The sequence below is a fragment of the Streptomyces lacaronensis genome, from assembly GCF_047337785.1.
GTDB classification, from domain to species: domain Bacteria; phylum Actinomycetota; class Actinomycetes; order Streptomycetales; family Streptomycetaceae; genus Streptomyces; species Streptomyces lycopersici.
Map to the genome: position 1 here is coordinate 3,184,668 of NZ_JBLHDK010000003.1, position 113,064 is coordinate 3,297,731.

The window sequence follows — 113,064 nt, forward strand, 5'->3', positions numbered from 1 at the left end:
GAACAGGCGTACGCCGTCGAGGTCGAGGCGCTGTACAACACCTGAGCCGCGAAGGGGGCACGAAATGATCGATGTCATTCTCCCCGAACTGCCCGAACGCGAACTGGCCCTGCTGTCCGAGGAGACACCCCAGCCCAGCGGCCCGAGGCTGGCCGGGCGGGTGGTCCTGGGCGGGCCGGTGGCCTTACCGGTCACGGCCGACCTCGTCGGACCGGATCCGGAGCTGCTGGACTTCCTTCGTACCGAGGCGGACAACGCCGTCTATCACCTGGTGCATCTGTCGGTGACCTGCGCCCGGGACGCGCCGGACCCCGCCCTGCACTCGGTCAATCTCGATCTCAGCCTCACGGCGGAACCGGTGCGGCGGGGCACCGCGGTCTTCCAGCCGGTGGCCTGGTCCATGACCCCGCGCCAGCTCACCGCCGAGGTGACGGCATCGGCGCCGGCGGCCCATCTCGGCCCGGGGCTCGGATTCCAGGACGGCGGCGACACCGCCTTCGGCGAGCGGGTCTGTCTGGAGGCGCGGCGCGAGCTGCGCTCCGATCCGGGCTGGGAGATCCGGCACACCTCCGCGGTGCGCATCGGCGGGACGTACCGGCTGGCCATGGTGGTGCGGGCACCGCGCGGGGCGGTGAGCCGGGCGGCGGTCGCGGTGGGCGCCACGGTGCGCGAGGGGCACACCCTGCACCGCTTCCGGGAGGAGCTCGAGGAACCGCTGCGCCTGGCCGCGCTTCAGTAGGGACGGAAGCGGGGGCACAGAGCGGTACGAGCACAGGCGAGGAGCGACGGAACACAGTGGACGGCCAGGACGGGGACGGGCATCCGGCGCTGACGGCCGAGGAAACCGAGGAGTTGGCGCGGGTCTTCCCGCCCGGCCCGTCCGCCGTGGCGCTGCTGCGCAGAGCGGGCTTCCCCGCCGAGCACATACCGGCGGCCGCCACGACCGCCGGGGAGTTCTGGTCCGCGGTGGCCGGGGCGGTCGCCGCGGGCCGGGTCGCGGACGGCAGGCTGCGCGTCCTGGCCGCCGCCGGTGTCTCCTATCCGCACAACGAGGTGTTCCGCGCCGCCTTACGGGGGCGGCCGGGCGGGGTCCGGCGGGTGCTGGTGACCGGCGCCGCTCCGGGCGGCCAGGAGTTAGCCGCGGTCCAGCGGGCGGCCCGTGGCGTCCTGACGGTGGACCGGTGCCCCGCCGCGGCCGCCACCGATCTGCGGCGGATTCTCACCGTACGCCCGGATGTGCTGCATCTGGTCTGCCGCCGTGAGGGGCGCACGCTGGTCTTCGAGGACGGCGACGGGCGAGCGCATCACACACCGGCCGCACGGCTGGCCGGGCTGCTGACCGTCTACCGCCGGCTGACCGGCGCCCCGCTGCCCGGTGTGGTGCTGGGCTGCCCCGAGGGCGCCCCGCTGGCCGCGCTCTTCACCGGGGCGGCCGAGGTGGTGATCGCCCACCGCGGACCGCTGGACGGCGCGGCGTCTGCGGCCTTCGCGGGCGGGCTCTACGGTCTGCTGGGCGAGGCGCCCACGCTGGAGCGGGCGGCGCGGCGGGCGGCGGAGCGCATCGGGCGGGACGGGGACGGAGTGGTGATCCTGCGCGGGCGACCCTGGTGAACGGGAATGACGGCAGGCCGTTGATCGTTGTGTTTGTTGGAAGCACGTAATCCACATCCGACGTAAGGATCGACTGCTCGTGAGCAAGGTCCCCTTCATCACGCTCAACAACGGCGTACGGATGCCGCAGCTCGGCTTCGGTGTCTGGCAGATCCCCGACGACGAGGCGCAGGTCGCGGTGCGCAACGCACTGGACGCCGGGTACCGGAGCATCGACACGGCCGCGATATACGGGAACGAGGAGGGCACGGGGAAGGGGCTCGCCGCGTCGGGCCTCGCGCGCGATGAGCTGTTCGTCACCACCAAGCTCTGGAACGGTGACCAGGGGTACGACTCGACCCTGCGCGCCTTCGACACCTCGCTGACCAAGCTGGGCCTGGAGTATGTGGATCTCTACCTGATCCACTGGCCGATGCCCGGGGTCGACAAGTACGTGGACACCTGGAAGGCGTTCGAGAAGATCTACTCCGAGGGCCGCGCCAAGGCCATCGGCCTGTCCAACTTCCACTCCGCCCACATCCAGCGGCTGCTCTCCGAGACCTCGATCGTCCCGGTGATCGACCAGATCGAGCTGCACCCACAGCTGCCGCAGGCGGAGCTGCGCGCCTTCAACGCCCGCCATGACATCGTCACCGAGGCGTGGTCCCCGCTCGGCCAGGGCAAGGGCCTGCTGGAGGACCCGAAGCTGGCGGAGATCGCCGAGAAGCACGGGAAGACCCCGGCCCAGGTGGTGCTGCGCTGGCATCTGGACCTCGGCAATGTGGTGATTCCCAAGTCCGTGACCCCGTCGCGGATCAAGGAGAACATCGACGTCTTCGACTTCCAGCTGGACTCCGAGGACCTGTCGGCGATCGACTCCCTCGACACCGGCAACCGTCTGGGCTTCGACCCCGAGACCTTCAACGGCTGAGCCCGTGACCTTCAACGGCTGAGCTCCGCCGTTCCGCCCCGCCGCGTCCCCCCGCGGCGGGGCGGACCCGTATCCACCGTCACTCACCGCCCTGGCATATCCCGGGCGCATGCCCCCGTGCGGGGCCGGTGCGGCCCACCGAGCGAGGCACGTCCCCGGCAATTACGCTTGGCGCCCAGATGGGCACACAGCGTGACCACTTTCCTAGCCGAGGAGACCGAAGATGTCCCGCAGACGCCGTCACGGCCTTGAGCTGGCCGCCGGTTGCACCGTCGCGATAGCCGCCCTCTTCCTGGGGAGCGGCATACCCGCGGTGGCCGACCCCGGTGAACCCTCCCCCCGCCCCCGGAGGGAGGTGCCCCCCGAGATGCTGGCCTCGATGCAGCGCGATCTGGGCCTGACGGCCGATGAGGCGCGGATGCGGATATCCAACGAGTACCGGGCCGGAGAGGCCGAACCGGGGCTGCGCAAGAGCCTGGGCAGCTCCTACGGCGGCGCGTGGGTGTCCGGCAACACCGCCGAACTCACCGTGGCCACCACCGACGAGGAGCAGAGCGCCACCATCACGGCCGGCGGTGCCAAGGCCGCCGTCGTCAAGCACAGCCTCAAGGCCCTCGTCGACGCCAAGCAGGCCCTGGACCGCGCCGCCTCCGAGCGCCCCCCGGCCGCCGATGTCGCCTCCGCCTGGTACGTGGACGTCAAGACCAACGGCGTCGTGGTGCAGTCGGCCGAGCCCACCGAGGCGGCCGCCTTCGTCGCCGCGAGCAGCGCGGACCGCGAGGTGGTACGGGTCGTGGAGTCGGCCGAACGGCCCAGCCCGCTGTACGACCTGCGCGGCGGCGAGGCGTTCTACATCAACGACGCCGCCCGCTGCTCGATCGGCTTCTCGGTGACCAAGGCCGAGCAGAACGGCTTCGTCACCGCCGGCCACTGCGGCGGCCAGGGCGACACCACCGCCGGCTTCAACCGGGTGGCGCAAGGCACCTTCCAGGGCTCCAGCTTCCCCGGCAACGACTACGCATGGGTGGCCACCAACGCCGACTGGGCCCCGCAGCCATGGGTGATCGGCCCCCAGGGCACCAACGTCACCGTCACCGGCTCCCAGGAAGCGCCGGTGGGCTCGTCCGTCTGCCGCTCCGGCTCGACGACCGGCTGGCACTGCGGCACCATCCAGCAGCACGACACCAGCGTGCAGTACCCCGAGGGCACGATCCGGGGGGTCACCCGCAGCAATGTCTGCGCCGAGCCGGGCGACTCCGGCGGCTCGTTCATCTCGGGCAGCGAGGCGCAGGGCGTCACCTCCGGCGGCTCCGGCAACTGCACCGTCGGCGGCACGACGTACTACCAGCCGGTGAACCCGATCCTGACGACCTACGGGCTCACCCTCACCACCGGTTGACGCCGGGCGCCGAGGCCGCCGCGGTCGATCGGACCGCCGGCGGTCTCACGCGTGTCCGGCACACCTCGACGTTCACCGGCACACCTTGATGTGTTCGGAGCACCTTGACCAATCCGCACCCGTCCGGGCGACGAATGAGATACGACACCTCCGTGTGCGCCGCATCGTTCCCGGAAGGACGGCCCGTGAGAGAACCCGTGTACATCGGCGGACCCGCCGCGCGCGGACCGGACCTCGAAGAGTTGCTCCAGATGGTGGCCCGGGGGGACCAGAACGCGTTCGGGGCCCTCTATGACGCCGTCAGCGGGCCGGTCCTGGGGCTGACGCGCAGTCTGCTGCGCGACCCGGCCCAGGCCGAGGAGGTCACACAGGAGGTCCTGGTCGAGGTGTGGCGGTCGGCGGCGCGGTTCCAACCGGGCCGGGGCAGCGCCATGTCCTGGATCATGACGGTGGCGCACCGGCGCGCCGTGGACCGGGTGCGCTCGGCGCAGGCCGCCTCCGACCGCGAGGAGCGCGCCGCGCTGCTGTCCCGCACCCCGGCGTTCGACGAGGTGACCGAGCAGGTGGAGGCCAGGCTGGAGCGCGAGCAGGTGCGCCGGTGCATGCGGACGCTGACCGAGTTGCAGCGGCAGTCGGTGACGCTCGCCTACTACCGGGGCCGCTCCTACCGCGAGGTGGCGGAGCTGCTGTCGCTGCCGCTCGGGACCGTGAAGACCAGACTCCGGGACGGGCTCATCCGGCTCCGGGACTGCATGGGGGTCGGCGCATGACCAGAGCGGATCTGCACACCTTGACCGGGGCCTACGCGGTGAACGCCCTGTCGGGGCGGGAGTTGACCGAGTTCGAGCGGCATCTGGCGGTCTGTGACGCCTGCCGTCAGGAGGTACGGGAGCTGCGGGAGACCGCCGCCAAGCTGGCGGTGGCCACGTCCCTGACCCCGCCCCCGACGATGAAGGACGATGTGCTGCGGCGGATCGCCACGGTCCGCCAGGAGCCGCCCCGGGTGGCGGCGCGGGAGGCCCGGGAGTCCCACGCGGGCCCCCGGCGGCGCACCGGGCGGCGGGCGGTGAACTTCGCTCTGGCGGCCTGCGTGGCGGCGGCCGCCGTGTGCGGCGGGGCCGCGGTGTGGCAGTACCGGCAGCTGTCCGACGCCCGTGACACGGCCCGCCGCTCCGAGCAGCGGGTGGCCCAGGCGGAGGAGCTGACCCAGGTGCTGGCCGCGCCCGACGCGCACAGCCGCAGCGGCCGGATGACGGACGGCTCGACCGGCACGGTGGTGGTCTCGCGCGGGCTGAACAAGGCGGTGTTCCTCGCCTCCGGGCTGCCCGAGCCGCCCGCCGGGCGGATCTACCAGCTGTGGTTCAGCGACGGCGGCACGATGCGCCCGGCCGGACTGATGGACTCCTCGGGCCGCAGCACGGCGGCGGTCATGAGCGGCGCGGTCGGGAAGGCGTCGGCCATGGGGGTGACGGTCGAGCCCGCCGGAGGGTCGAAGGCCCCGACGAGCGATCCGCTGGTGCTGCTGACGTTCCCCTCGGCGTGAGCGGACGACATCGGGCGTTGCCGGGCCCGCTTCCGGCACGCCCGGGGGTGACCCCGCGCGGCTGATCAATCGGCGCGGGCGCCGTGCTGGGGGGCGATCTCCTCGATCCGGCCGGCGAGCTCGAAGTCGAGCGCGGTCACCTTGCCGCCGACGCTATGGGTGTTCACCGTGACGCCCACCTTGTTGTAGCCGAGGGTGAGGTCGGAGTGGTGGTCGAGCTCCTCCTGGATGGTGGCGATCTCCGCCACCATCCCGGCCGCCTGTGGATGGCCCTTGAACACATACGTCCGGAAAAGCCGGTCCTCCGCGAACGACCAGCCGGGAAGCTGCTCCAGACGTCGCTGGATCTCCTGGTCGGTGAGCGGCTCGACTGCCATGACACATCCCTTCGTCGCGGGTGACCGGAGGCCCTGCGCGGGCGACCGGTGGCCCTTCCACCCTGCCATGGCCCCCGCCCGGCGTCGGCTACCTTCAGGTCATGACGACTGCCGCGCCGCCCCGGGTGGGCACACTGCTGCGCGAGTGGCGGGACCGCCGCCGGATCAGCCAGCTGGAGCTCGCGCTGCGCGCCGACTCCTCGGCCCGCCACATCAGCTTCATCGAGACCGGCCGGTCGCGGCCCAGCCAGGAGATGGTGCTCCGGCTCGCCGACCACCTCGACGTCCCGGTCCGTGAGCGCAACGCCCTGCTGATCGCCGCCGGTTACGCCCCGCACTATCCGGAGCGGTCGGTGGACGACCCGTCGATGAGCGCCCTGCGCGACTCCCTGGAGCGGCTGCTGACCGGCTATGAGCCGTATCCGGCGCTCGTGGTGGACGGCACTTATGAGGTGTTGGCGGCCAACCGGGGCATCGCGGCGCTCCTGGAGGGGGTGGCGGAGCATCTGCTGAGGCCCCCGCTGAACGCGATGCGCCTCACCCTCCACCCCGAGGGGCTCGCCCCGCGCATCCGCAACCTCCGCGAATGGCGTGGCCATCTGCTGGACCAGATGGACCGGCAGCTGGCGCTGATGCGCTCCTCGCCGCTGCGTGCGCTGTACGACGAGGTGGCGGCCTATCCGCTGCCCGAGACCGGCGGCCGGGAGACCGCGACCGCCGGTGACACCCCGCCCTTCGCGCTGCCGATGATGATCGAGCACGGTGGACGGGTGCTGTCGTTCATCTCGACGATCGCGACCTTCAACACCCCCATGGACGTCACGGTCTCCGAGCTGGCCATCGAGACCTTCCTCCCGGCCGACCCGGAGACCGCCACCGCCCTGGGCCGGTTCGGCCGGCCGTAGGAACGCGGTTTCAGCCGGCCGTAGGGACCCGGTCCAGGAAGCCGAGGACGGAGCGGATCCGGCCGTCCTCGGCCAGGGTGATCACATCGGTCGCGGCGACCGGGGCGGAGCCGTCGGCCGTGGAGACCAGCTCCCAGGTGAAGCGGGCCATGTCGTGGTGGCCGTCCACGGCGCCGGTGAGCCGGAACTCATGGCCGGGGAACTGTTCCTGGGCCCCGGCGATGACGGCGGCCAGCTGCTCATGGCCGCGCGCCTCCGCCAGCGGGTCGGTGTAGCCGCCGTCCTCGGTCCAGGCGGCGGCCACGGCCTTGGCGAGGGCCTCGGGGCCGGTGGCGTTCCATGCCTCGAAGTAGCGGGCGACGGCGGTGTCGTACTGCGTCATCTGGTCACTCCTCCATGAAATCCCCTGGTGGGAACGGATCCCGGACCGGAGGGCGCCGGCCCGGAACCCGATGGCTCAACCCTGCCGCCGCCGTGCGCGGGGGTCGATTACCGCCGAGGTAATGGAGGCCGGAATGGTTCAGGACCGCTGGGACTCCACGAGCGCGATGGCCTCCTCCTTGGTGGCCACGGCGGGCGGCGAGCCCTCCAGCGGCTTGCGGGCCGTCTCCTTCATCACCGCCGCGGCGATCATGCCGACGACCGCCGCGAGCATCGTGTAGTAGGCGGGCATCAGATCGTCCCCGGTGCTGCTGATCAGGCCCTCGGTCACCAGCGGCGTGGTGCCGCCGAAGAGCGAGACGGAGATGTTGAAGGCGATGGAGAGCGAGCCGTAGCGCACATTCGTCGGGAAGAGCGCGGGCAGCGATGCGGACATCACGCTCACATACGGCAGCAGACACAGCCCCAGGAGCAGCAGCCCGGCGAAGACCGGGACGATCCCGCCCTGCTTGATGAGCAGGAAGGAGGGCACGGCGAGCACCAGGAAGCCGACGGAGCCGGTCATCAGCACGGGCTTGCGGCCGACGCGGTCGGAGAACCGGCCGACGAAGGTGATGGCCGTCATCAGCACCAGCATCACGATGATGATCGAGACCAGGGCGCTGGTGCTGCTGTAGTGGAGGGCGTCCGACAGATACGTCGGCATGTAGGACAGCAGCATGTAGTCGGTGACGTTGTACGCGGCGACCAGCGCGATGCACAGCGCCATCGCACGCCACTGAGTGCGGAACACCTGCCAGAACGGCAGGCTTTCGCGCTCGGCCGCGTTGCTGGAGCCCTCGTCCTCCAGCTTCTGGAACGCGGGGGTGTCATCCAGCTTCAGCCGCAGATACAGACCGACCAGCCCGATCGGCGCGGCGACCAGGAACGGAATGCGCCAGCCCCAGGAATCCATCGAGGAGTCGGCGAGCGTCACGGTCAGGATGGCCACCAGCCCGGCCGCCGAGGTGTAGCCGATCAGCGTGCCGAACTCCAGAAAGCTGCCGTAGTAGCCACGGCGCTTGTCGGGCGCGTATTCGGCGATGAAGGTCGAGGCGCCGCCGTATTCCCCGCCGGTGGAGAAACCCTGGAGCATACGGAACAGGATGAGCAGCGCGGGCGACCAGAAGCCGATGGCGGCATAGCCGGGGATGAGTCCGATGGCGAGTGTGCTGGACGCCATCATGATCATGGTGAAGGACAGCACCTTCTTACGGCCGATCCGGTCGCCCAGCGGCCCGAAGAACAACCCTCCCACCGGACGGACCAGAAAGGCCACCGCGAAGGTCGCCAGGGAGGAGAGCACCTGGGCCGTGCCATTGCCGGACGGGAAGAACACTTTTCCGATGGTGACCGCGAGATAGCTGTAGATCCCGAAGTCGAACCATTCCATGGCGTTTCCCAGCGCGGCGGCCTTCACCGCTTTCCGGACGGTCCTCGCCTCGGTGACCGTGATGTCGCTCCGACGCAGTGGAGGGTTCTTGCGCCGCTGGACGGCACGCCAGAGCAGGCGGTGCCGGGAGGGACCGGACGCGGAGGCTTCGGCATCGGTTTGGCCAGGCACGAGCAACTCTTTTCAGTGGACAGGCTTGCTGCGCGTACCCGGCGATCGCCGCGGCATGCCCGGCGTGTCGCAGACCGCCCATGACGAGGGGCGCGGCGCTCAAGGAGCGTTCGACCCCGACCCGAGCAGAGCCGGGCATCTTCAACCCGTCGGATCGCTTTACCGTTTCTTGGCCATCCCTAGACCTGTCCGTGCAGACGTATAACCGTCACACAGCGCCGAAAGGCGCCGAACTCAAGGGGACATCATGCTCTACGGCAATGCCCTCCGAAAGGCCGTCAGTTCCTCCCCCACCACGCCCCTCATCGGCATCTACGACATGTACTCGGCGTCCATCGCCGCACAGCACTACAACGGCTTCTTCGTATCCGGATTCGGGTTCGCCGCATCGCATTACGGGCTTCCCGATATCGGCTTCATCGCCTGGCCCGACATGGTCGCCTTCGTGGAGCGGCTGCGGCTGGCCTTCCCCGAACACCATCTGCTCGTGGACATCGACGACGGCTATGTGGACCCCGAGGTCGCCTGCCATGTGGTGCAGCGGCTGGAGCGCACCGGGGCCTCCGGGGTGATCCTGGAGGACCAGCGGCGCCCGCGCCGCTGCGGCCACGCCGACGGCAAGCTGATCCTGCCGCTCGAGGAGTATCTCGAGAAGCTCCAGCTGGTGCTGAGCAGCAGGAGGGACCTGGTGGTGGTGGCGCGTACGGATGCCACCGAGGAGTCCGAGATCCTGCGGCGGGCGGCCGCGCTGGCGGAGACCGACGCGGATGTCGTCCTCGTCGACGGGGTGCGCAGCGTGGAGTGGATCCGCAAGGTCCGTAAGGTCATCGCCGACAAGCCGCTGCTGTTCAATCAGATCGCGGGCGGGAAGTCGCCGCGGCTCTCGCTGTCCGAGCTGTCCGAACTCGGGGTGGATGTCGCCATCTACAGCACTCCGTGCCTGTTCGCCGCCCATGGTGCGATCGACGGTGCGCTGAGCGACCTCAAGACGGCGGACGGGCGACTGCCGGACACCCGGAAGACCGGGGCCATCGGGGTCAAGGGCGCCACGGAGCTGCTGGAGCGGAACATCAGCAGGCACCACGGGGACCGTCAGCCCGCCAGGGTCGGATGACGAGGGTCGCGCGCATGCCCTCGACCTTCGTCGGGCCCGGCCCCGGCCGGCGCCGTAAGCCGCGCAAGAACATCCTCACGATCCGTCCGTCCACGGCGGGGCTCCTCCTCGCGGCCACCGCGAGCGTGCTGTGCGCGGGCCCCGCGGCCCCCGCCAAGGCCACGCCGCCGCCCGCGGGCACCCCGCACGACGAGGACAGCGAACCGGAGGAGGCCGTACCGTCCTCCGACCAGCACAACGGCCTCGTGGTCATCGACAACTCCGGCGCCGACTCCTGGCTGGAGGTCGACCGCACCCTCAACGCCCTGCTGCTGAGCCGTGGCACGGCGGGCAGCGACCACGACGGGGGCGGAGGCGCCATCGACGTCCTGGCCGGTGACATCACCGGCGCGGATCCGGTGCTGCCGCAGATCGGTCACCCGCCGTGGCAGACCGGAGGCGGTGATTGAGGTGAGCTGGAGGTCCTGGCCGCCGTCATGGCCGGGCCGGCTCGGGAGGGCGGTGGACCCCTATGTCGCCGCCCTCCTCGGGACGGTCGCGCTGGCGGCGCTGCTGCCCGCGAGCGGGGCGGCGGCCGCGGCCGTCGGCGACGCCGCGGACATCGCGATCGGGCTGCTCTTCTTCCTCTACGGGTCGCGGCTGTCCACCCGCGAGGCGCTGAACGGGCTGCGGCAGTGGCGGCTGCACCTGGTGGTGGGCGCGAGCACCTTCGTGCTCTTCCCGCTGCTGGGGCTGGCCGCGCGCGGTCTCGTCCCGTTCCTCCTCACCGACCGGCTCTACACCGGTCTGCTCTTCCTGTGTGTGGTGCCCTCGACCGTCCAGTCCTCGGTCGCCCTCACCTCCACCGCCCGGGGCAATGTCCCGGCCGCGATCTGCGCGGGGACGTACTCCAGCCTGCTCGGCATGATCGTCACCCCGCTGCTCGCGGCATGGCTGATCGGCTCGGACGTCCGCTTCTCGGTCGATGGGCTGCTGGCCGTCGCCACCCAGCTGCTGCTCCCCTTCCTCGCCGGTCAGGCGCTGCGCCGCTGGACCGCGCCGTTCATCGGCCGCCACAAAAGGGTGCTCGCCCTGCTGGACCGGGGCTCGATCCTGCTGGTGGTCTATACGGCGTTCAGCCGGGGCATGACGGAGGGCATCTGGAACCAGATCACCCCGGCCCGGCTGCTCGCGCTGCTGGGTCTGGCCGCGGCCGTGCTGGGGCTGGCCCTCACCACGACGTCGTTCGCCGCGCGGCGGCTGGGCTTCCGCCGGGAGGACCGCGTCACCATCGTCTTCTGTGGCTCCAACAAGTCCCTGGCCACGGGGCTGCCCATGGCCGCGGTGCTGTTCGGGGACGCGGCCGGGCCGGTGATCCTGCCGCTGATGCTCTTCCACCAGTTGCAGCTGATGGTGTGCGCGATCATCGCGGGCCGCTGGTCCCGGCGGGCGCCGGAGGCCGCCTCCGCGCAGGGGGAACGCGTCCAGATCACGAAGGCGAGGGGGTGAACCGGAGAGCGGGCGGCGGCTCAGGCGCAGCGGGCGATCACCACGATGGCGGCGTCGTCGTTGACGACCCCGCCGGTGTGCCGGAGCAGATCGGCGTGGAGATAGTCCACCAGCGACTGCGGGCCGCCGCCCTTCCAGACCGCGAGCCGTTCCGGGAGCGGATAGAAGGCACCGCTGTCGTCCCGGGCCTCGACGACCCCGTCGGTGTGCAGCACCAGAAGATCGCCGTACTCGAAGCGGAACCTCTCGACCTGGTAGTCCCGCTCGCTCGGCACGTCCAGGCCCAGCGGCACCGCGGGTTCGTCCACGTCCAGCGTCGCGATCCGGCCCTGGTGCAGCAGCAGCGGTGGGGGGTGGCCGCAATTCACCATCCCCGTCACCGGGCCGTCGTCGTAGACGTCCAGCACCACGGCGGTCACAAAGGACTCCAGACGATTCCGCTCGTCATCGGCGATGTGCTGCCAGTTCCAGCACATGGCGCTGCCCATGTGGGCGGCGATGCCCGGCAGCGAGAGATTGCGGTAGGCGGATCCCCGGAAGGCTCCGATCAACACGGCGGCGTCACCGATCGCCGCCAGTCCCTTCCCCCGTACGTCCCCGATGACGATCCGGGTCGCCCCCTCGGTACGGACGGCGGCATACAGATCGCCGCCGATCTGCGCCTCCTCATCCGCCGCGAGATACAGCGAGGCGATCCTCAGCCCCCCGATCCGTTCGGGCAGCGGCCGCAGCAGGACCTCCTGCGCGGCCACGGCCACTGAGCGCACCTGGCTCAGCCGGCGCCGGTGCCGGTCGGTGACGTAGCGGAAGCTGGTCACCAGCCCCGAGATCACGATCAGGGCGACGAGCTGCGCCTGGTGGTTGGCGGACATCAGACCGCCGTGGAACACACCGATGATGATCTGAGCCCCCACGGCGAGGGCTCCGATCACGGCGGTCCCGCCCGCGCCCGCGAAGGACGCGGTGATCGCGGGTGCCGCGATCAGGAAGGGGCCGAGGTGGACGGTGGAGGGCGTAGCGAGATCGGTCAGCGTGACCGCCAGGATGAGCACGAGCGGGACGGCGAACAGCGCCCTGCTCGACCGCGTTTCCCCACCGATGCGGGTGAGGTCGGGCGAAACGCGCATATCTCCTGCTTACACCCGATAGGGGTGCGGTGCGTTCAGACGGTGCTGTCGGCTGTGACGGCGGGGCCCGCCGCCGTGACGTCGGCGGCCTCCATGACGTCGTTGACTCCCGCCCGGCTCGCCCGCCGCGCCGCCATCCACACGTACACCAGCACACCGGCGAACAGGAACAGCACACCCTGGTACACCGCCGCGTATCCGGCGCCCGCGACCAGCCAGAACGAGAAGCCGAAGCCCGCGAGCGCGAGTACCAGGTCCCGGACGAAGCGCCCCGTCCGCACCTCCTCGCGGCGCCCGGACAGCAGGAAGTACAGCTGCGCGCCCGACGCCAGCAGATACGGGACCGTCGCGGAGAAGGTGGTGATCAGCACGAGGATCTCGAAGAGCCCGCTCGACCCCGAGGTGTAGTTGACGACGGTGAGCAGGGACGCCAGGAGCACGCCGACGATGACGCCGAAGGTCGGCACCCCGCGCCGCTTGGTGGCGAACGCGGCCGGGAAGAGCCCGTCCCGCGCGGCCGCGTACGGGGCCTGCGCGCTCATCAGCGTCCAGCCGTTGAGCGCGCCGACGATCGAGACCACGGCGGCCAGCGCGATCAGCGTGCCGCCCCAGCCGCCGCCGAACATCGCGTCGACCGCGTCCGAGAAGGGGGCGGTGGAGTCCACCAGGTCGTCGTGGGCCACGGTGCCGAAGACCGACACCGTGCCGAGCAGATAGACCACGGCCGCGCCGACCGTGCCCAGCACGCTCGCCCGTCCCACATTGCGCTCCGGGTCCCGCACCTCGCCCGCGCTCATCGAGGCCGACTCCACGCCCACATAGCTGTAGAGCAGGATCGCGGCCGCCGCCGACAGACCGCCGAGCGCGCTGCCGCCGCCCTCGTTGAACGAGCCGAGGTTGTGCGGCTCGAAGAAGAAGAGGCCGACGACGGCGACGAAGAGCAGCGGGATGAACTTCAGCACCGTGGAGACCAACTGCACCGCGCCCACCCAGCGCGTCCCCGCGAGGTTGGCGAGCGCGGGGAGCCAGAGCGTTAGCAGCGCCACGGCCAGGTTCGCGCCCTTCGAGTCATGGCCGGGGACCAGGACGTGCACATAGCCGACCGCCGCCACCGCGAGCGCCGCGTTGCTGACCCAGGTCATCGTCCAGTACGACCAGGCCGACAGGAACCCGGCGAAGTCGCCGAACGCCGCGCGGGCGTGTACGTACGGCCCGCCCGTGCTCGGGTCGCGCTCGGCGAGCCGCCCGAAGACCAGCGCGAGCGCGATGGCGCCCAGCGTCAGGACGCCGAAGGCGAGCAGGCTGAGGGTCCCGAACGGGGCGACGGAGGCGGGCAGCAGAAAGATGCCGCCGCCGATGATGTTTCCCATGACGAGCGCGGTCGCCGTGGGCAGGCCGAAGCGGCGGGGGTGGGGCTGGTCGTGCATATGAACATGGTCACAGAAGGTGTAGAGGGCACCCAAATCGCCGGGCTTTGTTCGGCACGACCCGGCTGACCACGGTAAATGGTGCGGCGGGGGCGCCGTGCCACCGGGAATCCTGCACGGTGCGCGCGGCGTCGGGCACCGTGGCCGGCTGCGCCCCGGCGGGCGCCTCGGCCTCCGCCGGGGCCTGCGCCGCCGACGCCTCCGGGGCGGCCGGGCGCTCTGCCGCCGCAACCGCCACGGGGGCCGTCGCCGCGTCCTCCTCCGGCACCTGGGGCCCGTCCGCCTCCTCCAGCCAGCGCCGCAGCACCTGGTGCACCCGCTCGGCCCCGACCAGCTCCTCCCCCGCCGCCACCGGCGGGGTCAGCCCGGCCGGCCACAGCAGAAAGGGATGACCCTGTTCCCCGCCGAGCCCGCCGTGCGAGCCGATCTGCTCCTCGAAGGCGTGCACCGTGCCGCGCACCGGGTCATAGGCGGAGTTGACCATGATGTCGGGGGTGTTCCGGAAGTGCGCGGTGCGCCGTACGGCACTCTCGGCGCCCGGCCCGAAGACCGTGAGCGGGCTCGTCCCGAAGACCTCCCCGGTGTCCAGCCGGTGCTCGGCCCCGTCCGCGCCCAGCACCACCGCGCCGTGCGCCTCGGACCGTACGAGCACGAAGCCCACGCCGGGGTGGTCGGCGAGTGTGCGCAGCAGCGCGGGGTGGCGGGCGTCGATCTGCTCGCGGCTCATCCGCCCCGGTACATCGGGGAAGGAGATCAGGCCGAGATTCCCGGAGGCGAGCACGATGGGATCGGAAACGGCCGCGTCGTGAGCACCGACGACACCGGCGGGGGCCTCCCGCCCCCCACACCACCCGTCCCCGTCCACCCCGGGCTTCTCCGGCCGGTGCAGCGCCGCCCGCCCCGCCTCGCGCGCCTCCGCCCCGCTATGGGTGCGCCCGGCCCGCCGCGAGACGGGCAGACCGCAACCGACCCGCACCAGGTCCTCCAGCCTCAGCCCGTACGCCCCCGCGAAGGTCTCGCCGGGGCTCTGCCCGTGGTCGGACAGCAGCACGATGCGGTAGTCGCGCGGGGCGTGCTCGGCGACCTTGGCGATCAGCGCGATGGAGCGGTCGAGCCGGGCCAGCACCTGCCGGGCGTCCCGGCTGCGCGGCCCCGAGTGGTGGGCCACCTCGTCATACGCCACGAGGTCGGCGTAGATCGCGGTACGGCCGGAGAGGATGTCCCCCATCACCGCCGTCACCACGACGTCCCGCTCCACGACGGTGGCGAACGCCCGGATGAACGGATACAGCCCGCCCCGCTTCACCCGGGGCGCCTCGCGGCGCAGCTTGGCACGCGTGGACTGGCAGATCTCCCGGACCACCTCGGCGAGGAACGACACGGCGGTGCGGGTGGCGTTGGCGGGGTCGGCGAAGTACGCGAAGTAGCCGGAGCGGGATCGGTTGTGCTTACCGCGCCGTGCCGCGACCGAGAGGACCAGGGCCAGCTGATCGGCGCCGCCGGTGAAGAGGTTGCCCCGACTGGCCCCGTCCACCGTGAGGAGTCCGTCATGTCTCGCCCGGGCGGCGGCGCGGCGCTGGAGCACCGCCGCGCTGGTCGGCCGGTTGCTCACCATCACCTCCCCGGTCTTCTTCTCGTACCAGCGGAAGGCGGGCACGTCCTCGTTGGAGCCGTGCAGGATGCCGAGTTGGCTGGCGCCCGTCTGGCTGGACCAGTCGGTGCGCCAGGGGGTGACCTTGTGGGTGCTCTGGAGCCAGCCCGCGACGGTGGGCATCACCGGGGGCCGGTTCTCGCGCTCCCGCAGCGCCTCCCGGAGTACCGCGTGCCCCACCCCGTCGAGTTGCAGGAACACCGTCCCCGGTGGCTCGTCGCTCCCCCCGTCCTCACCGAGCCGCCGCCTGCGCCGCACGGCCAGCCGCGCCAGCCGCCGTCGGTAGGCGCCGTCGTCCCGCACGGTCAGAAAGGTGCTCGTGGCCGACGACGCGGCGGACATCACGGCCGCCACCACGACGGCCGTCTCCGGCTCGGCGGCGCCGCGCCCGTCCGGGTTCACGCTGAGGGCGATCAGCAGCATCGAGCCGTTGAGCACGAACACCAGGAGCCCCAGCACCAGCGCGGGCATCAGCAACAACGCCCGTACGAGCAGCGGCCACACCAGCGCGCTGAGCACCCCGAAGGCCCCCGCGCCGCTGGCCGCCGTGATGGCGATCTGCGTCGCGCTGTCACCGTCACCTGACTTCAGGCGAAAGTCGGGGAGGATTCCGGCGAGCGCCAGCATCGTGAGCGTGGACACCGCCCACACCGCCGCCACCCGCAGCAGGGTTCCCCCCACGGTCTTCCATCGGGGCTTCTGCACGCCGCGCCCTCACTTCGCGTCACCGGCCCGCACCATGCGCGCGAACCGGCTTCAAGCGTGGCACAGCGCCCCCGCGACCCGGCGGACAGCGGGTTACCAGGACGGATCGATTCCGCTTACGGCAGCCCATCAGCTCGCCAGGAGCGCGACGCGTCGCGCTCGGCGCCACGGGCCCCGGGAACCGACCGGGCTACGGGCCGGGGGGAACCGGCCGGGCCACGGGCCCGGGGAACCGACCGGGCTACGCGGACCACGAATCGGCCGGGCTACGCGGACCACGAATCGGCCGGATCGTCCAGCCACACCCGCTGACCGGCGGGCCCCGGCCCGACCGTAAGGCCGAAGCGGCTGTGGTCCGGCCTGCCATGGCCGGCCCACCACCCGTACGCGGCCTCGACCTCGTCCCACAGCCGACGCGCCCCCGCCTGCCAGACCCGCGCCTCCGCCTCCCCCTCGCGGAAGACGACGCACGCCCAGGAACGGTCGGTCAGCCCGTAGAACCACACGGCTCGCGTGCCTTCGCGCGGGGCGGCCACGACCTGAACGCAATGCCGTACCCGGAGCCCCAGCGCGAAGGGGAGGGCGGAGTACGGCGGGGCGAGGAACTCCCCCTCGGGGATGCCGGTGGTGGACGCGTCAGCGCCACCGCCCTCGTCCGTGACGTAACGGTCGTGCGGCGACAGCGACAGCCGCTGGCCGCGCAGCTTCATGAACTCGACGGGCCCGGTGAAACGCCCCGACGCCGTCCCGTCCCGGCGCACCACCAGCCGGGCCACGGCGTCCGCGTGGGTGTAATGCGTGCCCCAGGGAGCGACGATCACGCCCCCGGGCCGCGTCTGCTCGATCCACGCCCCCGGGATCTCCCGGAGGCCGACGGTGGCCAGGACCCGGTCATACGGTGCGTTGCCCGCACAGCCCTTCGCGCCGTCCCCGAGCACGACATCCGGCCGCAACCCGGCCGCGGCCAGCCGCCGACGCGCATGACGCGACACGTCGGGGTCCACCTCGACCGTGGTGACCTTACGTCCACCACAGCGATGCGCCAGCGCCCCGGCCGTCTCCCCCGTGCCGGTGCCCACGTCGAGCACGGCCATGCCCTCGTCCACGGCCAGGTCCCGCAGCAAGGCGTAGACGACGGAGGGCATGGAGGACGAGCTGGTCGACACCCGCCCCGGCTCGGGGCCGGTGTGCTCGCCGTCGTCCCACTGCGTCACGATGGGCGCATCGCTGTCGGCGGCGGCGAACCAGGCGTCCGGGTCCTCGGCCTTGTCGACGGCGACGGCCCCCTGTGTCCGCGTGTCGAACGGCCACATCAGCTCCGGCAGAAACGCGGCCCGGTCCACAGCGGCGAAGGTCGGCGCCCAGCCCTCCCCCATCACCCCCGCACCGAGAAGCACCCGCCCCAGCGCGGCCCGTCCGGGCCGGGCGATGCCCACGAACGTCATGCGGCCTTGGGCGGGTTCGGAACCCCGGGCCCACCATCGGGAGTCAGCGGCGGATGCGGGCCTGGGTAAGGCTGGCCGGGCAGCTTGTCACCGTTCCCGCCATCGTTTCGGCCCCGGACGATCCGCGACATCAACGCTCTCCCCTCCGTCCAGCCGAGCGGCCCACTCCGCTCGGCCCCACCCCCATCACCATAGGGTGAGCCACTGGAAACGCGCCTGAGCTCAGCCTCGGCCCCACGGCCCTGTGAGAAACTCGGCCGATGATTATCGAACGTGCGTACGCACACATTGACCCGGGGTCGCGTGAGGAGAAGGGGTGGCCCTGGTCCGTGCCGTGTGTGCGGGGGCTACTGGCGGACGGGCTGCGCTTCACCGCACCGGTGACGTTTCTCGTCGGGGAGAACGGGTCGGGCAAGTCGACGCTGGTCGAGGGCCTCGCGGAGGGGTTCGGGCTGGACTCGTACGGCGGCTCGCACGACTGGCGTTACGCCAGCCACCGGCCCAAGTCGGCGCTGGGTGAGCGGATCCGCTTCGACGCGGCGCCGCGCGGGCGGCGGATGCTGGGCAGTTGGGCGGCGCGCAAAGGGTTCTTCCTGCGCGCCGAGACCGCGCTGGACGCGCTGGACCGGGAGGGTTTCGCCCCGCATTCGGTCAGCCACGGCGAGGGGTTCCTCGCGGCGTTCCGGGATAAGTTCCTCCAGCCCGGGCTGTACGTCATGGACGAGCCGGAGGCGGCGCTCTCCTTCGCCTCCTGCCTGGAACTCATGGGCCATCTCAATGAGTTGGTGAAGAACGGCGCCCAGGTCATCTGCGCGACGCATTCGCCGCTGCTGACCGCGCTGCCCGGCGCGGACATCGTGGAGGTCGGCGAGCACGGGATGCGGCGGGTGGCCTGGAGCGAGCTGGCCCTGGTCGACCACTGGCGCCGCTATCTCGCCGATCCGCAGGCCTATCTGCGGCATGTTCTGGGGTGAGTACTGGGCTTGGGTTGTTGGTTATCCGCGGCGCCGTTTCGCGCCTTCGGCGCATTTGAGCATGGGCCGGGGGTGCCGGGGCGCGGGCCGTGTCGCCGGCCGCCGGGCCGGTGGGAGGTTGGGCCCGGTGGCGGCTTCTGTGAGCGGGGGCCTGGGTCGACGCCGGACAACTCTGCCGGGGTGGGGTACCCCTCTGGAGATTGCTTGACTTATTAGTTGCGCCAGATCAAGCGTTTTTGAGAGGGGTACCCGGAGGGGCCAGGATCGACCGCGCCGTCCGGCCCGCAGTCCGGATCCCGCGAGCCCGGATGCCGCCCCTTGATCCGCCCCCAACCTCCCCGCGGCCGGCGACGCGGCCCCCGCCCCGGCACCCCCGGCCCATGCTCAATTGCGCCGAAGGCGCGAGACGGCGCCGCGCCCGGCCGACTACCGCTGGGCCGACCGCCGCCCGACTTGCACCTGACGCCAACGTCAGCTTTTAGCGTGGTGGGCGTCGGCGCTCGCCGGGCATTCACCCCACTGATCTCACGAACGGCCGGTTCAGGCCACGTGGAAAGGCAGAACGTCATGCGCGCAGTCCGTTATCACGAGTACGGCGGTGTGGAGACCCTTGTGGTCGAGCAGGCGCCGGACCCGCATCCCGGGCCCGGCGAGATCCGCGTCCGCGTCGCGGCGGCCGGCGTCAATCCCGTCGACTGGAAGGTGCGTTCCGGCGCGGTGCGCGAGGTGCTCCCCGTGGACCTGCCCGCGATTCCTGGGCGTGACGCCGTCGGCGTGGTCGACGAGACCGGTGAGGGCGTGCAGGGCGTGAGCATCGGCGACCGTGTCTTCGGGCTGGGCGGCGTCACCGGCGCGACAGCGGAGCTGGCCGTGCTCTCGGCCTGGGCCCATGCACCCACCACATGGACCGACGAGGAGGCCGCCGGCGCCGGCCTGGCATCCGTGACCGCGATGAGCGGGCTGAAGGCGCTCGGTCCCCTGCGGGGGCGCACCCTTCTCATCGAGGGCGCCGCCGGAGGCGTGGGCAGTGCCGCGGTCGAGATCGCGGTGGCTCAGGGCGCCACCGTGATCGGGACGGCCAGCGAGCGCAACCACGAGTTCCTCACCTCCCTCGGAGCCGTTCCCACCACCTACGGCACCGGCCTCGCGGAACGCCTGGCCACCCTGGCTGCGGTCGGTGTCGACATCGTGCTCGACACCGCGGCCTCCGGCTCCCTGGCCGACCTCGTCGCGATCGTGGGCGACCCTGCTCGCGTGTCGACGATCGCCGACTACACCAACGCGCAGCGCCTGGGTGTGCATCTGGCCAACGCGGAGAACGACTCCACGCTCCTTGCCGAAGCGGGCGAACTCGGCCGGCAAGGCCGCTACACACCGCGTATCGAGCGGAGCTACCCCATCGAGCGGATCGCGGAAGCGCACGCATACGCCGAGCGCGGACACACGCGGGGAAAGATCGTGGTCCGCGTCTGAGCTTGTCCCAGCCGTTCAGGGCTTCCCGCGGCTTCGGCCACGGGAAGCCCGCACCCCCGGATCACTTTCATGAGGAGTTCTAAGCCCGACCATGCGCCCGCTGCGCTCGGCGCGACAAGGTGTCGACCACGACGGCCAGCAGCAGCACCCCACCAGTGATCATGAATTGCACGGCGGTCTGGATGTCCATCAAGGCCACGCCCGAGGCGATCGACTGGATGACCAGCACGCCCAGCAGGGCGGACCACGTGCTGCCGCGGCCGCCGAAGAGGCTCGTGCCGCCGATGACGGCCGCGGCGATGGCGTTCATCAGCAGGTCGGTGGTGACCGACGTCTGGCTGACCGAGTTGATCCGGGAGGCCAGGAAGAGGCCGCCGATGGCGGCCATCGTGCTCGACATCATGAACGCGGAGGTGCGCACCCAGGCCACGTTGATCCCGGCGCGGCGGGCCGCTTCGACGCCGCCGCCCAGGGCGAAGATCATCCGGCCGTAGGCCGTGCGGCGCAGGACGTAGTCGAGGATGACGAGCATGACCAAGAAGATCAGGAGGGCGAGCGGCAGGCCCTGGAACTGGTTGAGCACATACGCGGCGGCGAAGGAGAGCACCGCGAGCACCCCGGTGCGGACGGCGATCCAGACCGGGGCGCGGGTGGGCACTCCGGCGGCGCGGCGGCGCTGGACGTCGCGCCAGGCGGTGAGGAAGTACCCGGCGGTGCCGAGCGCCGCCAGGGCGTAGGCGGCGGCCACATCGGAGAAGTAGTAGTTGGTCAGCTCGGCGACCAGGCCCTGATCGTCCAGGTTGATGGTGCCGTAGGCGCCCATGATGGAGAGCATCAGGCCGTACCAGCCCAGCAGTCCGGCGAGGGTGACCACGAACGCGGGGACGCCGACCACGGCCGTGAAGAAGCCGTGGACGAAGCCGACCGCCGTACCGCAGAGGGCGCCCAGGATGATGGCGGGTGGTTCGGGCATGCCGAAGTTGACGTTCAACACGGCGAACAGCGCGGAGGCCAGGCCGCTCACCGAGCCCACCGACAGATCGATCTCGCCGATCAGCAGCACGAAGATCACGCCGACCGCGATCATGCCGGTGCCGACGATGTCCACGCTGAGGTTGGAGAGGTTCCGCGGGGAGAGGAAGTGCGGGTTGAGGATCTGAAAGGTGATCCAGATCACGAGCAGCCCGAGCAGGACCGGGACGGCGCCGAACGTGCCGCCCACTCGGCGCCCGAACACGTCGGTGAAGCGTTCGGCACCGTGGGCGCTGGCACCGTGGGCGCTGGCACCGCCGGGGATGCTCACAGCTCCCCCTCCCGCGTCACGCGCCGAGTGATCGCGTTGTCGGACGCGCCGGTGATGGAGGAGACGATCTGCTCCTGGGAGGTGGTGGTGACGTCGAAGAACCCGTTGTTGCGGCCGAGGCGCAGCACCGCGACCCAGTCCGCGACGGCCTTGACGTCGCCCAGGTTGTGGCTGATCAGCAGCACCCCGAGCCCGCGTTCACGGAGCCGTTCCACCAGGTCGAGGACCTGGGCGGTCTGCTCGATGCCGAGGGCGGCGGTGGGCTCGTCCAGCATCACCAGGCTCGGTGCGCCGAGCAGCGCCCGGGAGATGGCGACGGTCTGCCGCTGGCCTCCGGAGAGGGACGCGACGGGCCTGCGGACGTCGGGGATGCTGATGGAGAGGGTGGCCAGCAGTTCGCGGGTGCGGCGCTCCATCTCCACCTCGTCCAGGACACCGATCCGCGTGATCTCCCGGCCGAGGAAGAGATTGCCGACGACGTCGAGGTTGTCGCAGAGCGCGAGGTCCTGGTAGACGGTGGCGATCCCCAGGTGCTGGGCGTCCTGCGGGCGGCCGATGTGGATGGGGCGGCCTCGCCATTCGAGGGTGCCCGTGTCGGCCGGTTCGACGCCCGCGATCACCTTGACCAGGGTGGACTTCCCCGCGCCGTTGTCGCCCACCAGGGCGATGACCTCACCGGCGTGGATCTCCAGCTCGACGTCCGTGAGCGCTTGGACCGCGCCGAAGCGCTTGAAGACGCCGCTCAGCGCCAGCAGGGGCGGGGCCGACGGTCGGGCCATCCGCGCCTCCCTTCATTCCGCGTCGTGCGGTGAGCCGTCCCGGTCGATGAGCCCGGCCTTGCGGCAGTCATCCGCGTACTTCCTGGTGCATATCTGATCGACGCGATACAGACCGTCCTTGATGACGGTGCTCTTGATGTTGTGCGCGGTCACGGCCACCGGCTCGAGCAGCACCGCGGGGATGCCACGGGTGGTGGAGTTGTCGACCCGCTGCTTGGTGATCTTGCTGAGCGACTGTCCGTGTCCCGCCGCGATGGCCATCTCCGCGGCGGTGTACGCCTCGCGCTTGAACGGCTTGTAGACGGTCATGTACTGCTCGCCCGCGAGGATCCGCTGAAGGCCCGCGACCTCGGCGTCCTGGCCGGTGACCGGGGGGATCGGATGGATCCGGGCCGCCTTGAGGGCGGTGATGACGCCCGAGGCCAGACCGTCGTTGGCGGCGAGGACGCCGTCGATGCCGTAGGGGCCCAGGGCGGCGATGGCGGCGGACATGTTGCGGTTGGCGTTCTCCGGGCGCCAGCCGACGGTCTCGTAGGATTTGGCGATCTTGACCTTGCCCCGGAGGACGGACCGCGCGCCCCGCTCGAACCAGCCCGCGTTGGGGTCGGTGTACGAGCCGTTCATCATGACGATCCGGCTGCTCCTGGCCTTCGGGCCGAGTGCCCTCAGCAACGCCTCGCCCTGGAGCCTGCCGACGCTTCCGCCGTCGAAGGAGACATAGCCGGAGATGGGCCCCTCCGCGACGCGGTCGTAGGCGATGACCGGGACATGGGCGCGGTGGGCCTGGACCACGGAGTGACGGACGGCCTTGGTGTCCACCGCGTCCAGGATGAGCACGTCGATCCCGTTGGTGATCATGGCTTCGATCTGGAAGCGCTGGGCGGCCGGATCGTGCTGGGCGCTGGAGTAGCTCACCGTGCAGCTCGGGCACAGCTCCTTGACCCGCTGCTGGATCAGGGGCCTGTCGAAGCGCTCGAAACGGGCGATCTCGTTCTCCGGGAGCAGCAGTCCGATCCGCAGCGGCCCGCGGTGGCGGGTCCCGGCCACGCTCATCGTCTCGCCGAGCTGGGCCGCCTTGCCGCAGGCGGCGAGGGACACGGCCAGGACGAGGCCCACCGCGACGGCGACGGCCGCACGGAGGCGGTCGCGCGTACGGGAGTCCGCACGGGAACGCGTACGGGAACGCGGCGGGGGATGCGCCCGGGAACGCGTCGGGGGGTGCGCCCGGGAGCGCCTACGGGAACGGCTCATGGCCTCGCCCTCCTCCTTCTCGGCCCCCTCCTCCCCGCGGCCCCCTCGTCCCCCTCGTCCCCCTCCGTCCGTTCCTCGGGGTCCGCCTCGGGCGCCCCCTCCGGGAGCTCCGCGGGGGGCAGGGGCCCTTCCGGGGGCCCACCCCCGGGCTCCTCCCCGGGCTCCTCCCGCGGGGTCGACAAGCTGATCTCGCCCCAGACCTGCTTGCCCCCGCTCAGCGGCACCGAGCCCCAGGTCTGCGACATCGCCTCGATCAGCAGCAGCCCTCGCCCGCCGGTGGCCTCCCAGTCCACGGTCGTCGGTTTGACGGGGGTACGCGGCGAGAGGTCGTTCACCGCGATCCGCAGCCGGTCCGCGGTCAGCGTCAGATTCAGCCGGACCTCGCCGCGGGTGTGCACCAGCGCGTTGGTGACCAGTTCGGAGGTGACCAGCAGAGCCACGTCCAGCTCGTCCTCCAGCCCCCAGCTGCGCAGGGTGCGCGCGGTGAAGCGGCGGGCGTGCATCACCGCGTCGGGCAGCCGCCACACCGTCCAGCTCGCCCGGGTGGGCCGCACCCGCATCCCGTCGTAGCGCAGCAACAGCAGCGCCACGTCGTCGTCCCGGCGGCTGTCCCCGCCGAGCAGCGCGTCCGCGACCCCGCCGGGGTCGGCCGGGTCGGCGCGGGCGAGCGCCTGGCGGGCCCGGCGCACCCCGTCGTCCAGGTCGAGCCGGGCGGACTCGACCAGGCCGTCGGTGACCAGCGCGATCAGGGTGCCGGAGGACAGCCCGGCCGCGGTCATCGGGAACTCGGCGTCCACGACCACGCCCAGCGGCGGGCCGCCCTCGACGTCGAGCTCCTCGGTGGTGCCGTCCGGGTGGCGCAGCAGCGGCTGGATGTGTCCGGCCCGGACGAACCACGCCTCGCCCTCCTCCATGTCGAGGTCGGCGTAGCAGCAGGTCGCGAAGAGATCGGTCTCCATGCCGACGAGGAGGCGGTTGGCGTGCGCCACGACCACGTCGGGCGGGTGGCCCTCCACCGCGTAGGCCCGGATGGCGGTGCGCATCTGACCCATGATCGTGGCGGCCGCGGCGCTGTGGCCCTGCACATCCCCGATGACCAGCGCCACATGGCCGTCCGGCAGCGGGATGACGTCGTACCAGTCGCCGCCCACCTCCAGGCCCATCGTGGCGGGCAGATAGCGGGTGACGGCCACCCCGCCGGGCAGCTCCGGCAGCTTCCGGGGCAGCAGGCTGCGCTGGAGCATGGTGGCCAGTTCGTGCTCGGCGTCCAGGGCGTGGGCGCGCACCAGGGCCTGCCCCACCAGACCGGCTGTCGCGGTCAGCAGCGAGCGTTCCTCCGGGCCGAACTCATGCCGCTCCTCCCAGCCGATCAGGCATACGCCGACGATCCGGCCGTCCGCCGGGAGCGGGAGGACGGCGAGGCCACCGGGGCCGATACCGGCGAGCCCGGGTTCCAGATCGGCGCCCTCGGGCCAGATGCTGACCTGCCCCACTCGCACCGCCTCCGCCAGCGTGGGCAGCGCATGGCTGGGCGGCTCGGGCCATTCGGAGCGCCAGGCGGCCCGCCACACCTCGGGCCAGGCAGTGGGTTCGGCGGGGGCGAGGACGCCGACCACCAGCTGATCGGCCTGGAGCTCGGCGACCGCGAGCCGGCCCGCCCCCAGCGGATCGCGCAGTGCGCCCACTACGGCCCGGCCCACGTCGCGGACGGTGGTGGCCCCGGCCAGGGCGGCGGACAGCCGTTGCACCAGGGACACCTCGTCGGCGGTGGGCCGCAGGTACGAGGTCTCCGCGATCACGCCGAGCATGCGCCGGGGCGTGCCGTCCGCCCCCGTCTCGACCCGGGCGCGCAGGCCCAGCCAGCGCAGCTCCCCGTTGGGCCGGCGGATCCGGAACTCAAGCTGTGCGGTGCCGGAGGTCAGCAGGTCGGGCTCCAGGACCGACATCAGGGCGGGGATGTCGTCCGGGACGGCGACCGCCAGCAGGGTCTCCACCCGTCCGTCGAAGTCCTCCCCGGGGATGCCGAAGAGGTCGAGCACCTGGGTGTCGGCGATCATCCGTCCGCTGTCGAGGTGCAGTACGAACGAGCCGACCCGCAGCCGGTCCAGGGTGAGGCCGGGCAGTTCGGGCCTCCGCTGGGTGAGCACCTGCGGCCCGGCCGCCTCCACCCCGGCGGCCACGTGGTGGGCGTAGAGCTCGATGAAGCCGCGGCGGTCGGCGTCGATCCCGCCGGGTGCCTCGTCCACCACCACCAGACAGCCCAGCCCCTTGCCGTCCCCGCCGAGCGGCAGCGCCCCCAGCGAGACGCCGGGCGTGGTGGGCGTCTCGGGCGTGGTGGGCCCGATGGGGCCGTAGGCGGCGAGTTCGGTGGGGGTCAGCCACAGGGGGCGCCCGGCGCGGAAGGCGTCGGCGACGGGCGAGCGCCCGGACACGGGGTAGCGGGCCGGCAGCGCGTACGACCGTCCGGCGCCGCGCACCGTCTCGGCCAACCGCAGCTCGGCACCCTCCGCGTCCAGCACATAGACAGCCACCAACGCGGTCCCCGTGAACGTCAGCACATGCCCGGTCACAGCACGCCTGCACCGCCTCCGTGCGTGGACCGCCGGTCTCGTGGGCGTACCCGGGCCCTTGGTCGGCCTCCGCGCGGCGACCGGTCACGACCACCGGCGGGGCCTTCGCTGCCGCGCCCCCTCGAAAGGGATGGCGCCTCTCCTCAAATCATGGCACAGCGGGGTGAACCCGGCCATCCCCTCTCGGGGACGGCGGTGCTCGGCCGCGACCCGGCGGTGCGGGAGACTGGGCGGCATGGTGCGGCTGCGAGTGGTCACGACGGACGACTGGCCGCTGTGGCGGGACGTCCGCCGGACCGCGCTCGCCGAGGCGCCGCACGCCTTCAAGTCCCGGCTCGCCGACTGGCACCGCGGCGGCGAGGAGCGGTGGCGCGCCCGGCTGGAGATTCCGGGCGCCTACCACGTCGTGGCCCTGCTGGACGGCCGTGCGGTCGGGATGGCGGGCGGCATGCCCGGGGACGGGGCCGGGCGGCCGCCGGAGCTGAGGTCGGTCTGGGTCAGCCCCGAGGCGCGCGGCCACGGCGTCGGCGGCCGGCTGATCGCGGCGGTCGAGACATGGGCCCTGCGGACGGGCGCCACGGCGCTGCGGCTGGCGGTGATCCCGGGCAACGCACCGGCGATCGCCCTCTACGAGCGACATGGTTTCGCCGCCACCGTGGAGCCGGGGGATCTGCTGTCCGACGGCGTGACCAGGGAGCTGGTCATGGTGAAGGCGCTGCGGCGGAGCTGACCCCACCCACCTCGCTCGCCACCACAGTCGTGAATTCCGTTCATTGATATGGACACGCCACCGTCTCTGCCTTACCTTGACTCTTGGTCTAGACCATGATCCAACAAGGGAACGGAACAGACCGGAGGTGGGTTGATATGCCCGCATTACGCATCAGACGCTCCCCCTGCGCCAGGGCGGCCCTGGCCGTTGCCGCGCTCCTCGGAGTCCTGTCGGCGGGGGTCGCGTCCGGGGGGACGGCCACGGCGAAGGAGGCCGCGGCGTCGCCGACGGATGGCTGGACGCAGACGTCGTTCACATACTCGATGCACAAGCCGTGGAACCTCGACCTGGGCGAGCGCTACAGCTACAACTCGAGCACGAAGACCCACACCATGTGGGTCAACTCCACCGATGAGCCGCTCGAAGAGGGCAGCGACACCGATCCGCGCACCGAAATGCGGTGGAAGCAGGAGTACACCTCGGGACAGCACATGTGGGACGCCGATGTGTATGTGCCGTCCGGGACCAACGGCGCGGACATCATGCAGATCCTGCGGGTCAAGCACCCCAGCGGAACCCCGGCCACCGACATCATGTTCCGGGTGTCCAGTGAGAACGGGGGGACGCTCAAGCGCTATACGGACACGGTCATCAAGTCCGGTATCTACAACAAGTGGTGGAACCTGAAGGTCGCACACAACGCGAGCACCGGAAAGATCCAGGTCTACGCCGACGACAAGCTCGTGCTGACGGTCGACGACCGGGGACCGGCGACCCGCCACTTCAAGAACGGCGTCTATCACCACGGCAGCGGCCGGGCCGAGGCGCGGTTCCGCAACATCCACTATTGGGTCAAGTAGAGGAGTGGGACCGTGCCCAGGAATCACCGTGTGATCGCCGGGCTGTCCGCCGCCTGCGGACTGCTCCTGGCGGCGTCGGGCGTCGCGCACGCCGAGGTCGAACCGGGCGGCTGGTCGTCCGAGTCCCCGGGCTTCAAGGTCCAGGAGCGGGGGTGCGGAGAGGTCGACAACCTCACCTTCGAGCTCACCTGCTCCACCGCGAGCGGGGACCAGCGGGCCGAGCGGCGCTATGACACCTACACCGGCGGGACCCATCAGTTCGAGGGCTACTTCCGGGTCACCAGCATGGGCGGCACCCGGATCAGCCTGAAGCAGACGTTCAACGACACCGATGGGGACGCCGGTCCGTACTTCATGCTCGCGGTCGAGCGCGGCGGGCGGCTGTACGCCGTGCACGGCGGGGACACCCTGTCCAACGCGGGGACGGTCGGGGCCACGGTGCGCGTCAACACGGTGCACCAGGTGGGCAAGGAGCACCGTACGTACATCAACGGCTCGCTCAAGCACACCGTGGACAGCCCCGGCGGCAGCTTCTACGACAAGTTCGGGGCGTACCGCACCGGCAGCGGCAACGGCCCGGCCACCGTGGTGTGGAGCAACGTGAAGTTCTGGCGCAAGTGAGCGGCTCGGTACGCGCCCTGGCGGCGGCGCTTCTCGTCGCCGCCGGGCTTTCCGGAATCAGCGGGTGTGCGGCGTCCACGGAAGCGCCGGAAGCCTCGGACGCCTCCCCGGAGGCCCGGACCGGGACCGTGCTCAGCGTCACCCGGGTCTCCCCCGTCGACGCGGAGCTGAGCTGGCACGGGAAGGCGCCGGGCGCCGCGGGGCGGATCGTGGAGTTCGCGACCGAGCCCGGCGGACCCTGGACGATCCTCACCTACGCCCCGCTCGATCAGACCACCTACCGGCACCCCGACCTGATCCCGAAGACCCACTTCTACTACCGGGTGCGGCCGTACTACGGACCCGCGTCCCGGCCGGTCGACGTCGCCCTGCCCAGGGGGGCGTTCACCAAGGCGGAGCAGCGCCAGGAGCACACATGGGCGCCGCCGCGCACCATCCGGCGGGCCGGGGTGCGCACCAGCCCCGTCCGGCGGCCGTCGGCGACCCCGACCGATCTGCGCGCGACCGTCATGCACGCCAATGGCATCCGGTTCACCTGGACCGACCACGCCGAGGGCGAGCGGGGCTATCTGCTGGAGGACCGGCCCCGGGGCGGCGACTCCTTCCACCCCGTCGCCGTGCTCGACCCGGACATCAACTCCTTCGGGCTGATCACCCTGCCGAACGAGAAGCGGGCCTCCTACCGGGTCCGTCCCTTCACCTACGGCGAGCGCTCCAACATCGCCCGGATGACCACCGGCGAGCGGCCCGCCGGGCGCGGCTGAGCGCCACCGCCTCAGTCCCCGGCGCTCCCGGTGCCCCGGGTGTCCACCGGGGACGGGGCGAGCACCTCCGGCAGCGGGGTGTGCCGCGCCCCGGCGATGAGGACGTCGAAGCCCCAGGCCAGCCGGTCCTGGGGGGACCCGGACAGCAGCCGCGGGCCGAGCGCGGCGACATGTGGATGGGTCCGCGGTGAGACATCCCGCACCACCGTGGCGAGCGCCTGCCAGTCCGCCTCGCTCTGCGGGGTGTCGCCGGGGGCCCGGTGGGCGTGCTCGGCCGCGGTCGCGGTGGCGAACTGGAGCAGCAGATCGAGCAGCCACGCGGCCCGGTCGGGCTCGAGGCCGCCCTCGTCCAGCAGCGCCAGCAGCGCCTCCACCAGCTTCAGATAGTGCTTGCCGAAGGGGCGCGCCACCAGGGCGGACTGGGCGAGACCGGGGTACTCGAACAGCACCGAGGTGTACGAGGTGAGGGTGCGCACCAGCCGGTCGCGCCAGTCACCTTCCGCCTTCACCGGGCTCAGGTCGACGGCCCCGAGGAGCTCGTCCAGGACGGCCGCGTGCAGCTCGGCCATGTTGCGGACGTAGACGTAGAGCGACGCCGGCCCGGTGTCCAGTTCCCTGGCCAGGCGGCGCATCGTCACCCGCTCCAGGCCCTCGGCACGCATGAGGTCGACCGTGGTGGCGATGATGCCTTCCCGGGTCAGGGCCGGTTTCGCCGGACGTTCCCGGCGGCTCCGCGGGACGGTGGGGTGCGCTGTCATGGCGTCATCGTACCGGGCGGCGAACCCGTTCGTCACGAACATGTTTGCCACGAACGCGTTCGTCGCCCTACGCTCACCCCATCCACGGCGCACCCGCGCCGAGCCAGGAGGCCCGGGGAGGCATCCATCGCCATGTCCACACAACGCCGTCAACGCGGTGAACGCGGTCAACGCCGCATCGCCATCGTCGGAGCGGGGCCGGGAGGGCTGACGCTGGCGCGCGTCCTGCACGTCCACGGCATCCCCTCGACCGTCTACGAGCTGGACGCGTCGGCGACCGCACGCGACCAGGGCGGCACGCTGGACCTGGACGAGGAGTCCGGCCAGCGGGCGCTGCTGCACGCCGGGCTGCTCGAGGAGTTCCGGCCGCTGAGCCGCCCCGAGGGCGGGGAGCTGCGCCTGCTCGGCAAGGACGCCGACATCGGCTTCCACATCCCCCCGCCGCAGGACGGTGACGGCAACGACCGTCCCGAGATCGACCGCAGGGTGCTCAAGGAGCTGCTGCTGGGGTCGCTGCCGGAGGGGACCGTCCGCTGGGGCCGGAAGGTGAGGGCGGTTGCCATCGGCGCGGCGGGGCGGCCCACGCTCACCCTGGCCGACGGCACGACCGTCGCGGCGGATGTGCTGGTCGGCGCGGACGGGGCGTGGTCCAGGGTCCGGCCCCTGCTGTCCGAAGCCGATCCGGTCTACACCGGGGTGTCATTCGTCGACGGCCTCCTGAACGACGTGGACACCCGGCACCCGGCCGTCGCCGAACTCGTGGGCCGTGGCTCGATGTTCGCCCTCGCGGACGAGAAGGGGCTGTTCGCCCAGCGCAACGGCGGCGGCCGGATCCGCGTCTACATCGCGGTCAAGGCGCCGGAGGAGTGGAGCCGTTCGGGCCTCGTCGACCCGGCGGACCCGGCGGCGACCCGGAAGCGGCTGCTGGACCTCTTCCCCGACTGGGACGAGGGGCTGCGCGCGCTGATCGCCGACGGCGACGGCCCACTCGTCCCCCGGCCGATCCACGCCCTGCCCACCGGACACCGCTGGGACCGGGTGCCGGGCGTCACGCTCCTGGGCGACGCCGCCCATCTGATGTCCCCCTTCGCCGGGGCGGGCGCCAACCTCGCCATGCTCGACGGCGCGGAACTCGCCCTCGCCCTGGCCGCATACGACGACCTGGAGACGGCTCTGCACGCCTACGAGACAGCCATGTTCCCGCGCGCCGAGGCGGCGGCCACGCAATCGGCCGGCCACCTCGTCGACTTCTTCCAGCCGGACGCCCTGCGGATCCTGCGGGACGCCTTCACCACGATGACCGCCGGAGGTGCGGACCGATGACCACGCCCACCGAATTCGCCGAATTCGCCGGATCCACGGGGTCCACCGGATCCACGGGGTCCACCGGATCCACGGGCTTCACCGTCGAGCCCTACCCCGGTCTGCCCCTGACGGTGCGGGACGTGGGCGCGGGCCGCCCGGTGCTCGTCCTGCACGGCGGCGCCGGACCGGCCAGCGTGAGCGGTGTGGTGGACCACTTCGCCGCCACCTCCCGGGTGCTGGCGCCGACCCATCCGGGCTGGGAGGACACCCCTCGGCCCGACTGGTTCGCGGGCGTGGACGACCTCGTCGAGACGTATCTGGATCTGCTGGACGATCGCGATCTGCGCGATGTCCTGGTCCTCGGCAGCTCCTTCGGCGGCTGGATCGCCGCGGAGATGGCCGTACGCGACCGTGGCCGCCGCATCGGCGGGCTGGTCGTCATGGGCGCGTTCGGGCCCCGGCTCGAGGGGCACGAGGTGCGGTTCCCCACGGCCCCGCCCGGCCCACCGCCCGGTGAGGGCCCCGGGCCCGCCCGGGGATCCGGTGCACCGGCGCCGCGTCGGGGGCCCTCGCCCGCGGCGCTCCAGGCGCTGGCCGCCTACGCCGGGCCGACGAAGTCCGACCCGAAGCTGCTGCACCGGCTCGGCCGGGTGACGGTGCCCGCCCTCGCGGTGTGGGGCGAGAACGACACCGTCGTCCCGCCCGACTACGGCCGCGCGTACGCCGCCGCCATCCCCGGGGCGCGCTTCGAGCTGATCCCGGGCGCGGGCCACCTCCCCACCCGGGAGGCCCCGGAGGCCACGTTCGCCGCGATCGACGCGTTCCTGGCCGCCGCCGGGCGATAGGCGCTACATCTCAGCTGGGGCGCCCCAGCTCCTTGCGGAAGAGCTCCAGCACATTGCCGCCGAGGATCTTCTCGATGTCCGCCTCCGGAAGGCCCCTTCGGACCAGCGCCTCGGTCACCAGAGGCAGTCCGCGGGGGCCTTCGAGACCGGGGACCACCAGCCGGGCGTACTCGACGTCCTCGCAGCAGGGCGGGGTGGTGTCCGCGCTGACCTCCTTGATGAAGTCCGGCCCCAGACCCACATGGCCGACGCCGATCACCTCGGCGATGTGGACGATGTGATCGGCCAGCCGGTCCACCGTACGGTCGGCCGGGGCGGTGGCCAGGAACTCGCCGAGGAAGTTGACGCACACCGTGCCGCCGGTGGCCGCGATCCCGCGCAACTGCTCGTCGGTGAGGTTGCGGTGGTGGTCCAGCAGGGCGCGGGCGGAGGAGTGGGTGGCCATCACCGGACGGGTGGCCAGCTCCAGCACATGGGCCACCCCGGAGGCACCGAGATGGGAGACGTCAAAGAGGATGCCCAGGCGCTCCATCACCTCCAGTGCCCGGACCCCGGCCTCGGTGAGCCGGCTTCCGGTGGCGTCCTCACCACTGCCATCGGCCAAGGCGGTACGGCCCCAGTGGGCGAGCGAGGCGATGCGCACCCCGAGGCGGTGGAGGGTCGGGAGGAGCTCGACGTTGGCGTCCAGCCCGGGGGCGCTCTCCAGCGCCAGCACCAGGGCGATCCGGCCGTCGGCGAGCGCGGCGTCGATGTCGTCGCCGTCCAGGCACAGCCGTACCTCGTCGGCGTTGCCCTCGGCGAGAGTGTGGGCGCACTCGATCATCCGCAGCGTCTCGCGCAGCGCGCCCTCGGGGCGGAACTGGTCGTCGATGAAGACCGGGAGCACCTGGAGATCCACCCCGCCCTCGCGCAGTTGTGGCAGCCAGCGCTCCCGGAAGTAGCCCGCCCAACGGTGCGGCGGGCGGGCGGTGACGGCGATCAGCAGGTCATTGTGGGCGTCGGCGACGACGGCGCGCCGGTGGAGTGCACGGCTCATACGGACGGCGGTGGCCTTTCGTGGACCGGGGCCCCGGGCGCCGGGGTTGGAGGCGGCCATCGTGGCGTACGGGCCGCCCGCCGGTCCACGGATTTTCGTCCGGCGCCGGTCCGCACGCCGTCAGTCGAGGGCGATCAGCCCGATGGCCAGCCCCGCGCCGAGCAGCCCGACGGCCTGGGGCCGGGTGATCCGCTCCCGCAAGAACGTGAGCGCGAGCAGCACCGGCACCGCCGGATAGAGCGCGGACAGCACCACGGCGACGGACAGCAACTCCTGCCGGGTGGCGAGCAGATAGAGGATCGTCGCCAGGGTGCCGAGCGCGCCCGCCACCGCCGCCACGGCGGCCGCCCGGCGGGGCAGCCGCAAGGAGGCGCCGGTCGCGGGGAACAGCGCCAGGATGACGGCAACCGACACGGCCCGGCTGACCACCACCGGCCACCATCCGGCCGAGGCCGGTATCCGGGCGAGCGCGAAGAAGTGCAGCGCCAGGCCCACTCCGGCGACCAGCGCCAGGAGGACGGCCGGGCGCGGCCGGTCGGCGCCCTGCCCGTGCCCCGGCCGCACCTCGTGTGGCCCGCGCGGCCCGCTTGGCTCACCGCGCGAGACCAGCCACAGCGCGGGCAGCCCGAGCGCGATCCCGGTGAGCGCCGGGGGCGAGGGCCGGTCGCCGAGGAGGGCGATCCCCGCCAGCACCGGCAAGCCCACCGCCGTGACATCGCTGACCGGCACCACCACGCTCATCGGCCCCTGGTTCATCGACCAGTAGAGGCACGCCACGCCCACCCCGGTACCGAGCCCCGAAAGCCCGCCCCAGCCCAGGGCCGACGGCGGGGCAAGGGCGCCCTGGGTGAGCAGCACCGGGACCAGGCTGACCACCGTGCCGCCCGCCTGGGCGCAGGCCGCGACCGTCACTCCGTGCCGGTGGCGGGAAACCAGGCCGCTCAGGAAGTGGGTGGTGCCGAAGCAGAGCGCCGAGGCGACGGCCAGCAGCTCACCCATGGTCCGTACGGGCCCCGTCCTCGGCCGCCGCATGGGCGGCCGCCCGGTCCGCGGCCCCGACCGGGCACTCCACGCCGTCCGGGGTACAGGCGGTCCGGTCGCACAGCCGGCACATCCGGTCGGCCGAACCACTGCCCTGGTAGAGCCCGTCGAGCAGCTTCGCCAGCAGTGCGCCGAGGTCGCGGACCTCCGTCTCGCCGAGGCCGTCCAGCACCCCGGTGAGCCGGGAGGTCCGCGAGGTCAGCAGCCGGTCCGCGGTCCGTCGGCCCTTGGCGGTGGGGTGGACCCCGGTCCAGTTGCCGATTCCGCGCCGCCGCTCGACCAGGGCGTCCCGCTCCAGCCCGTCGACCATGCGCACCGCCGCGGACTGGGTGAGCCCCACCCGGCGGCCGAGCTCGGTCACGCTCACGCCGGGGTCGGCGCGGAGCACGATGAGCGCGGCGGCCGCGCTCATGCTCAGGCGGGAGGCGGCGGCCGGGGCACCGAGCAGATCGTCCGTAATCGCCAGCGCCGTGGCCCCCAGCAGATTCGCCACGCGTTCCCTGTCATCATGCATGAGTCATGCATACCCGGCAGAGCTGCTTCCATGCACCACCCGACGGGGTGAGAGGATCGGGGCGGGACGGCCCGAGGGAGGAGGCGGGAGATGTCGGTGGAGATCACCTGGTGGGGGCATGCCACCGCGACCGTGCGGGACTCCGGTGTGCGGGTGCTGACCGACCCCCTCTTCGTACGGCGGCTGGCCCATCTGCGGCGCCGCCGGGGAGCCGTGCCACCGGCCGCCGCGGCGGTGGCGGACGTGGCGCTGGTCTCGCATCTGCACGCCGACCATCTGCACCTCGGCTCGCTGGCCAAGCTGCTGCCCGGCACCCGGCTGGTGGTGCCGCGCGGGGCCGGGCGCGCGGTGCCCGCGCTGCGGCGGGTGGTCGCGGCGCGGGCGCTGCGGGTGACCGAGCTGGCGCCGGGGGACGTGTGCGTGGTCGGCGAGGTGCGCATCCGGGCGGTACCGGCCGCGCACGACGGGCGGCGGCTGCCGTACGGGCCGAGCCGGGTGCCCGCGCTGGGGTATGTGCTGAGCGGCGAGTCGACCACGTACTTCGCGGGCGACACCGGGCTGTTCGACGGGATGGCGGAGACGGTGGGCGCCTGCGATGTGGCGCTGCTCCCGGTGGGCGGCTGGGGCCCGTACCTCGGCCCCGGCCATCTCGACGCGGGCCGCGCGGCACAGGCGCTGGCGCTGCTGGGGGCGCGCTGCGCGGTGCCGGTGCACTACGGGACGTACTGGCCGATCGGAATGGACGCGATCCGTCCGCATGAATTCCACGCCCCGGGCGACGACTTCGTGCGCCACGCCGGGCGGCTCGCCCCCGACGCGGTGGTGCACCGGCTGGTGCACGGGGAGTGCGTGCGGCTGGAGCCCGCCAGGTGATGGGGGATCTGGCGGATCTGGCGCGGAGCGTGCCGTCCGAGTCGACACAGCAGGCGGTGGGGTACCCCTCGCTGTTCCTGCTGGTGGTGTTCGGGTCGCTGGTGCCGGTGGTACCCACCGGGGCGGTGGTCTCCTCGGCCGCGGTGGTCGCCATCCACCAGACCGCTCCCCCGCTGTCGCTGCTGGTGGTCTTCGGAGTGGCCTCACTGGCGGCCTTCTCCGGGGACGTGATGCTGTACTGGCTCGGGCGGCGCGGGGTGCGCTCGAAGAACGGCTCGCGGTGGCTGGAACGGATCCACGACCACGCGGCACCGGAACGGCTGGACCAGGCACAGGCGCGGCTGGACGAGCACGGGGTGGCGGTTCTGGTGCTGTCCCGGCTGATCCCGGCGGGCCGGATACCGGTGATGCTGGCCTGCCTGCTGGCGCGCTGGCCGCTGCGGAGGTTCGCCCGGGGCGCCGGACCCGCGGCGCTGGCCTGGGCGGTGACGTATCAGCTGATCGGGATCCTGGGCGGCTCGCTCTTCCCCGAGCCGTGGGAGGGCGTGGCGGCGGCCGTGGTCCTGACGGTCGTGATCAGCACGACCCCCGCGCTGTGGCGCCGCCTGCGCCGCCGAACCGCCCGCGACGCCCAGAGCGAGGCGGCGGGCTGACCGCGCCACCCTGAGAGCCGGAGCCTCGACCGCTTCGGCGAACGCCAGGCCCAAGGAGACTCAGCCCGTCGATTCACCTGACTCGATCTCCTTGGGCTGCTCACCCGGCAGAAGACGGTCGACCATCGTCTCTGGCTTCGCTTCCATGCCCAGAGCCTTCATCGCGGCAGCCGAGTTGAGGCGGTCCTTCGCCTCCGGGTCTTCAACACGGTCGATAAAGGTTGTCGCCACTTCGAGCTTGTGATCGATGTCGATCTTTCTCTCGTTCTCCTCGGCGGCCGTCGTGAGGTTGGCCATGGTGCGCTTCGAGTGCAGCGCCAGCGCGCCACCGCCAACCGTGATCAACCCACCCGTCAGGCTGGTCACCAGCGGTAGGTAACTCAGGTCAGGGTTCCCGGCGTGCACAAGTGCCAACACACCCCCCGCGAGGATGATCAGAGCACCACCAGTCATAAACCACACGCTCAAGCGGAATGTCCACTCTGCCTGCTTCAGCGTGTGGTTGAGGAAGTCGAAGTGGAACTTCTGCCGCTGCTTTGCCAGGCTCTCTCCTGCGGCAGGCGGATACACATTCCCTGCGGCGTGATCGCCAATGAAGACGTTATGGACTTCTCCTGCGTGCTGGGTTACTTGCTGTTGCGGCGCGGGTTCCGGGCGCTACCCAAGGGACTTGACCACGTTCTTGAACATGGTTGAGGTGATGGGCTCCACGATCTTCGCCATGACCTCCGGAGGCAATGCAAACGGAGAGCCGGGTTTCCTTTCCTCTGGCGGTTCGGCTCCACCATTCGAAGTCGTCGCCATCATCCGCCCCCGATCCGCCAACCGGCGCTCTGCCAACTCAGTTCAGAGTAACGCCAGCAGCAGCAGTCAGAAGGGCACACCAGCGCGTTTGGCGAGCTTGGTCAGCCTGGGGTTGCTGCGGCGGTGCAGCGAGGTGAGCACGCGCATCAGCTCTTGGCTGGTCGGGTGGACGCGGGCCATCTCCGGCGCGACGTCCCAAGCCGCTTCGAGCGATTCAAGGGCGCCCCTCCTGTCGCCCAGCGCGAGCTTTGACCGGCTGATGTTCATGTGCAGCGGGCCAACGCGCGTGGCCGGAAGCGTCAACCCACCCCGGACCAGGTCGTCCGCCGTGTTGAGGGACTCGCGGTAGTCCTCCATGTCGGAAGCCGTCGAGATAACGTGTACGGCCGTGTTCTCGGGGCCGAAGTGGATGCCGTGGTCCTCGATGTCCTCGGGGAACTTTTCGGCCACCTGCCATGCTGCCTCGATGTGCCGTTCGGCGGTGGTCTTCTCCTTGAGCCGACCGGCCAGCGTTAGCCCACGCAGGTGCAGGATGCCCAGACCGTACGCGCGGTCACGTCCCCGCAGCGTCGTCTCGGCCTCAACCACTGCGCGGTCCACGATCGCCAACCCACCAGCGAAATCACCGGAGTTGAGGAAGGCTCCGGCCTCATCCCGGGCGGCCACCGTGGCGGCAATCGGGTGCGCACGCTCGGCGGCCAGTCGCTGTTTCATGACGGCCAATTCGGCGAGGTGCATCCAGCGGTGCCGGGCGGCCAGCCAATAGACCACCGAGTACGCATCGGCGACGCGGGTCCAGGCATCGGGCGACTGGGTGGCGTGCGCACAGTTGGTGGCGTCGGCCAGCACGCCAGGGAGTTTCTGGAGGACCGCCGACAGCTCCGTGCGGTAGCGGTGCTCGTTCAGCTCGGCCAGCTCGCGCGGAAGGTCCTCAGGGTGTGAGGGTGGCGTGTCGGGGATGTCGAAACGCCGAATGGCGTAATTAAGGGCGGCAAGGCTCTTCTCGTCAGTGCGCTCGACGGGGGCCGTGCCCAGCAGCTCATCCAGCGTCAAACCCATGGCCTGAGCGAGAGCGGCGGCAATGCCCTGGGTCAGTGCGCGGTCACCTACCTCGATCTTGCTGAGCAGCGAGACCGACACGCCTGCACGCCGGGCAAGAGCAACCTGGCTGAAGCCGCGCGCCTTGCGGCAGACAGCCACATTCGCACCGGGTCCGGGAATCTTGGTCGCGCTCATAGTGTGCGTCTTCCCCACTCGACTGGCGTTACCTCTCATCCATCGTCTCACTCTCAGCACTCATACGCCTGCGCCCTGTGCAAGAGGTGTGCAAGTTCGCTTTGCACGGCGGCAGTTCTCTTGTGTGAGACACATATGCGCAGGTGGGACGAGGGATCATGGCACAGACAAAAGAGAAGCCACCGACGGTGCTCAGCCACGGCGATCTGCCGTACCCAAAGGGCACGCTTGTCGAAGACACCGAGACCGGATGCACAGGCGAGCTGCAAGGCGTGATTGAGGAGCGCGTCAAGGGGACCGGAAAGCTGTTCAGCCAAACGGCGTACATGCGGCCGAAGGGAGGTGGCCTCGAATGGGAAGCCCCTTTGGACCGCATCAGGCCCGCCGGCAAGAACGGTTAAGCCTGCCCACCAAGCGCGCTGCCCTGATCGGTCCGGGTGACGTGATCGGCTACGACGGCGAGTGGCGCACGGTAAAGGAGGCGTCGACCGCCCAGGGGCCAATGGGCGGGTTAGCTGTCGTGGTCACCTGGGAGGAGGGCGGCACGGCCCGCTTCCCCGCCGGGGACGAACTCCTCCTGAAAGGAGCAGACGTCAACTGACCTGCCGCTGAGCCCCGCCCCCAGCTGTTAGGGGCGAGGCTCAGTGCCAGCCCGGCTGCTTCGGTACGTGCGGGAACATCGCGCCCAAGCGGGGGCAGACGAACCGCAGCCACCGGGAGTCCGAGGCAATGCCCAGCATTGCTTGAGCAGCGGCGAGGCAGACGAGCTCAGAGTCCGTCAACCGCGGCGGGACAGCCCAGCCATCGGGAATCTCCGATCTCGTCGTCGATCTTCACGTAGAGCGCGGTGAGCGGGGTGTCCAGGTCGCCCGTCACAGAACGATCTTGGACGACCTACGGGTTCCTGGCGCCCTCGACGTTGGAGATCATCCTGCGCAGTACCTTGAGCGCGGCCACGTACTCCTCGTCGCTGATGCCGTCGTGGACCACAGCACGAAGTTCGGTTACCAGCTCGCGCAGCCGCATCCTGGCGGCTTCTCCTGCATCGGTGAGGTGCAGACGATGTCCGGCGTCGGTCCGCAGCCAGCCGCGGTGGAGCAACTGGGCGATGACACGGGGGATCTCATGTTGTCCGTCTGCGAGGGGCAACAGCTGGGCGGCTATCTCGTCGCGGCTCGGCGCCGCAGGCCAGTACTTGACGCTGTTGAGTACCCAGTATTGAGGCTGCGTGACGTCGATCCCAGCCATGGCGTCACGCAGCTGCCGGGTAACGACCGCGTGAGCCTGACCACTCCAGTAGCCGATGGGCTGGCTGGCCAGCATGTCGTCGGTGGCAGCCGGATCGGCCGGCGCCTGGTCGGTGGTGGCGCCAGTCAGGAAGTCCATAATCACGACGCTACATCCGCGTTCGGAATAGCGCGTCTAGTGCTCTGACCGCATAGGTTCGCCGGGTTGGTGGTCGTGGCGGTTGGATGTGTGGTGGTGCAACGATGGCCACCAGCCGTGCCGGGGCCAACGAGCCACCAATCCATTCCTAAGAGCCCTGGCGCCATGGCCTCAAAGTGACGGGAGCTCCCGTGTCCGAACGGCCCGAAGAGGAAGTGCCGCGCATCCCCATGACCGCCGAGGAGATCGAGGCGGCCCACGTGGTCGCGCCGCCCAAGCTCAACGGCCAGGTCACGCTGCGGGAGTACGACCCGCGGTGGCCCGCGGTCTTCGAACGGGAGGCCGCCCGCATGCGTGAGCGCCTTGGCCACGTCGACCACCGGATCGAGCACGTCGGCTCCACGTCCGTGCCGGACCTGCCCGCCAAGCCGGTCATCGACATGCTCCTGACCGTCCCCGATTCTGGCGACGAGGCGTGCTACGTACCGGCCCTGGAGGGCCTTGGCTTCACGCTCGTCATCCGTGAGCCCGAATGGTACGAGCACCGCGTACTGCGCAAACACGGCCTCGGCCCGAGCGGCGAATCAGCCAACCTGCACGTCCTGCCCGAGGGCTGCCAGGAAGTCGTCCGTATGCTGCGCTTCCGCGACCGGCTGCGCACGGACAGCGGCGACCGCAAGCTTTACGCGGACGCCAAGCGGTCGCTGTCCCGGCAGTCCTGGGAGTACATGCAGAACTACGCCGACGCCAAGTCCGAGGTCGTTGCGGCGATCCTGGACCGGGCGATGGCGGGTGGTAGTTCCGGGCCGGAGGCGTAGGCGGGCGGGCGGGCGTCGGTCTCAGGCATAATTCCCCTGCAGACTCGCGCTGCGGTCGGAAACGATCACTGGGTTGGCTGGTCAGGCCGCGGTGGTGAGGGGGCGTCCTCCCCAGCGGATGCCTCTCTCACTGCGGATGCGGGCGCGTTCCTTGCGTTCGGCGGCCAGAACATCGCGGTGGCGGGCGTTGGCATTGCGCCAGCGCAGGTAGGCGTGCAGGGCCCGGGTCTGCACGGTGTGGTTGTGATAGTTCGAGTTGGCGATGGTGAACTGCCGCAGCGGTCCGAAGTGGGCCTCGATCGGGTTCGCCCACGAGGCGTAGGTCGGGGTGAAGCACAACTCGACCTTGTTCTTCTTCGCCCAGCGGCGGATGTCGGCGCCTTTGTGGGCGGACAGGTTGTCCAAGATGACATAGATCGGTGCGCCATCGGGCCGGGCGGCACGGATCGATTTCAGCGCGGCCAGCGTGTTCACGGCACCCTTCCTGCGGTGGTTGACGCCCCACAGGCGGTCGTCGCCGACCGAGTAGCAGCCGTGGAAGTAGCGCACCCCGTGGGTGCGGTGGTAGGTGGCCGGCAGCCGGTCGGGATGTCTCCGTTCGGCCCAGCCCGAGCCCGCGGTGGGCCGGATCCCGAGCGGGCCGAACTCATCGAAGGCGAACACGCGGTCGGAAAAGCGGTCCAGGACCTCTTCGATCCGGTCCAGCTTCGTCTCCCGTTCGGGGTCGGGTGATTCCTTCCAGGTCTTGGTGCGTTGGAAGGTGACACCGCGGCGGGCGAGCAGGCTGCGTAAGGTCTCACGGCCGATGCGGATGATCCGGCCGTGGACTTTCCGCAGATAGGCGACCAGTTTGCGCAGCGACCAGCGGGTGAAAGGCTGGCCGAGCTTGGTGGGGCGGGTGGTGGCCGTCGCGATGACGAAGTCCTCGTCATCAGGGCTGAGTTGGCGGGGACGGCCTCCCGCCCATTGAGGGTCCAGACAGGCCAGGCCGATCTCGTTGAACCGGTGGATCACATCCCGGACGGTGTCCTCGTCGGCCTGCACCAGCTGGGCGATCACCGGCACCCGGTTCCCGCCCGCCGAGGCCAGCAGCATCATTGCCCGCCGGTAGCGCACCGAGCTGGTGCTGCCCCGGCGTACGATCTGCTGCAGCTTCTGCCCCTCCTGGTCGGTCAGTCTGCGCACACGGACAGGCTCAGCCACCGCGCCTCCAGCGGTCGGATCGGATGTCACCACACATCCAACCGCCACCACCGCCGACCCGGCGAACCTATGCGGTCACAGCACTAGGTGTGGTGTCTCGGGACATTGGTTACACGAAGTCCCCGAAGGTGAGCTGCTGCGGGATGTCCGCGAGTGGTTCGTGCGGCTGGTTGAAGACGATCCGGTAGTCGCTCCCGGCGGTCCGGCTGATGGGCGGTCGGCCGCCGAGCGTGACGTGCGGCCGCTCGTGGTTGTAGTCGTTCACGAACTCCGCGAGCCCGACGCGGCGTTCACGCCCGGCTGTGTAGTCGCGGACGTACGCCCACTCGCGGGAGAGCGTCCCGTTATACCTCTCCACTTTCCCGCTCGTGCGCGGCGTGTACGGCCTGGTCCGCTTGTGCGCCGCCGGTCGGGATGCGTCCGAGCTTCTTGACGTCGACGTGGACCAGGTCGCCGACCCGGTCGTGCTCGTAGCGGATGACCTCGCGCAGCTGCTCGCCGGTCGGTGGATCGAGGTCCCGGCTCCCGCAGCCACGTACGCGATCGGACGTCCGGCGTCGATCCGCAGACACAAGCGCAGACGTCCTTCGAAGGTCAGCGGTGCGTTCCGATGTCCCCCGCTGGTGGCGCTGCTGGACTCGGTGGCCGCGTTCACCGGGGGGAGCCCTGAGATCTCAGGGCTCCCGCGTGAGCGGCTGTGCGTGGCGTCAGCGTGCGAACTTTTCGATGGCCGCCGGGGTGACGGGGGTGAAGAAGTTGACGAGGTTGCCGTCGGGGTCACGGAACAACAGCGACCGGTTGCCCCAGGGCATCGTGGTGGGCTCGGTGACGAAGTCGGTGACGAAGCCGGTCAGGTTCCGGTGCACGCGGTCCACGTCATCGACGAGGAACTCGGTGATCACGCTGTGGTTGTCCGCCGGGCGGGCGGAGCCCGGGGCGAACAGCGGGACCGTGCGGGTGCCGGCGATCGCGAGGGTGGCGCCCGCGGTCTTGAGTTCGGCGAAGTCCTCGGTGGCCCACGTCGCCCGCGCTCCCGTGGCTCGCTCGTAGAACTCGACGAGGCGCGCTACGTCGCCGGTGATGATGCGGATCGAGACGAAGTCCATGGGGATCTCCTTGGCTGTGCTGAAGGCGTGCACGTCGCAGGCTAGGAGAAATAGTGGACAGAATCGGTCCGGTATTCGCGTTGGAACTGCGAACATGGCTCGACCCACCGGCCGCGTGCTGACACTCCTGGAAGCTCTCGCCTTCACGGATCAGCCCGGCGAGTTCGACACCCCGGACGCTGGGGTCCTGCTCATCGTCGCCGATACGGCCCGGCGCCCGGCGCCGCGTCCCACAGCCCCGGGCGGGTGGACCCGGAAGCGGGGTGGCGTCCGGACGCCGGTGGCCTCCGGGAAAGCGGGGTCAGCCGTCCAGCCGCAGAACCTCTCGCAGCGCTCGCGTCATCGCTGCTTCCGGGTCGGGGACCGAGCGCTCCGCCCGCCAGGCGACGAAGCCGTCGGGGCGGACCAGGACCGCTCCGTCGGGGGCGGTGCCGTGGAGTTCGGCCCAGTCCGTGCCCGGTTCGGGGGCGAGTTCGTGGTCCGGGCCTTCGCCCACCCGGTAGCAGTCCAGGGGGACACCGAGGGCGTCGGCGGTGCGGCGGCCGGCCTCGTGCCAGGCGGCGCCGCCCGGCCCGGTGAGCAGGACACAGGTGCGCTCGTACAGGTCGAGGGTGGACAGCCGCACCCCGCAGCGGTGCACCCACATATGGGGTGCGCGGCTGCCGGGCTCGGCCGAGACCATGAAGTCGTCGGGCACCGCGGGGGCGGCGGGGTCGGCGCCCGCGACCGCGCCGCGCACATAGCGGTAGCCCATGGCGACGGCCATGACATTGGACTGCGGACCCCGGCCCTCGGTGGCCGGTGCCGAGTAGCCGGGGTGGCTGTGCTCGGCGGAACGGGCGGCGGCGCGGGCGCTGGTGGCCTGGGCGACCGGCCGCCGCTCCATGCCGTAGGTCTCCAGCAGCGCGGGGCCCGCCCAGCCGCCCATGACGGCGGCGAGCTTCCACGCCAGGTTGTGGGCGTCCTGGATACCGGTGTTGGAGCCGAAGGCGCCGGTGGGCGACATCTCGTGGGCGGAGTCCCCGGCGAGGAAGACCCGACCGTCGGAGTAGTGGTCCGCCACCCGCTCGGCCGCGTGCCAGGGTGCCTTTCCGGTGACCTCGACCTCCAGGTCGGGCATGCCGACGGCGGTGCGGATGTGCTGGGCACAGCGCTCATCGGTGAACGCCTCCAGCGGTTCGCCGCGCTCGGGGTGCCAGGGGGCGTGGAAGACCCAGCTCTCCTGGTTGTCGACGGGCAGCAGCGCCCCGTCGGCCTCGGGGTTGGTGAGGTAGCAGGCGATGAAGTGGCGGTCCCCGACCGCGTCCGCGAGCCGCTTGGCGCGGAAGGTGATGGACACGTTGTGGAACAGTTCACCGCGTCCGCTCTGCCCGATGCCAAGGGCCTCGCGCACCGGGCTGCGGGGCCCGTCGGCGGCGATGAGGTAGTCGGCGCGGACCGTGGAGCGCCGCTCGGACCTGCGGTCCAGGAGGGTGGCGGTGACACCGTCCGCGTCCTGCTCGAAGGAGATCAGCTCGGTGGAGAACCGCAGTTCGCCACCGAGTGCCTGGGCCGCGTTCAGCAGTACCGGCTCCAGGTCGTTCTGGCTGCACAGGCACCATCCGGCAGGGCTGATCCGGGCGGCCTTGCCACCCGGGTCCATCTCCCGGAAGAGCCAGTTGCCCTCCGTACCGGTGAGGGAGGGAGCCTGGAGGATTCCGTGGTTGTCGGCCAGGACGGACGCGGCCTCGCGGATCGCGGACTCCACTCCGGCGGTGCGGAACAGTTCCATCGTCCGGATGTTGTTCCCCCGTCCGCGCGGGTGGTGCGAGGTGCGGGGGTGTTTCTCGACCAGCAGATGACCGATCCCCAGTCGGCCCAGGAACAGTGAGGCGGACAGGCCCACCAGGGAGCCGCCCGCGATGAGGACGGGCACACGCTCAGCATTGTCGGCAAGACGGTTCATTTTACAGCTATGCCCGGTGTTTCCGGGCTGCTCCGGGGCGCTGACCAGGCGTTCGCTCGGATGGCTCACATATCTCGCGCCATTGGTGGGAGCGCTCCACGATCGTCTAACGGGCGGGTGTCCTCGATGCCCGGAAGGACGCGTCCGCGACATAAGGAGTGGATTATGAGCACCCTGTCCGACATTCCGGAGACCACGGTGGACCAGTCGCCGACGACCGTGGAATCCGCTCTCACCGACACCAGATTGCGCGTCGTATTGCTGGTGCAGGTCAACAGCGGTGCCGAGCAGCGCTTTCTGCGTGCCTACGATCAGTTGTCCCGGCAGGTGGCCGCGGTGCCCGGGCACATCAGCGACCAGCTGTGCCAGTCGATCGAGAATCCCTCGCAGTGGCTGATCACCAGCGAATGGGAAAGCGCCCCTCCGTTTCTCGCCTGGGTGGACTCCCCCGCGCACCGGGAGATGGTCAAGCCCTTCCACGGCTGTGTGGAGGACACCCGCTCACTGCGGTTCAGCATCCTGCGGGAGACCCTGACCGCCGGGTCCGCGCCGGTCGATGTCACCACCCGGGGCGTCGACGCCGCGCTGCGGGTCGGTGACGGGCTGGTCCGGCAGGCGCTCACCTTCACCGTGAAGCCGGGCAGCGAGGACGCCGTCGCCAAGATCCTCGCCGATTACGCCTCGCCCGAGGCCCGGGTCGACGAGACCACCCGGCTCTCCCGTACCTCGGTGTTCATGAGCGGCAACCGGGTGGTGCGGGCCGTGGAGGTCAAGGGCGATCTGACCGCGGCGCTGCGCTTCGTGGCCCGGCAGCCGGAGATCAGGGCCGCCGAGGAGGCCCTCAATCCGTATCTGGAGGAGGACCGCAACCTCGACGACCCCAGCTCGGCACGGGAGTTCTTCGCCCGCGCCTCGCTGCCGGTGGTCCACCACATGACGGCCGGCGGGCCGCGCCCCGCCCAGGGCGTCCACCGGCACGCCCTGCTCTACCCGGTCAAGACCGGCTGCGGCCCGGCGGTGGCCAGTCTGCTGGCCCGGCAGGACGAGCTCGCGGTGAACAGGGAGATGACCGCGGAGCAGCCCGCCAAGGCCCTGCTGAGCAGCACCATCTTCCAGCGTGACGACATCGTGGTGCGGCTGGTGGACCTGGCCGTGCCGCTGGACCGGAACCCCGCCATGGCGGCCGGTGTGAGCGGCCGGCGGGCCGCCGCCGTACTGGGCCGTCTGCTGGACCTCGGGGCGGACGGGGCGGTGATCGACCTGTCCATGGAAGACGGGCAGCGCCGCTTCCTCGCCGACTGCGACATGACCCCGATCACCGACCGCAAGTCGGCGGACCACTGACGACGTCTCTCCCCCTTCGCACCTTTCCACCCCGTGGCGCGGACCGCGCAACGCTACCTGGAGGAACTCATCATGACCACGCAGTCCCCTCTCCTCGTCGACCTCGCCGCGGTCGCCCCCAACCGCCGGCGCGGTGGCGATGTGCGCGCCATGCTCACCCCGCCTCTGGTCGGCGCCACGAGCGGCTTCATGGGGATGGCCATCGTGGGGCCCGGTGAACGGGTCGCCGAGCACTACCACCCGTACTCCGAGGAGTTCGTGTACGTCGTCAGCGGCGACATGGAGGTGGACCTGGACGGCGAGGCGCATCCGCTCCGCCCCGACCAGGCGCTCCTGATCCCCGTCAACGTGCGGCACCGGTTCCGCAATGTGGGGAGCACCGAGGCCCGGATGGTCTTCCACCTCGGGCCCCTGGCGCCGCGCCCCGAGCTCGGTCACGTGGACACGGAGGCCGCCGAACCCGCCGAGGCGACGTCGTGACCCGACGGGTGGTGGTCACCGGACTCGGTGTCGTCGCCCCCGGGGGTGTGGGCGTCCCGGCGTTCTGGGACATGCTCACCGCGGGCCGTACGGCCACCCGCAACATCACGCTCTTCGACGCGGAGCGGTTCCGCTCCCGGATCGCCGCCGAATGCGACTTCGACCCGCTGGCCGGCGGTCTGAGCTTCGAGCAGATCGAACGCTCCGACCGCTATGTGCAGTTCGCGCTGGTGGCGGCCCAGGAGGCGGTACGGGACTCCGGTCTCGACCTCCAGGCGCTCAACCCCTGGCGGATAGGGGTTTCACTGGGCAGCGCCGTCGCCGCGTCCACCCGGCTGGAGCAGGACTACGTCAAGGTGAGCGACGCCGGTGAGCACTGGGACGTGGACCACCGCAAGGCGGGTCCGCACCTTCAGCACGCGTTCTCGCCGAGCGCGCTGTCCTCCGGGGTGGCGGAGCTGACCGGCGCTCAGGGCCCGGTGCAGTCCGTCTCCACCGGCTGCACCTCCGGTCTGGACGCGATCGGATACGCCTTCCAGGCGATCGAGGAGCGGCGGGCCGATGTGTGCGTCGCCGGGGCCGCGGACTCGCCGATCACCCCGCTGACCGTGGCCTGCTTCGACTCGATCAAGGCCACCTCGGCGAACAACGACAACGCGGCCACCGCTTCCCGGCCGTTCGACGCGCACCGGGACGGCTTCGTCCTCGGCGAGGGCGCCGCCGTGCTGGTCCTGGAGGAGCTGGAGCACGCCCGGGCCCGAGGGGCGCGGGTCTACTGCGAGTTCCGGGGATTCGCCACCTACGGCAACGCCTACCACATGACCGGTCTGACCCGTGAGGGACTGGAGATGTCCGAGGCGATCGACCACGCGCTCGGCCACGCCCGCGTCAACAGCTCCGAGGTCGACTACGTCAACGCGCACGGCTCGGGCACCAAGCAGAACGACCGGCATGAGACGGCGGCCGTGAAGCGGTCCCTGGGCGAGCACGCGTACAAGACCCCCATGAGCTCGATCAAGTCCATGGTGGGCCATTCCCTGGGGGCGATCGGCGCCATCGAGGTGGTCGCCTGCGCCATGGCCCTCGCCCATGGCGTGGTGCCGCCGACGGCCAACTACGAGACCCCCGACCCCGAATGCGACCTCGACTATGTCCCGCGCACCGCCCGCGCCCTCCCGCTGCGCAATGTGCTGTCGGTCGGCAGCGGATTCGGCGGCTTCCAGTCCGCGGTGGTGCTGAGCCGGGCGGACGGGAGTGCGGCATGACATCGGCGAAGAGCGCCCGGAACCGGGGCGCGGCCATCACGGGCCTCGGTGTGATCGCCCCGGGCGGAGTGGGCACCGACGCCTTCTGGAAGGCCACCCGGGAGGGGATCACCTTCCTGGACCGGATCTCCCGCGAGGGCAGTGAGCACTTCCCGGTCCGGATCGGCGGCCAGGTCCGCGGCTTCGATCCGGGCTCGATGATCGAGGAGCGGTTCCTCGTCCAGACCGACCGCTTCACCCACTTCGCGATGGCTACGGCCGATCTCGCGCTGGACGACGCCAAGCTGCCGGTGGACGACATGTCGCCGTTCGCCGTGGGCGTGGTGACCGCCGCCGGTTCCGGGGGCGGTGAGTTCGGCCAGCGCGAGCTCCAGCAGCTGTACGGCAAGGGGCCGCGCTATGTGGGCCCCTACCAGTCCATCGCGTGGTTCTACGCGGCCAGCACCGGCCAGGTCTCCATCCGCGGCGGGTTCAAGGGCCCCTGCGGGGTGGTGGCGAACGACGAGGCCGGCGGTCTGGACGCGCTCGCGCACGCCCGCCGGTCCATCCGGCGGGGGGCGGACGCGGTGGTGGCGGGCGCCTCCGAGGCGTCGCTGGCCCCGTACTCCATCGTCTGCATGCTCGGCTGGGACGAGCTCAGCCGGGCCCGCGACGCGGGCCGGGCCTATCTGCCGTTCACCGAGGACGCCTGCGGATTCGCGCCCGGGGAGGGCGGGGCGATGCTGGTCGTGGAGGAGGAGGGGGCCGCCAGGCGCCGCGGGGTGCGGATCCGGGGCTTCATCGCCGGCTACGGCTCGACCTTCACCGGGCCGTCCCGGTGGGAGCGGTCCCGGGAGGGGCTCGCCCAGGCCATCCGCGTGGCCCTGGAGGACGCGGAGTGCGCGCCGGAGGAGATCGACGTGGTCTTCGCCGACGCGCTCGGGGTGCCCGAGGCGGACCGCGCCGAGGCGCTGGCGATCGCCGACGCCCTCGGGCCGCATGGCACCCGGGTCCCGGTGACCGCGCCGAAGACCGGCTTCGGCCGGGTGCACTGCGCGGCTCCCACGCTGGACGTGGCGGCCGCACTGCTCTCCATGGAGCACCGCGTGGTGCCTCCGACCCCGTACGTCACCGACGTCTGCCATGACCTCGACCTCGTCACCCGCAGTTCCCGCCCCGCCGAGCCGCGGACGGCGCTGGTGCTCAGCAGAGGACTCATGGGTTGCAACGCGGCGCTCGTGCTCCGCGGACCGGAAGGAGATTACTGATGTCCAGTCAACTGTCCTACGGGGAACTGGCCACGCTGATGAAGCGATGCGCCGGACTCACCGTCGATCCGGACCTGATGCGGACCCGGCCGGACTCCACCTTCGAGGAGTACGGCCTGGACTCGCTCGGTCTGCTCGCCATCGTCGGCGAGCTGGAGAACCAGTACGGCACCCCGATCGAACCGGGGGCCGAGAGCTGCAAGACCCCCGGTGACTTCCTCGACGTCATCAACACCTCACTTACCTCAGGAGCATGAAGATGGCAGGCCACACCGACAACGAGGTCATGATCAAGGCGCCGTTCGACCTCGTCTGGAACATGACCAACGACCTGGAGAACTGGCCGCAGCTGTTCAGCGAGTACGCCTCGGTCGAGGTGCTCCAGCGGACCGGGGACACCACCACCTTCCGGCTGACCATGCACCCCGACGAGGACGGCAAGGTCTGGTCCTGGGTCTCCGAGCGGGAGACGGCCCGCGATGTCCGCACGGTCTGGGCGCGCCGCGTCGAGCCCGGCCCCTTCGCCTACATGAACATCCGCTGGGAGTACGAGGAGGAGTCCGAGGGCACCCGCATGCGCTGGACCCAGGACTTCGAGATGCGGCCCGACGCGCCGGTCGACGACCCCACGATGACGGAGCACATCAACCGCAACTCCCGTATCCAGATGGATCTGATCCGGGACAAGATCGAGCAGCGGGCCCGGGAGACGGTGGGGGCGTGACCATGTACCGCACCATGATCGTCGCCAAGATGCAGCGGGACGCGGCGCCGCAGGTCGCCAAGATTTTCGCGGACTCCGACCGCGGCGAACTGCCCGGGCTGATCGGCGTCACCGGCCGCAGCCTCTTCCAGTTCGGCGATGTGTATCTGCATCTGATCGAGGCGGAGCGGCCGCCGGCCACGGAGGTCACCAAGTACTCCAAGCACCCGGAGTTCCGCGACGTCAGCGCCCGCCTCCAGCCGTATATGCGGGCGTACGACCCGGAGACCTGGCGCGAGCCCAAGGACGCCATGGCCCACGAGTTCTACCGCTGGGACCGCGACCAGGGCTAGCGCGCAGACGCCGCGCCGCACGGGGCCGCCGACGGAGTTCGCCTCCCGGCGGCCCTTTTCGTATGGCGTCTTTCGTATGGCGTCGCGCGTGGATTATGCACCGGGCGCGAAAATCTCACACTACTGGGCTCATCGGAATGATGTCTGCCGAAAAGGTGAAAGGGCGTCAGTCCATTCGCGCGGCAAATGAGTGATCATTGCGCTTATCTCCACCCAGAGGGCTTACAACCGAGCAGATCGCAGGTCGCGCCGAGTGGCAGGGGGAGCCCTCTTCGCTGACGGTGGACAAGACGCCGCTGCGATCCCTTTATCTGGCAAATAGTCAGTATCGTGACGGCGCCGGAAGGAATGGCTCATGCGATCTACTCGCGCACTCTTCACCGGGGCGGCGATTGCCGCCACCCTGACCCTGGGCGCCCCCGCCGCCGCGTTCGCCGCAGACGTCTCGGACCCGGGCGGTCACGGTGGGTACTCGAGCAGCCAGGAGTCCTCCGAGGACGGCTACGGCCAGGGCGGCAGCTCCTGGAAGGACAAGGACGACCAAGGCCGCGAGGAAGGCCGGGAAGACCACGGCAAGGAAGAAGAGCACGGCAAGGAGGAGATGAAGGGCAAGGACGAGGGCGGCGAGCGCGACTGGTCCTCCTCCCACGGCAAGGACGAGGACGACTGGTCCCACGGTAAGGACGAGGGCCGGGAGCACGAGTGGTCCGGCAAGAAGGACCACGACTGGTCCGGTGGCGACTGGAAGGACCACGAGAAGGGCGACAAGCCGCGCGGTGGCGTCCACACCGGTGGTGGCGGCATGGCCACCACGGGCAGTGGCATGGCCGCCGGCTCGGTCCTGCTCCTCGGTGGCCTCGGCGCCGGCGCCTACGCCCTGCGTCGCCGCAAGCCGACCGGCACCGCGATCTGAGTCTGACTCTTCGTATGCAGTACTGCCGTGGCACCTCCGCCGAGCGGTGGTGCCACGGCAGTTCCACGAGCGCTGCGAGAAAAGCGTGCCGTGAGAAAGGCGCCTTGAGCTGAGGCGCCATGAGACAAGGCGCCGTAAGAAAGGCGAACACCTCTATGGGAAAGCCGGCCAAGCAGGGCGCTGCCGATGGCAACACCCGAATTCTCCGCTGGGCCGCCGCGTCGGCCCTCATCGGCGTATTCCTCATCTACAACTCCGTGGACGCCGCCTCCCAGAACACCCCGTCGGCCCGGCCCGCGGCCAGCGCCCCCGCGTCCATCTCCGAACCGGAGAGCGACACCTCCAACGAGGACGCGTACGCGGATTCCCCGGAGTCGACGACCGCCCCCGAGTCCCGTCCGGGACCCGCGCTGCCGCGCTCCCCCGCCTCCCGTCTGGACATCCCCTCGATCGGCGTGAGCGCGCCCTTCACCCCGCTGTCGCTGGACGCCGCGGGCGTGCTGGTCCCGCCCCCGGACACCGACCAGAACCTGGTGGGCTGGTACGAGGGCGGCCCCTCGCCCGGTGAGCGCGGCAACGCCATCGTGGCCGGGCATGTGGACACCAAGATCGGCCCGGCGGTGTTCTACACCCTCGGCCAGCTCAAGCCGAAGAGCAAGGTGGCCATCACCCGCGAGGACGGGATCGTGGCGACCTTCGTGGTCGACAAGGTCAAGACGTTCAAGAAGAACGCCTTCCCGGACAAGCAGGTCTACGGGGACACCCCCAACGCCCAGTTGCGGCTGATCACCTGCGGCGGGGCCTATGACCACGCGGCCAAGGACTACACGGCCAATGTGGTGGTGTTCGCGCACCTCACCACGTACCGGTACAGCTGACGGAGAAGCACCCACCACGGTGCCCGCGTCGTCGAGGACGACGCGGGCACCGTGGTGTTGTCGGTGCGGCTACGGGGTGCCTTTCCCCTCCCCGCCCCTTCCCGTTACCAGGGCTCCGCCCCTGGACCCCGGGGTCTGAGGGCGGAACCCCGGACCGGGGGCTGGGGCGGAGTCCCGGTTTCGGGGAGGGGCGGGGAGGGGGACAGCCCGCCGCGGGCGTCAGGAGCCGCCGGGCACCCCCACCGTGGAGTCGAAGGCGTGCAGTGCGCCGTTGACGGGCCGGATGTCGGTCACGTTCAGACCGGCCTCGGTCATCCGCGCCACCATGCTCTCCTCGGTGTGCTTCCGGCCGCCCACATTGAGCAGCAGGAACAGGTCCATCGCCGTGGTGAAGGAGCTGAGGCTGTTGTCGACGAGGTTCTCGATGACGACCACCCTGGCGCCGGGGCGCGCCGCCGCGACCACGTTGGCGAGCGTCCGGCGGGTGCTCTCGTCGTTCCATTCGAGGATGTTCTTGATGATGTAGAGGTCGGCCTCGACGGGGACCTCGCGGCGGCAGTCGCCGGGCACGAGCGTCGCCCGCGAGGCCAGCGCCCCGCCGTCCCGCAGCCGCGGGTCGGCGTGCGCCACCACCTGCGGCAGGTCCAGCAGCGCGCCGTGCAGCGCCGGGTGCTTCTCCAGCAGGCTGGCCAGCACATGCCCCTGGCCGCCGCCGATGTCCACCACTTCCTTGACCCCGTCGAGGTCGAGGAAGGCGGCGACGTCGGTGGCGGACTGCCGGCTGGAGGTGGTCATCGCGGCGTCGAACACCCGGGCCGACTCGGGCGCGTCCTCGTGGAGATAGGCGAAGAAGTCCTTGCCGTAGATCTCGTTGACGACACAGCCGCCGGTGCGCACCGCCCGGTCCAGCAGCGGCCACGCCTCCCAGGTCCATGGCTCGGTGCACCACAGGGCGATATTGCGCAGGCTGCCCGGGGTGTCCTCGCGCAGCAGCCGGGACAACTCGGTGTGCCGGAAGCGGCCGTCCTCGGTCTCGGCGAAGATCTGACAGCAGGCCAGGGAGCGCAGCAGCCGGCGCAGCGGATCGGGCTCGACGTCCACGGCGGAGGCCAGCTCGCCGATGGAGGCGGGCCGGTCGCCCAGCGCGTCGGCGATGCGCAGCCGGACCGCGGCGCGCACCGAGGCCGCCCGTGCGGCGCCGAAGACGATTTCGCGCAGCCGCATGGGCGGCGGGAGCGCGGCCGGTGGGGGCTGTGCCGCGGCGGCTCTGTCGGTGTCCACAGTGGTCATGTCGCCACCTCTCGGCACCGGCCCGTGGGCGCGGACAGCTCACACACGTTGTCGGTGAAGGTGTTGTCGGGGCCCTTGTCGCGGTCGGCGAGGTCGGCGGGCTTGTTGCCGCTCATCACGTTCCGGCTGATGGCGTTCTTGGCGTTGGGGGCGCCGACGACGCTGGTGTAGAGCACGATGCCGCCGGACATGGGCGAGGTGCCCACGTTGTCGTTCACCTGGTTGTCCGTCACCCGGGTGCCCTCGGTGCCGGTGAGCACGATGCCGGCGCCCTGGATGAAGGGGAGCCGGTCGGTGGCCTCGCAGTAGGCGTTGTTCTCGTAGACGGAGTTGTGGCGGACGTTCAGATCCCCGGCGCGCGGGGTCGACTCGTCGCCGACGATGAACACTCCGGCGCAGTTGGCGGTGATGGTGTTCCCCTCGACCGAGAGGTCGCGCAGCCGGCGGACCACCACACCGGTCCGGTTGCCGCTGAGCTGGTTGCCGGCCACCAGGGTGCCCAGGGCGTCGGTGGCGCCGCCCTCGGCGTCGATGGTGTTGGCCAGGAAGATGCCGGACTGCTTGTTGCCGCGGGAGACGTTGTCGACGAAGGTGCCGCGGGTGGACATCTCCTGGCCCATGCCCTGCTGGCCGTTGTCCTCGGTGGTGGTGTTCCGTACGGTCATCCGGTCGGTGCCGGAGCCCCAGATGCCGTTCTTGGCGAAGCCGGTGACCTTCAGTGAGCCGATCCGGACATCCGAGACGGGGTCTTCGGCCGTCCCGGTGACGCAGATGCCGTGGCCGGCCTCGCCGCAGGCGTTGGCCGACGGCTTCGCGGCCGGGGAGAGCACGGTGGACTCGCCCGCGCCGACCAGGGTCAGCCGGTCGGTGGTGATCTGGATGTTCTCCCGGTAGGTGCCGGGCCGGATCTCGATGGTGTCGCCGGGCTTCGCGGCGTCCACGGCGGCCTGGATGGACTGGCCGGGCTGGACCACATGGCGGGTCGCGGCCTGGTCGGCGGGGGCGGCGTGGGCCGCGGGGAGCTGGGCGAGTTCGATGACGAGGACGGCCGTGAGGCCGGCGAGGTGGCGAAGTTTAGGTGTGCGCATGAAAAGGAAGTTAGGCGCGCTCCGCACCGCTCGCCACTTATGTCCCACCCATCACTTATGCCCTGTACTACCCCAATTGGCCGCCTCGTGGCCCGGCCGGGGGTCGGCCCACGGTTCCGTCGGCTGGAGCGCGAGCCCACCTGACCCCGCGCGCTCCCCCACGACCGCGGCGCGGCCTATTCGAGCACGCGGGACGCCCCGACCGGCAGATCCCACAGCTCCTCGCGCGGACGCCCGGTGGCCTCCCAGGCCGCGCGGATCCGGTGCAGCGGCTCCAGGGGCGGCTCGGCCGAGAGCAGGAAGGTGGACCAGTGCATGGGCGCCAGCATCCGCGCTCCCAGGTCCAGATGCGCCCGTACGGCCTCCTCCGGATCGGTGTGCACCCCGCCCAGCATCCAGCGCGGCTCGTACGCGCCGATGGGCAGCAGCGCGACATCGATGCCCGGGTAGCGGCGGCCGATCTCCCGGAACCAGTGGCCGTAGCCGGTGTCCCCGGCGAAGTACACCCGCTGTCCGTCGGGCGCGGTGATGACCCATCCGCCCCACAGCGAGCGGCAGGTGTCGGTGAGGGTGCGCTTGCTCCAGTGGTGGGCCGGGACGAAGTCGAAGCGGACCGGGCCGTCCTCGCCGGGCAGTTCGGCCGCCTCCCACCAGTCCAGCTCGGTCACCCGGGTGAATCCGCGCGCCCGGAACCAGCGGGCGAGCCCGGCGGGCACGAAGACCGGCGTCGCCTTCGGCAGCCGTCTGACCGTGGGCACGTCCAGATGGTCGTAGTGGTTGTGGCTGATGACGACCGCGTCGACGGGCGGCAGATCCTCCCAGCGGACCCCCACCGGAGTCACCCGGGCCGGGGTGCCGAGGATCTTACGGGCCCAGACCGGGTCGGTGAGCACGGTGAGCCCGCCGATCCGCACCACCCAACTGGCGTGCCCGGCCCAGGTGAGCGCGGTCCGGCCGGAGCCGGTGAGCGGCAGCGGCCCCGGTTCGAAGGGCAGCTCGGGGATCTGGCGGAGCGTCTCCACGGGCGGTCTGAGCCGTCCCTCCCGGGCCAGCCGGGCCAGCGCCCGCACCCCCGGCAGCGGGGAGGTGAGCCGGTCGGCGAACGACGGCGGCCAGCTGCGGATCTCGCCCGGCGGACGCGGGGCGCCCGGCGCGGGGGCGCCCGGTTCGGCGCCGGGCGACTCGGGGGCGCCGGGCAGCCCGGGGCCGACCGGCTCGACGCCGGGCGGCTCGGTGGCGGGCGGCTCGACGCCGGGCGGCTCGGTGGCGGCTTGCTCGGGCGCGCCCGGCTCGGTGGCGGCCGGGGCCAGCCGGTGCCGGGCGGCGGCGCCGGGCCGGGCGCGGCGCCGCCCGGCCGGTTCCGTCGGCTCCGCCGGTTCCGCCTGCTCGGCGTGGTCGGTCATGGCCTGGCTCCCTTCCGTATCTGGGCCGTGTCCGGGCCGGCCCTTCGGTGCCGGCGCGCCATGGAGGTCCGTGGCCGGGGTCCGGGTCGGCTCAGGTCACCGGACTGCTTTCGATCAGGTCGCGGAAGGCCGCCTCGAAGGCGCCCAACGCCGTGGCCACATGGGGCAGTTCCAGCGGATCCGGCGTCTGGAGCGCCCGCAGCCGCGACTCCTCCGCCGCGCCGAGCAGCGGCAGGGTCGCCAGCCGGAGCCGCAGGGTGTGCGGGGGATCGCCGAAGCGGTGCCCCCCGGCCACGCTCCGGCCGATCCGCCGCATCAGCTCGCGCTCCAGCTCCACCGAGTCGGTGATGCCCCGGGCCGCGAGCACCCCGCGCAGCTCGTCGAGGTCGGCGTAGAGGTGCCGGCCGGCCTGCGGCGGTCGGGCCAGCGCCCCGACGGCGGTCAGCGCGCGGTAGGCGGCCACGGCCACGGCCCCGTGCGCCCGCGCGGCGGCGGTCATCCGGTCCCGTACCGGCTCGGGCTCGCCGAGGGCGTACGCGGCGGCCGCCGCGATGGGCGCGGGCATCCCGGAGCGTACGGCGGTGAGCAGGGACAGCACCCGGCCGCGCAGCTCCGCCCCGCGCTCGGTCGCGGGGAACCGGGCGATCGCGGCGGGCCAGCCCGCCGGGGTGAGGGCGCCCGCCAGATCGGAGAGCACGATCACGTTCTCGGGGGACATCTCGGCCGGGCTGAGCAGCACCGTGCCCTGCGGATGGTGGACGGTGTCCCGCCAGGTCTCGTCGCTGACGATCAGCAGCCCCTCGGCCACGGCCGCCTCGCACACCTCGTGCAGCAGCTCGGGCGGGGCCACCGTGCCGGTGGGGTCGTCGGCCGCCGAAAGCAGCAGGACCCGGGGCACCCCGCCCTCGGCGCGGATCCTGCGCACGATCTCCAGCAGCGCGAACGGATCGGGCAGCCCACCGCATTCGGCCGGGACGGGCGCGTGGTGGGCGCGCCGGCCCACCAGCCGCACCAGCGGCGCGTACCAGGCGGCGCAGGGGCGGGGCAGCAGCACATCGCCGCCGGAGGCCGAGGCGAGCAGCGCCAGCAGCAGCGGCTCGGCGCCGGGGGCGACCACGACATGCTCCGGGTCGGTCCACAGCCCGCGCCGCGACCAGTAGCCGCAGGCCGCCGAGCGCAGCCCGGCCGAGCCGCCGACCGGCTCCGGCGCGGTGTGGCCGGCCGCCCCGACGAAGCTGTCGAGCAGCTCCGGGAGGACCGGCAGTCCGCCGTCGTCCCGGTCCGCCTGTGCCGGGGCGGTCCACTGCCGCTGCATTCCGTCACACCTCCGCCCGTGTCCGGCGGGTCACCGCCCACGTATGTCCACCTTCGCAGATCATCTCCGGCCCCGTTTCGCGGAAGGGGCCCGGGGGACCCGGGCGCCATGACAGCGACGCCGGAACAACACGATGTGGTGACCCTGCTCACCGCGGACCACCACGCGGTGCGCGATCTCTTCGAGGGGTACCGCACCACCACCGACCCGGAGCTGCGGCGGCAGCTGGTCGACCGGATCACGGTGGCGGTGGTGCGGCACTCCGTGGCCGAGGAGGTCCATCTGTACCCCACGGTCCGCAAGGCGCTGCCGAACGGAGACCGGATCGCCGACGAGGAGATCGAGGAGCTGACCGAGGCCGAGCGGATCCTGTCCGACCTGGACGCCGTGGATCCCCGGGACCGGCGGTTCGACCCGCTGGTCCAGGAGCTGATGGACGTGGTGTCCATGCATATCCGCGGCGAGGAGGACCTGGTCTTCCCCGAGCTGCGGGAGCGGCTCACCCCCGAGGAGCGGATGGCGCTGGGCCTGCGGGTCGGCGAGGCGGCGGCCGCGGTGCGAGGGGTGCCCCCGGTCAGTCCGGAAGGTCCCGGTCCGGGCCGGACTCTCGCCGACCGGGTCCGGGAGCAGCTGACCGGCCGAACTCGATGAGGTTCCGCTCCAGACCCCGGCCGCGGGTGCGCACCACGGTCTCGGCGAGCTCCGCCAGCTTGCGGTTGGTCCGCTGGGAGAGCCGGCGCAGCAGGTCGAACGCCTGGTCCGGGTCGCAGCCCAGGACGTACATCACGATTCCGCACGCCTGGTCCACCACCGGCCGGCTGCGCAGCGCCGTGTCCAGCTGGTCGACCTGGACCAGGGCGGCGCGGTAGAGCCGGTCCCGGGCCATGCTCTCGGTGGCCAGGTCGCCGAGCAGCTCGGTGGCGCCCCGGGCGGCCTTCCTCAGCGGCCCCGGGCGCAGCCCGTAGACCGAGACGGTCACGGTGAGCCCGTCGCAGGCGAACGGCAGGGCCGCGGAGGACCGCACGCCCGCGTCCAGGGCCCGGGCCCGGTAGCGCGGCCAGCGGTCGTCGTGGAGCAGATCGTCGGCGCCCGCCGGGCGGCCGGTGTCCAGCGCCGCGAGGATCGGGCCCTCCCCCACCCGCAGCTGGACCGACACCAGCGCGGACAGATCGGGGTGGGTGGCCGCCGTGGTCCGGTCGGCGTCCACGGTACCGGGGGTCTCCTCGGCCAGCACGGCGGTGGCGGTGGCCCCGCAGCTCTCGGGTGTGCCCGCGGCGGCCTGCTCCGCCAGTTCGGCCAGACCGCGCCCGAGGGAGGGTGCGTCGCACTGGAAGGCCGCGCGGATGTGCGTACGGTCGGGCATCGCCGAGTTCACTCCTTTCGCTCCGGTGCGATGTGCTGTCCGGCTCCGTCCCTCCGGGGCCCGGTCTCTTTCGGGTCTCCACGCCCCTGAGTGGAAAACGTCACCCATGTGCTCCCGCGAGTACGGGCAGGCTACGGTGTGCCCATGCCAGACGCACAGGAGTTTGGGGCGGAGCTCTCAGACTTCCGCAGACGGGTTGACGAGTTGCGGACCGCGCGAGCGCTGCCCGCGCACGAGCGGCCTTCCCTGCTGGACGCCGCTCTCTTCGAACTCCAGCATGTGGTGGACGTGCTGTGGCCACGGTACGAGGAGCTGACGGCCGGCTCGTCCCGGGGCCCCGGCGGCGGCCGGGGCGACCCGCAGGAGCAGCAGCTGCTGCGGGCACTGTTCCAGCGGCTGCCGATCGCCACGGTGCTGCTGGACCGCGATGCCGTGGTGCGGCGCATGAACTTCACCGCCACCCAGTTGTTCCACACCCGGGCCGGATACGCCACCGGTCGCCCGCTCACCGCCGCGCTGCGGCACGACGGGCAGGCGGCGCTGCGCTCGCAGGTCGCCGCGGTCGCGCGCGGCGAGGGCGACCGCAGTCTGACGGTGTGGCTGTCGCTGCCGCCCGTCCACGGTGAGGTGCGGGTGACCCTGGCCGCGCTGCGGCCGCCGGGCGAGCCCCATCCGGCGGTGCTGGCGGCGTTCCAGCCCGGGGTGGCCGGCCCGTCGCCGGACGAGAGGGCGGCCGGGGCGTGGGCCCAGGAGTCCCGGCCGGATCTGGGCGAGGTGTCCCGCCATGCCGAACTGCTGGACCTGGTGGACGACATGACGGCGGCGCTGCTGAGGGCGGCGCCGGCCGGGAAAGGCCCGGAGGCGGTGTTGACCGCGGCCGCGGAGGTGCTGCACGGCCGGTTCGCGGACTGGGTGATCGCCGACCTGGCCCCGGAGGACGGTCCCGGCAACCCGCGCCGAGTGGTGGCGCTCGGCCCACGGGACGCGGCGGACGACCGTACGGCGCCCCTGGCCGAGCAGGACCCGGCCGACTGCCCCCTGGTGGTGGACGCGCTGTCCGACGGGACCTCCGCGCTGCGGGTGAGCCCGGTCGACGCGGACGCCTTCGGCCGGGACGCGACGGGCGCTCCCGTGCTGGTGCGGGAGGAGGTCACCTCGCTGCTGTGCATACCCCTGCGCGCCGGCGCGGGCCCGGTCCTGGGGGCGCTCACGCTCTTCCGTACGGGCGGGCGCCGTGCCTTCGAGATGGCGGAGGCGGGAGTGGCGGACCGGATCTCCCGCCATGTCGCCCTGGCCATGGCGCGCACGGCCGAGCGCGCCCCGGCTTCCGGGGCGTGATCCGCGTACGGTACCGGCTCAGACGCCACGGGCACCGGCCTGCCTGCCCAGACGGGCGCAGGTGTCGCTGAGCAGGCGGGAGACCTGCATCTGGGAGATGCCGAGCCGGCCGGCGATCCGGCTCTGGGTCTCGTCGCAGAAGAACCGCAGGTAGAGGATCTTCCGCTCGCGTTCGGAGAGCCTGCGCAGACAGGGCTTGAGGGATTCGCGCTGGACGACCCGCTCGTAGGAGGGCTCGGTCGAGCCGAGGGTGTCCATCAGGCCGAAGCCGTCGTCCGCGCCGCGCGGTTCCGCGTCCAGCGACAGCGGGGCGAAGCTGCCCCGGGCCTCCATGCCCGCGCGCACCTCCTCCTCGCTCAGACCGGTGTGCGCCGCGATGTCGGCCACCTTCGGGGTGGGCGCGTCCGGTGAGCGGGTGAGCTCCTGGACGGCGTCGCGGACCCGGGCACGCAGCTCCTGGACCCCGCGCGGGACGTGCACCCCCCACAGGTGGTCGCGGAAGTGGCGCTTGACCTCGCCGACCACGGTCGGGACGGCATAGCTCTCGAAGGCCGAGCCGCGGTCCGGGTCATAGCGCCTGACGGCCTTGACCAGGCCGACCATGGCGACCTGCCGCAGATCCTCGGTGGCCTCGCCGCGGTTACGGAACTGGCCGGCGAGCCGCTCGGCCATGGGCATCCAGGCGCGCACCACGTCCTGGCGCAGGGCCTCCTTCGACGGTCCGTCCGGCAGGGTGGCGATCCGGCGGAATTCGGCCGAGGTGTCCGGGACGTCGTCGTGAGGATGCCTCGGGTGTGCTCGGGGATGCGCTCGTACAGACGTCATACGCCGTATCTCCCTTGAGCTGTCGTCGGTCTCACCACGGAGGCGAAACCGGCCGAAAAGGGTGATCCGGTGGTCACACCTCTGGCGGTCGGGCCGCTCCCGTGGCGTGCCTCCGGTCCGAAGCACTTGAGTCGCGTGCCCGTCCCGGGCCGGATCAAACGAGGTTTCCCTCCCCGAGCGCCGGTTACCCGTCGCATCTGCCGGAATCCGCGCTCGAGGAGGCCCCATGACCGAGTACGGCTATTTCCTGGCCGCGGAAGAACACGGGCCCGCGGACCTGGTCGAGCAGGCCCGGATGGCGGAGCAGGCCGGTTTCAGCCATTTGTGGATCTCGGACCACTACCACCCCTGGAACGACGCCCAGGGCCAGAGCTCCTTCGTCTGGTCGGTGATCGGCGCCCTCGCGCAGGCCACCAGCCTGCCCGTGCAGACCGCGGTGACCTGCCCCACCGTCCGCATCCACCCGGCCATCGTGGCCCAGGCCGCAGCGACCAGCGCGGTGCTGCTGGAGGGCCGCTTCCGGCTGGGCGTGGGCAGCGGCGAGGCGCTGAACGAGCATGTCCTGGGCGACCGCTGGCCGCCCGCGCCGATCCGGCTGGAGATGCTGGAGGAGGCCGTGATGGTGATGCGCCAGCTGTTCGAGGGGCGCCGCGTCACCCATCACGGCAAGCACTACACGGTGGAGAACGCCCGGCTGTACACCGTGCCCGAGGAGCCGGTGCCCATCGACATCGCGGCCTTCGGATCGGCCGCCGCCGCGCTGGCCGGACGGGTCGGCGACGGCTTCATCACCATGACCCCGGACGCGGAGCTGGTGGCGCGGTTCCGGCGCGGCAGCGGCGCCGGGGGCAACAGCAAACCGGCCCGCGGCGGCCTGAAGGTGGCTTACGGCCCCGATCCCGACGAGGCCCTGCGCACCGCCCACCGGCTGTGGCCGACCGAGGGGCTGCCCGGCGAGGTGCTGTCGACGCTGACCACCCCGGGCCAGTTCGAGCAGGCCGCCCAGCTCGTCACCCCCGAGCGAATCGCCGAGGAAGTGGTCTGCGGGGATGACGCGGAGGCGCATGTGGCCGCGCTGAGCGCGTACGCGGAGGCCGGGTTCGACACCGTCTACGTCAATCAGATCGGCCCCGACCAGCGCGGCTTCTTCGACTTCTACCGCACCAAGGTGCTGCCGCAGGTGGCCGGTTGACAGCGATCGCCGGGCAGAGCGATCGCCGAGAGGAGCGATGACCCACCATGACCATGAAAGTGGCCGACTATATCCTCGCCCGACTATCGGAGTGGGGGGTCGAGCATGTGTTCGGCTACCCGGGGGACGGAATCAACGGCCTGCTCGCCGCATGGGGGCGGGCCGAGAACGAGCCCCGGTTCGTCCAGGCCCGGCACGAGGAGATGGCCGCGTTCCAGGCCGTCGGCTACGCCAAGTTCAGCGGCCGCCTCGGGGTCTGCGCGGCGACCTCGGGCCCCGGCGCGATCCACCTGCTGAACGGGCTGTACGACGCCAAGATGGACCACGTCCCGGTGGTGGCCCTGGTCGGCCAGACCCACCGCAGCGCGATGGGCGGCTCGTACCAGCAGGAGGTGGATCTGCACAGCCTCTTCAAGGACGTGGCCTCCGACTACCTGGAGACGGTCACCGTCCCCGAGCAGCTGCCCAACGTCCTGGACCGGGCCATCCGCACCGCCTACGCCCGCCGTGCCCCCACCGCCGTGATCATCCCGGCGGATGTGCAGGACCTCGACTACTCCGCGCCCACCCATGAGTTCAAGATGGTGCCCTCCAGCCTGGACCGCAGCGGCTGGTCCGCGGTGCCCTCGGGCAGCGCGGTGGAGCGGGCCGCGGAGGTGCTGAACGCGGGCGAGCGGGTGGCGATCCTGGCCGGACAGGGCGCGGCCGGGGCGCGCAAGGAGGTCCAGCAGGCCGCCGAGACCCTCGGCGCCGGGGTCGCCAAGGCGCTGCTCGGCCTGGATGTGCTCAGCGATGAACTGCCCTATGTCACCGGGTCCACCGGGCTGCTGGGCACCCGGCCCTCGTACGAGCTGATGCGGGACTGCGACACCCTGCTGACCATCGGCTCCAGCTTTCCGTACAGCCAGTTCCTGCCGGATTTCGGCAAGGCGCGCGGGGTCCAGATCGATCTCGATCCGCACATGATCGGAATGCGCTATCCGTACGAGGTCAATCTGGTCGGCGACGCACGCGAGACCCTGCTGCGGCTGCTGCCGCTGCTGGAGCGCAAGGAGGCGCGGGACTGGCAGGAGGAGATCGTCGCGGGCGTACGGCGCTGGCGCGCGGTGATGAGCTCCCGCGCGGAGGTGTCCGCGGACCCGATCAACCCCGAGTACGTGGCCCACTGCCTGGACCCGCTGCTGCCCTCCGACGCCATCGTCACCTGCGACTCCGGCTCCGTGGCCAACTGGTACGCCCGCCACCTGCGGATGCGCGGCGAGATGCGCGGCTCGCTGTCGGGCACGCTGGCCACGATGGGCTGCGGGGTGCCGTATGCGATCGGCGCCAAGTTCGCCCGTCCGGACCGGCCGGCGGTGGCGCTGGTCGGGGACGGCGCGATGCAGATGAACGGCCTGGCGGAGCTGATCACCGTGGCCAAGTACCGCCAGCTGTGGGAGGACCCCCGGCTGGTGATCGCCATCTGGAACAACCAGGACCTCAACCAGGTCACCTGGGAGATGCGCGCCATGGGCGGGGCACCGCAGTTCCTGCCCTCGCAGGCGATCCCCGACGTCTCCTACGCGCGGTTCGCCGAATCGCTCGGCATGACCGGCATCCGGGTGGAGAAGCCCGAGCAGGTCGAGCGGGCCTGGCGCGAGGCGCTGAGCGCGGACGGCCCGGCGGTCGTGGAGTTCCTCACCGACCCGGACGTCCCCCCGATCCCGCCGCATGCCACCCGGGAGCAGATGGAGGCCACGGCCGAGTCGATCATCAAGGGCGACACGGACCGGGCGGGCATGGTCCGCCAGGGCCTGAAGTCGAAGGTGCAGGAGTTCCTGCCGCACCGGAAGAAGACGTCGGACGACGCCTGATGCACCCGACGTTCCCGTTTCGACCCCGTCCGCGCTGGCTACCCGCCGCACCGGACGGATGGATACCAGGACCGGAAGAGACCGGAAGGACGTGAGCAGCAATGAAGGTCGCCTTTCTCGTCGCCCCGGAAGGTGTGGAACAGGTCGAGCTGACCGACCCCTGGCAGGCGGTCCGGGACGCCGGGGGCACCTCCCGTCTGGTGTCCACCAAGCCCGGCCGTATCCAGGCGTTCAACCATCTCGACAAGGCGGACACCTTCGAGGTCGACCAGGTCGTGAAGGACGCGACGGTCCAGGAGTACGACGCCCTGGTGCTGCCCGGCGGGGTGGCCAACCCCGACTTCCTGCGCCTGGACGAGGCGGCCGTCGCCTTCGCCAAGGGCTTCTTCGACGCGGGCAAGCCGGTGGCCGCGATCTGCCACGCCCCCTGGACGCTGGTGGAGGCCGATGTCGTACGCGGCCGCACCCTGACCTCCTGGCCGAGTCTGCGCACCGACATCACCAACGCCGGCGGTACCTGGGTGGACGAGCAGGTCAAGGTCTGCACCGGCGGCCCCAACGCCCTGATCACCAGCCGTAAGCCGGATGACCTCAAGGCGTTCTGCGAGGCGTTCCTGGAGGAGTTCGCGAAGACGACGAAGGGATCGGCACGATGACGGAGGACCGCAAGGAGCGGCAGCGCGATATGTATCGCGCGCCCGACCCCGCCGAAGGGCCGCTGACCACCGACCAGGGCGTGGCCGTCGACCACACCGATGACGCCCTCACCGTGGGCGAGCGCGGCCCGACCCTGATGGAGGACTTCCACTTCCGCGAGAAGCTGACCCATTTCGACCATGAGCGCATCCCGGAGCGGGTGGTGCACGCGCGGGGCGCGGGCGCGTACGGCTATTTCGAGCCGTACGAGTCCTGCGCGGAGTTCACCCGCGCCGCCTTCCTCCAGGATCCGTCCGTGCGCACCCCGGTCTTTGTGCGGTTCTCCACCGTGCAGGGGCCCCGGGGCTCGGCGGACACGGTTCGGGACGTACGGGGCTTCGCGACGAAGTTCTACACCTCGGAGGGCAACTACGACCTGGTCGGCAACAACATGCCGGTCTTCTTCATCCAGGACGGGATCAAGTTCCCCGACTTCGTGCACGCGCTCAAGCCGGAGCCGCAGAACGACATCCCGACCGGCGCCTCCGCCCATGACACCCTGTGGGACTTCGTCTCGCTCCAGCCCGAGACCATGCACATGATGATGTGGCTGATGTCGGACCGGGCGATTCCGCGCAGCTACCGGATGATGCAGGGCTTCGGGGTGCACACCTTCCGCTTCGTGGACGCCCAGGGCCGCGGCACCTTTGTGAAGTTCCACTGGAAGCCGAAGCTGGGCGTCCACTCGCTGGTGTGGGACGAGGCGCAGGAGTGCCAGGGCCGTGACCCGGACTTCAACCGGCGCGATCTGTGGGAGGCGATCGAGGCGGGTCAGTACCCCGAGTACGAGCTGGGGGTGCAGCTGATCCCGGAGGAGGACGAGTTCAACTTCGAGGTCGATCTGCTCGACGCCACGAAGATCATTCCGGAGGAGCAGGTGCCGGTGCGGCCGATCGGCCATATGGTCCTGAACCGCAACCCGGACAACTTCTTCGCGGAGACCGAGCAGGTGGCCTTCCACACCGCGAACGTGGTTCCCGGCATCGACTTCACCAATGACCCGCTGCTCCAGGCCCGCAACTTCTCGTATCTGGACACCCAGCTGATCCGGCTGGGCGGGCCCAACTTCTCGCAGCTCCCGGTCAACCAGCCGGTCGCCCCCGCCCGGACCAACCAGCGGGACGGCTACCACCAGACCGCGATCCACCGCGGCACCAACTACTCCCCCAACTCCCTCGGCGGCGGCTGCCCGGCCCTCGCGGGGGCGGACGGCTATGCCTTCTCCCACTACGCGGAGCGGGTCGAGGGCCATAAGATCCGCAAGCGGAGCGAGTCCTTCAAGGACTTCTACAGCCAGGCCGCGCTGTTCTGGAACAGCATGAGCGACTGGGAGCGGCGCCATATCGTCGACGCCTTCCGCTTCGAGCTGGGCAAGGTCGGCGCGGTGCATGTGCGGGAGCGCACGGTCGAGCAGCTGGCCCAGGTCGACTACGACCTGGCCTCGCAGGTGGCCCAGGGCATCGGCGTGGCGCTGCCGGAACCCGGCGCCAACAACCACAAGCCGCAGGCCTCGCCCGCGCTGAGCTTCGAGAACCTCCAGGGCGACGGCTCGATCCGCACCCGCCAGATCGCGGTACTGGTCATGGACGGCGTGGACACCGGCCAGCTCACCCAGGCCCAAGAAGCCCTCACCGCCCAGGGCGCCATCGTCGAGGCCCTGGCCCCGCACGACGGCAAGGTCCTCGGCGCCGACGGCAACGGCTACGCGGTGGACCGCGCCCTCCCCACGGTCGCCTCCGTCCTCTACGACGCCGTCCTCCTCCCCGGCGGCCCCACCGGCACCCCCGGCCTGGCCTCCGACAGCGAGGCCATGCGCTTCGTCCGCGACGCCTACCGCCACGGCAAACCCATCGCGGCCCTGGGCTCCGGCGTCGGCATCCTCTCCTCCCTCGACCCGGAGGGCCTCCACATCGCCTCCGGCCACGGCCACGTCTGCACCGACCGTGGCGTCGTCACGGACGCCACGACGGGCACGGCGAGCGAGGAATTCACCCAAGCCTTCACCGAAGCCATAGCCGCCCACCGCCACTGGGACCGGCCCCGGATCCGCTGCTGAATTCCGCGGGGCGCGGTGGGCCGATATGCGGGTGGGGGTGTGCACGGAGTCCGCCTCCGCGCACACCCCCCACTCGTTGCGTTGGCTCCTGTGGGCGCGGGCCCGTTGTGCGGGCGCGTCATTGGCGCGTGTGGATGCGGGCTCGCCGTTGGCGCGTGTGGATGCGGGCGCGTCGTTGGCGCGTGTGGGTGCGGGCCCGTCGTCGGCGCGTGTGGGCGCGGGCCCGTTGGCGCGTATGGGTGCGGGCGCTTGCGCCTGGGCGTGGGGGCAGGATCCCGCCGGGGCCCGCCCGCCGCCTGGGCACACTCGGGCCCCGGTCACGTTCGCTCGCTCGGCCCCGTCCGCGTAGTGGCCGCTCCGGCTTCGGGACCTGTCCTCGTGACAGCACATTCGGCTCGGGGCCACGTCGGCGCGTCGACACGGGTCGACCCCTGGGCAGCTTGGGGCGGGGAGCGCCCAATTGAGCCCCTCCGGCGTTTGAGGAGCGGGGTCCGGGGCGGAGCCCCGGCGGGGGTGAGGGGGCGGAGCCTCCTCTTTCGGGAAGGGGCGGGGTGGGGGACTGACCCCTACGGCTCGCGCCCCAGCAGGGCCAGAAGCCGCGCCTGCGCATCCGCCCCCGCCGGAGGCTCAACCGGCGCCGCAAACAGCCCGCTCTCCTCCAAATCCGCCGCGTACGGCGCGACCTCCCGCACCGAGAAATCCACCAGCGGCTTAGGAATGCGCTCATCCGCCCCAATGGCCCGGGCCAGATCCCACGCGTGCACCGCCGCGTCAGCCGTCATCTGCGCGCAGTAATGCGTCGCGGGGCTCTCCCCGTACGAGAGGTCGACCATCCGGTCGAGCGCCCCCGGCTCGCGGAAGGCATCCCGCGCCGCGGCCGCCACCGCGTCCCACGTGGCGACGGGGTCGTCACCGAGCAGATCGCCCTCCAGCGCATCGCTCTGGTCGCCGGCGCTCGCCCCCTCCCGAACCAGCGGCGGCACCCACATCTGCTCGACCGCGAGATGGTTCACGAGGTCACGTACGGTCCACTCGGTGCAGGGCGTCGGGTCGTCCCACTGATCGGGCCGGATCGCGTGCACCCGTTCGGTGAAGAGGTCCAGCGCCTCGCCGTGTCTGGTCAGCAGCGGATTCTCCGCCATGGGCGATCACCCCGTGTGAGGAGGATGAGGGGGCTGAGGAGGCGCACCGGGCCCCGGGGGCGTCGGAGGCGCGGCAGGCCCGCCAGGAGCACCGGGGCCAGGACCACCGGGGCCACCGGCGGGCCCGGCAGGACCGCCAGAAGGACCGGGAGGGGCCACGGACCCCGAAGGGGCGGAGGGCGTACCGGGCGCCGAGGACGCGGAAGGCGCACCGGGCCGTCGCCCCACCTCCTGCCCCGCCGCGTTCTTCAGCCACCCCGCCACCACCAGCAACAGCGCGAAAACGACCAGCGCCGCCGCCCACCCCGGAAGCGCCAACGCGAACAGCAGCACCAGGCACGCCGTCAGCGCACCCCCCGCGTAGAGCGCGACCGCCGCCGCGCCCCCGTAGAGGCGGACCGCGCGCCGCCCGGACTGCTCACGCAGCTCCCGGCGGACCTCTTCGCGGACGGCTCGTGCGACCGGCTCCGCCAGGTCCCCGGCCGAGGGTATGCCCGCCTTCGGATAGGCCGATTTATCAGTCATGCGCCGCCGGGTACCCGTGCCCCACCCCCGTTAACAGTCCTCAACAGTCCTCGTCAACGCGAGCGGACCACGGGTACGCGGGCACTTCCGCAGGGCGTTTCGGCAGGGCACGGCGCCGGACCCGGCCCCTGATGTCCCGCGTCCGGCGCCGCTCCTCATTCCCTACGGGCCGCTCGGCCGCATGACGGGTCCCCCTCCCCCACGAGCCCCAAACGTCGGCTTCGAACGTCGGCCCCAATCGTTCCGACGACCTCGTGTCGATGCCGTCGTCATGGGTACGCGTGGGGGACTCGAAATATGGAGGGAGTACATGCGACTCGGACATCTCCAACCGCTCTACGACCGACCGGGCCCGTGGGCCAGCGTCTATTTCGACACCACGCACCCCGACGAGGCCGCGGCCGAGGAGCAGGAACGCGCCGCCCGCGAGGCGAGCCGCCGGCTGGAAGGGCAGGGCGCCGACGAGGCCACCTGCCGTGCGGTGTACGAGAGGCTGGCCGCACTGCCGCCCGGCGCGGGACCGGCCGGGTGGGCCGTCTTCGCCACGGCCGGTGAGGTGGTTCTCGACACCCCACTGCTGACCCCGCCCGCGATGAGCGAGCCCCCGTGCTGGTCGGCGCTTCCACATGTGGGACCGCTGCTGGAACTGACCGGCGAGGACCCGTCCTGCCTGGTGGCGTACATCGACCGCACCGGCGCGGACGTCGAGCTGCGCGACGCACACGGCGGCGACCGGGTCGGCTCGGTGGAGGGGCGGCAGTGGCCGGTGCACCGGACCGCCACCGCGGACTGGTCGGAGCGGCACTTCCAGCTCAAGACGGAGAACACCTGGGAGCGGAACGCCGCCCTGATCGCCGATGAGCTGGGCGCCTGCCGGCAGGAGACCGGCGCGGATCTGGTGGTGCTGGTCGGGGACCCGCGCGAGCGGCGCTCGGTCCACGAGCAGCTGCCCAAGGAACTGCGCTCGGCCGCGGTGGAGACCTCGCGCGGCGGCCGCGCCGCCGGCTCCGCCCCGCCCGGCAGCCACGCCGCCCGGCTGCTGGACCACGAGGTGGACGAGGTGCGCGCCCGGTACGCCCATGAGCGCGGTGCGGAGGCGCTGGAGCGGTTCCGGGCCGGCCGGACGCCCTCCAGCGGGCGCGTGGAGGCCGCCGAGGGGGTTCCGGCACTGGTCGACGCGGCACGTGAACACCGCATAGGCTCGTTGCTGATACGCCCAGACGGGCCCGATCTGTACCGCGAGGTATGGGTGGGCACCGAGCCCGACCAGTTGGCATTGCGCCGCACCGATGTCCAGTACCTGGGCGACACCCAGCCGTCCCCGGCCCGCGCCGACGACGCGCTGATCCGCTCGGTCGTGGCCACCGGCGCCGAAGCGCTGATGGTGGCACCGGCCGGGGCGGAGCCGAACGGCGACGACGTCCCGGTGGGCGGCCTCGGCGCACTGCTGCGCTGGCCGTACGAGGGCGACGCGGATTGAACATCCCGGAGCGGATTTGGACGTCCCGGGAGCCAATTGACATATCCCGGGAGATGACCGATCCGGGAGACTCGCGGACCCGCTGAGGAAGGGGACCGACATGCAGCGAGGCAGCGACCGGCTGAGCGTCCACAAGGACGACGAGATGAAGCATGAGCTCCAGGGGCTGATCCGCTCCGGGCACCCGACCCGTGCCGAGGAGTGGCACGACCCCGAGCCGGCCGCCGACGACGACCCGGACGTCGCCCTGGGGCCTGTCCCGGCGCGGGGGACGACCGGTGAGGCCGAGACTGTGCGGTTCGAGTTCGCCCGCCGGCTGGGACGTACCTCGTTCCCGGCGGATCGTGAGGGGCTGCTGCGCGTCCTGGAGGACCGGCACGCACCGGACGGGCTGATAGCTCTGGCCGAGGAGCTGCCCCCGGACCGTACGTTCCACACGGTGCAGGAGGTGGTCTCGGCGCTGGGGCTGCACCCGAGCACGTAAGGGATCGCTCAGGGATTGCGGACGGAGCGTTCCGTCGCGCATATCTCCCGCCCCGGCTGGGTACTGCGGGCAGCACGTCACCCAGGAAGGGGAGGTGGACAGGTGTCCCACGACCCACCTCGCGACCCGACGCGCCCCGTGCGGGAGGTCATGACGCGGCCCGCGATCTGGGTGCGCCCTGACGCCTCGCTGGTGGAAGCCGCTCAGCTGATGCGCGCACAGGACATCGGCGATGTGCTGGTCGCCAGCGAGGGGGAGGTGCTCGGCGTCCTCACCGACCGCGACATCACCCTCCGTGCTGTCGCCGAGGGGATCGACCCCCTCGCCGTCACCTGCCATGCCGTATGCACCCCGGACCCGGTGACGATCGGGCCGGACGAGGAGGTGGCCGAGGCGGCCGCGCTGATGCGGCGGCATGCGGTGGGGCGGCTCCCGGTGGTCGAGGCGGGGCGTGCGCTGGGCGTGATCAGCCGGGGCGATGTGACGGGACTGCCACTGCCCTGACTTCCCGCATCACCTTTCCCGCACCACCATTCCCGCATCACATTCCGCCGAAGGGGCGGTGGGGTCCGTTTCCCCACCGCCCCTTCGCCGTCACACCGGCTGTTCGCATACTGAGACAGTTCTTCTCGTGATGCGAGATGCCTTCTACGGTGGAGCCACCCGTTCACCGGTCCCGAAGGGGGAGTTCCGCCATGCCGAAGGACGCCGCCGTCTACACCCACGGCCACCATGAGTCGGTGCTGCGCTCGCACACCTGGCGCACCGCGGCCAACTCGGCCGCGTATCTCACCGGCCATCTGCGGCCCCATATGCGGATCCTGGACATCGGCTGCGGCCCCGGCACCATCACCGCGGACCTGGCGGAGCTGGTCCCCCAGGGGCGGGTCACGGGCGTCGACGCGGAGGGCGCCGTCCTGGAGCGGGCCCGCGCGGTGGCCGACGAGCGCGGGCTGACCAACGTCTCCTTCGCGGTCGCCGACGTCCACGCGCTGGACCACCCCGACGACTCGTTCTGCGTGGTCCACGCCCATCAGGTGCTCCAGCACGTCGGCGACCCGGTGGGGGCGCTGCGCGAGATGCGACGGGTGTGTGCGCCGGGCGGCATCGTGGCAGTGCGCGACTCCGACTACGCCACCATGACCTGGTACCCGTCCGTCCCCGGGCTGGACGGCTGGCTGGACCTCTACCACCGGGTCGCACGGGCCAACGGCGGTGAGCCGGACGCCGGTCGCAGGCTGCGCTCCTGGGCCCTGGAAGCGGGGTTCACCGACATCACCTCGACCGCCACGGCGTGGTGCTACGCGACCGAGGAGGAGCGGGCGTGGTGGAGCGGTCTGTGGGCGGACCGCACGGTCGCCTCCTCCTACGCCCGGCTCGCGGTGGACGGCGGTCATGCCACGGAGGAGGAGCTGCGGTCGATCGCGGAGGCGTGGCGGACGTGGGGCGGGGCCCCGGACGGTTGGTTCGCCGTCCTGCACGGTGAGATCCTCTGCCGCGTCTGAGCAGTTCAACTAGGCTCGCCCGCATGGATATTCTGGGGACTTCACTCCGCGTGTGCGTCGACGACCTGGACTCGGCGATCGCCGTCTACGAGAAGCTGACGGGAGCCGAGGCGGTGCGCTTCCAGCGCGGTCCCGTCGCGGTCGCGGCGGTCGGTTGCTTCTTCCTGATGAGCGGACCGGAGTCGGAGATGTCGATTCTCCGCAAGATCACGGCGACGATCGCGGTGAAGGACGTGGACGAGGCGATCGCCGATCTCACGGCGGTCGGCGGGCAGATCGTCGCCGGTCCGCTGCCCGCCCCCGTGGGCCGTACCCTGGTGGCCCGCCACCCCGACGGCTCGATCTTCGAGTACGTCGACCGGAACCCGGCGTGACCCGCCCGTGAACACACCGTCCGGCAGACCCGTCAGGAGGGCGGTCCCGGATCCACGATGGCCTCCTCGTCGTCGACCTCCTCGTAGAGATCGTCCACATCCCGGAGCTCATCGCTCTTGATCCGGACCGCCTCCTCCTCGGCGGACAGCCCGCTGATCGAGCCCTCCTGGGAGTAGACGTCCTGCTCACGGGGGACGTCGGGATCCGGCTCGTCGTACAGCAGCCCCGCCGGTTCCGCCACCGTGCCGACCGGCTCCCCCGCCTCCGGCTCCTCATCGGTCAACCGCTCGTCGAGCGACTCCCGCTCACGCGTCTCCGCACTCGTGGTGTCCCGGTACACGGCGATCGTCGGCTCGTCCCCGGCCACGGGCAACGCTTCAGGATCCTCGGCCCGCTGCTGCTCGGGCGTCCCGTCCTGGAGATCGGGAATCCCCTCATCCTCCGGATCCGCCCCAGGATCATGCGGTGTCCTCACGGTACGCGGCTCCTTTCCGCTGCTGCGCCATGCCGCCGTCCGTGCCCGGGTGCCCGCCATGGGGCATCGCTATGCGGGGTCCGGCCCCGCCCTGGCCCGCGATGGCCCACGACGCGGGGCCCGCCACGCGGGCGCAGGCCGGTCAGGCCGCGAAGCGCCCTGCGGAGCGCGGACCGCCGACGGGCGCGACCCGGGCTCGCTGCGCGGCCGCACGCCAGGCGGGACGCGATGCGGGCGGCGGTGCGGACCACCCGCGGGCGCGGCCCAACCCGGGCCGCCTCCGCAAGACCGCCTGCGAGCGCACCCCGGATCGGCCCGCCTCCGCGGATCCGCCTACGAGCGCGGGACAAGCACTCGCCATACGGGCGCCCGCCGGTTGGGCCGTCGCACGGGCCGGCCCAGACCACTCGCCGGGCGCGGGACGCATGCGGGCGCGGCCCGGTCGGGCCGCTCGCCGAGTGCGCACAACCCGGGCATGCCACCTGCGGGCCGTAGGCCCGCTAGGCGGGGCGCATGCGGAATTCGTAGTGGGCGGGAAGGGGGTGGTCGGCGTGGGTCCGGGCGCGGGCCTCCTCGGTGAGTGGGTCCTCGGTGCCGGCCGCCAGCCGTTCCACGATCGCGTACCAGGTGTCGCTCAACGCCTCGTCGCCCTCGCGCAGATCGCAGACCTCGAAGCCCTCGTCGAAGACGGCGCGGGCGGCCAGGGCGTCGCCCTGGGCCAGCAGGACCTGCGCGCGCAGCAGCCGGAAGCGGCCGCGGGCGCGGATGGTGGGGCGCAGCGCGTCGAGGACCGCTCGTGCGTCGTCGGCCCGGTCGGCCGCGAGCAGCGCGAGGATCGCCTCCCGGCCGAGCGCAGCCTCGGCCGTCTCCAGGGCGAGCGGGTCGGTGGCGACGGGCGGCGCGGCCACTGAGACGGCCGCCCCCTGCCCAGCGCTCTCCCGCTGCGCCGCGCCCCGCCCCGTTCCCGCCGTTTCGGGCGCCGGGAACGCCTCGGGCTCCGGGGCGGCGGCCGAGGTGAGGAGAAGCCGTACGGCGCGCAGCAGCCGTTCCGCCGCGCGCGCCGCATGGCCCGACGCGGTGTCGGCGACGGCCAGACAGCGCAGCGTCCAGGGCGTCTCCGCGCACCGCAGCGACCGCTCCCAGCTGCGCTCGGCCTGGGCGCGGTCGCCCGCGTGCCACTGGGCGACGCCCAGGTGGTACTCGGCGGCGGCGGTCGAGGGCGCCGCTTCGAGGAGGTCGCGCCAAGCGGGCGCGACCACGGAGGCGCCGGGGTCGGCCCGGGAGGGGCCCGGCTCCCAGTCGGGCAGGGCGCCGGTGCGCAGCAACCGGCGCCACGGCTCCTGCTCCTCCCCCAGCGTGTCCGGGCCGAACGGCGTCCCCGGCAGCTGGAATCCGCCGCGCTCGATCTCCAGCGCGCCCCAGCCGGAGCCGGTCGCGAGGCGCTCCGCCGGTTCCGCGTCGGCGTACGGGCGCCAGGCGGCGTAGGCCGCGTCGACGGCGGCGCGCGGCAGCGCCGCCTCCAGCCGGGTCTCGGTCTCGCGGCGGGCGGCCGCCCAGTCCGCGCCGTGGACGGCCGCCGGGTCGGCGGTCAGCGGGCCGTACGCCTCCAGCCAGGCGAACTCCTCCCCCGCCTCCAGCGGGATGTGCTCGAGCTGAGTGCGGGCGAGCCCGGCCTGGATCTCGGCGTAGCCGCCGGTGCCGGGCTCGGTCAGCCACTGCTGCCAGCGCCGCCCGCCGGGGCCCGCGCCCCAGACGAAGAGCTTGCGGCCGCGCAGCAGATCGGTCGAGGTCTGGACGAGGCCGCCGCCGTCGGCGTCGAGCGAGGCGATCCAGCGGCGGGCGCCGTCGGGCACCTCGTAGAAGTAGTCGGCGGGGTAGTCGCCGCGCAGCGGATAGGTGCGGTCGGCGCCGTCCCACTCCGGGACCGGCACCTTGCCGAGGGTGCGGGCGTAGCCGAAGTGCCAGGCGGCGTCGGCGGGGGCGAGGACGCGGGTGTGCTCGTCCTCGGGGACGGCGATGTTGGACCACCAGTAGACGGGGGCGGGGAGGTGGTGGGGGTTGCGGATTCTGACGCCCACGTAGAGGAACGCGGAGTCGGCGGGCAGCCACAGGTCCACCTGGAAGGGCAGATCCCGCAGCCGCTCCCACTCCCACAGCCGCACCATGGCGCCCCCTTCGGCGGCGTCGGGGGCGGGGACACGGGCGGCGTGCAGGGGTGAGCAGGAGAGGGTGGTGTGGCCGGTGGCGCCGATGTTCCACTCGATCCCGCCGGAGAACCAGGCGCCGTTGAGGGCGAAGTCGGCGGGCTGGAGCACCGGGTTCCGGTACAGCAGCTCACGACCGGTCGGCTTGTGGACCAGTGAGTGGACCCGGCCGCCGAGCCCGGGCAGCACCGTGGCCCGCAGCCGACCGTTCTCCAGGACGATGGCGTCGAGCGCGGCGGAGGCGCGGTCGCGGCCGTAGCCGTCGCGCAGCCGCACCGGCAGCACCGACCGCAGTGGTGCGTAGGCGACCTGACGGGCCATGTCGGTGGGGAGGGTGGCCCGGGTGCGGTCGTCCACGCGGTGCACCTCGTCGAGGGGGCGCAGCGCGGGGAGGGGGTTGTCGGGCCCCACGGGGGCGGCGGGAAGGGTCAGGGTGGTACGTCGCACACTCGTGGCCACGGGCTGCCTCGTTCCGACTGCCTTGGGTCACCTCGGTGCGGCGACCGTCCGGTGACCATGGAACAACGCGGACGGGCCGCTGAACAGACCGGCTTCGGACCGATCATGGTGACCCGTCAGCCAGGGTCGGTCCGCTGGTTCAGCATGTCGCTGGTCATGGCCCAGCGCTCATGGTCGCGCCAGGCGCCCTCGATATAGAGGAAGTCGGGGGAGAACCCCTCCAGCCGGAAGCCATGGCGCTTCACCAGCCCGATCGACGCCTTGTTGCCCGGCTGGATGTTGACCTCGACGCGGTGCAGCCCCAACGGCCCGAAGGCATGGCGCAGTACGAGCCCGAGCCCCTCGGACATATAGCCCTGTCCGGCGGCCGGCGGAAAGGCGCCGTAGCCGATCGAGCCGCACTGGAAGGCGCCGCGCACGATGTTGTTGATGTTGATGAATCCGGCCATGTCACCGGTCTCCCTGGCATGGACCAGGAAGCCCTCGCGGTCCTCGCGCTCCAGCTGGGCGATGTAGTGCTGAAAGGCCGGCTCGGTGGTGGGGAGGGTGAGCCAGGGGCGGTGGAACGGCATGCTCTCCCGGGCGCGCCTGGTGAATTCCGCGGCGTCCTCGCGGCGGGTGTGGCGGATGGCGGCCCGGGTTCCCTCGGCGACATACCGGACGTCAGGCATGCGGCAATGATGTCAGCAGCGCCATGGCCGCCGCATAGCCGGAGCTCCCGGATATGACCCCGTCCACGGGGATGTCGGTCATGGCCCACGGGCCGACCGGCACGGCGGAGAGCCCGGTGCCGACATAGTTGACCGCCGGGTCCCGGGACAGGCCGGTGCCCAGGCCCTTGAGATAGGCCTCCTTGCGGGTCCAGCAGCGGGCGAAGGCGGCGGGCCGGTCGGCGGGCGCCAGCGCGTCCAGCTCGGCGCGCTCCTTGGGGTGCAGGCTCTCGGAGACCTGCTCCACCACCGAGGCGGGCTGGAGCTTCTCCACGTCCACGCCGACCGGGGAGCCCGCGAAGGCGAAGAACACCAGATCACCGGCGTGCGACATATTGAAGTGCAGCGGAGTGCCGGACACGGCGGGGCGGCCGTGCGGCCCGCCGCAGCCGGGGCATGCCTCGCGGGTGAACGGCACATCGGCCGGAGCCGTGCCCAGATAGGCGCCGAGCAGCTCCCGCAGCCCCAGATGGGCCGCCGTATAGCGCTCGCGGTCCTCCGCCCGCAGGAACTTCGAGGCCCGCTCCCGCTCCTCGGCGTCCAGGATCGCGCCGGGCGCGCCCGCGTCCATGGCCGCGGTGTACCGCGAGACGCTGAGCAGCCAGGTCTCGGGCCCGCCGCCCTGCGGCCAGGCATCGGCGACGGCGGTGGGCAGCGGATCACGACCGACGATGCTCGGGGCCGGTGGGGGTGTCAACTCGCTCCTCCAGTGGAGTTCGGGACCGCTGACTTCAGCAGCTCCAGGGTGGGCACATCGGATCTGATCAGCCCGAAGGTCTGGATGTACAGCGACAATTCGGCCTCCAGGGCGCGGATCATCGTATCGGCGCGGCGGAAGCCATGGCCCTCGCCCTCGAAGGTGAGATACGCGTGCGGGACGCCGCGCCCGGAGACCGCCTCGAGGAACCGCCCGCACTGCTCGGGCGGGCAGATGGTGTCGTCCAGCCCCTGGAGCAGTACGAAGGGCGAGCCGACGCGGTCGGCCCGGTGCAGCGGGGAGCGCTCGCGGTAGCGGTGGGCCACCTCATCGAGCGGGCCCACCAGCGATTCGGTGTAGCGCGACTCGAAGTCATGGGTGCCGCCGGTGGCCCAGGAAACCAGGTCGAGAATGGGGTAGCCGATGGTGGCGCACGCGTAGAGATCCGTGGCGGTGAGGGAGGCTGCCGCCGTCCAGCCACCCGCGCTGCCGCCGCGGATCGCGAGCCGGGCCCGGTCGGCGATGCCCTCGTCGGCGAGCGCTCCGGCGACGGCGGCGCAGTCCTGGACGTCGACCACGCCCCACTGCTCACGCAGCCGCTCGCGGTAGGCGCGGCCATAGCCCGTGGAGCCCCCGTAGTTGACCTCGGCGACGCCGATGCCCCGCGAGGTGAAGTAGGCGATCTCCAGGTCGAGCACGAGCGGGGCACGGCCGGTGGGCCCGCCGTGGGCCCAGATGACATACGGCGGAAGCTCACCATCCGGTGCGGTGTGGCCGGGATGGTGCGGTGGGAAGAGATGGGCGTGGATCTCCCGGCCGTCCGGTCCGGTGAAGGTGCGGGCCTCCGGCCGGGGGTAGTAGGCGGGGTCCACGGGGTCGCTGTGGGCGCTGCCGATGACCCGGGAGCGACCGGTGCACACATCCAGCTCCACCACCTCATGGCCGCTGCGCGGGCCGGCCGCGACGCCGACCACGCGGGTGCCGTTGACGGCCAGCGTCGGCTCCCATTCGGTCCAGGGGCCCGGGACATCGGCCAGCTCGCCGGTCCGTGGGTCGAGGATGCCGAGGGCCGCCGCGCCCCGGCCGTGCAGCACCGCGACCAGACCGCCGGCCAGCGGGGCGAACCAGCGGTGGCCGAGCTTCCACAGCGGCCCGCCGAACTCCTCCTCACGGGGGCACAGCTCCACCGGCCGCCCGGCCATGGCCCGTTCCCGCGCCCCGGACGCCTCCTCCGGCGGCTGGAGACGGTGCAGATTCCACCAGCCGGTGCGGTCGGTGGCCACGAGCAGCGCGCCGTCCTCGGCCCACTCGACCTGGGCGACCGACTCCTCCGGCCCGCCCAGCACCGCCCGGGCGCAGGTGAAGGGGCCGTTCTCCGCGACGTCGGCCAGCATCACCTCCGTGCCGTCCCAGGGCATCCGGGGGTGGTCCCAGACGATCCAGGCGGCCCGCCGGCCGTCGGGCGAGAGCCGGGGCCCGGTGAGGAAGCGATGGCGGTCGTCGGTCAGCTCACGCACCGCCGCACGGTCCTCGGCGGCCGAACCGTCCAGCGGTACGGCGGCGATGACCCGCCGCACGTCCGTCGGCGCCACGCCGGTGAACTCCTCCAGCACACACCACACCTCGCCGCGCTCCGGAAGGAGCACCGGGTCGGCCCAGCGCAGCCCCTCCCCCACCGCCGACAGCGGGGTCAGCGGGCGCGGCGCGGCCCCGGCCGGGGCGTCCGGCTCATGGACGTACAACCGCTGGTCGGCGAAGTGGACGAAGACCACCAGCGGGCCGCCGCTCGCGCGGTCCACCGCGGCCCAGGGCATTCCGCCGTACCCCATCACCTTGCTGCGCACATTCCACGGCGGGGCCAGCACCGGGACCTCGGCGCCGTCGGTGCGCCGCCGGATCAGGGCGCGGCGGCCGCCCTCGCCGGGGCGCGGCGCGGTCCACCACACCTCCTCGCCGACCGTGCCCACATACTCCGGATGGCCGTCGTGGGAGGCGACGAGCGCGGCGTCGACCGGGGAGGGCCAGTCGCCGTAAGGGGCCATGACGGCCGTCTGCTGCTGCACCGTGTCTCCTCACGCCCTCTGCAGGAAGTGGTCGAGCACGCGGACGCCGAAGTGCAGGGCCTCCACCGGCACCCGCTCGTCCACGGCGTGGTAGAGCGCCTGATAGTCGAAGCCCTCGGGCAGGCGCAGCGGCGAGAAGCCGTATCCGGCGATGCCGAGCCGGGAGAACTGCTTGGCGTCGGTGCCGCCCGACATGCAGTACGGCACGGCGCGGGCGCCCGGGTCGAAGTGCTCGACGGCGTCGCGCATCGCCCGGTACGTGGGGGTGTCGATCGGCGCCTCCAGCGGGCGCTCCCGGTGGTGGAACTCCCACTCCACATCCGGGCCGGTGAGCAGGTCGAGGGTGTCGTGGAACTCCTCCTCGCCGCCGGGCAGCATCCGCCCGTCCACATAGGCGGTCGCGCTGCCCGGGATCACATTGACCTTGTAACCGGCCTCGAGCACCGTGGGGTTGGCGCTGTTGCGCACGGTGGGCTCGATCAGGGCGGCGGCGGGGCCCAGTTTGGCGAGCAGGGCGTCGACGTCGAAGTCCGGGGCGTCCACCTCGGCCGGAACGCCCTGGAGCGCGGCCAGTTCGGTGAGCGCGGACTTCACCGTGGGCGTCAGCCGGACCGGCCAGCCGTGCTCACCGATGCGGGCGACGGCGGCGGCCAGCCTGCTGACCGCGTTGTCCCGGTTGACCTTGGAGCCGTGTCCGGCGCGGCCGTGCGCGGTGAGCTTCAGCCAGGCGGTGCCGCGCTCCCCCGCCGCGATGGGGTAGATCCGCATCCCGGACCCGGCGTGGAAGGTGAAGGCTCCGGACTCGCTGATGCCCTCGGTGCAGCCCTCGAAGAGCTCGGCGTGACGGTCGGCGAGGAAGCCGGCGCCCCAGGCGGCGCTGTCCTCCTCGTCGGCGGTGAAGGCCAGCACGATGTCCCGGCGCGGCCGCACACCCGTCCGCGCCCAGGCCCGGACGACGGCGAGCACCATCGCGTCCATGTCCTTCATGTCGATGGCGCCCCGGCCCCAGACGACCCCGTCGCGCACCTCCCCGGAGAAGGGGTGCACGGTCCAGTCGGCGGGCTCGGCCGGGACCACGTCCAGATGGCCGTGGACCAGCAGCGCGGGCGCGGACGGATCGGTGCCCTCGATCCGGGCGACGACATTGGTGCGCCCCGGCGACCGCTCCAGCAGGGTGGGCTCGATCTCCACATCGCCGAGCATCTCCGCCACATACTCGGCGGCCGGGCGCTCCGAACAGTCACCGCCGCCGCGGTTGGTGGTGTCGATCCTGATCAGATCGGAGGTGAACCGCACCACCTCCTCCAACGCCTGGGCGTCGATCGCCTCGGCACGGTCCGCGTCAGCCATATTGCTCCTCCACCGCGGCCGAGACGACCGTCGTGACGGCCTTGAAGCAGCGGATCCCCTCGTACATGGTCGGTGAGGTGTACGCGACGCGCCGCTCGCCGCTGTGCTCCACGCCCGGTACGACGCTCGCCGCCCCCACCAGATGCTCGGCGTCGAATTCCAGCTCCAGCGTGAACGGCCCGCCGCGGGCGGGCTCATGGCGCACCGCCAGCACCGCCGCCTCCCGCGCGGCCTCCCGGATGTCCGCGGCCGTGCGGGCGGGGGTGCGGCACACCGCCGCATAGCGCGAGACATAGTCCTTGACCGCGACGCTTCGGGCGCCGGGCACATAGTCCTTGGCGTCCTCGCAGGTCTTGTCGTCCCCGGTGACCAGCACCACCGGCACCCCGTACTCGGCGACCACCAGTGCGTTGAGCCGGCCTTCGCTCGCCCGCGCGCCGTTCACCCATACTCCGGTGATGGAGTTGGCCAGGTAGGTGTGGGCGAGGACGCCCTCGGTGCCCGCGCCGGTGTGATAGCCGACGAACGCCACCCCGTCCACATCACCGTGCTGCACGCCCTCGACCATGCTCAGGGTCTTGTGCCGCCCGGTGAGCATCTGCGCGCGGTCGTCCAGCTCCTCCAGCAGCAGATTGCGCATGCTCCAATGCGCCTCGTTGATGAGCACCTCGTCCGCACCGCCGTCGAGGAACCCGGCGACGGCCGCGCTCACATCGGAGGTGAACAGACGGCGGCAGCGCTCCCACTGCGGGGTGCCGGGCAGCACGTCAGCCGGCCAGGTCACGCCGGTGGCGCCCTCCATGTCGGCGCTGATGAGGATCTTCATGCCTCGTCACGTTACGCGCCGCGCCCGACCCGAACCACCCCTGTGGATAACTGGTCCAGTCCACTGTTCCCGCCTGCGGCGCACGGGGTCCGCCCGCCACATCGGACTACGCCCGCGAGACCACGAACCAGCGGGCCGGCAGCTCGACCCGGGAGCCGTCCGGCCACTGCTCCGTTTGGGCCAGCGCCGTCGGACCGTCGGCCAGGATCTCCAGCCCGGCCTCCGCCAGCACCTCCGGAACCTCCTTGTCCGCCGCGTCGGCCGGCCGCAGCCCGTGGTCGAAGACCCGGCGCAGCTTCGGCGGCGGACCGCCCGGGCTCGCCGCCAGCTCTCCCAACACGGCCTTGGACCGGGCCGTCAGCTCCACGACGAACCCCCGCCCGCGCCGCCCCAGCAGCGTGGCCACCGCCTCCGCGACCGGACGCCGGTCGACGGCGTCGCTCTGGTGGATGACGGCCCGCATGTACACATTGGCGTCGCCGAGCCGCCGGGCCAGGTCCGCCACCGCGGCCGCGTCCGTCAGGCTCAGCCGCCGGTACTCCGCCGCGCCCGCCGGGTCGGCGCGCCGTGCGTGCTCCACCGCGGCCTGGGACAGGTCGACGCCCAGCGCCCGCCCGAAGCGGGCGGCCAGATAGCGGGTCTGGGTACCGTTGCCACAGCCCAGGTCGACGATCGGCAGCGAGGTGTCGGCATGCGGGGCGAGCAGGTCCAGATGCGGGGCGGCGCTCATCGAGGGGTCCGCGTCCCAGATGGCGTCCCCCGGGGCGTCCGAGGTCTCCCGCCAGTAGCTCTCCCACGCCTGCCGGTAGCGCTCCGAGACACTCATCGCCGCTCCCCTGGGTGTACCAACGCCTGATCAGCCGGATGTGCCAACGCCTGCTCGGCCGGATGTGCCAACGCCTGCTCGAACCACACCGTTTTACCGCGCCCCGTGCGGCTCGCCCCCCACTCGCGCGCCAGTTTGCTGATCACCCGCAGCCCGCGCCCGCTCTCGTCGTCGCGATCCGCGCTCAGCAGCGCCGGCAGTTCGTGGTCGTCGTCGGTGACCTCGCACAGCAGGGCGTCGGTGCGCACCAGGCGCAGCCGCACATGGTGGGTGTGGGCATGCCGTATCGCATTGGTCACCGCCTCGCTCACCAGGAGCTCGGCGGTCTCCACGGAGTCCGGCAGCCCCCACCGGAGCAGCCGCTCGCGGACGAGCCGGCGGGCCCGCCCGACCTCGCTGGGGTCCAGCGCGAGCCGCCACTGGGCGACATCCTCGGCCGGTACACCGTTCAGCCGGGCCATCAGCAGCGCCACGTCGTCCTTACGGCCGCCACGGCCGTCCGTGTCGCGGGACGCGGCGGCCAGCGCCCGGATGATGGTGTCGCACGCGTCGTCCATGGACGCCGCCGGATGCGCCGCGGACTCGCACAGCGCGGCGATTCCGGCGCCGATGTCCTGGCCCCGCACCTCGACCAGGCCGTCCGTGCACAGCACCAGCCGATCGCCGGGCGTCACCCGCACCGTCACCGTCTCGAAGGGCACCCCGCCCACGCCGATCGGCGCCCCGGTGGGCAGGTCCAACAGCTCGCTGCGGCCGTCCTGGGCCCGCACCAGCACGGGCGGGATATGGCCCGCGTTGGAGACCACCAGCTCGGAACCGACGGGGTCGTAGACCGCGTACAGACAGGTGGCCAGATAGTGCTCGCCGAGCCGCTGGGCCAGATCGTCGAGGTTGCGCAGCAGCTGTGCGGGCGGCAGGTCGAGCGCGGCCATGGTCTGCACGGCGGTGCGCAACTGCCCCATCATCGCCGCCGAGGTGAGCCCGTGCCCCATGACGTCGCCGACCACCAGCGCGGTGCGCGACCCCGGCAGCTTGATGGTGTCGAACCAGTCCCCGCCGACCCGGCCCAGCCGGGTCCCGGGCAGATAGCGGGTGGCGGTGTCGCAGCCCGCCATGCGCGGCGTCACCTGGGGCAGCATGCTGTCCTGGAGCGTCTCGGCGACGTTCTCCTGGTAGGTGTACATCCGGGCGTTGTCGAGCACGAGCCCGGCGCGGGCGGCCAGTTCGGCGCCGGTCGTACGGTCCATGTCGTCGAACGGCTCCCGCTCCGGGCGCCGCAGCAGCACCATGAAGCCCAGCACCACATCGCGCGCCTTGAGCGGCACGATCAGGATCGACCGGCCGTTGATCAGGGGCCTGAGGTCGCGCTTCTCGAACTGCCCGGCTATCCGGTCGCCCACCTCGTCGCTGATGTGCGGGATCAGCACCGGCTCGCCCGTGACCATGCACTGGAAGAACGGGGTGTGCTCGGGGAACGCGATGCTCTCCCCGACCGGCACGGTGTCGTCCCAGCGGCCCGGTTCGTCGTTGTGCTCGACCCAGACGCGGTGCCAGACGGTGGTGACGTCGGGCGGGCCGTCGGGGAACCCCTCGCCCGCCAGGACCTGGGCGCGCAGATGGGTCCCGGCGAAGTCCGCGAAGCGCGGGACGGCGGCGCTGGTCACCTCGCGGATGGTACGGGCGAGGTCGAGCGAGGTGCCGATGCGGCCGCTGACCTCGTTGAGGAACTCCAGGCGCTCACGGACCGCCGCGTACTCCAGGTCCACCTCGTCGGGGTCCGGCGAACGCTCGGGGGCGTGCGCCCGATCCGGTACGCCGTCCGTCGCGATCGCGCTCCGGCGTACGGCCTCCTGACGTGCCCGGCGCTCGCGGCGCTCGCGGTGGCGGGGCATCCCCCAGTCCGGCGTCACCGGGACGCGCTCGTGGTGGCTGATCTCCAGTACCGGATAGCCCAGTTCCAGCACCTGGGCGACGATCCGGCCGGCCGTGGCCGGGCCCATGTTGGGCAGGATGTCCGGCAGCCGGCCGGCCAGCCGCTCGGCACCGGGGAACTCGGTGTGCAGCGCGAATCCGGGCCCGATCCGCTCGTCCCGCCCCAGCGCGTCGCCGCCCACCCCCTGGGCGTCCGCCGCCAGCACCAGCAGCCGCTCCGGCCCGGGGCCCACCAGCGGATACGCCCACCACAGGACGTCCACCCGGCCATGGCCCGGCTCCGCCATACGCGCCCGCCCCGCGGTGGGGTAGTACACGGTGCCGAGCCGCGAGTCGTCGAGCTCCGGACTGCCCGTCCCGTCGGTGCGCACCTCGGCGCCGCGTAACGCCCCCGAGACCGGCATCAGGTCGACGGCGGTACGGCCGACGGCCTGGTGCCGCGTGGGGCCGAAGAGCCTGCGCGCCCCCGAACTCCAGTGCGTGACCCGCCCCTCGGCGTCGATGACGACGACCGCGAGCGGCATCCTCCCGTGGACACCCCTGCGCTGCTCCGGCACCACGGGCGGCTCGCCCTGGCCGTCGTCGCAGCGCGACGTGCCGTACTCCATAGGCGGAAGACTCCTTCGCACGCAAGATCTGCGACAGCGCTACCCACGGTACGGCTGTTGCGGGCGACTGCGGGAGGCAATACCCGAATAGGTGTCATGTGCGGGTACGTGCGAGGGAGTCGCCGCAGCACGCCTCTCGGCGGATCTTTCCCCTCCCCGCCCCTTCCCGTAACCAGGGGCTACGCCCCTGGACCCCCACGGACCGACGAGCCGATCGCCGCCGCGATCAGCTCACCGGCCAGGGCGCCGACCACGCCGCCTGCGACGCGGTGGCCGAGCGGCTGACCGGTGAGCAGAGGGCCAGGGCGTCCCTGGGCGGGCGCTGTTCGCGGCGGGGGTGAGGGCGTGAACACCCCGCACCGGCGGGCTGATCGCTGTCGGCGCGGCGGCGCGGCGGATGACCGGGCGGACGCCCGCACGCCTCCGGGGCATCCGGCCGGGGGGCTCAGGCGGAGCCCCGGTTCCGCTTCGCCCCCGCACTCCGGGGGTCGGCGAGCCGACCATCGCCGCCGCGAAAACCCGCACCGGGCGGGCTGATCGCGGCCGGCACGCCGGCGCGGCGGATGACCGCGCGTATCCGGGTCGTCCGGCCGGGGTCTGGGGCAGGGCCCCAGTTGCGGGAAGGGGCGGGGAGGGGACAGCCCGCCGCGGGCGTCACGATCCGCCGGACGATCCACCGGACACCCCTAGGGTCCTTCTGGCGGATCTCCGTGGAGGAAGGAGCGGCGTCAGGGGGCACCTCCCAGCGGTAGCTGCGGGAGCGTGCTCTCGGCGTGCCGCGCGGAAGCCCTCGTAGCGGAGCTACTTGGGGTTTCGCGCGGTGCGCCGAGAGTGCGTGCAGGGCGCCGCGACGCCGCGGAGATCCGTCAGAAGGGCCCTAGTCCTCGTAGCCCAGTTGGAGATCGCGCTCCGTGCGGCCGCCGCCCGCGATCTGGAGGACCGTCGCCACCGGTGGGTAGCCGGCCGCGATGACCGTGTACTCGCCCGCCGACAGGTCGATGAAGCGGAACGCGCCTTCGGGGCCCGTGGTCGCCGTGTCGACCACGTTGCCCGCCGCGTCCAGCAGCGTGACCCGGGCGTCCTCCACCACCCGGCCGCCGGTGGCCCGGACGACTCCGCGCAGGACCGCGCCACCGGCCAGTTCGATGTCCTGCCGGGTCTCGCGGGCGGCCTGGACGGTGACGGGGAGGGCGGCGGGGCGGAACGCGGGGGCGCTGGCGGCGAGGGTGTACTCGCCCGCCACCAACTCGTCCATCACATAGCCACCTTCGCGACCGCTGCGGGTGGCCGCGACGACCTCGCCGCGCACATCGGTCAGGGTGACCGTCGCCTCCCTTACGGGCGTGCCGTCCGCCGTAAGGACGGCACCGGCGAGCCGGCCCGCGCCGCCGAGCACCACGTCCAGTTCGACCGGCCGGTCCCCGACGGTGACGCTGACCGCCCGCGGCTGGTGGCCGCCGGCCGCCGCGATCAGGACGTACGACCCGGCGCCGGGCGTGCTCAGCGCGTACCGCCCGTCCTCCCCGGTGGCACCGCGCCCGATCTGGCGTCCGCCGACGTCGATGAGGGTCAGGGCCGCCCGTGGGACCGAGGTGCCGTCGTGGTGCTGGACCGTGCCGCAGACCGGGACGCCCGCGGTGGGCGGTGGCGCGGTGGGCGAGGCGACGGCATGCCGGGGCCGGGTGCCCGTGCGCGCGGCCGGCACCACGGGGTCGTGCAGATCTTGCGGGTCTTGCTGGACGGCATAGTCGGTGTGGGACACCAGAGGTTTCTCCTTCAGGAGGAAGGCGAGCAGGAAGCCCAGGACGAGCACCGGCACGAGATAGAGGAAGATCCGCGGTATGGCGTGGGCGTACGCCGCGATGTAGCCGTCACGCAGGGCGCCCGGCATGGCGTGCACCATCTGCGGGGTGACGGAGTCGGGGTCGGGCAGGCCGGTTCCGTCGCCGCCGCTCCCGTACGCCGCCCCGGAGGGCAGGTCGACCTGGAGGCGGTCGGTGAGCCGGTTGGCGAAGAGCGTGCCGAAGACGGCCGCGCCGACGCTGCCGCCGATCTGCCGGAAGTAGTTGTTGGCGCTGGTGGCCGAGCCGAGGTCGGCCGCGGGAACGGAGTTCTGCACGGCGAGGATGAGCACCGGCAGGACGAGCCCGATGCCGAGCCCGAGGACGCCCATCCACAGGCTGTAGTCCTGGCGGGAGGTGTCCTCCTCCAGCCGGGAGAGCAGCCACATGCCGGCGATGGAGATCAGCCCGCCGACGACGGGGAAGACCTTGTAGCGGCCGGTGGTGCTGATGAGGTGGCCGGAGAGGATGGAGGCCAGCACCATGCCGCCCATCATGGGCACCATCAACAGCCCCGACTCGGTGGCCGAGACACCGTCGACCATCTGGAGGAAGGTCGGCAGATAGCTGGCGGCGCCGAAGAGTGCGACGCCGATGACGGCACCGATCAGCCCGCTGACGCAGAAGACCGAGTCGCGGAACAGCCGCATGGGGATGATGGGTTCGGGGACGACGCACTCCACGACGACGAAGAGGATCGCCGAACCCGCGGCCCCCAGGGCGAGCCCGAGGATGACGCGGGAGCCCCACGCGTACTCCGTGCCGCCCCAACTCGTCAGCAGCACCGCGCAGGTGGAGAACAGGGACAGGAACAGCGCGCCCAGATAGTCGAAGCGGGCCCGCCGCGGCGGCTCGGGCACCTTGAGGACGGCGGCCACGACGGCGAGGGTGAGCAGCCCGAAGGGGACGTTGACGTAGAAGCACCAGCGCCAGGAGGCATGGTCGGTGAAGAACCCGCCGAGCAGCGGCCCGGCCACCGAGGCGAGCCCGAACGCGGCGCCGATGAGCCCCATATAGCGGCCACGCTCCCGCGGGGGAACAATATCGGCCATGATCGCCTGGACGCCGATCATCAGACCGCCGGCGCCCACCCCCTGCACGGCCCGGAAGGCGATCAGCTCCTCCATCGTGCGTGACCAGCCCGCGAGCGCGGATCCTGCGATGAAGACGACGATCGCGAAGACGAAGACGCTCTTACGGCCGATGAGATCGCCCAGCTTGCCGTAGAGCGGGAGGACGACGGTGACCGCGAGGAGGTAGGAGGTGACGGTCCAGGACATCTTGCCCAGACCGTGGAGTTCGCCGACCACCTCGGGGAGGGCGGTGGCGACGATGGTCTGGTCGAGGGCCGCGAGCAGCAGCGCGAGCATCAGCCCGAAGAAGACCATCCGCACCCGGGCCGGGCTGAGCGGGGCGGGCGCCGGGGCGGCGCCGTCCGCCGGGGGCGGCGCCGGCGCACCCGCCCCGGCGCCGCCGGTTCCGGTTCCGTCGTCGATGGCGTGGGCGGGAAGGCCCGCCGGTTCGTATCCGCCGTGCTCGCGGCTCTCTCGCCGCTTCGGCACGGTGGCGCCGGTGGTCCCGGTGGTGCCGCCCACGTCCTTCTCCCCTCGTCACGTCTGCGCGGCCCATTTCTCGCATCATGCGCAACGGGGGGCAAACAGCGACGAATCGCCGACGAGGGGCCGCGGACGGCATTCGCCCCGGTGAGAGTGTGTACGGGGGTATGCGGGACCGCGGAGAAAACCACCCGAACCGGTGAGTGTGACCTTCGGTCCAGGAGACGAGGCCGGGACGGGGCGGGACAGGACGGGATCATGAGACCATGGGCGCCATAAGTGGCGCCCATGGGCGCTATTCGGCCGTCTCGGCGGCGAGCTTGGCCAGCAGTTCGTCGTAGATCCGGGCCAGCCCCTTGGGGGCGAAGGTCCGCTCGAAGAAGCCGCCGATGCCGGTCGCGCCGGTCCAGGTGGAGGTGACGACGACCCGCGACTTCCCCTCACCCGCCGGGGTGACGGTCCAGGTGGTGACCATCGAGGAGTTGCGGTCCTTCTCGACCAGCCGGCCGTCGGACGGCTCGGAGACCTCCAGCAGACAGTCGCGCACCCGCTTGCTGGTGGCCTGGAGCTTCCAGTGCACGACGGTGCCCTCGCCGTCGCCGCCCTCGCGCACCTCGTACTCGCTGAACTGCTGCGGGAGGAGCCGGGGGCGGGTGTCGCGGTAGTCGGCGATCGCGTCGAACACATCCTCGGGCTTACCCGTGACGATCCGCTCCGTGGTGGCCTCGACCTGCCCCATCGCATTTCCTTCCGCCCTCGACGTGGCGCCTTCAGCCCATGGCGCCCTGACAGGCGCAAGCCAACCACCTCAGGGGCACCGGCCCAAATCCGGGGTTGACGAAAATCAATCAAACATGTGTTCTATTGTGGTAACGAGCGAGACCCGGAGGTGCCTTCGATGCGCTGGGACAACCTGACCCGAGATGACACGGCGGCCACCCCGGCCCTCTTCGCCGCGGACGCGGTGACCACCCGGACCTTCGACACCCCGGAGTTCCGCGGGATCACCTTCCACGAGATCCGGGCGCGCTCGATCATCAACCGGGTGCCCGGGGCCTCCCGGATGCCGTTCGAGTGGACGGTGAATCCGTACCGCGGCTGCTCCCACGCCTGCGTCTACTGCTTCGCGCGCAAGACCCACAGCTATCTCGACCTGGACACCGGGATCGGCTTCGACTCCCAGATCGTGGTGAAGACCAACGCACCGGAGCTGCTCCGCCGCGAGCTGGCCTCCCGCCGCTGGACCGGTGAGCACATCGCCATGGGCACCAACGTGGACTGCTACCAGCGCGCCGAGGGCCGCTACCGGCTCATGCCCGGCATCCTTACGGCGCTCACGGAGCGCGCCAACCCCTTCTCGATCCTCACCAAGGGCACCCTTGTCCTGCGCGATCTGGAGCTGCTGCGGCGGGCGTCACGCGTCACCGACATAGGCGTCTCGGTCTCGGTCGGCTTCACCGACGGCGAGCTGTGGCGCACCGTAGAACCGGGCACGCCCTCGCCCGAGCGGCGCCTGGACGCCGTGCGGACGCTGTCCTCCCACGGGATCCCGTGCGGTGTGCTGATGGCCCCGGTGATCCCCTTCCTCGGCGACTCCCCCGAGCAACTGCGGGCCACCGTAAGGGCGATCGCGGAGGCCGGCGCCAGCTCCGTGACCCCGCTGGTGCTCCATCTGCGCCCGGGTGCCCGCGAGTGGTTCACCGCCTGGCTCACCCACCACCATCCCCGGCTGCTGCGGCGGTACGACGCGCTGTACGAGGGCGGGTCCTACGCCCCGAAGTGGTACCAGCGGCGGATCACCGGGATGGTGCACGACTTCGCCACCGAGTACGGCATCGGCCCGTACGCGTCGGGCGCCCACCGCAATGTGTCCGAGAAGCCGGACGCCCGGACCGAGGAGGAGCCGGAGTCCCGGGCCGACTCGCCGCCGGCCCAGCTGTCACTGCTCTGAACCGGCCCCAGCTGTCACTGCTCTGAAAACCCGCCCCCAGCTCCCTCTCACGGCACCCGTGCCTCACCCACCTTCTCCGCCGCGCCGCCCTGGCCCGCCGGCTCCGGCGCGCCCCCACCCGTGACGGCGCCCTCGCCGGTGATCCGGGCCAGGGCGGCGGCGGCCGCCGCGCTGAGGCGTATGTGCTGGGCGGCGGCGGTCAGGGCGGGGATGGCGCGCTCGTCGCCGATCGCGCCCAGGCCCTCCACGCAGGCGCGGGCGATCGCCCAGTGCCGGTCGCGGGCCGCCAACTGCCGTTCCAGGGCGGCCACCAGAGCCGGTACGGACTCGGGGGCCCGCAGCTCCACCAGCAGCCGGATGGGGTGCAGGGAGTACGCGGTGCGCAGCGGGTTCGTGGCCAGGGCGGCGGCGGCCCGCGCGGTGCGCGGATCGCCGAGCCGGGCCAGTACCCGGGCGGCGGTCGCACAGCGGGCCGGCTCGCGGTAGTTGAGCAGGAGGACAAGGGTTTCGAAGGCCCGGCGGTCTTTGGCGCTGCCGAGCACGAAGGCGGCCGTCTCCCGGGCCCACAGCGGCTGCTCCGGCGCGACGAGGATGCGGGCCAGCTGTTCACGCGCGGCGGGGGTGCCCTGGCGCACGAGCGCGAGCAGCGAGGCATGGGCCGCGGTTTCCTGGGGGGTTGAGAGCGAGGCCCGCACCCGCTCCGTCAGCGTCCGGAATTCATCGTCCATACGAGGTCTCCCCTCCCCGGTGGGCCGCGTTCCGGCACGGCCTCACTTTGAGCTCTGGCATCTTGGTTACCCGCGAGTTAATATGGCGACACGAGCAGTACCCCTGCTCCGGCGGCCTGGTGACGCAGCCGCCTTGTGTGACGTCGGTTCGGCAGTTCCAGAACAGCAGTTGAGGCACGGCCCCGGGACAGGGCCGGCCGCGTGTCTCCCACGGGCAGTTTCCTCCGTGCGGCGCTGTCCGTAAGGGAGCGTGCAAGCCCTTCCGTCGGGGATTTGTGTCAGCCGCGTCAGCCTCCCGCACATGCGTGGCGTGAACGGCAGCAGTGGCATGACACGAGCTCCCCTCAGTCGTCACTTCATCCCCGCATCCGGGGAACACCCTCTGGAGTCCGCGATGGACCGTCTCCCACACACCGGCGTCAGCACTACGTCCCCCTCTGATCTCTCCCCCTCCCGGGCCTCGCTCACTACTGTCGCCGTCGTCGGGCTCGGCACGATGGGCACCGGCATCGCCGAGATCCTGGCCCGGGCGGGCCGCGAGGTGATCGGCATCGACATCGACGAAAGCGCCTGCCGCCGAGCCGTCACCGCGCTCGAGGTCGCCACCGCCCGCGCCGTGCACCGCGAGCGGATCAGCGAACGGGAGCGGACCGGGATCCTCGACCGCTTCCGCGTCTCCACCGATCTGCGCGCCGCCGCCGGAGCGGAGCTGGTGATCGAGGTGGTGCCGGAGGACTACGACACCAAGCACGAGGTCTTCGCCGAGCTGGACACCGTGGTCGGCCCCGCCGCGATCCTCGCGACCGGCACCAACGCGCTGTCGGTGACCCGGCTGGCCGCCGAGTCCGCCCATCCGGAGCGGGTCCTGGGTCTGCACTTCTTCAATCCGGCGCCCGCGATGAGGCTCGTCGAGATCGTCTCCAGCGTGTTGACCGCCCCCGCCGCCGTCGAAGCGGTCACCGCGCTCGCCCGCGATCTGGGCAAGGAGCCGGTGGCGCTCGGCGACCGGCCCGGGTTCGTCGCCGACGGGCTGCTGTTCGGCTATCTCAACCAGGCCGCCGCGATGTACGAGGCCAAGTACGCGGCGCGGGAGGACATCGACGCCGCGATGAAGCTCGGCTGCGGACTGCCGATGGGCCCGCTGGCCCTGCTCGACCTGATCGGCGTCGACACCGCCCGCACCGTCCTGGAGGCCATGTACGCCGCCTCCGGCGACCGGCTGCACGCACCCGCGCCCATCCTGGGGCAGCTCGCCCAGGCCGGTCTCACCGGCCGTAAGGCGGGCCGCGGCTTCTACACGTACGAGGCGCCGGGCAGCGGCACGATCGTCGCCGACGCCGCGACGGCCGAGGTGGGGCGCTCCACGGAGGGGGCGCGCCCGGTGCGCGCCGTCGGGGTCGCCGGCTCGGGCACGATGGCCTCCGGGATCGCCGAGGTCTTCGCCAAGGCGGGCCTGGAGGTGGTGCTGGCCGGCCGGACCCCGGAGAAGGCCGCGGCGGCGAAGGCCCGCATAGGGAAATCCCTGAAAAGGTCGGTGTCCAAGGGGCGGATGACCGAGCAGGCCAGGGAGCAGACGCTGGCGCGGATCACCCCGGCCGACGCGCTCGACGCGTTCGCCGACGTGGACCTGGCCGTGGAGGCGGTGGCCGAGGACCTGGTGGTCAAGCAGGAGCTGTTCCGGGTGCTGGACAAGGTCTGCAAACCGGGCGCGGTGCTGGCCACGACCACCTCCTCGCTGCCGGTCGTCGCCTGCGCGCGGGCGACCTCGCGCCCGCAGGACGTGGTGGGCCTGCACTTCTTCAACCCGGCGCCCGCGATGAAGCTGGTCGAGGTGGTGCACACCGTGCTGACCGCGGACGATGTGCGCGCGACCGCGCACGCCGTGTGCGCGGCGGTGCGCAAACACCCGGTGGACTGCGGCGACCGGGCGGGGTTCATCGTGAACGCCCTGCTGTTCCCGTACCTCAACAACGCCGTGAAGATGGTCCAGGAGCACTACGCCACCCCGGACGCCATCGACGCCGCGATGAAACTGGGCGGCGGCTATCCGATGGGCCCCTTCGAACTGCTCGACGTCGTGGGGCTCGATGTGTCGCTGGCCATCGAGCAGGTGCTGCACCGGGAGTTCCGCGAGCCGGGCCTGGCGCCGGCGCCGCTGCTGGAGCATCTGGTGGCCGCCGGGTGCCTCGGACGCAAGACCGGGCGCGGCTTCCGCGAGTATGCCAAAGCCTGAGTACGTCTCCGGGTGGGGCGGACCGTCTGACTCCGGTACCCGGTGGGGCGGGCTGCTGGAGCCTTCCATTGGTCTGGCCCCGCACCGGCACTCACAAGCGTGTTACGTTCCCCACATGTCCCAGCCCGTGAAGGCCACGCGTACGGAGCGTACGAAACGAACCCCCTCATCCGGTGGCGGTGAGAGCGCGGGAAGCCGCCGCGCCGCGGCTCAGCGTCTGTCCATGCGCCGCAAACTCGCGGCCGCGGCGATGGAGTTGTTCGCGACGCAGGGGTACGAGGCGACGACCGTCGACGAGATCGCGGCCAGGGCGGGGGTGGCCCGGCGCACCTTCTTCCGGCACTTCCGCTCCAAGGAAGAGGCGATCTTCCCGGACCACGACGACACGTTGGTGCGGGCGGCGGCGGTGCTGGACGCGGCGCCTCCGCATGAGAACCCTCTCGACACCGTGTGCCGCGGGATCAAAGAGGTCATGCGGATGTACGCGGCCTCGCCGGCCGTTTCCGTGGAGCGCTACCGGCTGACCCGGGAGGTACCGGCGCTGCGGGAGCGGGAGATCGCCTCGGTGGCCCGCTACGAGCGGCTGTTCACCCGCTATCTGCTGGGCCACTTCGACGAGGGCGCCCACCACGACGGCGATGACGATCCGCTGCTGGCCGAGGTCGCCGCGTCGGCCGTGGTCACGGCCCACAACCATGTGCTGCGGCGCTGGCTGCGGGCGCGCGGCGAGGGCGATGTGGAGTCCCAGCTGGACCACGCGTTCGCGATCGTCCGCGAGACCTTTGGGACCGGCATCGGGGGACGTCCCGCCGTGGCCGGCGGGCGCCCCGCGGCGTCGGTCTCGGCGAAGGAGGAGGACGAGGTGGTGGTGATGGTGGCGCGGACGGACGCGCCGCTGACGGAGGTCATGCGGACGATCAAGGAAGCGTTGCAGCGCTAACGCTGGCGCTTGGGCTAGCCGGGGTTCGCCGGTTCTGGGCTCGCCCCCCGGGCTTGGTGAACCCCGTCCTGGGCTGGGACTGCCCGCCCATGCGGTTGGTCCGGCACCGCCGGACTGCGCCGTCGGGCGCCCCGCCGTCGCGGCGGAGACGAGGGCGGCACCCGCCCCGCCCACAGGCCGACCCCCGACCCGGCGGCCCGCCGAACAGGCAGTTCGGCACCGCCGGACTGCACCGTCGGGCGCCCCGCCGTCGCGGCGGAGACGAGGGGCGGCACCCGCCCCGCCCACAGACCGACCCCCGACCCGGCGGCCCGCCGAACAGGCAGTTCGGCACCGCCGGACCACGCCGTCGCGGCAGAGAGGAAGGGCGGGACCCGCCCCCCACAGGCAGGTCCCGCCCGAGCCGCGCCTGCGCCGCCCCGGTGCGGGGCGGCGCGGCGCGGGCGCCTCAGCTGGTCCTGGTCAGCTTCGCGGCGAAGCCACCGTTCTTCGGGACGTCCACCTTGAGCCGGGAGGTCGCCGTGACCTCCTGGGTCTCGGTGACGACCTTTCCGTCCGGGCCGTCCTTCCACACCTCGATCCGCCAGCCGCCCTTGCCGAGGAAGCTCAGCGGCTCGTCCAGCGTGCGGGCCTCGCCCGAGGTGATCGCGCCCAGGTACCAGGTGTCGCCGGAGCGGCGCGCCAGGACGGCGCGGTCGCCGGGGTCGCCGTCGACCAGCTTTGTCTCGTCCCACACCGTGGGCACCTGGTTCAGGAACTTCAGCTCGAGCGGCCTGCTCTCGTAGGACTCGACGCTGTCGGCGAAGTGCTGCACCCCGGACTCGTAGACGACCGAGAGCGCGAGTTCGGCCGCGTCACTCGTGGGCCGCACGCCGGTGAAGGTCGCCGGCGTGAAGTCCATGGGCCCGATGAGGTTCCGGGTGAAGGGCAGGGTCGTGTAGTGCGCCGCCGGGAAGGGCTGGCGGCCCGGCTTGGGGCGGGTGCCCTCGGCGCCCTTGACCGCCTCGGTGCTCATCAGCTGCGGCCAGGTCCGCTCCTGCCCGCGCGGGATCGTGGCGCCGTGGAAGTTCAGCATCAGCTTGTGCCGGGCGCTGTCCTTGAAGACCGCGTCGTACCAGCGCATCCGGTCCTGGCCGTCCGACTCCAGGAAGTCGATCTTCAGCCCGGCGATCCCCCAGGACTTCCACAGCGGGAACAGCCGGTCCCGCTCACTCTGCGCGTCGATGGTCTGCCAGCGGGCCCACAGCCAGACGCCGACGCCCTTCTCCTTGGCGTACGCGGTCAGCTCGGGCATCCAGGAGTCGCTCCAGCCGGAGTCCACCAGGATGTACTCCCAGCCCTCACGCGCCGCGAAGTCCACGAACTTCTTCTGGGCGTCCAGGCTGGTCGGGCTCTGTCCGTCCGACCACCAGGACCAGGCCGCCTTGCCCGGCTTGATCCAGGAGGTGTCGGCGACCTTGGAAGGGGCGGCCAGATCGGTCGGCAGATCGCTCTCGGTGACGGTGGCGAGGTCGCCGATGACCATGGTCCGCCAGGGGGTGGTCAGCCCGGGGCCGCTGACCTCGGCGGGGTCGGGGAGGGTGAGCTTGAAGCGGTCGGTGGCGGAGTCGAGCGTGAGCCGGGAGCCGCCGTAGGAGCTGTTGAGGTCCGCCTCCTCGATCAGCATCCAGCTGGAGCCGATGTGGAAGAGCGACGGATAGCCGTAGTCGCCCGCCTTGGCGTCGGCCACCGTGCCGTGGTCATGGGCGGACTCGTAGTCCTGGCGGCCGTTGTCGTACGGCAGGAGGAAGGAGTCGGCGGACGGCGGGACGGCGTACTCGGTGCTCTCGCCGAGCACGGTGACCGTCCCCTTGTCCGGCAGCACATAGCGGTAGGCCAGCCCGTCGGCGGAGACCCGGATGACCACCTTCAGCGTCCGCCCGTCCTTGCGGAAGGTGAAGGTCGACTCGGAGGCGTCGGAGGTGTGCTGGGTGCGGCGGCCGGTGGTGGTCGTATAGGTCTCGTGGACCTTGCGGTCACTGCGCCCGGCGAACCGCAAGCCTTTGCTGAAATCGGTCTCGGCGGTGCGGATGCCCAGCCCCGACGGCCGCAGCACGGTGGTGGAGCCATGGCTCGCGGTCAGGGTCAGCGCGCCCTCGTTGTTCAGCTTGAGCTCGCCGCTGACCTGTCCCATTCCGGTTAGCCGCCAGTCCTGCGCACGACCGTCCGATGCCGCCGCCGCCCGGAGCGGCACCAGCACGGCGGCCGCGCAGGCGAGGGCGGCCACGGCTCTGGTGACCTTTGATCGTGCCGTTTGCATCGTTCCTCCTCGTTCACCGCACCCTCGACACGGCGCTCGATACATCAGAGCAATCGGGTGCCTTGACGCATCATCAGCCCGTTTCTACGCTCCCGTCTAGCCAAATCATCGGAGCAATCTGGTCGCTTCGGGGACGGGAGAAGATCGGGATGCCAGTCAGCAGACGTGGGTTCCTGGGCCGGGTGGCGGCGGGCGCGGCCGCGAGCACGGCCGTCGGCGTGGCCCTCCCCGAGCAGGAGGCGGCCGCACAGCCACAGCAATCGGTGACCCTGCGCGGCATGCGCACCGACCAGGAGTGGGAGCGCTTCCTCAGCGGTCAGGATCTGCTCTGGAAGCGCTTGCCGAGAACGTGGTACGAGGGGCCGTTCCTCGGCAATGGTCTGCTCGGCTCGATGATCTACCAGGAGCCCGGGGAGAACGCGCTGCGCTTCACGGTCCACCACAGCGAGGCGCAGGACCACCGGCCCACCGAAGGCGGCAGCGACTGGGGCGTGGCGCGGCTCCCGGTGGGCAATCTGCTGCTGCGCCCGGTCGGCGCCATCACCGGCGTCGATCTGCGACTGGATCTGTGGAACGCCGAGCTGCGCGGCACGGTCACCACGGACAAGGGGAAGCTGAAGCTCCGAGCGCTGGTGCACAACGACCGCACCATGCTGCTGGCCACCGTCGAGGCGAGCGCCGGCGAGGAGGGGTTCCGCTGGGAGTTCAAGCCCTCACCGGCGGTCAGTCCGCGCATCGTCCGCGAGGATCCGCCGAAGGGCTTCGAGCCCAACCCGGCCCCGGTCAGCCGCACCGAGGACGGGCTCGGCGTCACCGTCCAGTCGCTGGTGGCGGGCGGGCAGACGGTGAGCGCGTACAAGCAGCGCGGCAGCGGCCGGGAGCGCACGTACTACCTGGCCGTGGCGCACTCCTTCCCGGGTACGGACGCGGAGGGCCGGGCGCGTACCACCGTGCGCAAGGCGTCCGCGCTGCCGGTCTCCAGCCTGCGGCGCACCCACTACGAGTGGTGGCACCGCTTCTACCGCAAGAGCTTCATCTCGGTGCCCGACGGGATGCTCCAGAGCTTCTACTGGATCCAGCTCTACAAGCTGGCCTGCGCCGCCCGTGAGCACGCCCCCGTCATGGCCACCACCGGCCCGTGGGTGGAGCCGACGCCGTGGCCCGGGGTGTGGTGGAACCTCAACGTCCAGCTGGAGTACTGGCCGGTGCACGGCTCCAACCACCTGGAGCTTGACGCGATTCCGCGCACCCTCGCCGAGAACACCGACGTGCTCATCAGCGGCCTCAAACCCGAGTACCGCGCCGACTCGGCCGGGCTGCGCCGCTCCACGGACGCGCAGTGCGAGGACAACGGCACGGTGCCGGTGCCGGGCGTCGGGGACTCTCCCGAGGTCGGCGATCTGCCCTGGGCGCTGCACAACGTCTGGCTGAGCTACCGCCACACCATGGACCGGGGCCTGCTGGAGGACGTGCTCTATCCGCTGCTGCGCCGCTCCACCAACTACTACCTCCACTTCCTCACCCAGCAGCCGGACGGCAGGCTGCACCTGCCGAAGACCTTCTCCCCCGAGTACGGCGCGGCCCCGGACTGCAACTACGACCTGGCGCTGCTGCGCTGGTCCTGCCAGACCCTGCTGACCACGGTCGAGTTGCTGGACAAGGACGATCCGCTGGTGCCCAAGTGGCGCGAGGTGCTGGAGAAGCTGGTCGACTATCCGGTGGACGAGAACGGCTTCATGATCGGCACCGGTGTCCCCTTCGCCAAGTCCCACCGCCACTACTCCCATATGCTCTCGGTCTACCCGCTCTACCTGGTCAACTGGGACCAGAAGGAACACCGGGACCTGATCGCCCGCTCGCTGGAGCACTGGATCAGCTTCGAGGGCGCGCTGCGCGGCTACAGCTTCTCGGGCGCGGCCTCGATCTCGACGCAGATGGGGCTCGGCGATGACGCGCTGAAGTATCTGCGGGAGCTGGTGGCGCGGTTCATCCAGCCCAACACCCACTACTACGAGGCGGGTCCGGTGATCGAGACCCCGCTGTCGGGCGCACAGGCGATCCACGACATGCTCTGCCAGAGCTGGGGCGGGACCATCCGCTTCTTCCCCGGGGTGCCGGGCGAGTGGCGGGACGTCACGCTGCACGACTTCCGTACTCAGGGCGCGTTCCTGGTCAGCGGGGTGCGTACGGGCGGGACGACGCGCTGGGTGCGGGTGCGCAGCCTGGCCGGGGAGCCCTGCCGCGTCCGCCACTCGATCGGCGGCCGGGTCGCGGTCGCCGGGGTGGGCGGCCCGGCGCCGAAGTGGCGTGACCTGGGGAACGGCGAGGTCGAGCTGGAGCTGGACCGGGAGGATGAGGCGGTGATCTACCCGGCCGGCGCCCGGCCGGACTTCCTGATCGCCCCGGTGAAGGTCACCACCCCGGCCGAGCCCTGGGGCCTGCCGGAGCTGCCGCAGGCGGGCGCGGTCACCCAGGTCGATCTGACCGGGCACTTCGACAACGACGCCATCACCACCGAGATGTACTACGGGGACGGCGACTTCGACGGTACGGGCCGCACCTATCCGATGGCGCAGCTGCCGCAGACCGGGCAGACCGAGGACGACGGGATCACCTTCGCGTTCACCAATGGCAGCGAGGGCTCCAACAACAATGTCATCGCCGCGGGTCAGAAGGTCACGGTCGCGGCGGGCGGCTATACGAAGCTGCATGTGCTGGGCGCGGGCGACACCGGCAATGTGTCCGTCCCCGCCGAGGCCACGTATGGCGACGGCTCCACCGGCAAGCTGACCATCCAGCTGACGGCCTGGATGTCGGGTCCGGCGTACGGGGAGACGGAAGCGGTGCGGACGAGTCAGATCCACACCCGCACCGGCCCGTTGGGCACCAAGGCCGCGATCTTCCACCAGGTGGTGGAGCTGGACCCGGGCAAGGAGCTTTCGGCGATCACCTTGGGCGCCCCCTCGGGCACCGCACGGGCGCATATCTTCGCCCTCTCACTGGAGAAGGACGACTGACGAAGGACGCGCACGACGGGATCCACACCGCGACGGCCGCCCCGCTTGGGGCGGCCGTTGTTGCTCATGTGTGCACTGGAGATGACAACTGAGGGAAATTGTTGGCACCCAGTGTCTTGCGAGGTGGCACAGAGTGCCATACGGTGATGATGTCCGGGCGGCCGGCGCACTGCCAACCATCGTGCGTCGGCTGTCCCCGCAAACCGCTTTGCGCGCCCGGACAACGCCTGCGTCACCAGGCACCCGGCGCCACCCGCGCCGCATCGAGCACCACCTCCGCCGAACCGACGGCACCGCATCAGCATCACCCGTCACGAGCCCAGCGTTCCCTCAGGCGTCCCCCATGGACGCTTCGCCGGAGGCACCGATGAACGAGATACTTGACGCGATCCTGGCGTCGGACACAGCACCCGAGGAGTTCGCGGCACTGCGCGTCCCCGAGTCGTACCGCGCGGTGACCGTGCGGAAGGACGAGGCCGAGATGTTCTCGGGCCTCACCACCCGGGAGAAGGACCCCCGCAAGTCACTGCACGTGGACGAGGTGCCGGTGCCCGAGCTGGGCCCCGGAGAGGCGCTCGTCGCCGTGATGGCCAGCTCGGTCAACTACAACTCCGTGTGGACCTCGATCTTCGAGCCGCTGCCGACCTTCGGCTTCCTGGAGCGGTACGGCAAGCTCTCCCCGCTGGCCAAGCGGCACGACCTGCCGTACCACATCATCGGCTCCGACCTCGCGGGCGTCGTGCTGCGCACCGGCCCCGGTGTGAACTCCTGGAAGCCGGGCGCCGAGGTCGTCGCGCACTGTCTGTCGGTCGAGCTGGAGAGCGCCGACGGCCACAACGACACCATGCTCGACCCCGAGCAGCGCATCTGGGGCTTCGAGACCAACTTCGGCGGGCTCGCCGAGATCGCGCTGGTCAAGTCCAACCAGCTGATGCCCAAGCCACAGCATCTGAGCTGGGAGGAGGCGGCCGCCCCGGGCCTGGTCAACTCCACCGCCTACCGGCAGCTGGTCTCCCGCAACGGCGCCGGGATGAAGCAGGGCGACAACGTCCTGATCTGGGGCGCGAGCGGTGGGCTCGGCTCCTACGCCACCCAGTTCGCGCTGGCCGGCGGGGCCAACCCGGTCTGTGTGGTCTCCTCGCCGCAGAAGGCCGAGATCTGCCGGCGGATGGGCGCCGAGGCGATCATCGACCGCACCGCCGAGGACTACAAGTTCTGGAAGGACGACGGCACCCAGGACCCGCGCGAGTGGAAGCGGTTCGGCAAGAAGATCCGCGAACTGACCGGCGGCGAGGACGTGGACATCGTCTTCGAGCACCCTGGCCGGGAGACCTTCGGCGCATCCGTCTATGTCACCCGTAAGGGCGGCACGATCGTCACCTGCGCCTCGACCTCCGGCTACACCCACGAGTACGACAACCGCTACCTGTGGATGTCGCTGAAGCGGATCGTCGGCTCCCACTTCGCCAACTACCGCGAGGCGTGGGAGGCCAACCGCCTGATCGCCAAGGGCAAGATCCACCCGACGCTGTCCAAGACGTACCGGCTGGAGGACACCGGCCAGGCCACGTACGACGTCCACCACAACCTCCACCAGGGCAAGGTCGGCGTGCTGTGCCTGGCCCCCGAAGAGGGCATGGGCGTGCGCGACCAGGCGATGCGCGAGCAGCACATCGACGCCATCAACCTGTTCCGTGACGACCACAAGCACAACCGGGGCGTCTGATGAGTGGCACACCCCGCCCCAAGGACCGCCCCTGGCTGATGCGCACGTACGCCGGGCACTCCACCGCCGAGGCGTCCAACGAGCTGTACCGGCGCAACCTGGCCAAGGGCCAGACCGGGCTCTCGGTCGCCTTCGACCTGCCCACCCAGACCGGCTACGACCCGGACCACATCCTCGCCCGTGGCGAGGTGGGCCGGGTCGGGGTCCCGGTCTCGCACCTGGGCGACATGCGGCGGCTGTTCCAGGAGATCCCCCTGGAGCGGATGAACACCTCCATGACGATCAACGCGACGGCGATGTGGCTGCTGGCGCTGTACCAGGTCGTCGCGGAGGAGCACGGCGCCGATATCGCCAAGCTCCAGGGGACGACGCAGAACGACATCGTCAAGGAGTACCTGTCGCGGGGGACGCATGTCTTCCCGCCGGGCCCGAGCCTGCGGCTGACCACCGACATGATCGCGTACACGGTCCACCACATCCCCAAGTGGAACCCGATCAACATCTGCAGTTACCACCTCCAGGAGGCCGGGGCCACTCCGGTGCAGGAGATCGCCTTCGCGATGTCCACGGCGGTCGCCGTACTGGACGCGGTGTTCGCCTCCGGCCAGGTTCCCGAGGACCGTAAGGGCGACGTGGTGGCCCGGATCTCCTTCTTCGTGAACGCGGGCGTCCGCTTCATCGAGGAGATGTGCAAGATGCGCGCCTTCGGCCGCATCTGGGACCGGATCACCCGCGAGCGGTACGGCATCGAGAACCCCAAGCACCGCCGGTTCCGCTACGGCGTCCAGGTGAACTCGCTCGGCCTGACCGAGGCCCAGCCGGAGAACAACGTCCAGCGCATCGTCCTGGAGATGCTGGCCGTCACCCTCTCCAAGGACGCCCGCGCCCGCGCCGTCCAGCTCCCGGCCTGGAACGAGGCGCTGGGCCTGCCCCGCCCCTGGGACCAGCAGTGGTCGCTGCGCATCCAGCAGGTCCTCGCCCATGAGAGCGATCTGCTGGAGTACGACGACGTCTTCGAGGGCTCCCATGTGATCGAGTCCAAGGTCGCCACGCTGGTGGAGGAGGCCGAGGCCGAGATCGAGCGGATCCAGGAGATGGGCGGGGCGATGGCCGCCGTCGAGTCCGGCTATCTCAAGGCGCGGCTGGTGGCCTCCCACTCCGAGCGCCGGGCGCGGATCGAGGCGGGCGAGGAGAAGATCGTCGGCGTCAACTGCTACGAGTCCACCGAGCCCAATCCGCTCACCGCCGACCTCGACACCGCGATCATGACGGTGGACCCGGAGAACGAGGCACGGGTGGTCTCGGCCCTGCACACCTGGCGCGAGCGGCGCGACGAGGGGCCCGCCCAGGAGGCCCTCGGCGCCCTCCGTAAGGCCGCCGTGGGGACCGACAACCTGATGGAGGCCACCCTGCGCTGTGCCCGCGCGGGCGTGACCACCGGGGAGTGGGCCTGGGCGCTGCGCGATGTCTTCGGCGAATACCGTGCCCCCACCGGGGTCGGCGGCGCGCCCCTGTCCGTCGCCCCGGAGGCGGGCTCCCTGCTGGCCTCGGTCCGCGAGAAGGTCGGGAAGACCGCGGCCGATCTGGGCGGCGGAAGGCTGCGGCTGCTGGTCGGCAAGCCGGGCCTGGACGGGCACAGCAACGGCGCCGAGCAGATCGCCGTACGGGCCAGGGACGCCGGTTTCGAGGTGGTCTACCAGGGGATCCGGCTCACCCCGGAGCAGATCGTCTCGGCGGCCGTGGCCGAGGACGTGCACTGTGTCGGGCTGTCCATCCTGTCCGGGTCGCACGCCGAGCTGGTGCCGGACGTTCTGGAGCGGATGCGCACCGCGGGCGCCCAGGACATTCCCGTCATCGTCGGCGGGATCATCCCGTCCTCGGACGCGGCCGCACTGCGCGCCGCGGGTGTCGCCGCCGTTTTCACCCCCAAGGACTTCGGTATCACGGAGATCATCGGCCGTATCGTCGATGAGATCCGCGCCGCGAACACGCTTCCCCCTCTGGAGGTTCTCGTATGACCGCCCCCGACCACGCAGAAGCCGCCGGCCGCCTGCGTCCGCGCCGTTCGTGCCTGGCCGTCCCCGGCTCCAATCCGCGCTTCCTGGAGAAGGCCCAGGGGCTTCCGGCCGACCAGGTCTTCCTGGACCTGGAGGACGCCTGCGCCCCGCTGGCCAAGGAGGACGCCCGGCACACCATCGTCAAGGCGCTGAACGAGGGCGACTGGACCGGTAAGACCCGGGTGGTGCGGGTGAACGACTGGACCACCCACTGGACGTACCGGGACGTCATCACGGTGGTGGAGGGCGCGGGCCCGAACCTGGACTGCATCATGCTGCCCAAGGTGCAGGACGCCCAGCAGGTCATCGCGCTGGACCTGCTGCTCACCCAGATCGAGAAGACGATGGGCTTCGAGATCGGGCGGATCGGCATCGAGGCGCAGATCGAGAACGCCAAGGGCCTGGTCAACGTGGACGAGATCGCCGGTGCCTCGCCGCGGCTCGAGACCATCGTCTTCGGCCCGGCCGACTTCATGGCGTCCATCAACATGAAGTCGCTGGTCGTGGGCGAGCAGCCGCCCGGCTATCCGGCGGACGCCTATCACTACATCCTGATGCGGATCCTGATGGCGGCCCGCACGCATGACCTCCAGGCGATCGACGGCCCGTACCTGCAGATCCGGAACGTGGACGGCTTCCGCGAGGTGGCCGGGCGCGCGGCCGCCCTCGGCTACGACGGCAAGTGGGTGCTGCACCCCGGCCAGGTGGAGGCGGCCAATGAGGTCTTCTCGCCGTCGCAGGAGGACTACGACCACGCCGAGCTGATCCTGGACGCCTATGACTACTGCACCTCGGCGGAGGGCGGTATGAAGGGCTCGGCGATGCTCGGGGACGAGATGATCGACGAGGCCAGCCGCAAGATGGCCCTGGTCGTCGCGGGCAAGGGCCGCGCCGCCGGGATGAGCCGCACGTCCACCTTCCAGCCCCCGGAGGCGTGAGCCATGCAGTTCGGCCGTACCTATGAGGAGTTCACGGTGGGCGACGTCTACCGGCACTGGCCGGGGAAGACGGTCACCGAGTACGACGACCACCTCTTCTGTCTGCTCACCATGAACCACCACCCGCTGCACATGGACAGCAACTACGCCGAGAAGACGACCGATTTCGGCAAGAACGTGGTGGTCGGCAACTACATCTACTCACTGCTGCTGGGCATGTCCGTCCCCGATGTCTCCGGAAAGGCCATCGCCAATCTGGAGGTCGAGTCACTGCGGCATGTGGCGCCCACCTTCCACGGCGACACCATCTACGGCGAGACCACGGTCCTGGACAAGACGCCGTCGAAGTCCAAAACCGACCGGGGCATCGTGTATGTGGAGACCAAGGGCTACAAGCAGGACTCCACTCTGGTCTGTGTCTTCCGGCGCAAGGTGATGGTGCCGACCGCCACATACATCAAGGAACGGGGCGGCGAGCAGCCGGGCCGCCCGGAGCTGGGAGAGCAGTGATATGAGCCGCCTCGCACAGACGGAGGGCCTGACCGACATCCAGCGGGAGATCCTCTCCACGGTCAGGGATTTTGTCGACAAGGAGATCCTGCCGGTCGCGACCGAGCTGGAACACCGCGATGAATATCCGACGGCGATCGTCGAGGGACTGAAGGAGCTCGGCGTCTTCGGGCTGATGATCCCGGAGGAATACGGCGGTCTGGGCGAGTCACTGCTCACCTACGCACTGTGTGTGGAGGAGATCGCCCGCGGCTGGATGAGCGTCTCGGGCATCATCAACACCCACTTCATCGTGGCGTACATGCTCAAGCAGCACGGCACCGAGGAGCAGAGGGAGTATTTCCTTCCCAAGATGGCGCTGGGCGAGATCCGGGGCGCCTTCTCGATGTCCGAGCCGGGGCTGGGCTCGGACGTGTCGGCCATCACCAGCAAGGCGGTGCGGGACGGCGACGAGTACGTCCTGACCGGGCAGAAGATGTGGCTGACCAACGGCGGCACCTCCACCCTGGTCGCGGTCCTGTGCCGGACCGGCGAGGCCGAGGAGGGGGTCGCGCCGCACAAGGCGATGACCACCTTCCTGGTCGAGAAGGAGCCCGGCTTCGGGGAGGTCCGGCCCGGTCTGACCGTCCCCGGCAAGATCGAGAAGATGGGCTACAAGGGGGTCGACACCACCGAGCTCATCATGGACGGACTGCGCATTCCGGCCGATCGGGTGCTCGGCGGAGCGCCGAACCGAGGTTTTTACCAAATGATGGACGGAGTCGAGGTCGGCCGGGTGAATGTCGCCGCCCGCGGCTGTGGTGTGGCGCGGCGCGCTTTCGAGCTGGGCGTCGCATACGCACAGCAGCGGCATACCTTCGGTAAGCCGATCGCCCAGCACCAGGCCATCCAGTTCAAACTGGCCGAAATGGGAACAAAGGTCGAGGCGGCGCATGCGATGATGGTCAATGCGGCCCGGAAGAAGGATTCGGGCGCGCGCAACGACCTCGAAGCGGGAATGGCGAAGTACCTGGCGTCGGAGTACTGCAAAGAGGTCGTGGAGGACGCCTTCCGCATCCACGGCGGGTACGGCTTCTCCAAGGAATACGAGATCGAGCGGCTCTACCGAGAGGCACCGATGCTTCTCATCGGCGAAGGGACCGCCGAGATTCAGAAAATGATTATTGGACGGAGGCTTCTGGAGGAATACCGAACCCAAGACTGAACGTCCCTTTTGGGGTGGTATCCGAGAGAAGAAGGTCACACCGCGCCGAGGGTCTTCGGTCACTGACAAGCCACCGACGGGCCCCGGCGCTTGCCCAGTTACCGCTCGCAACCGATACCATCCCGTAAAGCCGCCGTCCCCAGTCTCGCGTCGCGGCATCCTCCGCTACGAAGGTCATCCATGCCCCACAGCCAATCCTCTGCACAACGCGGCCGCGTCCGCCTCGCGCGCGGAGCGTCGCCGTGGCTCCTCCCGACCGTCGCCACCGCGGCGGTCAGTCTTGCTCGGTCCCGCCGCTCCGGACGCTGGACGGCGGTCGCCGTGCCCGCCACCGCGCTCGCGGCGGGCATGCTGTGGTTCTTCCGCGACCCCGAGAGAGAGATCACGCAGGGCCGCGTGATCTCCCCGGCCGACGGTGTGGTGCAGAGCATCATGCCGTGGAAGGACGGGCGCACCCGCGTCGCCATCTTCATGAGCCCGCTCAACGTCCACGTCAACCGCGCTCCGCTGGCCGGTACGGTGACCTCCGTGGAGCACATCCCCGGCGGCTTCGTTCCCGCGTTCAACAAGGAGAGCGAGAACAACGAGCGGGTCGTCTGGCACTTCGACACCGAGCTGGGCGACATCGAGATGGTCCAGATCGCCGGCGCCGTCGCCCGGCGTATCGTGCCTTATGTGCCACAGGGCACGAAGGTCGAACAGGGTGAGCGGATCGGTCTCATCCGCTTCGGCTCGCGGGTCGACGTATACCTCCCCGAGGGAGTCGATGTCGCGGTCGAGGTCGGCCAGGCCACCACCGCGGGGGTGACTCGCCTTGACCGTGATTGATCCCGATACGCAGGCCGCCTGGGTCCCCGAGGCCGAGGTGGACGCGACCTGCGTCGACGAGACGGACGACATGCCGCTGTCGACGCGACTGTCGATAGCCGACACGCTGACCCTGGGCAACGCCACGTGTGGCTTCCTGGCGGTCTACTTCACCACCACCGGCGTCCTCATCCCGCACCTCACGGGCAGCGAGGACGGCGGGATGACCCGGCACAGCGCCGCCTCCGCGGTGATGCTGATGCTGCTCGCCTCCGTCTTCGACCTCTTCGACGGGCTCGTCGCGCGGAAGCTGCGCAGCTCGGCGATGGGCGCGGAGCTGGACAACCTCTCCGACCTGATCAGCTTCGGGCTGGCCCCCGCGTACTTCGTCCTCGTCTGGGGGATGGTGTCCGACGACGCGTATCAGCGGGTCTCGGTGGTGGGCGCGATCGTGGTGCTGCTGGCGGTGGTGCTGCGGCTTGCCAGATTCTCCTGTGTCACGCTGCGTGACGGCGTCTTCCAGGGCATGCCGAGCCCCTTCGGCGCCCTGACGGTCGTCTCGGTGGTCCTGCTGGGGTTGCCGTTCGTGCCGACGCTGCTCGCGATCGTGGGCGTGGCCTGGCTGATGGTGAGCCGGGTGGAGTACCCCAAGCCGCGCGGCCGGCTCGCGGTGGCCATGCTCGGCTGGATCGTCACCAGCATGGCCCTGCTGGCCGCCTGGGCCTTCGAGGCCCCCGGTGGTGAGCTCCTCCTCCAGTCGGCCTGCGCCCTCCAGGTCGTCATGGGCGCGGTGATCCCCCTCTTCGCCACGGCCCGCCGGGTGAACGCGTTCCGCGACAACCGCCGCGAGGCGAGGGCGGCCCAGCTGCCGTAGCGGCCGGCGGCCGCACCTGCCGGATGGGGTGGGCCCGAGCGTTGTGCTCGGGCCCACCCCGTTCGGCTTTCCGGGGCCGCCCCGGCCCCGCGAGGCCCCCGACCGGCCCGGGTGGCCCTGGCGGGGGCTTGTTTCCCCACCCCGCCCCTTCCCGAATCCGGGGACAAGCCCCCGGCCCCCCACCGGGGCTCCGCCCCAAACCCCGCAGGGCTATGTCCCCGGCGCTCGCCGCGACGCCCGAGCCCCTGCGGGACGAGCCCCACAGGGTCCGGGGCACAGCTCGTGAGGGCCAACGCACAAGCCCCACGGGGGTTGGGGCGCAGCCCCCGTGGAATCCGGCACATCGCCCCATGGGGGCCGGGGCAGAGCCCCATCGAGTCCGGGGCGGAGACCGCAGGGGTCCGGGGCACAGCCCCACGGGGGGGCGGGGGTCCGCCCCCGGGTTCGGGAAGGGGCGGGGTGGGGAACAGCCCCCCGGCCAGCGGCCCAACGGCAGAGCCAAACCCACGGAACCAAGGCGGGGGCACCGCCCCCGCGAAGCCCACGACAGCCCCGCAGGGGTCCGGGGCACAGCCCCGGATTCGGGAAGGGCGGGGTGGGGAACAGACCCCCGGCCAGCGGCCCAACGGCAGAGCCAAACCCACAGAACCAAGGCGGGGGCACCGCCCCCGCGAAGCCCACGACAGCCCCGCACGGGTCCGGGGCACAGCCCCGGATTCGGGAAGGGGCGGAGTGGGGAACAGACCCCCGGCCAGCGGCCCAACGGCAGAGCCAAACCCACAGAACCAAGGCGGGGGCACCACCCCCGCGAAGCCCACGACAGCCCCGCACGGGTCCGGGGCACAGCCCCGGATTCGGGAAGGGGCGGAGTGGGGAACAGACCCCCGGCCAGCGGCCCAACGGCAGAGCCAAACCCACGGAACCAAGGCGGGGGCACCGCCCCCGCGAAGCCCACGACAGCCCCGCACGGGTCCGGGGCACAGCCCCGGATTCGGGAAGGGGCGGAGTGGGGAACAGACCCCCGGCCAGCGGCCCAACGGCAGAGCCAAACCCACAGAACCAAGGCGGGGGCACCACCCCCGCGAAGCCCACGACAGCCCCGCAGGGGTCCGGAGCGCAGCCCCGGATTCGGGAAGGGGCGGGGTGGGGAACAGACCCCCGGTGGGGCGTGCTGTCAGCCGAGGAAGTCCGCCGCCAGGCGTTCCGCGGCGCGTTCCAGGAGGGCGCCGGCCTCAGCGATGCAGCGGGCCGGGTCCGGCTCCAGGTCGGTGAGGACGTAGGCGCGGCGGATGCCCGCGTTGCCCAGGGCCGCCGGGGCCAGGGCCAGGCGGCCGCAGACCGCGACCACCTCGATGCCCCGCGCGCGGGCGGCCGCCGCGACGCCTGCCGGGGCCTTGCCGTGGAGGGTCTGCTCGTCCAGCGAGCCCTCCCCCGTGATCACCAGGTCCGTGCCCTCCAGCGCGGCGGGGAAGCCGAGGACGTCGAGCATCACCTCGATGCCGGGGCGGAAGGCCGCGCCCAGGCCGACGAGGGCGCCGAAGCCGATGCCGCCCGCCGCGCCCGCGCCCGGCGCGAGGGCGTACTCGGCGGCCGAAGCCCCGGCCGCGCGTTCCAGGACGCGTACGTAGTGGGCGAGGGCGGCGTCCAAGGCCGCCACATCGTCCTCGCCCGCGCCCTTCTGCGGGCCGTAGACCGCCGCCGCGCCCTTCGGCCCGGTCAGCGGATTGTCGACATCGCTGGCCAGGACCGTCTCGGTCTCGGCGAGGCGCGGGTCGAGGCCGGACAGATCGGCCGTCGCGAGGTCGCGCAACGGGCCCCCGCCCGGTGCGACAGGGGTACCGTCCTCCCGCAGGAATCGCGCGCCCAGCGCGCTCAGCATCCCCGCGCCACCGTCCGTCGTGGCGCTGCCGCCCACGCCGAAGACGATCGTGCGGGCGCCCGCGTCCAGCGCCGCGCGCAGCAGTTCCCCGCTGCCGTACGTGGTCGCGGTGAGCGGCGCGAAGACCCCCTTCGGCAGATGGCGCAGCCCGGACGCCTCGGCCATCTCCACCACGGCCGTGGTCCCGCGCAGCGCGTACGCCGCCGTCACCGGCGCGCCCAGCGGCCCGGTGACCCGCGCCTCGCGCCGTTCGAAACCGGCAGCGACCGCCGCGTCCACCGTGCCGTCCCCGCCGTCGGCGACCGGCAGCGCCGCGATCCGCAGGCCCTCGCCGCCCCTGGGCGCGCCGCGGCGCAGGCCCGCCGTGACGCGCTCGGCGACCTCCACCGCCGTGAGCGAGCCCTTGAACTTGTCCGCGGCGATCAGCACGCGTTTCGGAGGCGTCGCTTGGCCCTCCGCCCATGTCCTGGTCCCTGCCGCGGATTCCGTCTTCGCGTCCTCCGAAGCCTCCGCCGAAGCGTCCGTCACCTTCGTAACCCCTCGCATTCGCCCAGGCAGTCGCGCCGCTGTGACCCTATCCGGCGCGGCCGCACCGGTACACCCACCTCAGATGGGTACACCTGACCCATGGCCCTCAGCGGGAGCGCACTCGCGGACCGGATCCTCGGCGGCTGGCTCGGCCGGATCGCCGGGAACATGCTCGGCAAGCCCATCGAGAACGGCCCGCATTGGACCCGCGACCGCATCGACCGGTATCTGCGCCGCGCCGACGCCCTCCCGCTGACCGACTACCTCCCCGCCCTGGAGCCGCCGCCCGACCCGGTGGAGTTCGAGCTGCGCCCCGAGTGGCAGAGTTGCGTCCGCGGCCGGATCCACGGCAGTTGCCGCGACGACGACGTGGACTACTCCGTCCTCGGCCTGCACCTGCTGGAGACGCACGGCCCCTGTTTCAGCACCGAGCAGGTCGGCGAGGTGTGGCTGCTACGGCTGCCGTATCTGCAGACCTTCACCGCCGAGCGGGCCGCCTACCGCAATCTCACGGCCGGGGTGAAGCCGCCGCTCACGGCGACCCTCGACAACCCCTACCAGGAGTGGATCGGCGCCCTGATCCGCGCCGATATCCACGGCTGGGTCAACCCCGGCGAGCCGCGGCGCGCCGCCGCGATGGCCCGCCGCGACGCCGTCCTCTCCCACACCGGCAACGGGGTGTACGGGGCGATGTGGGCGGCCGCGCTGATCGCGGCCGCGTTCACGGCGGACGAGCCGCGCGCCGCCGTCGACAGCGCCCTGGACCGGATCCCGCCGCGCTGCCGACTGGCCCGTACGGTACGCCGGATCGCGTCCCTGCACGACGCGGGCGTGGCATGGGCGGACGCGCTCGCCCAGCTCGAGCGGGAGACCGCCGGGCTGCCCTGGATCCATGTGGTCCCCAACGCCGCCGTCCTCACGGCCGGGCTGCTCTACGGCGCGGGCGACTTCACGGCCACCGTCGCCCTGACGGTACGCGGCGGCCTGGACACCGACTCCAACGGCGCCACGGCCGGGTCGGTCGCGGGGGTGCTGTGCGGCGCGGCGGCCATCCCGGCGCAGTGGACCGAGCCGCTGGAGGACCGGGTGCGCAGCGCCGTCTTCGGCTTCGACGGGGCTCGCATCAGCGACCTGGCGGCGCGTACGCACCGGCTGGCGGTCTCGGGCTAGTTTGGGCCAGGGGTTTCGGCCCGCCCGCTCACTGTGTGGGCCGGATCGGCGATGCGGTCCAGCCACTCCCGCAGGAGGCCACGTTCGGGCGCGGTCAGCGCGTCCGTCCGGGGCAGCGCGGCGCGCAGGGTGACGGCGGCCGCGACGGGCCCGGGCTCGGCGGCGGCGGGCGCGTCCGTAGTGATCGCCGCGATGGCCGCCTCGCGGGCGGTACGGGACAGCTCCGGATCGCGGCGGTCCTCGGGCGTGGCGATGAGCGTGAACGTCGTACCGCAGCCCGCCGCGTGGACCAGCGCCGCGGCGCGCTCCTCGGGGATGGCGAGCCGCCCCGCCTCGGCGATGCGCCGGATGAGCCGGGCGAGCATCTCGAAGGCGGTGACGGCGGCCGGTGAGGACACTCCGGGGCGGTGCCCGCCGTACATCAGCGAGTACAGCGCCGGGTTGGCCAGGCCGAGGCCGATGTGGAGATCCCAGCCGGCGCGCAGATCCTCGACCGGGTCTTCGGTGGGTTCCTGGGCGGTCTTGCTGCTCAGGTACTCCGTGAAGCCGTATGCGACGACCGCGTCGAGCAGGCCCTGTTTATCGCCGAAGAGCCGGTAGATGGTCGGCGGCTGCACCCCGGCCGCGGAGCTCACCGCCCGGGTCGAGACCGCGTCGGGGCCGCCGTCGGACAGCAGCCGGGCGGCGGCCGCGACGATGCGGTCGCGATTTCCGTCGCGGTTCCCGTCACGGTCCCGGTTTGCCTCGTGGCCCGTGTCGTGGTGTGCGTCGTGGCCCGCGTTCGGCGCGATGACATCCTCCCTCTCCATGCTTCCAACGATAACAGAGCGCCGTTAGCAGTTCTTCGTTTCCGGTGATACGTTCACAGCGATAGCACTGGAAACACGCAGAGGAGATCACTGTGATCATCGTTACCGGAGCCAATGGCCGGCTCGGCCGGATGGTCGCCGAACGGCTGCTGGAAGCCGTCCCCGCCGAGGAGATCGGCGTCAGCGTGCGCGATGCGGAGGCGGCGCGGGACCTCGGCGCGCGGGGCGTCCGCGTCCGCCGGGGCGACTTCGCCGACCCGGACACCCTCCCCCACGCCTTCGAGGGCGCCTCGAAGATCCTGATCGTCTCGACGGGCACCACGGGCGAGGCCGCCGTCCGAGGCCACCGCACGGCCATCGCGGCCGCGGCGGCGGCCGGGGCCAAGCGGATCCTCTACACGAGCCACATGGGCGCGAGCCCGTGCTCGCCGTTCGTCCCGATGCCCGACCACGCCGCCACCGAGGAGGCGCTGCGGCAGTCCGGTGTCCCCTTCACCTCGCTGCGCAACGGCTTCTACGTCTCATCGGCCGTGGAGCTGGTCAGGGGCGCGCTGGAGACGGGCGTCCTGGCCGTGCCCGAGGACGGGCCGGTCGCCTGGACCGCCCACGCCGACCTCGCCGACGCGGCGGTCCTCGCCCTCACCGGCGAGATTCTGGACGGCCTGAGCCCCGCGCTCACCGGTCCCGAGGAGATCGACATGGCCGGAATCGCGAAGATCCTCACGCGGCTGACGGGCCGCCCGATCCGCCGGGTGGTCGTCTCCGACGACGAGTACCGGGCGCGGTTGGTCAGCCATGGCGTACCCGAGCCGTCGGCCGACCTGCTCGTCGGCCTCTTCGCCGCCGCCCGCGCAGGGGACTTCGCCCCGGTTGACCCCACGCTCGCCGATCTGCTCGGCCGCCCCACGGTGCGTGTGGAGGACTACCTGAAGTCAGCGCTCACGACGCCTCGGTGACGTACCGCGGTCGGCGGTGTCCCATTCGCTGCCCAGCCAGCCGCTGTGGCTTTCGAGCAGGGCGACGAGGGAAGCGATCACGCGGTTGTCCCACCAGTCCGCCACGGCCTCGAGCTCGAAGGCGCCGCCGGGGCCGCTGTGGAAGTCGAGGACGATCCGGCGGTCGGCGCGCCACTTCGTACGGCGCGGGGTGCGGGCGATGTCACCGCCACCGATGATGCTGCCGATCGCGATGGCCACCTGGACGGGCGAGATCAGCCACCACATGAACCACCAGAAGGCCCGCCCCTTCAGTCCGACGGCGGGCGGCGCGCCGGTCTGCCGGACGGTCCAGCGGGTGCGGATCCTGCCGCCCCTCATGGCCGGTTCGCGGGTGATGAGGGCGAGGGATTCACCGGCGGCGCCCAGCACCTCGTACGTGGCCGGACCGCCCTTGACCGCCGAGGCGGTGACCACCTGCGCGAACACCTGCCCGCGGTAGGGGTCGGCCCAGAGGGTGAACACGCGGGTGCCGTCCTTGCGGGCGGCGCGGTATGCCTTCAAATCGCCGCCGGGCGGGTCGCGGCGTTCGGGGAAGGCGAGGGGACCGAAGGCCCGGCCGGGCCGGGGGGCGGTATCGGAGATCCGTATCTGCCAGGTGAGGCCCCCGTCCGGCGGTGGTTGATCCTTCCCGCTCAGGGTTTGCCCGCTCAGGGTTTGCCCGCTCAGCCACAGAAACCGTCCCATTCCCGCACTCTCCCCGTATGCCGTGCCTCACCTGTGCCGGGCCGGACTCTACCCGTCCGGTTAACGGCGCTCGCCACCGTCGGCGACGCGTGCGTACGCTCGCCGCATGAGCAGCGAGACGACGCACCGGCCGCTGGTGGCGATCCTGAGCGGGGCGGGCATCTCCACCGACTCCGGAATCCCCGACTACCGCGGTCCGCAGGGGCTGTGGCGGCGCGATCCCGAGGCCGAGAAGCTCGTGACGTACGAGTACTACATGACCGACCCCGAGATCCGGCGCCGCTCCTGGGAGATGCGGCGCGACAGCAGGGCGCTGCACGCCCGGCCCAACGGGGCGCACGAGGCCGTCGCCCGGCTGGAGCGCTCGGGGGTGCCGGTGCGGGTGATCACCCAGAACGTGGACGGGCTGCACCAGATCGCCGGGATGCCCGCGCGCAAGGTGCTGGAACTGCACGGCACCGCGCGGGCCGTGCGGTGCACCCACTGCGAGGCGCGGTCCGGGATGGACGAGGCGTTGGATCGGGTCGCGGCGGGTG

Annotated in this window: 102 protein-coding genes and 2 pseudogenes (2 of these 104 running past the window's edge); 57 read left to right on the forward strand and 47 right to left on the reverse strand. The window is 71.7% G+C overall.

The features are described from left to right. The 7 genes from ACMTAK_RS13445 to ACMTAK_RS13475 all read left to right on the forward strand — a co-directional run. Positions 1-45, forward strand: the final stretch of a protein-coding gene (locus ACMTAK_RS13445; protein ID WP_413812872.1) for an AMP-dependent synthetase/ligase. It extends 1,782 nt beyond the left edge of the window; only the last 45 of its 1,827 coding nucleotides appear in the window; its start codon lies off the left edge, out of view; its stop codon occupies positions 43-45. Between the two features lie 19 nt (positions 46-64). Beyond that, the gene (locus tag ACMTAK_RS13450; protein WP_413806452.1) at positions 65-739 is read left to right on the forward strand and encodes a hypothetical protein; all 675 of its coding nucleotides are present in this window, start codon (positions 65-67) and stop codon (positions 737-739) included. Between the two features lie 56 nt (positions 740-795). Continuing rightward, positions 796-1,611, forward strand: a complete 816-nt coding sequence (locus tag ACMTAK_RS13455) for an effector-associated domain EAD1-containing protein (RefSeq protein ID WP_413806453.1) — start codon at positions 796-798, stop codon at positions 1,609-1,611. Between the two features lie 79 nt (positions 1,612-1,690). Then, positions 1,691-2,521, forward strand: coding sequence for an aldo/keto reductase (locus tag ACMTAK_RS13460; RefSeq protein WP_413806454.1), 831 nt, complete (start codon positions 1,691-1,693; stop codon positions 2,519-2,521). Positions 2,522-2,744: 223 nt separating this feature from the next. Beyond that, positions 2,745-3,920 carry a S1 family peptidase gene (locus tag ACMTAK_RS13465; protein WP_413806455.1) on the forward strand — a complete coding sequence of 392 codons (1,176 nt, stop codon included), beginning with the start codon at positions 2,745-2,747 and terminating at the stop codon, positions 3,918-3,920. Between the two features lie 185 nt (positions 3,921-4,105). After that, entirely contained in the window at positions 4,106-4,690 is a 585-nt protein-coding gene (locus tag ACMTAK_RS13470; RefSeq protein ID WP_413806456.1) for a sigma-70 family RNA polymerase sigma factor, read from the forward strand. Then, positions 4,687-5,463, forward strand: a complete 777-nt coding sequence (locus ACMTAK_RS13475; protein WP_413806457.1) for an anti-sigma factor — start codon at positions 4,687-4,689, stop codon at positions 5,461-5,463. Before ACMTAK_RS13470 ends, ACMTAK_RS13475 begins: the two co-directional genes overlap by 4 nt. 65 nt (positions 5,464-5,528) lie before the next feature. Here the strand turns inward: ACMTAK_RS13475 and ACMTAK_RS13480 are convergent, their stop codons facing one another. Further along, on the reverse strand, positions 5,529-5,840 hold the full coding sequence (locus ACMTAK_RS13480) for a 4a-hydroxytetrahydrobiopterin dehydratase (RefSeq protein ID WP_413806458.1): 312 nt from the start codon (positions 5,838-5,840) through the stop codon (positions 5,529-5,531). A 101-nt stretch (positions 5,841-5,941) separates the two neighbouring features. Between ACMTAK_RS13480 and ACMTAK_RS13485 the strand changes: the two genes are divergently transcribed. After that, positions 5,942-6,745: a helix-turn-helix domain-containing protein gene (locus tag ACMTAK_RS13485; protein WP_413806459.1), complete on the forward strand. Its 804-nt coding sequence runs from the start codon at positions 5,942-5,944 to the stop codon at positions 6,743-6,745. A gap of 10 nt (positions 6,746-6,755) precedes the next feature. On the opposite strand, the gene ACMTAK_RS13490 is transcribed toward ACMTAK_RS13485, so the two are convergent. Next, the gene (locus ACMTAK_RS13490) at positions 6,756-7,127 is read right to left on the reverse strand and encodes a nuclear transport factor 2 family protein (RefSeq protein ID WP_413806460.1); all 372 of its coding nucleotides are present in this window, start codon (positions 7,125-7,127) and stop codon (positions 6,756-6,758) included. Between the two features lie 138 nt (positions 7,128-7,265). Further along, complete coding sequence (gene proP / locus ACMTAK_RS13495; RefSeq protein ID WP_413806461.1) at positions 7,266-8,729, reverse strand: glycine betaine/L-proline transporter ProP; 1,464 nt, start codon at positions 8,727-8,729, stop codon at positions 7,266-7,268. Positions 8,730-8,976: 247 nt separating this feature from the next. Here proP and ACMTAK_RS13500 point away from each other — a divergent pair, with 247 nt between their 5' ends. The 3 genes from ACMTAK_RS13500 to ACMTAK_RS13510 are packed head-to-tail and all read left to right on the forward strand — an operon-like array spanning position 8,977 to position 11,331. Beyond that, entirely contained in the window at positions 8,977-9,843 is an 867-nt protein-coding gene (locus tag ACMTAK_RS13500) for an isocitrate lyase/PEP mutase family protein (protein WP_413806462.1), read from the forward strand. Positions 9,844-9,857: 14 nt separating this feature from the next. Next, positions 9,858-10,292, forward strand: a complete 435-nt coding sequence (locus ACMTAK_RS13505) for a hypothetical protein (RefSeq protein WP_413806463.1) — start codon at positions 9,858-9,860, stop codon at positions 10,290-10,292. Beyond that, positions 10,285-11,331 carry a bile acid:sodium symporter family protein gene (locus ACMTAK_RS13510; RefSeq protein ID WP_413806464.1) on the forward strand — a complete coding sequence of 349 codons (1,047 nt, stop codon included), beginning with the start codon at positions 10,285-10,287 and terminating at the stop codon, positions 11,329-11,331. The genes ACMTAK_RS13505 and ACMTAK_RS13510 overlap by 8 nt, the downstream gene beginning before the upstream one ends. Before the next feature lie 20 nt (positions 11,332-11,351). Here the strand turns inward: ACMTAK_RS13510 and ACMTAK_RS13515 are convergent, their stop codons facing one another. The 4 genes from ACMTAK_RS13515 to ACMTAK_RS13530 form a co-directional block, all read right to left on the reverse strand. Further along, on the reverse strand, positions 11,352-12,458 hold the full coding sequence (locus ACMTAK_RS13515) for a PP2C family protein-serine/threonine phosphatase (protein WP_413806465.1): 1,107 nt from the start codon (positions 12,456-12,458) through the stop codon (positions 11,352-11,354). Between the two features lie 35 nt (positions 12,459-12,493). Next, complete coding sequence (locus ACMTAK_RS13520) at positions 12,494-13,885, reverse strand: amino acid permease (RefSeq protein WP_413806466.1); 1,392 nt, start codon at positions 13,883-13,885, stop codon at positions 12,494-12,496. Positions 13,886-13,895: 10 nt separating this feature from the next. After that, on the reverse strand, positions 13,896-16,241 hold the full coding sequence (locus tag ACMTAK_RS13525) for a phage holin family protein (protein WP_413806467.1): 2,346 nt from the start codon (positions 16,239-16,241) through the stop codon (positions 13,896-13,898). A gap of 266 nt (positions 16,242-16,507) precedes the next feature. Then, positions 16,508-17,686 carry a methyltransferase domain-containing protein gene (locus ACMTAK_RS13530; protein WP_413806468.1) on the reverse strand — a complete coding sequence of 393 codons (1,179 nt, stop codon included), beginning with the start codon at positions 17,684-17,686 and terminating at the stop codon, positions 16,508-16,510. Between the two features lie 260 nt (positions 17,687-17,946). On the opposite strand from ACMTAK_RS13530, the gene ACMTAK_RS13535 reads away from it, so the two are divergent. Continuing rightward, on the forward strand, positions 17,947-18,660 hold the full coding sequence (locus tag ACMTAK_RS13535) for an AAA family ATPase (protein WP_413806469.1): 714 nt from the start codon (positions 17,947-17,949) through the stop codon (positions 18,658-18,660). 567 nt (positions 18,661-19,227) lie between these two features. Next, the gene (locus ACMTAK_RS13540) at positions 19,228-20,133 is read left to right on the forward strand and encodes an NADP-dependent oxidoreductase (protein ID WP_413806470.1); all 906 of its coding nucleotides are present in this window, start codon (positions 19,228-19,230) and stop codon (positions 20,131-20,133) included. 79 nt (positions 20,134-20,212) lie between these two features. Here ACMTAK_RS13540 and ACMTAK_RS13545 read toward each other — a convergent pair whose 3' ends face one another. From ACMTAK_RS13545 to ACMTAK_RS13560, 4 genes are read right to left on the reverse strand one after another with little or no spacing between them, the layout of a single operon-like run. Next, positions 20,213-21,430, reverse strand: coding sequence for a sugar ABC transporter permease (locus ACMTAK_RS13545; RefSeq protein WP_413812873.1), 1,218 nt, complete (start codon positions 21,428-21,430; stop codon positions 20,213-20,215). Between the two features lie 2 nt (positions 21,431-21,432). Continuing rightward, positions 21,433-22,215: an ATP-binding cassette domain-containing protein gene (locus ACMTAK_RS13550; protein ID WP_413806471.1), complete on the reverse strand. Its 783-nt coding sequence runs from the start codon at positions 22,213-22,215 to the stop codon at positions 21,433-21,435. Between the two features lie 12 nt (positions 22,216-22,227). Next, positions 22,228-23,466, reverse strand: coding sequence for a sugar ABC transporter substrate-binding protein (locus ACMTAK_RS13555; RefSeq protein ID WP_413806472.1), 1,239 nt, complete (start codon positions 23,464-23,466; stop codon positions 22,228-22,230). Beyond that, the gene (locus ACMTAK_RS13560; RefSeq protein ID WP_413806473.1) at positions 23,463-26,036 is read right to left on the reverse strand and encodes a SpoIIE family protein phosphatase; all 2,574 of its coding nucleotides are present in this window, start codon (positions 26,034-26,036) and stop codon (positions 23,463-23,465) included. The genes ACMTAK_RS13555 and ACMTAK_RS13560 overlap by 4 nt, the downstream gene beginning before the upstream one ends. A 235-nt stretch (positions 26,037-26,271) precedes the next feature. On the opposite strand from ACMTAK_RS13560, the gene ACMTAK_RS13565 reads away from it, so the two are divergent. The 4 genes from ACMTAK_RS13565 (at position 26,272) to ACMTAK_RS13580 (ending at position 28,993) form a co-directional block, all read left to right on the forward strand. Beyond that, complete coding sequence (locus tag ACMTAK_RS13565; RefSeq protein ID WP_413806474.1) at positions 26,272-26,766, forward strand: GNAT family N-acetyltransferase; 495 nt, start codon at positions 26,272-26,274, stop codon at positions 26,764-26,766. 137 nt (positions 26,767-26,903) lie between these two features. After that, positions 26,904-27,608, forward strand: coding sequence for a cinnamyl alcohol dehydrogenase (locus tag ACMTAK_RS13570; RefSeq protein WP_413806475.1), 705 nt, complete (start codon positions 26,904-26,906; stop codon positions 27,606-27,608). 12 nt (positions 27,609-27,620) lie between these two features. Beyond that, positions 27,621-28,229, forward strand: a complete 609-nt coding sequence (locus tag ACMTAK_RS13575; RefSeq protein ID WP_413806476.1) for a hypothetical protein — start codon at positions 27,621-27,623, stop codon at positions 28,227-28,229. Beyond that, complete coding sequence (locus tag ACMTAK_RS13580) at positions 28,226-28,993, forward strand: fibronectin type III domain-containing protein (protein WP_413806477.1); 768 nt, start codon at positions 28,226-28,228, stop codon at positions 28,991-28,993. Before ACMTAK_RS13575 ends, ACMTAK_RS13580 begins: the two co-directional genes overlap by 4 nt. Positions 28,994-29,004: 11 nt before the next feature. Here ACMTAK_RS13580 and ACMTAK_RS13585 read toward each other — a convergent pair whose 3' ends face one another. Continuing rightward, positions 29,005-29,751, reverse strand: a complete 747-nt coding sequence (locus ACMTAK_RS13585; protein ID WP_413806478.1) for a TetR/AcrR family transcriptional regulator — start codon at positions 29,749-29,751, stop codon at positions 29,005-29,007. Positions 29,752-29,883: 132 nt separating this feature from the next. Between ACMTAK_RS13585 and ACMTAK_RS13590 the strand changes: the two genes are divergently transcribed. Both ACMTAK_RS13590 and ACMTAK_RS13595 read left to right on the forward strand, forming a co-directional pair. Beyond that, positions 29,884-31,074 (forward strand): FAD-dependent oxidoreductase, encoded by a 1,191-nt coding sequence (locus ACMTAK_RS13590; protein WP_413806479.1) that lies wholly within the window; start codon positions 29,884-29,886, stop codon positions 31,072-31,074. Further along, the gene (locus ACMTAK_RS13595) at positions 31,071-31,901 is read left to right on the forward strand and encodes an alpha/beta fold hydrolase (protein ID WP_413806480.1); all 831 of its coding nucleotides are present in this window, start codon (positions 31,071-31,073) and stop codon (positions 31,899-31,901) included. Before ACMTAK_RS13590 ends, ACMTAK_RS13595 begins: the two co-directional genes overlap by 4 nt. 10 nt (positions 31,902-31,911) lie before the next feature. Here ACMTAK_RS13595 and ACMTAK_RS13600 read toward each other — a convergent pair whose 3' ends face one another. The 3 genes from ACMTAK_RS13600 to ACMTAK_RS13610 all read right to left on the reverse strand — a co-directional run bounded on the left by ACMTAK_RS13600 (position 31,912) and on the right by ACMTAK_RS13610 (position 34,492). Further along, positions 31,912-32,937 carry a dipeptidase gene (locus ACMTAK_RS13600; RefSeq protein WP_413806481.1) on the reverse strand — a complete coding sequence of 342 codons (1,026 nt, stop codon included), beginning with the start codon at positions 32,935-32,937 and terminating at the stop codon, positions 31,912-31,914. A 120-nt stretch (positions 32,938-33,057) separates the two neighbouring features. Next, complete coding sequence (locus ACMTAK_RS13605) at positions 33,058-33,936, reverse strand: EamA family transporter (protein WP_413806482.1); 879 nt, start codon at positions 33,934-33,936, stop codon at positions 33,058-33,060. Beyond that, positions 33,929-34,492: a MarR family winged helix-turn-helix transcriptional regulator gene (locus ACMTAK_RS13610; RefSeq protein ID WP_413806483.1), complete on the reverse strand. Its 564-nt coding sequence runs from the start codon at positions 34,490-34,492 to the stop codon at positions 33,929-33,931. Before ACMTAK_RS13610 ends, ACMTAK_RS13605 begins: the two co-directional genes overlap by 8 nt. 90 nt (positions 34,493-34,582) lie before the next feature. On the opposite strand from ACMTAK_RS13610, the gene ACMTAK_RS13615 reads away from it, so the two are divergent. Together ACMTAK_RS13615 and ACMTAK_RS13620 are read left to right on the forward strand one after the other, a co-directional pair. Further along, the gene (locus ACMTAK_RS13615) at positions 34,583-35,365 is read left to right on the forward strand and encodes an MBL fold metallo-hydrolase (RefSeq protein ID WP_413806484.1); all 783 of its coding nucleotides are present in this window, start codon (positions 34,583-34,585) and stop codon (positions 35,363-35,365) included. Further along, entirely contained in the window at positions 35,365-36,018 is a 654-nt protein-coding gene (locus tag ACMTAK_RS13620; protein ID WP_413806485.1) for a DedA family protein, read from the forward strand. Before ACMTAK_RS13615 ends, ACMTAK_RS13620 begins: the two co-directional genes overlap by 1 nt. 60 nt (positions 36,019-36,078) lie before the next feature. On the opposite strand, the gene ACMTAK_RS13625 is transcribed toward ACMTAK_RS13620, so the two are convergent. Then, complete coding sequence (locus ACMTAK_RS13625; protein ID WP_413806486.1) at positions 36,079-36,588, reverse strand: TRADD-N-associated membrane domain-containing protein; 510 nt, start codon at positions 36,586-36,588, stop codon at positions 36,079-36,081. Positions 36,589-36,888: 300 nt separating this feature from the next. Then, positions 36,889-38,058, reverse strand: a complete 1,170-nt coding sequence (locus ACMTAK_RS13630) for a helix-turn-helix domain-containing protein (protein ID WP_413806487.1) — start codon at positions 38,056-38,058, stop codon at positions 36,889-36,891. Positions 38,059-38,216: 158 nt separating this feature from the next. Here ACMTAK_RS13630 and ACMTAK_RS13635 point away from each other — a divergent pair, with 158 nt between their 5' ends. Further along, on the forward strand, positions 38,217-38,459 hold the full coding sequence (locus ACMTAK_RS13635) for a hypothetical protein (RefSeq protein WP_413806488.1): 243 nt from the start codon (positions 38,217-38,219) through the stop codon (positions 38,457-38,459). Between the two features lie 243 nt (positions 38,460-38,702). Here ACMTAK_RS13635 and ACMTAK_RS52655 read toward each other — a convergent pair. Both ACMTAK_RS52655 and ACMTAK_RS13640 read right to left on the reverse strand, forming a co-directional pair. Then, positions 38,703-38,934: pseudogene (locus ACMTAK_RS52655) on the reverse strand (IS982 family transposase); the annotation flags it as partial. A gap of 18 nt (positions 38,935-38,952) precedes the next feature. Further along, entirely contained in the window at positions 38,953-39,444 is a 492-nt protein-coding gene (locus tag ACMTAK_RS13640) for a MarR family winged helix-turn-helix transcriptional regulator (RefSeq protein ID WP_413806489.1), read from the reverse strand. A 191-nt stretch (positions 39,445-39,635) separates the two neighbouring features. Between ACMTAK_RS13640 and ACMTAK_RS13645 the strand changes: the two genes are divergently transcribed. Next, positions 39,636-40,262: a GrpB family protein gene (locus ACMTAK_RS13645; protein ID WP_413806490.1), complete on the forward strand. Its 627-nt coding sequence runs from the start codon at positions 39,636-39,638 to the stop codon at positions 40,260-40,262. Between the two features lie 81 nt (positions 40,263-40,343). Here the strand turns inward: ACMTAK_RS13645 and ACMTAK_RS13650 are convergent, their stop codons facing one another. The 4 genes and pseudogenes from ACMTAK_RS13650 to ACMTAK_RS13670 all read right to left on the reverse strand — a co-directional run bounded on the left by ACMTAK_RS13650 (position 40,344) and on the right by ACMTAK_RS13670 (position 44,516). Further along, positions 40,344-41,465 (reverse strand): IS630 family transposase, encoded by a 1,122-nt coding sequence (locus tag ACMTAK_RS13650; protein ID WP_413806491.1) that lies wholly within the window; start codon positions 41,463-41,465, stop codon positions 40,344-40,346. Positions 41,466-41,574: 109 nt separating this feature from the next. After that, positions 41,575-41,941: pseudogene (locus ACMTAK_RS52660) on the reverse strand (integrase core domain-containing protein); the annotation flags it as partial. Between the two features lie 231 nt (positions 41,942-42,172). Beyond that, on the reverse strand, positions 42,173-42,571 hold the full coding sequence (locus ACMTAK_RS13665) for a VOC family protein (RefSeq protein ID WP_413806492.1): 399 nt from the start codon (positions 42,569-42,571) through the stop codon (positions 42,173-42,175). A 301-nt stretch (positions 42,572-42,872) separates the two neighbouring features. Then, complete coding sequence (locus ACMTAK_RS13670; protein WP_413806493.1) at positions 42,873-44,516, reverse strand: FAD-dependent oxidoreductase; 1,644 nt, start codon at positions 44,514-44,516, stop codon at positions 42,873-42,875. 165 nt (positions 44,517-44,681) lie between these two features. Here ACMTAK_RS13670 and ACMTAK_RS13675 point away from each other — a divergent pair, with 165 nt between their 5' ends. The 9 genes from ACMTAK_RS13675 (at position 44,682) to ACMTAK_RS13715 (ending at position 51,699) form a co-directional block, all read left to right on the forward strand. Further along, entirely contained in the window at positions 44,682-45,860 is a 1,179-nt protein-coding gene (locus ACMTAK_RS13675) for a SchA/CurD-like domain-containing protein (protein ID WP_413806494.1), read from the forward strand. A gap of 72 nt (positions 45,861-45,932) precedes the next feature. Beyond that, on the forward strand, positions 45,933-46,340 hold the full coding sequence (locus ACMTAK_RS13680; protein WP_413806495.1) for a cupin domain-containing protein: 408 nt from the start codon (positions 45,933-45,935) through the stop codon (positions 46,338-46,340). Next, positions 46,337-47,605, forward strand: coding sequence for a beta-ketoacyl-[acyl-carrier-protein] synthase family protein (locus ACMTAK_RS13685; protein WP_413806496.1), 1,269 nt, complete (start codon positions 46,337-46,339; stop codon positions 47,603-47,605). Before ACMTAK_RS13680 ends, ACMTAK_RS13685 begins: the two co-directional genes overlap by 4 nt. After that, positions 47,602-48,852 (forward strand): ketosynthase chain-length factor, encoded by a 1,251-nt coding sequence (locus ACMTAK_RS13690; protein WP_413806497.1) that lies wholly within the window; start codon positions 47,602-47,604, stop codon positions 48,850-48,852. The genes ACMTAK_RS13685 and ACMTAK_RS13690 overlap by 4 nt, the downstream gene beginning before the upstream one ends. Beyond that, the gene (locus ACMTAK_RS13695; protein WP_413806498.1) at positions 48,852-49,109 is read left to right on the forward strand and encodes an acyl carrier protein; all 258 of its coding nucleotides are present in this window, start codon (positions 48,852-48,854) and stop codon (positions 49,107-49,109) included. The genes ACMTAK_RS13690 and ACMTAK_RS13695 overlap by 1 nt, the downstream gene beginning before the upstream one ends. Positions 49,110-49,111: 2 nt before the next feature. Beyond that, positions 49,112-49,576, forward strand: a complete 465-nt coding sequence (locus tag ACMTAK_RS13700) for an SRPBCC family protein (protein ID WP_256653725.1) — start codon at positions 49,112-49,114, stop codon at positions 49,574-49,576. Between the two features lie 2 nt (positions 49,577-49,578). Next, positions 49,579-49,908, forward strand: a complete 330-nt coding sequence (locus ACMTAK_RS13705) for a TcmI family type II polyketide cyclase (RefSeq protein WP_413812874.1) — start codon at positions 49,579-49,581, stop codon at positions 49,906-49,908. A 355-nt stretch (positions 49,909-50,263) separates the two neighbouring features. After that, positions 50,264-50,821, forward strand: a complete 558-nt coding sequence (locus tag ACMTAK_RS13710) for a hypothetical protein (RefSeq protein WP_413806499.1) — start codon at positions 50,264-50,266, stop codon at positions 50,819-50,821. 155 nt (positions 50,822-50,976) lie between these two features. Continuing rightward, positions 50,977-51,699 carry a class F sortase gene (locus ACMTAK_RS13715; protein ID WP_413806500.1) on the forward strand — a complete coding sequence of 241 codons (723 nt, stop codon included), beginning with the start codon at positions 50,977-50,979 and terminating at the stop codon, positions 51,697-51,699. Positions 51,700-51,918: 219 nt separating this feature from the next. Here ACMTAK_RS13715 and ACMTAK_RS13720 read toward each other — a convergent pair whose 3' ends face one another. The 4 genes from ACMTAK_RS13720 to ACMTAK_RS13735 all read right to left on the reverse strand — a co-directional run bounded on the left by ACMTAK_RS13720 (position 51,919) and on the right by ACMTAK_RS13735 (position 56,795). Further along, the gene (locus ACMTAK_RS13720) at positions 51,919-52,989 is read right to left on the reverse strand and encodes a methyltransferase (protein ID WP_413806501.1); all 1,071 of its coding nucleotides are present in this window, start codon (positions 52,987-52,989) and stop codon (positions 51,919-51,921) included. Next, positions 52,986-54,077: a right-handed parallel beta-helix repeat-containing protein gene (locus tag ACMTAK_RS13725; protein WP_413806502.1), complete on the reverse strand. Its 1,092-nt coding sequence runs from the start codon at positions 54,075-54,077 to the stop codon at positions 52,986-52,988. Before ACMTAK_RS13725 ends, ACMTAK_RS13720 begins: the two co-directional genes overlap by 4 nt. 176 nt (positions 54,078-54,253) lie before the next feature. Next, entirely contained in the window at positions 54,254-55,480 is a 1,227-nt protein-coding gene (locus ACMTAK_RS13730; RefSeq protein ID WP_413806503.1) for an MBL fold metallo-hydrolase, read from the reverse strand. 91 nt (positions 55,481-55,571) lie between these two features. Beyond that, positions 55,572-56,795, reverse strand: coding sequence for an aminotransferase class I/II-fold pyridoxal phosphate-dependent enzyme (locus tag ACMTAK_RS13735; protein ID WP_413806504.1), 1,224 nt, complete (start codon positions 56,793-56,795; stop codon positions 55,572-55,574). A gap of 108 nt (positions 56,796-56,903) precedes the next feature. On the opposite strand from ACMTAK_RS13735, the gene ACMTAK_RS13740 reads away from it, so the two are divergent. Continuing rightward, positions 56,904-57,446: a hemerythrin domain-containing protein gene (locus ACMTAK_RS13740; RefSeq protein ID WP_413806505.1), complete on the forward strand. Its 543-nt coding sequence runs from the start codon at positions 56,904-56,906 to the stop codon at positions 57,444-57,446. Here ACMTAK_RS13740 and ACMTAK_RS13745 read toward each other — a convergent pair. Further along, complete coding sequence (locus ACMTAK_RS13745) at positions 57,370-58,158, reverse strand: ANTAR domain-containing response regulator (RefSeq protein WP_413806506.1); 789 nt, start codon at positions 58,156-58,158, stop codon at positions 57,370-57,372. The genes ACMTAK_RS13740 and ACMTAK_RS13745 overlap by 77 nt on opposite strands. 144 nt (positions 58,159-58,302) lie before the next feature. Here ACMTAK_RS13745 and ACMTAK_RS13750 point away from each other — a divergent pair, with 144 nt between their 5' ends. Continuing rightward, entirely contained in the window at positions 58,303-59,496 is a 1,194-nt protein-coding gene (locus tag ACMTAK_RS13750) for a PAS domain-containing protein (protein WP_413806507.1), read from the forward strand. An 18-nt stretch (positions 59,497-59,514) separates the two neighbouring features. Here the strand turns inward: ACMTAK_RS13750 and ACMTAK_RS13755 are convergent, their stop codons facing one another. Then, positions 59,515-60,321: a SigB/SigF/SigG family RNA polymerase sigma factor gene (locus tag ACMTAK_RS13755; RefSeq protein WP_413806508.1), complete on the reverse strand. Its 807-nt coding sequence runs from the start codon at positions 60,319-60,321 to the stop codon at positions 59,515-59,517. Between the two features lie 226 nt (positions 60,322-60,547). On the opposite strand from ACMTAK_RS13755, the gene ACMTAK_RS13760 reads away from it, so the two are divergent. The 4 genes from ACMTAK_RS13760 (at position 60,548) to ACMTAK_RS13775 (ending at position 66,118) form a co-directional block, all read left to right on the forward strand. Then, positions 60,548-61,513 (forward strand): TIGR03557 family F420-dependent LLM class oxidoreductase, encoded by a 966-nt coding sequence (locus ACMTAK_RS13760; RefSeq protein ID WP_413806509.1) that lies wholly within the window; start codon positions 60,548-60,550, stop codon positions 61,511-61,513. A 47-nt stretch (positions 61,514-61,560) separates the two neighbouring features. Then, complete coding sequence (locus ACMTAK_RS13765; protein WP_413806510.1) at positions 61,561-63,366, forward strand: thiamine pyrophosphate-requiring protein; 1,806 nt, start codon at positions 61,561-61,563, stop codon at positions 63,364-63,366. 101 nt (positions 63,367-63,467) lie between these two features. Beyond that, entirely contained in the window at positions 63,468-64,022 is a 555-nt protein-coding gene (locus ACMTAK_RS13770) for a type 1 glutamine amidotransferase domain-containing protein (RefSeq protein WP_413806511.1), read from the forward strand. Then, entirely contained in the window at positions 64,019-66,118 is a 2,100-nt protein-coding gene (locus ACMTAK_RS13775; protein ID WP_413806512.1) for a catalase, read from the forward strand. Before ACMTAK_RS13770 ends, ACMTAK_RS13775 begins: the two co-directional genes overlap by 4 nt. 566 nt (positions 66,119-66,684) lie before the next feature. Here ACMTAK_RS13775 and ACMTAK_RS13780 read toward each other — a convergent pair. Together ACMTAK_RS13780 and ACMTAK_RS13785 are read right to left on the reverse strand one after the other, a co-directional pair. After that, on the reverse strand, positions 66,685-67,260 hold the full coding sequence (locus ACMTAK_RS13780) for a TIGR03086 family metal-binding protein (RefSeq protein ID WP_413806513.1): 576 nt from the start codon (positions 67,258-67,260) through the stop codon (positions 66,685-66,687). A gap of 6 nt (positions 67,261-67,266) precedes the next feature. Beyond that, a complete protein-coding gene (locus ACMTAK_RS13785) occupies positions 67,267-67,785 on the reverse strand; it encodes a phage holin family protein (protein ID WP_413806514.1) in 519 nt (172 codons plus the stop codon). Between the two features lie 310 nt (positions 67,786-68,095). On the opposite strand from ACMTAK_RS13785, the gene ACMTAK_RS13790 reads away from it, so the two are divergent. From ACMTAK_RS13790 to ACMTAK_RS13810, 5 genes are all read left to right on the forward strand, one after another. Further along, positions 68,096-69,265, forward strand: coding sequence for a baeRF2 domain-containing protein (locus ACMTAK_RS13790; protein WP_413806515.1), 1,170 nt, complete (start codon positions 68,096-68,098; stop codon positions 69,263-69,265). A 100-nt stretch (positions 69,266-69,365) separates the two neighbouring features. Beyond that, positions 69,366-69,749 (forward strand): DUF2795 domain-containing protein, encoded by a 384-nt coding sequence (locus tag ACMTAK_RS13795; RefSeq protein ID WP_413806516.1) that lies wholly within the window; start codon positions 69,366-69,368, stop codon positions 69,747-69,749. A gap of 150 nt (positions 69,750-69,899) precedes the next feature. Continuing rightward, positions 69,900-70,253 (forward strand): CBS domain-containing protein, encoded by a 354-nt coding sequence (locus ACMTAK_RS13800; RefSeq protein WP_413806517.1) that lies wholly within the window; start codon positions 69,900-69,902, stop codon positions 70,251-70,253. Positions 70,254-70,444: 191 nt separating this feature from the next. After that, entirely contained in the window at positions 70,445-71,254 is an 810-nt protein-coding gene (locus tag ACMTAK_RS13805) for a class I SAM-dependent methyltransferase (protein ID WP_413806518.1), read from the forward strand. 23 nt (positions 71,255-71,277) lie between these two features. Then, positions 71,278-71,628, forward strand: coding sequence for a VOC family protein (locus ACMTAK_RS13810; RefSeq protein ID WP_037962492.1), 351 nt, complete (start codon positions 71,278-71,280; stop codon positions 71,626-71,628). A 32-nt stretch (positions 71,629-71,660) separates the two neighbouring features. Here the strand turns inward: ACMTAK_RS13810 and ACMTAK_RS13815 are convergent, their stop codons facing one another. From ACMTAK_RS13815 to ACMTAK_RS13865, 11 genes are all read right to left on the reverse strand, one after another. After that, the gene (locus ACMTAK_RS13815; protein ID WP_413806519.1) at positions 71,661-72,104 is read right to left on the reverse strand and encodes a hypothetical protein; all 444 of its coding nucleotides are present in this window, start codon (positions 72,102-72,104) and stop codon (positions 71,661-71,663) included. A 500-nt stretch (positions 72,105-72,604) separates the two neighbouring features. Continuing rightward, positions 72,605-74,767 (reverse strand): DUF5107 domain-containing protein, encoded by a 2,163-nt coding sequence (locus ACMTAK_RS13820; protein WP_413806520.1) that lies wholly within the window; start codon positions 74,765-74,767, stop codon positions 72,605-72,607. 116 nt (positions 74,768-74,883) lie between these two features. Beyond that, positions 74,884-75,438 (reverse strand): GNAT family N-acetyltransferase, encoded by a 555-nt coding sequence (locus ACMTAK_RS13825; RefSeq protein WP_020867638.1) that lies wholly within the window; start codon positions 75,436-75,438, stop codon positions 74,884-74,886. Then, positions 75,431-76,174: a 4'-phosphopantetheinyl transferase family protein gene (locus ACMTAK_RS13830; protein WP_413806521.1), complete on the reverse strand. Its 744-nt coding sequence runs from the start codon at positions 76,172-76,174 to the stop codon at positions 75,431-75,433. The genes ACMTAK_RS13825 and ACMTAK_RS13830 overlap by 8 nt, the downstream gene beginning before the upstream one ends. Continuing rightward, positions 76,171-78,216: a S9 family peptidase gene (locus ACMTAK_RS13835; protein ID WP_413812875.1), complete on the reverse strand. Its 2,046-nt coding sequence runs from the start codon at positions 78,214-78,216 to the stop codon at positions 76,171-76,173. Before ACMTAK_RS13835 ends, ACMTAK_RS13830 begins: the two co-directional genes overlap by 4 nt. Before the next feature lie 30 nt (positions 78,217-78,246). Beyond that, positions 78,247-79,587 (reverse strand): M20/M25/M40 family metallo-hydrolase, encoded by a 1,341-nt coding sequence (locus tag ACMTAK_RS13840; protein WP_413806522.1) that lies wholly within the window; start codon positions 79,585-79,587, stop codon positions 78,247-78,249. Beyond that, entirely contained in the window at positions 79,580-80,413 is an 834-nt protein-coding gene (locus ACMTAK_RS13845) for a M55 family metallopeptidase (RefSeq protein WP_413806523.1), read from the reverse strand. Before ACMTAK_RS13845 ends, ACMTAK_RS13840 begins: the two co-directional genes overlap by 8 nt. A 106-nt stretch (positions 80,414-80,519) precedes the next feature. Continuing rightward, positions 80,520-81,239 (reverse strand): class I SAM-dependent methyltransferase, encoded by a 720-nt coding sequence (locus tag ACMTAK_RS13850; protein WP_413806524.1) that lies wholly within the window; start codon positions 81,237-81,239, stop codon positions 80,520-80,522. Continuing rightward, the gene (locus ACMTAK_RS13855; RefSeq protein ID WP_413806525.1) at positions 81,236-83,779 is read right to left on the reverse strand and encodes a SpoIIE family protein phosphatase; all 2,544 of its coding nucleotides are present in this window, start codon (positions 83,777-83,779) and stop codon (positions 81,236-81,238) included. Before ACMTAK_RS13855 ends, ACMTAK_RS13850 begins: the two co-directional genes overlap by 4 nt. Before the next feature lie 877 nt (positions 83,780-84,656). Beyond that, positions 84,657-87,116, reverse strand: a complete 2,460-nt coding sequence (locus ACMTAK_RS13860) for an MFS transporter (RefSeq protein WP_413812876.1) — start codon at positions 87,114-87,116, stop codon at positions 84,657-84,659. Positions 87,117-87,471: 355 nt separating this feature from the next. After that, positions 87,472-87,915, reverse strand: coding sequence for an SRPBCC family protein (locus ACMTAK_RS13865; RefSeq protein ID WP_262705376.1), 444 nt, complete (start codon positions 87,913-87,915; stop codon positions 87,472-87,474). Positions 87,916-88,074: 159 nt separating this feature from the next. On the opposite strand from ACMTAK_RS13865, the gene ACMTAK_RS13870 reads away from it, so the two are divergent. Beyond that, positions 88,075-89,127, forward strand: a complete 1,053-nt coding sequence (locus ACMTAK_RS13870; protein ID WP_413806526.1) for an Rv2578c family radical SAM protein — start codon at positions 88,075-88,077, stop codon at positions 89,125-89,127. 47 nt (positions 89,128-89,174) lie between these two features. On the opposite strand, the gene ACMTAK_RS13875 is transcribed toward ACMTAK_RS13870, so the two are convergent. Beyond that, positions 89,175-89,855, reverse strand: coding sequence for a HEAT repeat domain-containing protein (locus ACMTAK_RS13875; protein WP_044569041.1), 681 nt, complete (start codon positions 89,853-89,855; stop codon positions 89,175-89,177). Positions 89,856-90,249: 394 nt separating this feature from the next. Between ACMTAK_RS13875 and ACMTAK_RS13880 the strand changes: the two genes are divergently transcribed. Both ACMTAK_RS13880 and ACMTAK_RS13885 read left to right on the forward strand, forming a co-directional pair. Then, positions 90,250-92,088 carry a 3-hydroxyacyl-CoA dehydrogenase family protein gene (locus tag ACMTAK_RS13880; RefSeq protein WP_413806527.1) on the forward strand — a complete coding sequence of 613 codons (1,839 nt, stop codon included), beginning with the start codon at positions 90,250-90,252 and terminating at the stop codon, positions 92,086-92,088. 115 nt (positions 92,089-92,203) lie between these two features. Then, positions 92,204-93,028, forward strand: coding sequence for a TetR family transcriptional regulator (locus ACMTAK_RS13885; RefSeq protein WP_413806528.1), 825 nt, complete (start codon positions 92,204-92,206; stop codon positions 93,026-93,028). A gap of 448 nt (positions 93,029-93,476) precedes the next feature. Here ACMTAK_RS13885 and ACMTAK_RS13890 read toward each other — a convergent pair whose 3' ends face one another. Further along, positions 93,477-95,327 carry a glycoside hydrolase family 97 protein gene (locus tag ACMTAK_RS13890; RefSeq protein ID WP_413806529.1) on the reverse strand — a complete coding sequence of 617 codons (1,851 nt, stop codon included), beginning with the start codon at positions 95,325-95,327 and terminating at the stop codon, positions 93,477-93,479. A 149-nt stretch (positions 95,328-95,476) separates the two neighbouring features. Between ACMTAK_RS13890 and ACMTAK_RS13895 the strand changes: the two genes are divergently transcribed. From ACMTAK_RS13895 to pssA, 8 genes are all read left to right on the forward strand, one after another. Next, entirely contained in the window at positions 95,477-98,344 is a 2,868-nt protein-coding gene (locus ACMTAK_RS13895; protein WP_413806530.1) for a glycosyl hydrolase family 95 catalytic domain-containing protein, read from the forward strand. Positions 98,345-98,711: 367 nt separating this feature from the next. Then, positions 98,712-100,070, forward strand: coding sequence for a crotonyl-CoA carboxylase/reductase (gene ccrA, locus ACMTAK_RS13900; protein WP_413806531.1), 1,359 nt, complete (start codon positions 98,712-98,714; stop codon positions 100,068-100,070). After that, positions 100,070-102,088, forward strand: a complete 2,019-nt coding sequence (locus ACMTAK_RS13905; protein WP_413806532.1) for a protein meaA — start codon at positions 100,070-100,072, stop codon at positions 102,086-102,088. Before ccrA ends, ACMTAK_RS13905 begins: the two co-directional genes overlap by 1 nt. Next, positions 102,085-103,065 carry an HpcH/HpaI aldolase/citrate lyase family protein gene (locus ACMTAK_RS13910; RefSeq protein ID WP_413806533.1) on the forward strand — a complete coding sequence of 327 codons (981 nt, stop codon included), beginning with the start codon at positions 102,085-102,087 and terminating at the stop codon, positions 103,063-103,065. Before ACMTAK_RS13905 ends, ACMTAK_RS13910 begins: the two co-directional genes overlap by 4 nt. Positions 103,066-103,068: 3 nt before the next feature. Beyond that, positions 103,069-103,575, forward strand: a complete 507-nt coding sequence (locus tag ACMTAK_RS13915; RefSeq protein ID WP_044569049.1) for a MaoC family dehydratase — start codon at positions 103,069-103,071, stop codon at positions 103,573-103,575. Position 103,576: 1 nt separating this feature from the next. After that, positions 103,577-104,779 carry an acyl-CoA dehydrogenase family protein gene (locus ACMTAK_RS13920; RefSeq protein WP_413806534.1) on the forward strand — a complete coding sequence of 401 codons (1,203 nt, stop codon included), beginning with the start codon at positions 103,577-103,579 and terminating at the stop codon, positions 104,777-104,779. A 180-nt stretch (positions 104,780-104,959) separates the two neighbouring features. Then, positions 104,960-105,607 carry a phosphatidylserine decarboxylase gene (locus tag ACMTAK_RS13925; RefSeq protein ID WP_044569051.1) on the forward strand — a complete coding sequence of 216 codons (648 nt, stop codon included), beginning with the start codon at positions 104,960-104,962 and terminating at the stop codon, positions 105,605-105,607. Beyond that, complete coding sequence (pssA, locus tag ACMTAK_RS13930) at positions 105,594-106,460, forward strand: CDP-diacylglycerol--serine O-phosphatidyltransferase (protein WP_185057963.1); 867 nt, start codon at positions 105,594-105,596, stop codon at positions 106,458-106,460. Before ACMTAK_RS13925 ends, pssA begins: the two co-directional genes overlap by 14 nt. A gap of 1,174 nt (positions 106,461-107,634) precedes the next feature. Here the strand turns inward: pssA and ACMTAK_RS13935 are convergent. Further along, on the reverse strand, positions 107,635-108,768 hold the full coding sequence (locus tag ACMTAK_RS13935; protein ID WP_413812877.1) for a glycerate kinase: 1,134 nt from the start codon (positions 108,766-108,768) through the stop codon (positions 107,635-107,637). A 198-nt stretch (positions 108,769-108,966) separates the two neighbouring features. On the opposite strand from ACMTAK_RS13935, the gene ACMTAK_RS13940 reads away from it, so the two are divergent. Then, positions 108,967-110,037, forward strand: a complete 1,071-nt coding sequence (locus ACMTAK_RS13940; protein ID WP_413806535.1) for an ADP-ribosylglycohydrolase family protein — start codon at positions 108,967-108,969, stop codon at positions 110,035-110,037. Here the strand turns inward: ACMTAK_RS13940 and ACMTAK_RS13945 are convergent. Beyond that, positions 110,034-110,846, reverse strand: coding sequence for a TetR/AcrR family transcriptional regulator (locus tag ACMTAK_RS13945; protein WP_413806536.1), 813 nt, complete (start codon positions 110,844-110,846; stop codon positions 110,034-110,036). The two genes, ACMTAK_RS13940 and ACMTAK_RS13945, sit on opposite strands and share 4 nt — an antisense overlap. Before the next feature lie 92 nt (positions 110,847-110,938). Here ACMTAK_RS13945 and ACMTAK_RS13950 point away from each other — a divergent pair, with 92 nt between their 5' ends. Then, complete coding sequence (locus tag ACMTAK_RS13950) at positions 110,939-111,802, forward strand: NAD(P)H-binding protein (RefSeq protein ID WP_413806537.1); 864 nt, start codon at positions 110,939-110,941, stop codon at positions 111,800-111,802. Here ACMTAK_RS13950 and ACMTAK_RS13955 read toward each other — a convergent pair. Next, on the reverse strand, positions 111,779-112,528 hold the full coding sequence (locus ACMTAK_RS13955) for a hypothetical protein (protein ID WP_413806538.1): 750 nt from the start codon (positions 112,526-112,528) through the stop codon (positions 111,779-111,781). The two genes, ACMTAK_RS13950 and ACMTAK_RS13955, sit on opposite strands and share 24 nt — an antisense overlap. Positions 112,529-112,634: 106 nt before the next feature. On the opposite strand from ACMTAK_RS13955, the gene ACMTAK_RS13960 reads away from it, so the two are divergent. Further along, positions 112,635-113,064 carry the 5' portion of an SIR2 family NAD-dependent protein deacylase gene (locus tag ACMTAK_RS13960; protein ID WP_413806539.1) on the forward strand. The gene runs 323 nt beyond the window's last position, so only the first 430 of its 753 coding nucleotides appear in the window; its start codon is at positions 112,635-112,637; its stop codon lies beyond the right edge, outside the window.

Coding starts and splice junctions, on each gene's coding strand:
- ACMTAK_RS13450 (WP_413806452.1), top strand. CDS start 65: ATGATCGATGTCATTCTCCCCGAACTGCCCGAACGCGAACTGGCCCTG.
- ACMTAK_RS13465 (WP_413806455.1), top strand. CDS start 2,745: ATGTCCCGCAGACGCCGTCACGGCCTTGAGCTGGCCGCCGGTTGCACC.
- ACMTAK_RS13475 (WP_413806457.1), top strand. CDS start 4,687: ATGACCAGAGCGGATCTGCACACCTTGACCGGGGCCTACGCGGTGAAC.
- ACMTAK_RS13480 (WP_413806458.1), bottom strand. CDS start 5,840: ATGGCAGTCGAGCCGCTCACCGACCAGGAGATCCAGCGACGTCTGGAG.
- ACMTAK_RS13485 (WP_413806459.1), top strand. CDS start 5,942: ATGACGACTGCCGCGCCGCCCCGGGTGGGCACACTGCTGCGCGAGTGG.
- ACMTAK_RS13490 (WP_413806460.1), bottom strand. CDS start 7,127: ATGACGCAGTACGACACCGCCGTCGCCCGCTACTTCGAGGCATGGAAC.
- ACMTAK_RS13500 (WP_413806462.1), top strand. CDS start 8,977: ATGCTCTACGGCAATGCCCTCCGAAAGGCCGTCAGTTCCTCCCCCACC.
- ACMTAK_RS13505 (WP_413806463.1), top strand. CDS start 9,858: ATGCCCTCGACCTTCGTCGGGCCCGGCCCCGGCCGGCGCCGTAAGCCG.
- ACMTAK_RS13515 (WP_413806465.1), bottom strand. CDS start 12,458: ATGCGCGTTTCGCCCGACCTCACCCGCATCGGTGGGGAAACGCGGTCG.
- ACMTAK_RS13520 (WP_413806466.1), bottom strand. CDS start 13,885: ATGCACGACCAGCCCCACCCCCGCCGCTTCGGCCTGCCCACGGCGACC.
- ACMTAK_RS13530 (WP_413806468.1), bottom strand. CDS start 17,686: ATGACGTTCGTGGGCATCGCCCGGCCCGGACGGGCCGCGCTGGGGCGG.
- ACMTAK_RS13535 (WP_413806469.1), top strand. CDS start 17,947: ATGATTATCGAACGTGCGTACGCACACATTGACCCGGGGTCGCGTGAG.
- ACMTAK_RS13540 (WP_413806470.1), top strand. CDS start 19,228: ATGCGCGCAGTCCGTTATCACGAGTACGGCGGTGTGGAGACCCTTGTG.
- ACMTAK_RS13550 (WP_413806471.1), bottom strand. CDS start 22,215: ATGGCCCGACCGTCGGCCCCGCCCCTGCTGGCGCTGAGCGGCGTCTTC.
- ACMTAK_RS13555 (WP_413806472.1), bottom strand. CDS start 23,466: ATGAGCCGTTCCCGTAGGCGCTCCCGGGCGCACCCCCCGACGCGTTCC.
- ACMTAK_RS13565 (WP_413806474.1), top strand. CDS start 26,272: ATGGTGCGGCTGCGAGTGGTCACGACGGACGACTGGCCGCTGTGGCGG.
- ACMTAK_RS13570 (WP_413806475.1), top strand. CDS start 26,904: ATGCCCGCATTACGCATCAGACGCTCCCCCTGCGCCAGGGCGGCCCTG.
- ACMTAK_RS13585 (WP_413806478.1), bottom strand. CDS start 29,751: ATGACAGCGCACCCCACCGTCCCGCGGAGCCGCCGGGAACGTCCGGCG.
- ACMTAK_RS13590 (WP_413806479.1), top strand. CDS start 29,884: ATGTCCACACAACGCCGTCAACGCGGTGAACGCGGTCAACGCCGCATC.
- ACMTAK_RS13595 (WP_413806480.1), top strand. CDS start 31,071: ATGACCACGCCCACCGAATTCGCCGAATTCGCCGGATCCACGGGGTCC.
- ACMTAK_RS13600 (WP_413806481.1), bottom strand. CDS start 32,937: ATGAGCCGTGCACTCCACCGGCGCGCCGTCGTCGCCGACGCCCACAAT.
- ACMTAK_RS13605 (WP_413806482.1), bottom strand. CDS start 33,936: ATGGGTGAGCTGCTGGCCGTCGCCTCGGCGCTCTGCTTCGGCACCACC.
- ACMTAK_RS13610 (WP_413806483.1), bottom strand. CDS start 34,492: ATGCATGATGACAGGGAACGCGTGGCGAATCTGCTGGGGGCCACGGCG.
- ACMTAK_RS13615 (WP_413806484.1), top strand. CDS start 34,583: ATGTCGGTGGAGATCACCTGGTGGGGGCATGCCACCGCGACCGTGCGG.
- ACMTAK_RS13620 (WP_413806485.1), top strand. CDS start 35,365: ATGGGGGATCTGGCGGATCTGGCGCGGAGCGTGCCGTCCGAGTCGACA.
- ACMTAK_RS13630 (WP_413806487.1), bottom strand. CDS start 38,058: ATGAGCGCGACCAAGATTCCCGGACCCGGTGCGAATGTGGCTGTCTGC.
- ACMTAK_RS13635 (WP_413806488.1), top strand. CDS start 38,217: ATGGCACAGACAAAAGAGAAGCCACCGACGGTGCTCAGCCACGGCGAT.
- ACMTAK_RS13640 (WP_413806489.1), bottom strand. CDS start 39,444: ATGGACTTCCTGACTGGCGCCACCACCGACCAGGCGCCGGCCGATCCG.
- ACMTAK_RS13665 (WP_413806492.1), bottom strand. CDS start 42,571: ATGGACTTCGTCTCGATCCGCATCATCACCGGCGACGTAGCGCGCCTC.
- ACMTAK_RS13670 (WP_413806493.1), bottom strand. CDS start 44,516: ATGAACCGTCTTGCCGACAATGCTGAGCGTGTGCCCGTCCTCATCGCG.
- ACMTAK_RS13675 (WP_413806494.1), top strand. CDS start 44,682: ATGAGCACCCTGTCCGACATTCCGGAGACCACGGTGGACCAGTCGCCG.
- ACMTAK_RS13680 (WP_413806495.1), top strand. CDS start 45,933: ATGACCACGCAGTCCCCTCTCCTCGTCGACCTCGCCGCGGTCGCCCCC.
- ACMTAK_RS13690 (WP_413806497.1), top strand. CDS start 47,602: ATGACATCGGCGAAGAGCGCCCGGAACCGGGGCGCGGCCATCACGGGC.
- ACMTAK_RS13695 (WP_413806498.1), top strand. CDS start 48,852: ATGTCCAGTCAACTGTCCTACGGGGAACTGGCCACGCTGATGAAGCGA.
- ACMTAK_RS13700 (WP_256653725.1), top strand. CDS start 49,112: ATGGCAGGCCACACCGACAACGAGGTCATGATCAAGGCGCCGTTCGAC.
- ACMTAK_RS13705 (WP_413812874.1), top strand. CDS start 49,579: ATGTACCGCACCATGATCGTCGCCAAGATGCAGCGGGACGCGGCGCCG.
- ACMTAK_RS13710 (WP_413806499.1), top strand. CDS start 50,264: ATGCGATCTACTCGCGCACTCTTCACCGGGGCGGCGATTGCCGCCACC.
- ACMTAK_RS13715 (WP_413806500.1), top strand. CDS start 50,977: ATGGGAAAGCCGGCCAAGCAGGGCGCTGCCGATGGCAACACCCGAATT.
- ACMTAK_RS13720 (WP_413806501.1), bottom strand. CDS start 52,989: ATGACCACTGTGGACACCGACAGAGCCGCCGCGGCACAGCCCCCACCG.
- ACMTAK_RS13725 (WP_413806502.1), bottom strand. CDS start 54,077: ATGCGCACACCTAAACTTCGCCACCTCGCCGGCCTCACGGCCGTCCTC.
- ACMTAK_RS13730 (WP_413806503.1), bottom strand. CDS start 55,480: ATGACCGACCACGCCGAGCAGGCGGAACCGGCGGAGCCGACGGAACCG.
- ACMTAK_RS13735 (WP_413806504.1), bottom strand. CDS start 56,795: ATGCAGCGGCAGTGGACCGCCCCGGCACAGGCGGACCGGGACGACGGC.
- ACMTAK_RS13740 (WP_413806505.1), top strand. CDS start 56,904: ATGACAGCGACGCCGGAACAACACGATGTGGTGACCCTGCTCACCGCG.
- ACMTAK_RS13745 (WP_413806506.1), bottom strand. CDS start 58,158: ATGCCCGACCGTACGCACATCCGCGCGGCCTTCCAGTGCGACGCACCC.
- ACMTAK_RS13750 (WP_413806507.1), top strand. CDS start 58,303: ATGCCAGACGCACAGGAGTTTGGGGCGGAGCTCTCAGACTTCCGCAGA.
- ACMTAK_RS13755 (WP_413806508.1), bottom strand. CDS start 60,321: ATGACGTCTGTACGAGCGCATCCCCGAGCACACCCGAGGCATCCTCAC.
- ACMTAK_RS13760 (WP_413806509.1), top strand. CDS start 60,548: ATGACCGAGTACGGCTATTTCCTGGCCGCGGAAGAACACGGGCCCGCG.
- ACMTAK_RS13765 (WP_413806510.1), top strand. CDS start 61,561: ATGACCATGAAAGTGGCCGACTATATCCTCGCCCGACTATCGGAGTGG.
- ACMTAK_RS13770 (WP_413806511.1), top strand. CDS start 63,468: ATGAAGGTCGCCTTTCTCGTCGCCCCGGAAGGTGTGGAACAGGTCGAG.
- ACMTAK_RS13775 (WP_413806512.1), top strand. CDS start 64,019: ATGACGGAGGACCGCAAGGAGCGGCAGCGCGATATGTATCGCGCGCCC.
- ACMTAK_RS13780 (WP_413806513.1), bottom strand. CDS start 67,260: ATGGCGGAGAATCCGCTGCTGACCAGACACGGCGAGGCGCTGGACCTC.
- ACMTAK_RS13785 (WP_413806514.1), bottom strand. CDS start 67,785: ATGACTGATAAATCGGCCTATCCGAAGGCGGGCATACCCTCGGCCGGG.
- ACMTAK_RS13790 (WP_413806515.1), top strand. CDS start 68,096: ATGCGACTCGGACATCTCCAACCGCTCTACGACCGACCGGGCCCGTGG.
- ACMTAK_RS13795 (WP_413806516.1), top strand. CDS start 69,366: ATGCAGCGAGGCAGCGACCGGCTGAGCGTCCACAAGGACGACGAGATG.
- ACMTAK_RS13800 (WP_413806517.1), top strand. CDS start 69,900: ATGACGCGGCCCGCGATCTGGGTGCGCCCTGACGCCTCGCTGGTGGAA.
- ACMTAK_RS13805 (WP_413806518.1), top strand. CDS start 70,445: ATGCCGAAGGACGCCGCCGTCTACACCCACGGCCACCATGAGTCGGTG.
- ACMTAK_RS13810 (WP_037962492.1), top strand. CDS start 71,278: ATGGATATTCTGGGGACTTCACTCCGCGTGTGCGTCGACGACCTGGAC.
- ACMTAK_RS13825 (WP_020867638.1), bottom strand. CDS start 75,438: ATGCCTGACGTCCGGTATGTCGCCGAGGGAACCCGGGCCGCCATCCGC.
- ACMTAK_RS13835 (WP_413812875.1), bottom strand. CDS start 78,216: ATGGCCCCTTACGGCGACTGGCCCTCCCCGGTCGACGCCGCGCTCGTC.
- ACMTAK_RS13840 (WP_413806522.1), bottom strand. CDS start 79,587: ATGGCTGACGCGGACCGTGCCGAGGCGATCGACGCCCAGGCGTTGGAG.
- ACMTAK_RS13845 (WP_413806523.1), bottom strand. CDS start 80,413: ATGAAGATCCTCATCAGCGCCGACATGGAGGGCGCCACCGGCGTGACC.
- ACMTAK_RS13850 (WP_413806524.1), bottom strand. CDS start 81,239: ATGAGTGTCTCGGAGCGCTACCGGCAGGCGTGGGAGAGCTACTGGCGG.
- ACMTAK_RS13855 (WP_413806525.1), bottom strand. CDS start 83,779: ATGGAGTACGGCACGTCGCGCTGCGACGACGGCCAGGGCGAGCCGCCC.
- ACMTAK_RS13865 (WP_262705376.1), bottom strand. CDS start 87,915: ATGGGGCAGGTCGAGGCCACCACGGAGCGGATCGTCACGGGTAAGCCC.
- ACMTAK_RS13870 (WP_413806526.1), top strand. CDS start 88,075: ATGCGCTGGGACAACCTGACCCGAGATGACACGGCGGCCACCCCGGCC.
- ACMTAK_RS13875 (WP_044569041.1), bottom strand. CDS start 89,855: ATGGACGATGAATTCCGGACGCTGACGGAGCGGGTGCGGGCCTCGCTC.
- ACMTAK_RS13880 (WP_413806527.1), top strand. CDS start 90,250: ATGGACCGTCTCCCACACACCGGCGTCAGCACTACGTCCCCCTCTGAT.
- ACMTAK_RS13885 (WP_413806528.1), top strand. CDS start 92,204: ATGTCCCAGCCCGTGAAGGCCACGCGTACGGAGCGTACGAAACGAACC.
- ACMTAK_RS13890 (WP_413806529.1), bottom strand. CDS start 95,327: ATGCAAACGGCACGATCAAAGGTCACCAGAGCCGTGGCCGCCCTCGCC.
- ACMTAK_RS13895 (WP_413806530.1), top strand. CDS start 95,477: ATGCCAGTCAGCAGACGTGGGTTCCTGGGCCGGGTGGCGGCGGGCGCG.
- ccrA (WP_413806531.1), top strand. CDS start 98,712: ATGAACGAGATACTTGACGCGATCCTGGCGTCGGACACAGCACCCGAG.
- ACMTAK_RS13905 (WP_413806532.1), top strand. CDS start 100,070: ATGAGTGGCACACCCCGCCCCAAGGACCGCCCCTGGCTGATGCGCACG.
- ACMTAK_RS13910 (WP_413806533.1), top strand. CDS start 102,085: ATGACCGCCCCCGACCACGCAGAAGCCGCCGGCCGCCTGCGTCCGCGC.
- ACMTAK_RS13915 (WP_044569049.1), top strand. CDS start 103,069: ATGCAGTTCGGCCGTACCTATGAGGAGTTCACGGTGGGCGACGTCTAC.
- ACMTAK_RS13920 (WP_413806534.1), top strand. CDS start 103,577: ATGAGCCGCCTCGCACAGACGGAGGGCCTGACCGACATCCAGCGGGAG.
- ACMTAK_RS13925 (WP_044569051.1), top strand. CDS start 104,960: ATGCCCCACAGCCAATCCTCTGCACAACGCGGCCGCGTCCGCCTCGCG.
- ACMTAK_RS13940 (WP_413806535.1), top strand. CDS start 108,967: ATGGCCCTCAGCGGGAGCGCACTCGCGGACCGGATCCTCGGCGGCTGG.
- ACMTAK_RS13945 (WP_413806536.1), bottom strand. CDS start 110,846: ATGGAGAGGGAGGATGTCATCGCGCCGAACGCGGGCCACGACGCACAC.
- ACMTAK_RS13955 (WP_413806538.1), bottom strand. CDS start 112,528: ATGGGACGGTTTCTGTGGCTGAGCGGGCAAACCCTGAGCGGGCAAACC.